At 72.4% G+C, this 110680-nt stretch carries 94 protein-coding genes; 41 read left to right on the top strand and 53 right to left on the bottom strand.

All coding sequences use genetic code 11. From position 1 onward, the window contains the following. Positions 1-105 precede the first annotated feature (105 nt). The 7 genes from AC29IT_RS27585 to AC29IT_RS27615 form a co-directional block, all read right to left on the bottom strand. On the bottom strand, positions 106-2592 hold the full coding sequence (locus AC29IT_RS27585; protein WP_488220611.1) for a PQQ-dependent sugar dehydrogenase: 2487 nt from the start codon (positions 2590-2592) through the stop codon (positions 106-108). Between the two features lie 121 nt (positions 2593-2713). Then, entirely contained in the window at positions 2714-3760 is a 1047-nt protein-coding gene (locus AC29IT_RS27590; protein ID WP_488220612.1) for a substrate-binding domain-containing protein, read from the bottom strand. 27 nt (positions 3761-3787) lie between these two features. Continuing rightward, entirely contained in the window at positions 3788-4786 is a 999-nt protein-coding gene (locus AC29IT_RS27595; RefSeq protein WP_358437309.1) for an ABC transporter permease, read from the bottom strand. After that, a complete protein-coding gene (locus AC29IT_RS27600; RefSeq protein WP_488220613.1) occupies positions 4783-6291 on the bottom strand; it encodes a sugar ABC transporter ATP-binding protein in 1509 nt (502 codons plus the stop codon). The genes AC29IT_RS27595 and AC29IT_RS27600 overlap by 4 nt, the downstream gene beginning before the upstream one ends. Further along, a complete protein-coding gene (locus AC29IT_RS27605; protein WP_358437304.1) occupies positions 6288-7436 on the bottom strand; it encodes a Gfo/Idh/MocA family protein in 1149 nt (382 codons plus the stop codon). The genes AC29IT_RS27600 and AC29IT_RS27605 overlap by 4 nt, the downstream gene beginning before the upstream one ends. A 106-nt stretch (positions 7437-7542) precedes the next feature. Further along, positions 7543-8727 carry an ROK family protein gene (locus tag AC29IT_RS27610; RefSeq protein ID WP_488220614.1) on the bottom strand — a complete coding sequence of 395 codons (1185 nt, stop codon included), beginning with the start codon at positions 8725-8727 and terminating at the stop codon, positions 7543-7545. Positions 8728-9164: 437 nt separating this feature from the next. Continuing rightward, the gene (locus AC29IT_RS27615) at positions 9165-10172 is read right to left on the bottom strand and encodes a sugar phosphate isomerase/epimerase family protein (protein WP_488220615.1); all 1008 of its coding nucleotides are present in this window, start codon (positions 10170-10172) and stop codon (positions 9165-9167) included. A gap of 497 nt (positions 10173-10669) precedes the next feature. Between AC29IT_RS27615 and AC29IT_RS27620 the strand changes: the two genes are divergently transcribed. Both AC29IT_RS27620 and AC29IT_RS27625 read left to right on the top strand, forming a co-directional pair. Further along, entirely contained in the window at positions 10670-11446 is a 777-nt protein-coding gene (locus AC29IT_RS27620; protein ID WP_358437296.1) for a GIDE domain-containing protein, read from the top strand. A gap of 61 nt (positions 11447-11507) precedes the next feature. Beyond that, positions 11508-12287, top strand: a complete 780-nt coding sequence (locus tag AC29IT_RS27625) for an isocitrate lyase/PEP mutase family protein (protein WP_488220616.1) — start codon at positions 11508-11510, stop codon at positions 12285-12287. Positions 12288-12338: 51 nt separating this feature from the next. On the opposite strand, the gene AC29IT_RS27630 is transcribed toward AC29IT_RS27625, so the two are convergent. Genes AC29IT_RS27630 through AC29IT_RS27660 form a run of 7 tightly spaced genes read right to left on the bottom strand, consistent with a single transcriptional unit; the run spans position 12339 to position 19254 of the window. Beyond that, positions 12339-13154: an N-acyl homoserine lactonase family protein gene (locus tag AC29IT_RS27630; protein ID WP_488220617.1), complete on the bottom strand. Its 816-nt coding sequence runs from the start codon at positions 13152-13154 to the stop codon at positions 12339-12341. After that, positions 13151-14308, bottom strand: a complete 1158-nt coding sequence (locus tag AC29IT_RS27635) for a zinc-binding dehydrogenase (RefSeq protein ID WP_358437288.1) — start codon at positions 14306-14308, stop codon at positions 13151-13153. Before AC29IT_RS27635 ends, AC29IT_RS27630 begins: the two co-directional genes overlap by 4 nt. Then, positions 14305-15711, bottom strand: a complete 1407-nt coding sequence (locus AC29IT_RS27640; RefSeq protein ID WP_488220618.1) for an MFS transporter — start codon at positions 15709-15711, stop codon at positions 14305-14307. The genes AC29IT_RS27635 and AC29IT_RS27640 overlap by 4 nt, the downstream gene beginning before the upstream one ends. Positions 15712-15750: 39 nt before the next feature. Further along, positions 15751-16248 carry a flavin reductase family protein gene (locus AC29IT_RS27645; RefSeq protein ID WP_488220619.1) on the bottom strand — a complete coding sequence of 166 codons (498 nt, stop codon included), beginning with the start codon at positions 16246-16248 and terminating at the stop codon, positions 15751-15753. Then, positions 16245-16559, bottom strand: a complete 315-nt coding sequence (locus AC29IT_RS27650) for a DUF4387 domain-containing protein (protein WP_488220620.1) — start codon at positions 16557-16559, stop codon at positions 16245-16247. The genes AC29IT_RS27645 and AC29IT_RS27650 overlap by 4 nt, the downstream gene beginning before the upstream one ends. Further along, positions 16556-17908, bottom strand: a complete 1353-nt coding sequence (locus AC29IT_RS27655; protein ID WP_488220621.1) for an acyclic terpene utilization AtuA family protein — start codon at positions 17906-17908, stop codon at positions 16556-16558. The genes AC29IT_RS27650 and AC29IT_RS27655 overlap by 4 nt, the downstream gene beginning before the upstream one ends. After that, on the bottom strand, positions 17905-19254 hold the full coding sequence (locus tag AC29IT_RS27660; RefSeq protein ID WP_358437278.1) for an NtaA/DmoA family FMN-dependent monooxygenase: 1350 nt from the start codon (positions 19252-19254) through the stop codon (positions 17905-17907). The genes AC29IT_RS27655 and AC29IT_RS27660 overlap by 4 nt, the downstream gene beginning before the upstream one ends. Positions 19255-19352: 98 nt before the next feature. Here AC29IT_RS27660 and AC29IT_RS27665 point away from each other — a divergent pair, with 98 nt between their 5' ends. From AC29IT_RS27665 to AC29IT_RS27680, 4 genes are all read left to right on the top strand, one after another. Continuing rightward, positions 19353-20189, top strand: coding sequence for an IclR family transcriptional regulator (locus AC29IT_RS27665; protein ID WP_488220622.1), 837 nt, complete (start codon positions 19353-19355; stop codon positions 20187-20189). Between the two features lie 119 nt (positions 20190-20308). Beyond that, positions 20309-21370: a beta family protein gene (locus tag AC29IT_RS27670; protein ID WP_488220623.1), complete on the top strand. Its 1062-nt coding sequence runs from the start codon at positions 20309-20311 to the stop codon at positions 21368-21370. Between the two features lie 125 nt (positions 21371-21495). After that, positions 21496-21837, top strand: coding sequence for a PadR family transcriptional regulator (locus AC29IT_RS27675; protein ID WP_358437271.1), 342 nt, complete (start codon positions 21496-21498; stop codon positions 21835-21837). A gap of 2 nt (positions 21838-21839) precedes the next feature. Next, the gene (locus AC29IT_RS27680; RefSeq protein ID WP_488220624.1) at positions 21840-22472 is read left to right on the top strand and encodes an HAAS signaling domain-containing protein; all 633 of its coding nucleotides are present in this window, start codon (positions 21840-21842) and stop codon (positions 22470-22472) included. Positions 22473-22720: 248 nt separating this feature from the next. Here AC29IT_RS27680 and AC29IT_RS27685 read toward each other — a convergent pair whose 3' ends face one another. After that, on the bottom strand, positions 22721-23422 hold the full coding sequence (locus AC29IT_RS27685; RefSeq protein ID WP_488220625.1) for a thioesterase II family protein: 702 nt from the start codon (positions 23420-23422) through the stop codon (positions 22721-22723). After that, entirely contained in the window at positions 23419-23607 is a 189-nt protein-coding gene (locus tag AC29IT_RS27690; protein ID WP_488220626.1) for a hypothetical protein, read from the bottom strand. Before AC29IT_RS27690 ends, AC29IT_RS27685 begins: the two co-directional genes overlap by 4 nt. Positions 23608-24073: 466 nt before the next feature. Between AC29IT_RS27690 and AC29IT_RS27695 the strand changes: the two genes are divergently transcribed. Then, complete coding sequence (locus AC29IT_RS27695; protein ID WP_358437251.1) at positions 24074-24286, top strand: hypothetical protein; 213 nt, start codon at positions 24074-24076, stop codon at positions 24284-24286. Positions 24287-24378: 92 nt separating this feature from the next. On the opposite strand, the gene AC29IT_RS27700 is transcribed toward AC29IT_RS27695, so the two are convergent. Then, entirely contained in the window at positions 24379-24966 is a 588-nt protein-coding gene (locus AC29IT_RS27700) for a TetR/AcrR family transcriptional regulator (protein ID WP_358437249.1), read from the bottom strand. 208 nt (positions 24967-25174) lie between these two features. Here AC29IT_RS27700 and AC29IT_RS27705 point away from each other — a divergent pair, with 208 nt between their 5' ends. From AC29IT_RS27705 to AC29IT_RS27715, 3 genes are read left to right on the top strand one after another with little or no spacing between them, the layout of a single operon-like run. Beyond that, positions 25175-25627 carry a (2Fe-2S)-binding protein gene (locus AC29IT_RS27705; RefSeq protein WP_358437246.1) on the top strand — a complete coding sequence of 151 codons (453 nt, stop codon included), beginning with the start codon at positions 25175-25177 and terminating at the stop codon, positions 25625-25627. Continuing rightward, positions 25614-26573 carry an FAD binding domain-containing protein gene (locus tag AC29IT_RS27710; RefSeq protein ID WP_358437243.1) on the top strand — a complete coding sequence of 320 codons (960 nt, stop codon included), beginning with the start codon at positions 25614-25616 and terminating at the stop codon, positions 26571-26573. The genes AC29IT_RS27705 and AC29IT_RS27710 overlap by 14 nt, the downstream gene beginning before the upstream one ends. Then, on the top strand, positions 26573-28747 hold the full coding sequence (locus AC29IT_RS27715) for a xanthine dehydrogenase family protein molybdopterin-binding subunit (protein ID WP_488220627.1): 2175 nt from the start codon (positions 26573-26575) through the stop codon (positions 28745-28747). Before AC29IT_RS27710 ends, AC29IT_RS27715 begins: the two co-directional genes overlap by 1 nt. Positions 28748-28792: 45 nt before the next feature. Here AC29IT_RS27715 and AC29IT_RS27720 read toward each other — a convergent pair whose 3' ends face one another. Beyond that, on the bottom strand, positions 28793-30160 hold the full coding sequence (locus tag AC29IT_RS27720; protein ID WP_488220628.1) for a class I SAM-dependent methyltransferase: 1368 nt from the start codon (positions 30158-30160) through the stop codon (positions 28793-28795). Between the two features lie 654 nt (positions 30161-30814). Between AC29IT_RS27720 and AC29IT_RS27725 the strand changes: the two genes are divergently transcribed. After that, the gene (locus AC29IT_RS27725; RefSeq protein ID WP_358437234.1) at positions 30815-31105 is read left to right on the top strand and encodes a hypothetical protein; all 291 of its coding nucleotides are present in this window, start codon (positions 30815-30817) and stop codon (positions 31103-31105) included. A gap of 209 nt (positions 31106-31314) precedes the next feature. After that, the gene (locus AC29IT_RS27730) at positions 31315-33546 is read left to right on the top strand and encodes a terpene synthase family protein (RefSeq protein ID WP_488220629.1); all 2232 of its coding nucleotides are present in this window, start codon (positions 31315-31317) and stop codon (positions 33544-33546) included. Between the two features lie 282 nt (positions 33547-33828). On the opposite strand, the gene AC29IT_RS27735 is transcribed toward AC29IT_RS27730, so the two are convergent. Further along, entirely contained in the window at positions 33829-35061 is a 1233-nt protein-coding gene (locus tag AC29IT_RS27735; RefSeq protein ID WP_488220630.1) for a sodium:proton exchanger, read from the bottom strand. Between the two features lie 542 nt (positions 35062-35603). On the opposite strand from AC29IT_RS27735, the gene AC29IT_RS27740 reads away from it, so the two are divergent. The 4 genes from AC29IT_RS27740 to AC29IT_RS27755 all read left to right on the top strand — a co-directional run bounded on the left by AC29IT_RS27740 (position 35604) and on the right by AC29IT_RS27755 (position 41203). Next, positions 35604-36368, top strand: coding sequence for a class II glutamine amidotransferase (locus tag AC29IT_RS27740; protein ID WP_488220631.1), 765 nt, complete (start codon positions 35604-35606; stop codon positions 36366-36368). 281 nt (positions 36369-36649) lie between these two features. Then, positions 36650-38266: an APC family permease gene (locus AC29IT_RS27745; protein WP_488220632.1), complete on the top strand. Its 1617-nt coding sequence runs from the start codon at positions 36650-36652 to the stop codon at positions 38264-38266. A gap of 343 nt (positions 38267-38609) precedes the next feature. Continuing rightward, entirely contained in the window at positions 38610-39842 is a 1233-nt protein-coding gene (locus AC29IT_RS27750; RefSeq protein WP_488220633.1) for an LLM class flavin-dependent oxidoreductase, read from the top strand. Beyond that, positions 39839-41203: an NtaA/DmoA family FMN-dependent monooxygenase gene (locus AC29IT_RS27755; protein ID WP_488220634.1), complete on the top strand. Its 1365-nt coding sequence runs from the start codon at positions 39839-39841 to the stop codon at positions 41201-41203. The genes AC29IT_RS27750 and AC29IT_RS27755 overlap by 4 nt, the downstream gene beginning before the upstream one ends. 51 nt (positions 41204-41254) lie before the next feature. On the opposite strand, the gene AC29IT_RS27760 is transcribed toward AC29IT_RS27755, so the two are convergent. The 3 genes from AC29IT_RS27760 to AC29IT_RS27770 are packed head-to-tail and all read right to left on the bottom strand — an operon-like array spanning position 41255 to position 43650. Further along, positions 41255-42421, bottom strand: a complete 1167-nt coding sequence (locus AC29IT_RS27760; RefSeq protein ID WP_488220635.1) for an MFS transporter — start codon at positions 42419-42421, stop codon at positions 41255-41257. 15 nt (positions 42422-42436) lie between these two features. After that, positions 42437-43285, bottom strand: coding sequence for an SDR family NAD(P)-dependent oxidoreductase (locus tag AC29IT_RS27765; RefSeq protein ID WP_488220636.1), 849 nt, complete (start codon positions 43283-43285; stop codon positions 42437-42439). Further along, positions 43282-43650, bottom strand: coding sequence for a MerR family transcriptional regulator (locus tag AC29IT_RS27770; protein WP_488220637.1), 369 nt, complete (start codon positions 43648-43650; stop codon positions 43282-43284). Before AC29IT_RS27770 ends, AC29IT_RS27765 begins: the two co-directional genes overlap by 4 nt. A gap of 141 nt (positions 43651-43791) precedes the next feature. Between AC29IT_RS27770 and AC29IT_RS27775 the strand changes: the two genes are divergently transcribed. Next, positions 43792-44913, top strand: coding sequence for an NADH:flavin oxidoreductase (locus tag AC29IT_RS27775; protein ID WP_488220638.1), 1122 nt, complete (start codon positions 43792-43794; stop codon positions 44911-44913). A 110-nt stretch (positions 44914-45023) separates the two neighbouring features. Here the strand turns inward: AC29IT_RS27775 and AC29IT_RS27780 are convergent, their stop codons facing one another. Further along, complete coding sequence (locus AC29IT_RS27780) at positions 45024-45182, bottom strand: hypothetical protein (protein WP_358437176.1); 159 nt, start codon at positions 45180-45182, stop codon at positions 45024-45026. Positions 45183-45425: 243 nt separating this feature from the next. Beyond that, positions 45426-46364, bottom strand: a complete 939-nt coding sequence (locus AC29IT_RS27785; protein WP_488220639.1) for a metallophosphoesterase — start codon at positions 46362-46364, stop codon at positions 45426-45428. A gap of 876 nt (positions 46365-47240) precedes the next feature. Between AC29IT_RS27785 and AC29IT_RS27790 the strand changes: the two genes are divergently transcribed. From AC29IT_RS27790 to AC29IT_RS27815, 6 genes are all read left to right on the top strand, one after another. After that, complete coding sequence (locus AC29IT_RS27790) at positions 47241-48827, top strand: NERD domain-containing protein (RefSeq protein ID WP_488220640.1); 1587 nt, start codon at positions 47241-47243, stop codon at positions 48825-48827. Next, entirely contained in the window at positions 48824-52036 is a 3213-nt protein-coding gene (locus AC29IT_RS27795) for a helicase-related protein (RefSeq protein ID WP_488220641.1), read from the top strand. The genes AC29IT_RS27790 and AC29IT_RS27795 overlap by 4 nt, the downstream gene beginning before the upstream one ends. A 2-nt stretch (positions 52037-52038) precedes the next feature. Beyond that, a complete protein-coding gene (gene drmB, locus AC29IT_RS27800) occupies positions 52039-53808 on the top strand; it encodes a DrmB family protein (RefSeq protein WP_488220681.1) in 1770 nt (589 codons plus the stop codon). Then, the gene (locus AC29IT_RS27805) at positions 53805-56939 is read left to right on the top strand and encodes a sigma-70 family RNA polymerase sigma factor (protein WP_488220642.1); all 3135 of its coding nucleotides are present in this window, start codon (positions 53805-53807) and stop codon (positions 56937-56939) included. The genes drmB and AC29IT_RS27805 overlap by 4 nt, the downstream gene beginning before the upstream one ends. After that, positions 56936-58681: an AIPR family protein gene (locus AC29IT_RS27810; RefSeq protein WP_488220643.1), complete on the top strand. Its 1746-nt coding sequence runs from the start codon at positions 56936-56938 to the stop codon at positions 58679-58681. Before AC29IT_RS27805 ends, AC29IT_RS27810 begins: the two co-directional genes overlap by 4 nt. A gap of 106 nt (positions 58682-58787) precedes the next feature. Further along, positions 58788-60656, top strand: a complete 1869-nt coding sequence (locus tag AC29IT_RS27815; RefSeq protein ID WP_488220644.1) for a DNA cytosine methyltransferase — start codon at positions 58788-58790, stop codon at positions 60654-60656. Between the two features lie 40 nt (positions 60657-60696). On the opposite strand, the gene AC29IT_RS27820 is transcribed toward AC29IT_RS27815, so the two are convergent. Together AC29IT_RS27820 and AC29IT_RS27825 are read right to left on the bottom strand one after the other, a co-directional pair. Beyond that, positions 60697-61785 carry a tartrate dehydrogenase gene (locus tag AC29IT_RS27820; RefSeq protein ID WP_488220645.1) on the bottom strand — a complete coding sequence of 363 codons (1089 nt, stop codon included), beginning with the start codon at positions 61783-61785 and terminating at the stop codon, positions 60697-60699. Between the two features lie 115 nt (positions 61786-61900). Next, positions 61901-62797, bottom strand: coding sequence for a LysR family transcriptional regulator (locus tag AC29IT_RS27825; RefSeq protein WP_488220646.1), 897 nt, complete (start codon positions 62795-62797; stop codon positions 61901-61903). A gap of 147 nt (positions 62798-62944) precedes the next feature. Between AC29IT_RS27825 and AC29IT_RS27830 the strand changes: the two genes are divergently transcribed. Next, positions 62945-64039, top strand: coding sequence for a glycerate kinase (locus AC29IT_RS27830; RefSeq protein WP_488220647.1), 1095 nt, complete (start codon positions 62945-62947; stop codon positions 64037-64039). Between the two features lie 37 nt (positions 64040-64076). After that, complete coding sequence (dctA, locus tag AC29IT_RS27835; protein WP_488220648.1) at positions 64077-65486, top strand: C4-dicarboxylate transporter DctA; 1410 nt, start codon at positions 64077-64079, stop codon at positions 65484-65486. A 205-nt stretch (positions 65487-65691) separates the two neighbouring features. Here dctA and AC29IT_RS27840 read toward each other — a convergent pair whose 3' ends face one another. The 3 genes from AC29IT_RS27840 to AC29IT_RS27850 all read right to left on the bottom strand — a co-directional run bounded on the left by AC29IT_RS27840 (position 65692) and on the right by AC29IT_RS27850 (position 69186). Next, the gene (locus AC29IT_RS27840; RefSeq protein WP_488220649.1) at positions 65692-66549 is read right to left on the bottom strand and encodes a 3-hydroxyacyl-CoA dehydrogenase family protein; all 858 of its coding nucleotides are present in this window, start codon (positions 66547-66549) and stop codon (positions 65692-65694) included. Positions 66550-66776: 227 nt separating this feature from the next. Beyond that, on the bottom strand, positions 66777-68258 hold the full coding sequence (locus AC29IT_RS27845; protein WP_488220650.1) for an aldehyde dehydrogenase family protein: 1482 nt from the start codon (positions 68256-68258) through the stop codon (positions 66777-66779). 124 nt (positions 68259-68382) lie between these two features. After that, positions 68383-69186: a sulfite exporter TauE/SafE family protein gene (locus AC29IT_RS27850; RefSeq protein WP_488220651.1), complete on the bottom strand. Its 804-nt coding sequence runs from the start codon at positions 69184-69186 to the stop codon at positions 68383-68385. A gap of 93 nt (positions 69187-69279) precedes the next feature. On the opposite strand from AC29IT_RS27850, the gene AC29IT_RS27855 reads away from it, so the two are divergent. After that, positions 69280-70041: an AraC family transcriptional regulator gene (locus AC29IT_RS27855; RefSeq protein WP_488220652.1), complete on the top strand. Its 762-nt coding sequence runs from the start codon at positions 69280-69282 to the stop codon at positions 70039-70041. 12 nt (positions 70042-70053) lie between these two features. Here AC29IT_RS27855 and AC29IT_RS27860 read toward each other — a convergent pair whose 3' ends face one another. The 6 genes from AC29IT_RS27860 to AC29IT_RS27885 form a co-directional block, all read right to left on the bottom strand. Beyond that, the gene (locus AC29IT_RS27860) at positions 70054-71286 is read right to left on the bottom strand and encodes a TerC family protein (protein ID WP_488220653.1); all 1233 of its coding nucleotides are present in this window, start codon (positions 71284-71286) and stop codon (positions 70054-70056) included. Between the two features lies 1 nt (position 71287). Then, entirely contained in the window at positions 71288-72544 is a 1257-nt protein-coding gene (locus AC29IT_RS27865) for an amidohydrolase (protein WP_488220654.1), read from the bottom strand. A gap of 104 nt (positions 72545-72648) precedes the next feature. Continuing rightward, on the bottom strand, positions 72649-73293 hold the full coding sequence (locus AC29IT_RS27870; protein ID WP_488220655.1) for a trimeric intracellular cation channel family protein: 645 nt from the start codon (positions 73291-73293) through the stop codon (positions 72649-72651). Between the two features lie 348 nt (positions 73294-73641). After that, entirely contained in the window at positions 73642-73995 is a 354-nt protein-coding gene (locus AC29IT_RS27875) for a MazG-like family protein (protein ID WP_358437141.1), read from the bottom strand. A 25-nt stretch (positions 73996-74020) separates the two neighbouring features. Continuing rightward, entirely contained in the window at positions 74021-75031 is a 1011-nt protein-coding gene (locus tag AC29IT_RS27880) for a glycoside hydrolase family 183 protein (protein ID WP_358437138.1), read from the bottom strand. A gap of 68 nt (positions 75032-75099) precedes the next feature. Continuing rightward, on the bottom strand, positions 75100-76263 hold the full coding sequence (locus AC29IT_RS27885; protein ID WP_488220656.1) for an AI-2E family transporter: 1164 nt from the start codon (positions 76261-76263) through the stop codon (positions 75100-75102). Between the two features lie 111 nt (positions 76264-76374). Here AC29IT_RS27885 and AC29IT_RS27890 point away from each other — a divergent pair, with 111 nt between their 5' ends. The 3 genes from AC29IT_RS27890 (at position 76375) to AC29IT_RS27900 (ending at position 79077) form a co-directional block, all read left to right on the top strand. Further along, a complete protein-coding gene (locus tag AC29IT_RS27890; protein WP_488220657.1) occupies positions 76375-77463 on the top strand; it encodes a DNA alkylation repair protein in 1089 nt (362 codons plus the stop codon). A gap of 57 nt (positions 77464-77520) precedes the next feature. Then, positions 77521-78540, top strand: a complete 1020-nt coding sequence (locus tag AC29IT_RS27895) for a tyrosine-type recombinase/integrase (RefSeq protein WP_488220658.1) — start codon at positions 77521-77523, stop codon at positions 78538-78540. A 159-nt stretch (positions 78541-78699) separates the two neighbouring features. Then, on the top strand, positions 78700-79077 hold the full coding sequence (locus AC29IT_RS27900) for a VOC family protein (protein ID WP_488220659.1): 378 nt from the start codon (positions 78700-78702) through the stop codon (positions 79075-79077). On the opposite strand, the gene AC29IT_RS27905 is transcribed toward AC29IT_RS27900, so the two are convergent. The 12 genes from AC29IT_RS27905 to AC29IT_RS27960 form a co-directional block, all read right to left on the bottom strand. Next, positions 79074-79724, bottom strand: coding sequence for a VOC family protein (locus AC29IT_RS27905; RefSeq protein WP_488220660.1), 651 nt, complete (start codon positions 79722-79724; stop codon positions 79074-79076). The two genes, AC29IT_RS27900 and AC29IT_RS27905, sit on opposite strands and share 4 nt — an antisense overlap. 129 nt (positions 79725-79853) lie before the next feature. Continuing rightward, positions 79854-81635 (bottom strand): gamma-glutamyltransferase family protein, encoded by a 1782-nt coding sequence (locus tag AC29IT_RS27910; protein ID WP_488220661.1) that lies wholly within the window; start codon positions 81633-81635, stop codon positions 79854-79856. A gap of 73 nt (positions 81636-81708) precedes the next feature. After that, positions 81709-83121, bottom strand: coding sequence for an Nramp family divalent metal transporter (locus AC29IT_RS27915; protein WP_488220662.1), 1413 nt, complete (start codon positions 83119-83121; stop codon positions 81709-81711). Between the two features lie 46 nt (positions 83122-83167). Beyond that, positions 83168-84115, bottom strand: coding sequence for a phosphoglycerate dehydrogenase (locus tag AC29IT_RS27920; protein WP_488220663.1), 948 nt, complete (start codon positions 84113-84115; stop codon positions 83168-83170). Beyond that, complete coding sequence (locus AC29IT_RS27925; RefSeq protein WP_488220664.1) at positions 84100-85227, bottom strand: sialidase family protein; 1128 nt, start codon at positions 85225-85227, stop codon at positions 84100-84102. The genes AC29IT_RS27920 and AC29IT_RS27925 overlap by 16 nt, the downstream gene beginning before the upstream one ends. Beyond that, entirely contained in the window at positions 85224-86015 is a 792-nt protein-coding gene (locus tag AC29IT_RS27930) for an HpcH/HpaI aldolase family protein (RefSeq protein ID WP_488220665.1), read from the bottom strand. Before AC29IT_RS27930 ends, AC29IT_RS27925 begins: the two co-directional genes overlap by 4 nt. Continuing rightward, the gene (locus tag AC29IT_RS27935) at positions 86016-86999 is read right to left on the bottom strand and encodes an aldo/keto reductase (RefSeq protein WP_488220666.1); all 984 of its coding nucleotides are present in this window, start codon (positions 86997-86999) and stop codon (positions 86016-86018) included. Beyond that, positions 86996-87847, bottom strand: a complete 852-nt coding sequence (locus tag AC29IT_RS27940; RefSeq protein WP_488220667.1) for an ATP-binding cassette domain-containing protein — start codon at positions 87845-87847, stop codon at positions 86996-86998. Before AC29IT_RS27940 ends, AC29IT_RS27935 begins: the two co-directional genes overlap by 4 nt. Beyond that, on the bottom strand, positions 87844-88647 hold the full coding sequence (locus tag AC29IT_RS27945; protein ID WP_488220668.1) for an ABC transporter ATP-binding protein: 804 nt from the start codon (positions 88645-88647) through the stop codon (positions 87844-87846). Before AC29IT_RS27945 ends, AC29IT_RS27940 begins: the two co-directional genes overlap by 4 nt. Beyond that, on the bottom strand, positions 88644-89543 hold the full coding sequence (locus AC29IT_RS27950; protein WP_488220669.1) for an ABC transporter permease: 900 nt from the start codon (positions 89541-89543) through the stop codon (positions 88644-88646). Before AC29IT_RS27950 ends, AC29IT_RS27945 begins: the two co-directional genes overlap by 4 nt. Further along, positions 89540-90475, bottom strand: coding sequence for an ABC transporter permease (locus AC29IT_RS27955; protein WP_488220670.1), 936 nt, complete (start codon positions 90473-90475; stop codon positions 89540-89542). The genes AC29IT_RS27950 and AC29IT_RS27955 overlap by 4 nt, the downstream gene beginning before the upstream one ends. Beyond that, positions 90472-92079, bottom strand: a complete 1608-nt coding sequence (locus AC29IT_RS27960) for an ABC transporter substrate-binding protein (protein ID WP_488220671.1) — start codon at positions 92077-92079, stop codon at positions 90472-90474. The genes AC29IT_RS27955 and AC29IT_RS27960 overlap by 4 nt, the downstream gene beginning before the upstream one ends. 229 nt (positions 92080-92308) lie before the next feature. On the opposite strand from AC29IT_RS27960, the gene AC29IT_RS27965 reads away from it, so the two are divergent. Genes AC29IT_RS27965 through AC29IT_RS27975 form a run of 3 tightly spaced genes read left to right on the top strand, consistent with a single transcriptional unit; the run spans position 92309 to position 95413 of the window. Continuing rightward, on the top strand, positions 92309-93613 hold the full coding sequence (locus AC29IT_RS27965) for a four-carbon acid sugar kinase family protein (RefSeq protein ID WP_488220672.1): 1305 nt from the start codon (positions 92309-92311) through the stop codon (positions 93611-93613). A gap of 2 nt (positions 93614-93615) precedes the next feature. After that, positions 93616-94617, top strand: a complete 1002-nt coding sequence (gene pdxA, locus AC29IT_RS27970; RefSeq protein WP_358444150.1) for a 4-hydroxythreonine-4-phosphate dehydrogenase PdxA — start codon at positions 93616-93618, stop codon at positions 94615-94617. Between the two features lie 25 nt (positions 94618-94642). Beyond that, positions 94643-95413: a DeoR/GlpR family DNA-binding transcription regulator gene (locus AC29IT_RS27975; RefSeq protein WP_488220673.1), complete on the top strand. Its 771-nt coding sequence runs from the start codon at positions 94643-94645 to the stop codon at positions 95411-95413. Between the two features lie 12 nt (positions 95414-95425). Here the strand turns inward: AC29IT_RS27975 and AC29IT_RS27980 are convergent, their stop codons facing one another. Then, complete coding sequence (locus AC29IT_RS27980) at positions 95426-96352, bottom strand: LysR family transcriptional regulator (protein ID WP_488220674.1); 927 nt, start codon at positions 96350-96352, stop codon at positions 95426-95428. Positions 96353-96480: 128 nt separating this feature from the next. Here AC29IT_RS27980 and AC29IT_RS27985 point away from each other — a divergent pair, with 128 nt between their 5' ends. Continuing rightward, positions 96481-97335 (top strand): alpha/beta fold hydrolase, encoded by an 855-nt coding sequence (locus AC29IT_RS27985; RefSeq protein WP_358444141.1) that lies wholly within the window; start codon positions 96481-96483, stop codon positions 97333-97335. On the opposite strand, the gene AC29IT_RS27990 is transcribed toward AC29IT_RS27985, so the two are convergent. Further along, positions 97336-98127, bottom strand: a complete 792-nt coding sequence (locus AC29IT_RS27990; protein ID WP_358444138.1) for an SDR family oxidoreductase — start codon at positions 98125-98127, stop codon at positions 97336-97338. 230 nt (positions 98128-98357) lie between these two features. Between AC29IT_RS27990 and AC29IT_RS27995 the strand changes: the two genes are divergently transcribed. The 6 genes from AC29IT_RS27995 (at position 98358) to AC29IT_RS28020 (ending at position 105117) form a co-directional block, all read left to right on the top strand. Further along, the gene (locus AC29IT_RS27995) at positions 98358-98774 is read left to right on the top strand and encodes a Fur family transcriptional regulator (RefSeq protein ID WP_358444196.1); all 417 of its coding nucleotides are present in this window, start codon (positions 98358-98360) and stop codon (positions 98772-98774) included. Positions 98775-98791: 17 nt separating this feature from the next. Then, positions 98792-100996: a catalase/peroxidase HPI gene (gene katG / locus AC29IT_RS28000; protein WP_358444135.1), complete on the top strand. Its 2205-nt coding sequence runs from the start codon at positions 98792-98794 to the stop codon at positions 100994-100996. Positions 100997-101240: 244 nt separating this feature from the next. Then, complete coding sequence (locus AC29IT_RS28005; protein WP_358444132.1) at positions 101241-101738, top strand: hypothetical protein; 498 nt, start codon at positions 101241-101243, stop codon at positions 101736-101738. A 120-nt stretch (positions 101739-101858) separates the two neighbouring features. Next, positions 101859-102266, top strand: a complete 408-nt coding sequence (locus AC29IT_RS28010; RefSeq protein WP_488220675.1) for a LapA family protein — start codon at positions 101859-101861, stop codon at positions 102264-102266. A gap of 446 nt (positions 102267-102712) precedes the next feature. Then, positions 102713-104281: an apolipoprotein N-acyltransferase gene (gene lnt / locus AC29IT_RS28015; protein WP_488220676.1), complete on the top strand. Its 1569-nt coding sequence runs from the start codon at positions 102713-102715 to the stop codon at positions 104279-104281. A 53-nt stretch (positions 104282-104334) separates the two neighbouring features. Further along, a complete protein-coding gene (locus AC29IT_RS28020; protein WP_358444123.1) occupies positions 104335-105117 on the top strand; it encodes a polyprenol monophosphomannose synthase in 783 nt (260 codons plus the stop codon). Between the two features lie 108 nt (positions 105118-105225). On the opposite strand, the gene AC29IT_RS28025 is transcribed toward AC29IT_RS28020, so the two are convergent. From AC29IT_RS28025 to AC29IT_RS28035, 3 genes are all read right to left on the bottom strand, one after another. Next, positions 105226-105570: an RNA polymerase-binding protein RbpA gene (locus tag AC29IT_RS28025; RefSeq protein ID WP_184479487.1), complete on the bottom strand. Its 345-nt coding sequence runs from the start codon at positions 105568-105570 to the stop codon at positions 105226-105228. Between the two features lie 440 nt (positions 105571-106010). Next, entirely contained in the window at positions 106011-107414 is a 1404-nt protein-coding gene (locus AC29IT_RS28030) for an MFS transporter (RefSeq protein ID WP_488220677.1), read from the bottom strand. Positions 107415-107543: 129 nt separating this feature from the next. Then, on the bottom strand, positions 107544-108329 hold the full coding sequence (locus tag AC29IT_RS28035) for a glycerophosphodiester phosphodiesterase family protein (protein ID WP_488220678.1): 786 nt from the start codon (positions 108327-108329) through the stop codon (positions 107544-107546). 135 nt (positions 108330-108464) lie between these two features. On the opposite strand from AC29IT_RS28035, the gene AC29IT_RS28040 reads away from it, so the two are divergent. Together AC29IT_RS28040 and AC29IT_RS28045 are read left to right on the top strand one after the other, a co-directional pair. After that, complete coding sequence (locus AC29IT_RS28040; protein ID WP_488220679.1) at positions 108465-108845, top strand: hypothetical protein; 381 nt, start codon at positions 108465-108467, stop codon at positions 108843-108845. A gap of 105 nt (positions 108846-108950) precedes the next feature. Next, entirely contained in the window at positions 108951-109775 is an 825-nt protein-coding gene (locus AC29IT_RS28045; RefSeq protein ID WP_358444112.1) for a universal stress protein, read from the top strand. A gap of 5 nt (positions 109776-109780) precedes the next feature. Here AC29IT_RS28045 and AC29IT_RS28050 read toward each other — a convergent pair whose 3' ends face one another. Continuing rightward, the gene (locus AC29IT_RS28050; RefSeq protein WP_488220680.1) at positions 109781-110290 is read right to left on the bottom strand and encodes an SRPBCC family protein; all 510 of its coding nucleotides are present in this window, start codon (positions 110288-110290) and stop codon (positions 109781-109783) included. Positions 110291-110680: the final 390 nt, after the last annotated feature.

Below are 110680 nucleotides of genomic sequence, written 5' to 3' on the forward strand. Positions count from 1 at the left end.
CTAACACCCCCAGGCCGGGGCTCCCCGGCCGGGCGGGGGCCCCCAGCTGGTCCCCTCCGGGAGCTGGGGGGGGGGGGGCCGCGCGGGCGGCCACCGCCACGCTGATCAACGGTCGCCGCGCGCCCGCGCCGACGGGTCGTCCGGCGGCACGGGCCGGGACACGCCGTCCCCGGTGAACCGCACCTCGTCGAGCGCGAACAGCTCGGCGCCGTCGCCGCGGAACACGAAGAACAGGGCACCCGAACCGCCCGGGTCGAGCACCGGAGCCGACGGCACGTCCACGTGCTCGCCACCGGTGCCCGCGATCTCGACGGTCTGCAGCAGTTCCCCGTCCGCGGAACCGGCCCGCACCTCGATCACCCCGCCGTCCCCGGCCGCCGCTACGCGGTAGCCGATGCGGTCGACCCCGGTCAGGTCCACCGGGTCGAACGAGATCCAGTCGCCGTCGTCGACGGCGCCGACCTCGCTGCCGCCCGCCGCGTCCGGGTTCGCCACGACCTCGACGCCGTCGGCCTCGCTGAAGAACTCGGCCTGCTTCTCCTTGGGCTGCAGCACGACCCGGCCGGTACCGGTCACCGGCGGCAGGCCTTCGGCACCGCCGTCGGTGTAGTCGGCGGTGAGCACGCCGAACAGGTCGGCGTCGAGCCCGTGGCCCTCGTCGGCCGGGGTCTCGATGACGCCTTCGCAGCCGCGTTCCTCCTTGAGCGGGTGCGCGTGCGTGTCGTGGCCGAGCGCGTAGCCGACGGCGACCCGGGAGCAGTCGATCTGCTCGTCCTCGGCGTCGGTGACGCTCACCCGGAACGGCACCTCCTCGCCGAAGGCGAACACCCCGCCGTCGGGCGGGAGTTCCACGTGCACCTGCGGCGGCGTGTTGCCGACGACGATCTGCACGCTGGCGTACCCGGTCCGGCCGGTCTCATCGGTGACGGCGAGCTTCGCGGTGTGCGCGCCGCGCTCCTCGTAGGTGAACGACACCGGCCCGGGTTCGGTCGAGTCCACCTCGCCGTCGTCGGTGAAGTCCCAGGCGTAGCTCAGCTCCCCGCCGTCGGGGTCCGCGGTGCCAGCCGGGTCGAAGGTGACCGCCAGCGGCGCCTCCCCGGCGGAGGTGACGTCCGCGGCGAGCCGCGGGCGCGGCGTCTTCGCGTCGGGGCTGTGCTCGATGCGGTACAGCGCCGAATCGTCCGCGCCGCCGAAGTAGCTGGAGCCGTAGTCGAGCACGTACAGCGCGCCGTCCGGACCGAACTCGACGTTCATCGGCCGCACCAGGTCCATCGAGTCGAAGAACGGCCGGATCGCCGCCAGCTCCCCGTCCTTCCCGACCTCGAACTCCTTGATCCAGCCGCGGTCCCACTCGTAGTGGAACACCTTCCCGTCGTAGCGCTCCGGGAACTTCAGCGGCTCGTCCAGGTCCGGGTCGAAGTGGTACACCGGCCCGCCCATCGGCGATTCCGATCCCTCGCCGAGTTCGGGGACCGAGTCGTCGTCGTAGGGCAGCCACGCGGGTTGCGCGGGCGGCAGGTCGACGAGCCCGGTGTTGTGCGGGCTCTCGTTGCGGGGTGCCGCGCAGTCGAACGGCTCGCCGGATTCTCCGGTGGCGAAGTCGTGGTCGATGAACGGTTCGTTGTCGCCGATGCAGTACGGCCAGCCCAGGTTCTGCGGTTCCCGGATCAGGTCGTACTCGACGATGCCCGCGGGTCCGCGGTCCGGGTCGGCGGCGCCCGCGTCGGGTCCGTACTCGCCGAGGTGGATCCAGCCGGTGCGCTCGTCGACGGCGAACCGGAACGGGTTGCGCAGGCCCATCGCGTAGATCTCGGGCCGGGTGCGGTCGGTCCCGGCCGGGAACAGGTTGCCGTCCGGGACGGTGTAGGTGCCGTCCGGTTCGACGTGGATGCGCAGGATCTTGCCGCGCAGGTCGTTGGTGTTGCCCGCGGAGCGCTGCGCGTCGAAGGCGGGGTTGCGCTCGGGCCGTTCGTCGATCGGCGCGAAACCGTCCGAGGAGAACGGGTTGGTGTCGTCCCCAGTGGACAGGTACAGGTTCCCGTCCGCGTCGAAGTCGATCTCGCCCCCGGCGTGGCAGCAGGTGCCGCGGTTCGCCGGGACGCGCAGGATCTCCTGCCCGGCGTCGAGGTCGAGCGTGCCGTCGTCGGCGAGCGGGAACCGGGTCAGCGAGTTGTGCCCGTCGAACGGCGCGAAGTCCGCTGCGGTCCCCTCTTCGGGGGCGTCGCCCTCCGGGGTGTCCAGCCGCGGCGCGTAGTACAGGTACACCCACCGGTTCGCCGCGAAGTCCGGGTCCACGGCGATGCCCTGCAACCCGTCCTCGTCGTGGTTGTAGACGGGCAGGTGCGCGGCGAGCGTGGTGGTGGCGTCGGGCGTGGTGAGGAAGACGTCGCCGTCGCGGGAGGTGTGCAGCACGCGCCGGTCGGGCAGCACGGCCAGCGCCATCGGCTCGCCCAGCTTGGTCTCACCACTGGCGAGCGTGATCTGGTCGAACGCCGCGTCCGCCGGTGGTCCGGCGGTGGCGGGCGGGATGGTCAGGGCGGCCGCGGTCACGGCCGCGAAGGTCGCGCAGGCGACCGATCTGGGTAATCGCACCGGGAGGCTCCTCATCGTTCGCGGTCCCGGCGGCGGTGCCGGGACGGGTCGGGTGGTTCGCCCGGTGGCGGTGCGGAAGCCGCCGGACGTCGGGAATTCCGGTTCACCGGAGGGTTTTCGCTCACGAGGCAAAGCCGACGTCGAGGTACTGGTCGACGTTCGCCCGGGTCACCACGGCCGAGTAGGTGGTGATGGTGCGGGGGATCTCGTGCTCGGCCAGGTCGGACATCCCGCGCGCCTGGCCGAGCAGCCGGGCCAGCGAGATCGCCGAGGAGCACATCGACGGGTTGTAGAGGACCGTCGCCTGCACCACGCCGTCCCCGGCCTTGATGCGGTCCATCATGTTGCGCGAACCGGCGCCGCCGACGAGGAAGAAGTCGTCGCGCCCGGCGGCCTGCACCGCGGCGAGCACGCCGATGCCCTGGTCGTCGTCGTGGTTCCACACCGCGTCCAGCCGTGCCGCGGCCTGCAGCAGGTTCGTCGCCTGCCGCTCCCCGGATTCGGCGGTGAAGTCGGCGGCGACCCGGCGCGCCACCCGGATGCCGTGCCGGGCGAGCCCGTCCCGGAACCCGGCGCTGCGCTCCTGGGTGAGCGGCAGCGAGTCGGTGCCCGCGATCTCGGCGACGACCGGGTCGGTGACGCCGCGGCGCCCCAGTTCGGCGGCGATGTGCTCGGCGGCGTTGACGCCCATGCCGTGGTTGTCCCCGCCGATCCACACCCGGTAGGCGTCGGCGGAGTCGAAGACGCGGTCCACGTTGACCACCGGGATGCCGGCGCGGGTGGCCCGGCGCGCCACGTCGGTGAGCGCCTTGCCGTCGGTGGGCAGGATCACCAGCACGTCGACCTGTTCGTTGATCAGCGTCTCGACCTGGGCGATCTGCTGGTTGACGTCGCTGCTGCCCTCGGTGGGGCGGAACATGACGTCCGGCAGCGCTTCGGCCTGCGCGCGGGCGTTGGTGGTCATGGCGGCCATCCAGCCGTGGTCGGCGGCGGGCGCGGAGAACCCGATGGTCACCGGGGCGCCGGGGGCCGCGCCGTCGCCTCCGGCGGCGACGGCGGCCGGTCGTTGCTGCTGCGGCGGATCGTTCGCGAGGCATCCGGTCAGCAGCGCGGTCGCGCCGAGTGCGCCGGTGCCGAACAGGAATCCACGACGAGGAGTTGCGGACATGGCGGTCTCCGGGAGGCGAGGAGGGATTCAGCGGAGTGCGGTGCCGCGGCGCCGCGTGCGGGCCTGCAGCAGCACGGCGAGCACGATGATCGCGCCCTTGACGATGTTCTGAACGTCGGTTTCGAGGTTGTTGAGCGTGAACACGTTGCTCAACGTCGTGAAGATCAGCACCCCGATCACGGTGCCGGTCATGCTGCCGCGCCCACCGGCGAGCAGCGTGCCGCCGATGACGACGGCGGCGATCGCGTCCAGCTCGTAGTACAGGCCGTTGGTGGACGCCCCGGAGGTCGTGCGCGCCACCACCATGATCGCGGCGATGGCGCAGCAGAACCCGGCGAGCGCGTACACCAGGGCGAGGTGGCGCCGCACGTCGATCCCCGCGAGCCGCGCCGCTTCGGCGTTGCCGCCGACGGCCAGCGTGCGCCGCCCGAACGTGGTCCGGTTGAGCAGCGTCCAGCCGCCCGCGAACACGGCGGCGAAGATCCAGATCAGCACCGGCACGCCCAGCAGGTCGGCCTGGAACGCGGCGCCGAACGCCGGGACCTCGACGACCTGCGTCTGCCTGCCGCTGATCCGCTCGGCCAGGCCGCGCGCGGAGGCCATCATCGCCAGCGTCGCGATGAACGGCACCACCCGCCCGTAGGCGACGAGCAGCCCGTTGACCAGCCCGCACCCGGTGCCGACGAGCAGCGCGCAGCCGACCATCGCGAACGCCCCGTACGACTGGGTGGCCCAGGTGGTCATCCACACGCTGCTCAGCGCGACCATCGAGCCGACGGACAGGTCGATGCCGCCCGCCGAGATCACGAAGGTCATGCCGATGCTGACCACGCCGATCGCGGCGGCCAGCCGCAGCACGGTGGAGATGTTGCCCTCGGTCAGGAACGCGTCCGGCCGGGTGGCGTAGCCGACCGCGCACAGTCCGACGAGGACGAACACCAGCGCGGTCAGCCGGATGTCGGCGCGCGCCCACCAGCGGGTCAGCCGGGAGGGGCGGGTCGGGGTGGTGCGAGCCTGCTCGGTCATCGCGCACCCTCCACGACGAGGTCCAGCACGTCGGATTCGGTGAGTTCGGCGGCGTCGGCGGTGCGCACCGCGGTGCCGTCGCGCAGCACCAGCACCCGGTCGGCCAGCGCCAGCACCTCTGGGAGGTCGCTGGAGACGACCACCACCGCGAGGCCGTCGGCGGCGAGCGCCCGCACCAGCGCGTACAGCTCGGCGCGCGCCCCGACGTCGACGCCGCGGGTCGGTTCGTCCAGCAGCAGCGCGCGGCAGCCGCGCAGCACCCACCGGCCGATGACGGCCTTCTGCTGGTTGCCGCCGGAGAACGCGCCGATCGGCCGGTGCGGGTCGCCGGGCCGCAGCTGGAGGCGGTCCACCACCTGCCGGGTCGCGGCGATCTCCGCGGCGCGGTCGGTGAACCCGAACCGGCTGAACCGGGCCAGCGCGGCGAGGGTGACGTTCGCGGCCAGCGGCAGCTGCGGGAGCAGCGCCTGGCTCTTGCGCTCCTCGGGGGTGAGGCCGATGCCGGCCGCCACGGCCGCCGGGACGGAACCGGGCCGCACCCGGCGCCCGTCGACCCGCACCTCACCGGAATCCGGTGTCCTGGCGCCGAAAACGGTCTCCAGCAGTTCGCTGCGACCGCAGCCGACGAGCCCGGCGAGACCGACGATCTCGCCCGCGTGCGCGGTGAAGCTCACGTCCGCGAACTCACCGCGGCGCCCGAGCCCGCGCACCTCCAGCACCGGCCGTTCGGTGGCGGTGCCGCCCGCGGCTTCGACCTCCGGTGGCGCGCCGCCGGTCATGAGGGCGACGAGTTCGCCGGTGGTCACCTCCGCCACCGGGAGCCCGGCGGCGACGGTGGCGCCGTCCTTGATGACGGTCACGCGGTCGGCGATGCGGCGGATCTCGGCCATGCGGTGCGAGATGTAGACGACGGCGACGCCGTCGGCGGTGAGTTCGCCGATGACGCGGAACAGGTTGTCCACCTCGCCGGCGGACAGCGCGGCGGTGGGCTCGTCCAGCACGATCAGCCGCGCCTCGTACCGCAGTGCCCTGGCCAGCGACACGAGCTGCCGCGCCGCCGCGGGCAGGTTCCCGACCTCCCCGTCCGGGTCGATCTCCGGATGTCCCAGCCGGGTCAGCAGCCGGGTCGCCCCGGCGCGCGCCCGGCCGCGGCGGATGAACCCGGCGAGGGCGGGCTCGTCGCCGAGGAAGATGTTCTCGGCGACGCTCAACCCCGGCACCAGGTCCAGTTCCTGGTGCACGGCGGCGATGCCGCGCCGCAGCGCGCCCGCCGGGGAGCCGGGCGCGAAGTCCGTGCCGAGCCATCGGATCGTGCCGCCGTCCGCCGGGTGCGCACCGGCCAGCACCTTGATCAGCGTGGACTTCCCGGCGCCGTTCTGCCCGAGCAGGCAGTGCACCTCGCCCGCGCGGACCCGCAGGTCCACCCCGTCCAGGGCGCGCACGCCCGGGAACTCTTTCACGATGCCGGACATCACCAGCGCCTCGGCCGTCCACGGCTGCGTCATCTGGCCCCTCCGACCGGTATCCACCTGCTGTGGTCGGCAGCGCTGCGCTGCACCGCGTCGAGCACCCGCTGCACCCGCAGCCCGGCGGCGAAGTCCGGGCTGGGCGCGGTGCCGTCGCCGATGGCGGTGACGAAGTCCCGCAGCTGGTGGGTGAAGGTGTGCTCGTAGCCGAGCACGTGGCCCGGTGGGTACCAGGCCCGCAGGTACGGGTGGTCGGCTTCGGTCGCGAGGATGCGGCGGAACCCCGCGGTGGCCGCGTCCTCGGTGGCGTCGTAGAAGGACAGCTCGTTCATCGACTCGAAGTCGAACGCGAGGCTGCCCGCGCTGCCGTTGATCTCGATGCGCAGCCCGTTCTTGCGGCCCGCGGCGTACCGGGTCGCTTCGAAGGTGCCGAGCGCGCCCTCGCCGAACCGGGCGGTGAACATCGTCGCGTCGTCCACGGTGACCGGTCCGGTCCGGTCGGCGCCCGCGTCGAGGGGACGTTCGGCGACGAAGGTGTCGACGAGGCCGCAGACGCTGACGACGTCGTCGCCGAGCAGGTACTGCGCGAGGTCCACCAGGTGCGCGCCGAGGTCGCCGAGCGCCCCGGAACCGGCCCGTTCGGCCTGCAGCCGCCAGGTGAGCGGGGCCTGCGGGTCGAGCAGCCAGTCCTGCAGGTACTGCGCCCGCACGTGCCGGATGCGCCCCAGCCTGCCCTGCTCGATGAGCGTGCGGGCCAGTGCGAGGGCGGGCACCCGCCGGTAGTTGAACCCGACCATCGCCCGGATCCCCCGCTGCTGGGCGCGTTCCGCCGCCTCGGTCATGGCGACGGCTTCGGCGACGGAGTTCGCCAGCGGCTTCTCGCACAGCACGTGCTTGCCCGCTTCCAGGGCGCGGATCGCGATCTCGGCGTGGCTGTCGCCCGGGGTGCAGATGTCGACTACGTGCACGTCGTCGCGGACCAGCACGGACTTCCAGTCGTCGCTGTCCTCCCGCCAGCCGAGCCGGGCGGCGGCGTGGTGCACGGCGTCCTTGCGGCGGCCGCACAGCACCACCATCTCGGGGCGGGCGGGGAGGTCGAAGACCCGGCCCACGGTCCGCCACGCCTGCGAGTGGACCACTCCCATGAAGGCGTGACCCACCAGGGCGACACCGAGTGCGTTCATCCCGTCCTCCTGTCGTGCGCGGTGCATTCCGGAGCGGTTCGCGTAGCGGGTGGTGCTGCGGGAGCTCGGTGGGCTCCGCGCCGGTGGATCCGCCGGGGCGCCCCGGTCACGGTGCGGCGGCGCCGCCGATCACGTGGTCGCTGATCAGCCCGGCCGCGCCGACGACGCCGGCGTGTTCGCCGAGTTCGGACAGCGCGATCGGGAGGCTGCTGGTGGCCAGCGGGGTGGACCGCCGGTAGAGCTCGCTGCGCACTTCGGCCAGCAGCGGGTGCCCGAGCCCGGCCACTCCCCCGCCGACGACGATCATCGCGGGGTTCGCGAAGTTGACGAGCCCCGCCAGCACCTGCCCGAGCCGCCTGGCCCCGTCGCGCACCAGGCCGAGCGCCAGCGGGTCGCCGTGGCGCATCGCGGTTCCCACGTCGTGCGCGGTGAGCACCTCGCGGCCGGCGAGGAGTTCCCGCAGCCCCGGTGATTCGCCGCTGCGTGCCAACGCGGTCGCGTCCCTGGCCAGCGCGGCGCCGCTGAACCACGCCTCCAGGCACCCGGTCCGCCCGCAGCCGCACACCGGTCCGCTGTCGCGCACCGCGATGTGCCCGATGTCGCCCGCGCTGCCGTTGCTGCCGCGCAGCACCCGGTTGCCGGTGATGATGCCGCAGCCGATGCCGGTGCCGATCTTGACGAACAGGAAGTCCGGCACCGACCGGCCCAGCCCCCGGTACATCTCGCCGAGCGCCATCAGGTTCACGTCGTTGTCCACCAGCACCGGCGCGTCCAGGCGCCGCGCGAAGTACTCGCGCACCGGATAGCGGTCCCACCCGGGCATGATCGGCGGTGCGACGGTGAAGCCGTCCCGGAAGCTCACCGGCCCGGGCAGCCCGACGCCCGCCCCGTGCAGGTCCGGCAGGTGCCCGGCGGCCCGGAGCTCGTCGATCATGTCGGCGGCGCGGCCGAGGACGACGTCCGGACCGTCCTTGATGTCGATGCCTTCGCTGGTGTGCGCGACCAGGTCCAGCAGCCCGTCGGTGATCCCGACGTCCAGCGAGGTCGCGCCGATGTCGACGCCGACGAAGCGCAGCCGCCCGGACAGCTGCACCAGCCCGGAGCGCCGCCCGCCCTGCGAGACGGCCTTCCCGGCGCGTTCGACGAAGCCGAGCTCGTGCAGCCGGGAGAGCTCCTGCCCGATCTTCGAGCGGGACAGCGACACCTGCGCGGCGAGTTCGGCGGCGGCCTGGGCACCGTTGAACCGCAGCGACGTCAGCAGGCGGGCTTGGTGTGCGTTCTCCGGTTGCACCGACTACCCCACTTCTTGCGCGGAGCGTACGAAGTCCGTCACAGAGTAGGCGAACGGTTTCTCCTGCGGTCAAGGAAGATTCCGCGATGTCCCCCGGATGTTCGCTGCCCGATCGGCCGCAGCCTGCCGCGTCCGTTCGGGCGCTCGTCGCGGAATCCGGAATGCTGCGCGACGAACGCGCGATCCCGCTCCGGAGTTCTTGCACAGTCCACAATGGACTAGCTCGGACGCTGCGGGAACACCGCCCCGAGCCGCCGATCGCGGACCAGCGGGCCACCCTCCATCGCGCCGAACCGCCGCAGCGCCGAAGGCCCCCTCCCCGACTGGGCCGAACGCACATTTCCACACAAACCGGACATCGGTTCCGGTGACGTCCTCCCGAACGGCGAACGGCGCCGCCGTCGAGGTGACGGCGGCGCCGGTGCTCCGCGAACGGACTACTTCTCGGTGCTGAACGCGGCGTCGAAGGCGACCTCGGGCGGTTCGATCGCCGCCAGCTTCCGCACGAACGCGAGCGCGTCCGGCGCCCCCAGCATCCGGTCCATGCCCGCGTCCTCCCACTCCACCGAGATCGGGCCGGAATAGCCGATCGCGTTGAGCCCGCGGAAGATCGGCTCCCACGGCACGTCCCCGTGTCCGGTGGAGACGAAGTCCCAGCCGCGCCGCGGATCGGCCCACGGCAGGTGCGAACCGAGGCGGCCGTTGCGCCCGTTGAACTGCTTCACCGACTCCTTGCAGTCCACGTGGTAGATCCGGTCCTGGAAGTCCCACAGGAACGTCACCGGGTCCAGGTCCTGCCAGAGGAAGTGGCTCGGGTCGAAGTTCAGCCCGAACGCGGGCCGGTGCCCGATCGCCTCCAGCGCGCGGCGCGTCGTCCAGTAGTCGTAGGCGATCTCGCTCGGGTGGACCTCGTGCGCGAACCGCACCCCCACCTCGTCGAACACGTCCAGGATCGGGTTCCACCGCGTGGCGAAGTCGGCGTAACCGCGCTCCACCATCTCCGGCGGCACCGGCGGGAACATCGCCACGGTGTGCCAGATGGACGAGCCGGTGAACCCGACGACGGTCGACACCCCGAGCTTCGCCGCGGCCCGCGCCGTGTCCTTCAGCTCCTCCGCCGCGCGGGTGCGCACGCCCTCCGGTGCACCGTCCCCCCAGATGCGGGACGGCAGGATGCCGCGGTGCCGCTCGTCGATCGGGTGGTCGCACACCGCCTGCCCCACCAGGTGGTTCGACAGCGTCCACACCTTCAGCCCGTGCGCGTCGAGGAGGTCCAGCCTCCCTTGCACGTAGTCGTCCTCGGCCAGCGCCCGGTCCACCTCGAAGTGATCTCCGGAGCAGGCGATCTCCAGCCCGTCGTAGCCCCAGCCGGCGGCCAGCCGGCACACCTCCTCGAACGGCAGGTCGGCCCACTGGCCGGTGAACAACGTGACGGGTCTCGGCATCGTGATCTCCCTTGCTCGACGGCGGGGAAGGAACACCCACCGGGGCCGCCTCGCGGCGGAGTCGGTCCACATCGGACCGTTGCGGCGCACCACATCCCCGGGACGACGCCCATCTTGGAGCAGCCGACGGACTCGCACCAGGGGCGGCATGGTCGAGCACCCACGTGCGCTCCGGGCCGGTGCACCCGTCGAGCGAGAACCGGCCCGAACGCCTCCACTGCCGGATCCCCCGATCCGACCTCGTGGACAACAGTGCGAGGTGTCGATCTCGGCGCCGCCGCACCCCTCGACCAGCCCCGCGCCGAGAGTTCGGTCGCGCGCAGTGCACGGCCGATCACCTTCGGTGAACGAGTGAACCGATCGCCGAACCGGTGCCGGGCCGCCGACGAGGATCGTCGAGAATCCAGTGCTGCAGGGGAACTTCCGATCCGCGCCCGCCGGTGCGGATCGGTGACGACCTCCGACCGCGAGGTGGGGGCGAAGGGCGGGAGCGGGACATGTGGCTGGTGGGATTGGTCGTGGTGGCCTTGGCGGTCGCCGGGTTCTTCTGGATGCGCCGCACCCGCAGCGAACTGCACGCGATGATCGGCACCGAGACCTCCACCATCGACGAGCTGGAGGAACTGCGGCGCATCTCCGATGAGCTCGGCGCCCGCGGCGGGTTCCGCAGGACCGCCGAGGTCGTCGGCGCCGCCCACCCCCGCCCCGAAGGCCTGCTCACCTCGGCGCTCAGCGAATCGCCGTGCGTCTGGTACCGCTACCAGGTGGAACGCGTCTACGAGGAGGTCGAGCAGCGCGATGGCCGGACCCGGCGGGTCCGCAAGACCGAAACGGTCTCCGAGCACACCTCCGAAGAGGGCTACGCGCTGATCGACGAGCAGGGCCGCACCATCGGGATCGCCCCGGCGGGCACGAAACCCGAGGGCGTCGAGCAGTCGGTCGAGCGGTTCGAACCGCACGGCGGCGGTGGCGGCGGATTCGGCTTCCAGCTCGGCGGGTTCAGCTTCGGCAACCAGAACTCCACGATCGGGATGCGCTACAAGGAGTGGCTGATCCGCCCCGGCACCCGGCTCTACACCCTCGGCGAGGTGCACGACGCCATCGGCCCGCTGGTGCTCGGCAAGCCGCAGGAGAAGGGGCACTTCATCATCGCCGCCAAGACCGAGCAGCAGCTGCGGGACGAGCGCACCAAGCGCCACCGGCTGCTGGCCATCGGCGTCCCCGTCGCGTTCGTCGCGGGCACCGCCCTCACCATCTTCGACCTGGTGCGCTGATCCGCGCAGGTCACCGCACCGACGGCTGCGCTCGGCCGAGCAGGGGAATAGGTTGATCCACATGGCATCGACCGTTGAGAAGGCCGCACGGCTGCAGGAACTGCACGCGGCACCCGAACTGCTGCTCGTCGTCAACGCGTGGGACGCGATCACCGCGAAGGTGGTGGCCGAGACGCCGGGCACGAAGGCGCTGGCCACCCCGAGCCACGGCATCGCCGCCTCCCGCGGCTACCCCGACGGGGAACGGATCCCCCGCGACGAGATGATCGCCGAGGTCGGGCTGATCGTCCGCGTCGCCGGGGACCTGCCGGTGACCGCGGACCTGGAGGCCGGGTACGGCGACCCGGGCGGCACCATCGCCCGCGCCATCGACGTAGGCGCCGTCGGCGCGAACCTCGAAGACCAGATGAAACCGCTGGACGAGTCGGTGCGGGCCGTGGCGGCCGCGGTGTCCGCCGCGCGCTCGGCCGGGGTGGACTTCGTGCTCAACGCGCGCACCGACGCGTTCCTCAAGGCGGGCGACCGCGATCCGGCGGCGGTGCTCGACGAGGCGATCACCCGGGGGCGGGCGTACCTGGACGCGGGGGCGTCGAACGTCTTCGTGCCCGGCAAGCTCACCGAGGAGCAGATCTCCCGGCTCGTCGCGGAACTGGGCGAGCGCAAGGTGAACATCATCGGCGTGCCCGGTTCGGTGCCGCTGGAGACCGCGCAGCGGCTCGGCGTGTCCCGGGTGTCCTACGGCCCGTGGAGCCAGAACGTGGCGCTGACCGCGCTGGCCGAGCTCACCGAGGACGTCTACGCCGGTGGCGGTCTCCCCGAAGGCACCCGCAAGCTCAACTGACGTCCCCGGTGAGTGGCCCATTCGCCCGTTCCTGTTGGGCGGGTGGGCCGCTCACCTCGCTGGATGCGGGGCGGGGTCGACGTCGAGGCGGCGGATCAGCGGGTCCGCCGGGTCCGCCGGCGGGTAGCGGTGCGAGACGGCCGGGTCGTGGCCGGGCACCACGTGGTCCGGGCCGTCGGCGAGCTCGTCGAGCCGCTGCGAGGTGTCGCAGTACTCGTCGCTGCGCACCACCACCGAGAACGGCGCACCCGCAGCCGACTCCCCGCCGACCCGGTTGTCCAGGTAGTGCCGCGCGTCGGAGGCGAGCACCACGTGCCCGCGCGCGGTCGGCACCCGCACCGCCTGGCAGCCCGGGGTGTGCCCGGCCGCCGGGTGCGCGGTGATGCCGGGCGCCACTTCGTACTCGCCCTCCCGCAACCGCACCCGGCCCTGGTGCAGCAGCGCGACCACCTCGCACACGTTCGCCGGATCGTAGGGGCGGCGCAGGAACCGGTGCTGCATCGACGGCCCGGTCGCGTAGGCCAGTTCGGCCCGCGCGACGTGGAAGGTCGCGCCGGGGAACGCACCGAGGTTCCCGGCGTGGTCCCAGTGCAGGTGGGTGAGCACCACGTCGGTGATCGCGGCCGGATCGATCCCGAGGCGGCGCACCGAATCCGCCGGGTTCCGCTCGTAGTCGAGGCCGCGCGCGGTCGCCTCGTCGGCGCCCACGTCGATCAGCACCGCCCGTTCCGCGGAGACGGCGAGCCAGCAGAAGCAGTGCAGCGACTGGTCGGTCTCGGGGTAGCGGAACCCGGGCGTGGGCGCGTAGTTCTCCGGTGCGGTCCGCGGGCCGACGCCGTAGCGCAGCGCGTACAGCTCGTAGGTCATCGCGCGGTGCCCTCCTCGGTCAGGTCGACGACGATGCGGCCGGGGTACCCGGCGTGCAGCTGCGCCATCCCCGCGCCGATCTCGGCCAGCCGGATCGAGCCGTCCCCGGCGAGCCGGTCCACCGGCAGCCGACCGGCGCGGTGCAGCTCGGCGAACCGGGGCACGTCGCGCTGCGGTGATCCGGAACCGAGGTAGCTGCCCGCGACGGTGATGTCGTGCGCGACGAGCTCGGCGGGCGGCACCGGCCAGCGCGCCGCCGGGTTCGCCAGCCCGACCGTGGTGAGCCGTCCGCCGCGGCGCAGGCAGCGGTACGCCGAGTCCACGGCCGGTACGGCCCCGGCGGCCTCGATGGCGTGCCGCACCCCGCCGCCGGTGAGCTCGCGGATCGCCGCGATGCTCGCCTCGTCGGCGGGGAACACGTGGTCCGCGCCGAGCTCCCGGGCCCGCGCCCGGTTCGCCTCGTGCAGGTCGACGGCGATGATCGGTGCGGCGCCGACGGCCCGCAGCCCCAGCACCGCGGCCAGCCCCACCCCGCCGCAGCCGAACACCGCCGCCGATTCGCCGAGCCCGACCCGCGCCGAGTGGCAGACCGCGCCGACGCCGGTACTCACCGCGCAGCCCAGCAGCGCCGCGCTGCGCAGGTCGGTGCCGCGCGGCACCGGGATCACCGAGTCCGCGTCGACCACCGCCCGGGTCGCGAACGCGGAGACCCCGAGGTGGTGGTGGATCGGCGAGCCGTCCGCCGCGCGCAGCCGCCGCCCGCCGCCGGCCAGCTCACCGGCCCCGTTCGCGGCGTGCGCGCGGGAGCACAGCACCGGCCGGCCTTCCCGGCAGAACTCGCAGCGCCCGCACGCGGCGACGTAGGTGAACACCACCGGGTCGCCGGGCCGCACCGAGCTCACCGCGCGCCCGGTGCTCGCCACCACCCCGGCCGCCTCGTGGCCCAGCACCATCGGCAGCGGCCGCGGGCGGTCGCCGGTGAGCACCGACAGGTCGGAGTGGCACAGCGACGCGAAGTGCACGTCCACCAGCACTTCCCCGTCGCCCGGTTCGTCCAGCAGCACCTGCTCGGCGGCCAGCCGCCCGAAGTCCGGTGCGGCGCCGGGTTCGCCACCGGGCCCGCGCAGCACGGCGGCGGTGATCGTCGAGGTCATGCGCGTTCCTCCGCGAGTTCGTCGTCGACGGTGTCGGTGAGGCGGCGGCCGGTGGTCCGCTCGCCGAAGGTGAACAGCACCAGACCCTGGCACAGGATGAACAGCGCCGCGGCGAGGAACGCGCCGCTGAACCCGAACACGGCGAACACCGCCGCGATGAGCACCCCGTTGACGGTGCCCGCGAGCCGCCCCATCCCGTTGGCCAGCCCGGCCCCGGCGCCGCGCAGCGCGGTCGGGAACACCTCCGGCAGGTAGCTGTAGAGCACGGCGGTGTTGGTCTGCAGCAGCAGGGTCGCGAGGAATCCGCCGAGCACCACCAGCCACAGCTGCTGGCCGACGGCGAACAGCCCGATCGCGGCGGCGCTGCTCGCGGCCAGCACCAGGCTGACGGTCTTGCGCTCCCAGCGGTCCGCGACGAGGGTGCCCGCCAGCGCCCCGGCGAACGGGGCGATCGCGAAGACGGTGGTGATGGTCAGCGTCGTCTCGTGGCTGTAGCCCTGCTCGACCAGCAGCGTCGGCACCCACGCGTTGAACCCGTAGAACCCGAGGATGTGGAACACCATCACCATCGAGGTGACGGTGGTGGTGCGACGGGTGCGGCCGCGGAACAGGGCCGCGAGCGGGGCGCGGTCCGGGCCGCGGTCCGGGGCGGCAGTGCGGGCGACGTCCTGTTCGGCGGCGCGGACCACGTCCTGGTCGGGGGCGAGCCCGGCCTCCCGCTCCAGCCGGGCGATGATCCGCTCCGCTTCGGCCTCCCGGTCCTGCACCAGCAGCCAGCGGGCCGATTCGGGCAGCGCGAACCAGGCCACGGCGGCGGGCACCAGGCCGACGGCCGCGACCACGAACATCCACCGCCAGGACGAGTCGCCCAGCGGCACCAGCAGCCGGGCGGCGCCTGCGATGAACGGCACGCCCAGCAGCCCGATCCCGAGCATCAGCGCCTGGATCCGCCCGCGCCGCCGCTGCGGGAACATCTCGGCGATGTAGACGATGAGCACCCCGGTCACGGCCTGCACCCCCAGTCCGCTGAGCAGCCGGAACACGCCGAGCAGCGCGAAGTTCGGCGCGAGCGCGCACAGCAGCGAGGCCGCCGCGTAGAACACCGTCGCCCCGATCACGACGCGCCTGCGACCGAACCGGTCGGCGAGGCGTCCCCCGGCGAGTGCCCCGGCGAACATGCCGAGGAACGACAGCGAGGTGAGGTGGCCGATCTGCTGCACCGACAGGCCCCACTGCTCGCGGATCGCGGGCGCCGCGTAGGACAGCACGTTCAGGTCGGCCAGGTCGGCGATGAACAGGGCGCCGAGCAGCACCATCCAGGTGCGGTGCGAGCGGGTGGTGTGCGGTAGCCGGTCCAGGCGGGCGACCAGCAGGTTCCGGTCGGATGCGGTGGTGCCGTCCATGACTCTCCTTTGAGCACGGGACTGCGGCGCGGGGCGGGGTCAGCCGGGTAGCAGCGATCGGTAGGTGCCGCCGTGGAACACGAGCGGTTCGGCATCGGCGGCGATGCCGGTGGCCAGCACCCGCAGCAGCACGATGCGGTGATCCCCGGCGGGCAGTTCGTCGTGCGGGGTGCACTCGAACCAGGCGGCGGCGTCCTCGACGAGGACCGCGCCGCGGTCGGTGGTGCTCCAGCGCACCCCGGCGAACCGGTCGGCGCCGCGCGCGGCGAGCCTGCGGCTGAGCTCGCCCTGCCGGGCGCCGAGCACGCTCAGCCCGAGACCCGGCAACCCGGCCAGCCGTGGCCAGGTGGTGGAGGTGCGCTGCACGCACACCGACACCAGCGGCGGGTCCAGCGACACGGAGGTGAAGCTGCTGGCGGCCATGCCGACCGGTTCGCCGTCCAGCCCGCACACCGCGAGCACCCCGGCGGGCACCGTGCCGAACACCTCCCGCAGCGCGGTGGTGTCCCGCACCGGGTGCAGCGGCGGGCCGCTCATGCGGGCACCTCCAGGTCGAGCAGCGGCGCGTGCTGCTGGGCGCCGAAGGTGTCCCGCTCCCCCGCGCCGCCCTGGGCGCCCGGCCGGACCAGCGTGAGCTTGAAGGCGAGCGCGGGCGCGAAGAACGTGCACACCCGCACCTGGTCGACGCTCGTGCGGTAGAGCGCGGCGAGCCGTTCCGGGGTGAGCACGCCGCTGTCGCGCACCCGCGCGAACACGGCCTCGTCGGAGAACATCACGTCGAAGGTGATCTCGTACGGCCCGGCGTTCTTGCTGCGGACCACTTTCGCCAGTTCGCGCAGCGCGGTCATGCGCCGACCTCCTCGCGCACCACGGCGTGCTCGATGCCCTCGGCGTCCACCAGGTGGTAGAGGCTGAACGCGCACACCGGTCCGATCGGGTTGTCCAGCGGGGTCAGCGGCAACGCCAGGTTCCCGGCGGTGGCCAGCTGTCCCGGGTAGTTCAGGTGCAGCACCCCGACCCGCGCGCTGGTGCAGATGGCCTTCGCCAGTTCCGGAGTGGGCGCGACGGCTTCGCCGAGCACGCCGACCTCGTGGCCCGGCACGGGATGCGGCTCGCGGTCGCCCATCACCGCGTCCCGGCCGTAGACGTGGAAGCGCACCGACGCGGTCCCGGCGGCCAGTTCCGGGTGCAGTTCGGCGGTCTCCGCCTCGACGCGGGCGAGGAAGTCGTCGAGCTGTCCGATGAGGACCGGGTCGTGGATGCCGCCGATGAACGTGCAGCGGTGTCCGGTGATCTTGGCGCCTTCCAGCTTGAGCAGCCGCCGCTCGGTGGGTTCGAACCGGCTGCCGCGGACTCGCACGGTGCGCTCGTCGAGCTGCTCGTAGTCGCAGCCGCTCACGTCGAGCACTCCGCCGGGCCCGGCGAGCAGGTCGGGCCTGCTGTTCTCGTAGAGGGTGTGCGCGGCCACCGACAGCGGGGTGCAGCGCTGCTCGGGCCCCATCGGCCGGATGTCGAAGGAGTCGGCGCGGGCGGTGGCCACCGCGCCGCCGCCCTTCGGTTCCGCGCACACCCCGCCGCATTCCAGGATCTTCCCGAGGTGCCAGGCGATTCCGGGTTCGACCCCGCGCGGCACGAGGAAGGCCGCGTACGGCGCGGGATCGTAGGCCCGCCCGGCGACGACGACGTCCACCGGTTCGGACAGCGCCTCCTCGAAGGGTTCGGCGCCGATCTGCGCCACCACCGCGACCGTGTCGTCCACATCGGACTCGGTGGGCCGTTCGCCGCGCACGTTCGGCTCGATCCGGCCCTGCGCCAGCCGATCCCGCACCAGTTCGTGCGGCACCTGCGAGTAGATCGCCGCCACGCGCAGCGAGATGCCCTGTTCGGCGGCGATGCGGCCCAGCAGCGCCACCATGCCGTCGACCTGCTCGTCGGTGCCCGCGCCGCCCGCCGAGCCGATGAGCAGCGGGATCCGGTACCGGTGCACGGCGCGCACCATGGGGCGCAGGTCGCGCAGGTAGGACTCCTCGGTGACCAGGGTGTGCCCGAGCCCCAGCATGGACGGGCCCGGATCGGTCGACCCGGAGTCGACGACGATGGCGTCCACGCCCTCCGCCACGCACGCGTCGAAGTCCGCCTCCCGGTAGCCGTAGCCGAGCATGCCGACCGGCGACAGCACGGTGAACTCGCCGCTCATGCCACCGCCCCGTCCGCCGCCGGGAGCCCGAGGTTGCCGCGCAGCGTCGTGGCCGCGTAGTCCGGGCGGACCAAGCCGCGCCGCCGCAGTTCCGGGGTGACGAGCCGGGAGAAGTCGTCGTAGCTGCCGGGCACCGAGGCGGCGGCGAGGACGAACCCGTCCCCGCAGGTGCCGTGCAGCTCCTCCAGCCGGTCGGCGACGACCTCCGGGGTGCCCGACACGATCTCGGCCTCCCGCAGCCGCCCGCGGCCGGAGAACTCCACGAAGTCCCGCACCGACGGGTTCTCCTTGCCGCTCAACGTGATCACGCGGTCGCGCAGCCCCTGGTAGGACATGGCGCGCAGTTCCGCGGCGGTGAACGGCTCCTCGTAGGGGCGGGCGCCGAAGTCGGTGTTGAGCGCCTCGCACAGCAGCGCCAGCCCGTCCTCGTCGCGGGCGAGGCCTTCCAGCATCTCCTGCTTGCGCCGCACGAGCTCCGGGGTCTCCGCGGTCACCACGTTGATCAGCGGGGCGATCACCACCGAGTCCGGGTCGCGGCCCGCGTCCGCGATGCCCTGGCGCAGCCGGGTGTAGGTGCGGCTGCCGGATTCGACGTTCGCGAAGTGGGTGAAGATGACGTCGGCCCAGCGCGCCGCGAACTCCTGGCCGCGCCCGCTGGCCCCGGCCTGCAACAGCACCGGCCTGCCCTGCGGGGAGCGCGGCACGGGGAACGTGCCGTGCGAGGTGAAGAACCGGCCGTCGTGGTCGAGCCGGTGCACCTTCGCCGGGTCGGCGAACTCGCCGCTGCGCTTGTCGACGAGCAGCGCGTCCGGTTCCCACGTGTCCCACATGCGCGTGACGATGTCGACGAACTCGTCGGCGCGCTCGTAGCGCAGGTCGTGGTCGAGGTGCTCGGTGCGGCCGAAGTTCGCCGCCTCCGAATCGTTCAGCGAGGTCACGATGTTCCACCCGGTGCGCCCGCCGGTCATCAGGTCGGCGGTGGCGAAGTGCCGGGCGATGTGGAACGGCTCGTAGTACGTCGTCGAGTAGGTGGCGGCGACGCCGAGGTGCCGGGTGGCCATCGCCATCGCCAGCATCACCACCGTCGGGTCCATCTTGACCGAGCGGATCCCGTGCCGGACGGCGAGTTCGTGGTCGCCCCGGTAGATGTCGGGCATCGCCAGCCGGTCGTCGAAGAAGGCGAGGTCGAAGCCGCCGTCCTCCAAGGTGCGGGCGATGCGGGTGAAGTAGTCCGCGGTGAGGAAGTCGCTCGCCGAGCCGGGCGCGCGCCACGACCCGACGTAGTTGGAGCAGTTCTGCGCCTGGAGGAACGCGATCAGCGCCATGCTCCGCGGTGAGCTCGTCATCAGCACTCCTGGGTTCGCCGTGCCGGTTTCGCACCGCCGGCCGCGGGCGGCCGGTGGTTCCACAGCGTCGGCGAGCCGTGGCAGCATCTCCAAGCGGAGTGGCAGCATCTGCAACCAACGGGGGTGGCGGGATGGGCGAGGAGCTGTCCGGACCGGCGCGCGTGCTGCACGTGCTCGAAGCGCTGGCCGGGCTCGAACAACCGGCGAACCTGGACGTGGTGGCGGCCGAGGCCGGGCTGGGCAAGTCGAAGGCCTACCGCTCGCTGCGGGTGCTGCAGGAGGAGGGCTACGTCGACCACGTCGGCCGCAGCGGTTACCGCATCGGGAGCCGCGCGGTGGCGCTGTCCTCGCTGATCGGGCCGCGTCCGGCGCTGCTGCGGCTGGCCCGGCCCACGATGGCCCGGCTGGCGGCGGAGGCCGCGGAGACCACCCACCTGCACCTGCGCAGCGGCACCCACCGGGTGGTGATCCTCTCCGAGGACCCGCCGCGCAACCCGGAACGCCAGGGCGGCACCGTCGGCGAGCGCTCACCGCTGACCTCGGGGTGCGGGGGCACGTCGATCCTGGCGTTCCTGCCGCCGGAGCAGGCCCGCGAAGTGCTGCGCAGCGCCGGGACGCCGAAGCCCCGCGGGTTGCGGGCGCGGCTGTCCCGCATCCGCGACACCGGTTTCGCGCTGTCGTTCAGCGACAACCACCCGGCGCTGAACGGGATCGCCGCGCCGCTGTTCGACCCGGAGGACGGCGCCCCGATCGGTTCGATCTCCATCGCCGGACACGAGAGCCGCCTGCCGGAGCGGGCGCTGCTGCGCCTGGTCGACCCGCTGCGCGCGGCCTGCGCGGACCTGGCGCCCCGGCTGGCGGCGTTCCTCGGCCCGAACTCCTCCACCCGGCTGGCGAAGCTCGACGTCACCGTGCAGAACCTGCTGCCCGGCTGAGCGAACCGCCCACCCGGCCCCGCGCCGCCGGACGTCACGCTCGCGGCGGATGCCGCGCGGTGATCGAGCTGCTTGGCTGGGTGGGGCTGATGGCTTCGCCGTCGACGGAGGGAGCGTCGGTGACCACCTCCGGGGAGTTCGGCGCGCTGGTCGTGCTGCGCGCGAAGCAGGGCGAGTTCGCCGCGCTGCACGCCGTGGACGGGCGGGCGGACGTCGAGTGCCTGCAGCCGCTGCTCGAGTTCGTCCCGAACGGGACGGCACCGGCGGGTCAGCTGGACGAGGTGGAGGCGGTGGCGCGGCGGCTGCACGGACTCGGCCGCGCGATCATGGTCGACGCCGCCGAGGTGGCCGGCGCATCCGGGTTCGGCCCAGGTCCGGCGGGCGCGCTCGGGGAGCTGGCCGACCGGCTGGCACACCCGGTGGACCTGTTCGACGAGCAGGTGCCGGTTCCCTTCGTCCCAGTCGTCCGCGATGCCGCGACCGACGCCGAGCTCGCCGGGCTCGGCCGCCTCTGCCACGAGCTCGGCGCGGGTGGCGCGCTGCGGATCCGGACGGCCGCGGCGGAGCGGGTGGGGCTGCTGCTCGACCGGCTGCGGGTCGAGCCGGGCGAACTCGATCTCATCGTCGATCTCGGCTACCTGCCGGAGCTGCCCGCGCGGGTCGTCGAGCGGGCCGCCGCCGCGGTCGACGTCGCCGCCGGGTGCGGGCCGTTCCGCTCGGTCAGCGTGCTGAGCGGCTCCATCCCCCGGTCGCTCGACCGCACCTCGCTCTGGGCGCAGCCGCGAGTCGAGGAGCGGCTGTGGCGGGCACTGGCAGAGGACGGGCGCAGCGGCCTCCGCTTCGGCGACTACGGCGTCGCGCATCCGGTGATCGGCGACTCGTGGGGTGGCAAGCACGTCGCCCTCCGGTACTCCTGCCCGGACCACTGGCTGTACTCGCGGGAACGGCTACCGGTTCCGGACGGCGCAGCGGAAGCGGAGGGCGGACGGGCGCGCACCGTGCGGTCGGTGTGCCGGAACCTCGTCGAATCCGACGAGTACGCGGGTCCCGACTTCTCCTGGGGCGACCGGAACATCCTCGATGCCGCCGAAGGCCGGGGCAGCGGGCTCGGCGCGACGAGCAAGCCGCCCGCGTTCGCGACGTCGCACCACCTCGCCTACTTGGCCGACCGCGCCGCGTAGCAGAACTCCGGCCGTGCGCTCACCAGCGGCGAGTCCGATGTGGACGATCCGATTCGCCGCCGCTCCAGCGCACCCGGGCCGGGCCGGCTTTGCGCTCCGCCGATCTTGCCGGTACCTTGCGTGGCATGGTTCTAGACGAGAGCGGCGTGCTCACCCACTTGCGCCGCGGGGTGCTGGAGTACTGCATCCTCGCGATGATCGACGTCGAGCCGCTGTACGGCCTCGAGATCGCGCGCAGGCTCGGCGAGCACGACATCCTGCTGCAGAGCGAGGGGACGCTGTACCCGCTGCTCGCGCGCCTCCGGCGGCAGGGCCTCGTGGAGACCAGCCAGGTGAAGTCCACCTCCGGCCCGCCGCGCCGCTACTACGCGCTCACCGCGGAGGGCCGCACGGCGCTGGCCACCTTCCGCACCACCTGGTCCAGCTTCCGCAGCGCAGTCGATTCCGCCATGACAGGAGAACAATGATCATGACCAAGACCCACTCCCGCGTGCACGCATACCTGGACGAGCTGAACGACCTGCTGCGCGACGCGCCCGCATCGGTCCGCCGCGACGTGATCGCCGGCGTGCACGAGCACTTCGAGGCCACCGTCGGTCCGGACGCGGACGCGGCCACCGTCGACGACGCCATCGAACGCATGGGCACCCCCGAGCAGGTCGCCGCGGAGGCGGGCGTCGAGCCCGGTCGCGCACAGGCCACCCGGCAGGGTTCCGTGCTCGCCGCCGCGCTGGCCTGCCTCGCCCTGGCCGGTGCCTGCTCGCTCACCTACCTCATCGGCGGTCTCATGGCGCTGTCCGCGGGCTTCGACGCCGACGCCGACTGGGAGATCAACGGGGCCACCGCGGCCGCCACCATCGTGCTCTCGTTCGCGGCCTGGCTCTGCGGCACGATCCTCGTGGCCGTGAACCGCTCCTGGTCCCGGCGGCAGAAGGCGCTGCTGATCGCCTCCTGGCCGGCGGCCCTGGTCCTCTCCGAGCTCTGCACCCTGCCCACCGGACCGGTGTTCCTGGTCAACGTGCTCAGCTTCGTCGTCCAGGGCGTCATCGGGGTCCTCTTCGCCGTCGCCATCGCCAAGCTCTGGTTCGCGACGCGGCGCTGACGGGCGGTCCGGACACCTCGGACGGCAGCGGTGCGGCCCTCGATCTCCACCGCGGGCCGCACCGGACCGAGCACGCAGCCCGGCCGCCCGGGCGGACGAAGCCGGATCCCGGTCACGTCACCTCTGCTTCGACCGATCCGCTTCCTCGCCCGCCGCACCGGGTTCGGCCCTGGCCGGGCACGTCCGCGAACCCACCGCGCCGTGCGCACGTCCCGGAGCTTCCGATCAGCGGAGAAGCGCCCGCGGCACTAGGCCCCGGCGAAGCCCAGCACGTCCTCCCGGATCGCGGCCAGGACGTCCGGGGACAGGTAGAAGTGGCCGCCGGGGAACGCCCGGCTGCGGAACGGACCCGTCGTCGACTCCTGCCAACCGGCGAACTCCTCCGCGCTGATCGCCGAGTCCTGCTCGCCCACCATGGCCACCACCGGGCAGCGCAGCCGGCGGTCGGCGGGCGCCTGGAACGTTTCGCTGAGCAGCAGGTCCGCTCGCAGCGTCGGCAGGAACAGCTCCACCAGTTCCGGGTCGGCCAGCACTTCGGGGGCCGTTCCACCCATGTCGCGCACCGCCGCGAGCAGCCCGGCGTCGGAGAGGGTGCCCATCCGGCGGCCGCGGGCGGGCAGGTGCGGCGCGCGGCGCCCGGAAGCCAGCACCGCCAGCGGATCGGTGCGGTGCGCGACCTCCCAGGCCACCGCCGCACCCATGCTGTGCCCGAAGAACGCGTACGGCCCGGTCAGCTCGGGCGCCAGTTCGGCGGCGAGCTGATCGGCGAGCGCCGCCATGTCCGTCGGCGGCGGTTCGGCGATGCGTGCCTCGCGGCCGGGCAGCGCGACCGGCACGGTCTCGATCCCCGGCCCCAGCGGCCAGCCCCGGTAGTCGGCGGTGCCCCCGCCGCCGTGCGGGAAGCAGAACAACTTGATGGTGCGCACCGCACCGTCCTCTCGACTCGTCATGTGTAGCGCCGGTACTTCCACACCGACAGCGGGACGAAGACCAGCAGCACCCCGCCGATCCACAGCGACGCACCCAGCAGCGAACCGCCCACCGGGCCGCCGAGCAGCGAGTTCCGGCAGGTGTCGGTGACCAAGGTAGTCGGGTTCACCCGCGCGAAAGCGCAACCGGCCGGCATGGTGTCCAACGGCACGACCGTGGAGCTGCCGAACCGCAGCGGGATCGTCCAGACGAAGCCGCCCTATCGCGACGACCGGACGGGCCGGGGCCCGGTGACCGCGCGGCGCGGCCCGCTCCCCGGCAGCACCGGGCCATCCCGCGCCAGAGCGGGTCGGTCGACAAGCCGCACGTCCGGGTGCGGTTCGGTTCGGCTGATGGGGAGACCGCACCGCTCGATCTTGCGGGCGACCGGCCCCCACCCCTCCGGATTCGATCCGGGCCGACGCGATCCGCGGAACGCTGCGGCATCGTCCAGCGCGTCACCGGAATTTTCCGCACCGCCACCGAGCTCTGTTTCGCGACGCGACGCTGACGGGCGGGCGAGGGGATTCCCTCCGCTCACGGACGCGAGGCTCCGGGGCGGGCGGGATCGGGTTGACTGGGACGCGCAGCGGCCTCGGTTCCGAGGCCGTCCCGATCACGAGCGAGGTCCGATGACGCGCAAGATCCTGACCACCGCCGCGCTGGCCGGCTGCCTGTTCTCCGTCGCCGCACCGGCCGCCATGGCCGCGGACTGGCGACCGGTCGGCAGCAGCACGAACAAGGCGGCGCTGGAGGCCCAGTGCGCCGCGGGCAAGGCCGCCGGGAACTGGAACGAGTGCGATTACAAGAAGATCGGCAACGTCTGGAACCTGTTCGTGCGCTGACCCGGCGGCCGTGCCGCCGATCCGCGGCGGGGTCGATCAGGTCGCCGAGCGCGAGCGCTCCCCCGTCCCGGGGATCGCTCGTCGCGGTCCGGTCACCGGTCGTTCTCCGGGCAGCAGCGGGACATCCCGCGCCACAGCAGGTCGATGAGGTCCTCGGTCTGGGCGCGCCAGGCGCCGTGCTGGTCGAGGAAGAGCAGGCCGCCGAGGCCGCGCAGCACGACCTCCGGGTCGAGGTCGGCGCGGACGGTGCCGGCTTCGGCGTTGGCGGCCAGCAGCGCCGCGACGGAGCCGACCATCGCCTCGTGCGCGGTCTTCGGCAGTTCGCCGCGGGCAGCGGTGGCGGCGCTGAGCGCGTTCGCGAGGCCGCGCTTGGTCATCATGTAGTGCGCCAGGTGGTCCGTGGTCCACACCCGGAACGCCTGCTCCGGCGGGTGGCTCTCCAGCAGGCTGGGCACCACGTCGACCAGGTGCCGCACTTCGCGCTGGTAGACGGCGAGGATGAGGTCCTCCGGGGCCGGGAAGTGGCGGTAGACGGTGCCGACGCCGACTCCGGCCCGCTTGGCGATCGCGTTGAACGACACCTCGCCACAGCTCGACAGCGAGTCCGCGGCCGCCGCGAGGATCAGCTCGTGGTTGCGCCGCGTGTCCGCACGCCGGTGGTTCACCGCACCCGTGCTCATCGTTCCTCCCGTTTCCGCTCTGCCGCTGAGAGCCTCCCGACCTGCGAATACCGGCCACTTCCGCACACGTTTGCCGACCGGATACTAATCCGCTAATCTCGATATCGGACAGCGGATTTTTATCCGGTTCCCGGCGCGACGTAGCCAACGCCCCCACCACATCATGCCGCCCGGCTCCGGGGCGCAGTACAGGCGGAGAAGAGTTCCTTTGCACATCTCACTCGAAGTCAACGGCAGCCAGGAGCAGCTCGACGCCGAACCCGGCGTGACGCTGCTCGACGCGCTCCGCGAACGACTCGACATCACCGGACCCAAGAAGGGCTGCGACCGCGGCCAGTGCGGCGCGTGCACCGTGCACGTGGACGGCCGCCCCGTGCTCTCCTGCCTCACCCTCGCGGCCACCGTGAAAGCACCGGTGACCACCGTGGAGGGACTGGGCGAGGACGCGGAGCTGACCCCGCTGCAGCAGGCGTTCGTCGACCAGGACGCCATGCAGTGCGGGTTCTGCACCTCCGGGCAGATCATGTCGGCCCAGGCGGCCATCGACCAGGACGTCACCGACGTCCGCGAGTTCATGTCCGGCAACCTGTGCCGCTGCTCGGCCTACCCGAACATCATCGCCGCGATCGACCAAGCGAGGGGCACCGATGCGACAGTTTGAGCTCACCACCCCCGGCTCCGTCGAAGCGGCCACCGCGGAACCGGCCACCTTCCTGGCCGGTGGCACGACGCTGGTCGACCTGATGAAGCTGGACGTGCTCACCCCGCAGCGGGTGCTGGACATCAACGAGCTGCCGCTGCGCGGCCTCGACGCCGCCGACGGGTTGCGGATCGGCGCGCTGGAGCGGATGAGCGACATCGCCGCGCACCCTGGCGTCTACCCGATGATCTCGCGGGCGCTGCTGCTCAGCGCCTCCCAGCAGCTGCGGAACATGGCGAGCATCGGCGGGAACCTGCTGCAGCGCACCCGCTGCACCTACTTCCGCGACGTCGCGATGCCCTGCAACAAACGCGAACCCGGTAGCGGGTGCCCCGCGTTGGACGGGGCGAACCGGATGCACGCGGTGCTCGGCACCAGTGATTCCTGCTTGGCCACCCACGCCAGTGACGTCGCGGTCGCGTTCACCGCGCTCGACGCCGAAGTGCGGCTGCTGAGCTCCGAAGGCGCCCGCACCGTGCCGCTCGCCGAGTTCTACCGCGTCCCCGGTGACACCCCGGACGTCGAGAACGACCTGCGCCCGGGCGAGCTGATCACCGAAGTGGTGGTCCCGCGCCTGGACTGGGCCGCGAACTCCACCTACGTCAAGGTGCGCGACCGCCAGTCCTACGAGTTCGCGCTGTGCTCGGCCGCCGTCGCGCTGGACGTGCAGGACGGCCGCATCGCCGACGCGCGGATCGCGGTCGGCGGCGTGGCCACCGTGCCGTGGCGGCTGCACGCCGTCGAAGAGGCGCTGCGCGGCGCCCCCGCCACCGAGGAGTCCTTCGAGCGCGCCGCGGGTGCGGCCGCCGACGGCGCCCGGACGCGAGGCGCGAACGGCTTCAAGCCGGCCCTGCTGAAGCGGACCGTGATCCGCGCGCTGCTCGAACTGACCGAGGAGGACCGCTGATGCCCAGTCGACTCGACGGGCCGGTCAAGGCCACCGGCCGGGCCAAGTACGGGGTGGACCACAACCTGCCCGGCACGGCCTACGGATACCTCGCGCTCAGCACCATCGCGCACGGCGAGATCGCGTCGATGGACCTCGCCGCGGCCCGCGCCGCCGCCGGGGTGCTCGCCGTGTACTCGCCGTTCGACCCGCTGGAGCTGAGCACGCCGACGCTCCCCGCGTTCGGCGACACCTGGGTTCCGCTGCAGGACAAGGAGGTCGCGTACTACGGGCAGCCGATCGCGTTCGTGGTCGCAGAGACCTTCGAGCAGGCGCGCGACGCCGCGCTGCTCATCGAGGTCGCCTACCACGAGCGGCCCGCGCTGACCTCGCTGGCGGAGGGGCTCGCGACCGCCGAGGACGCGCCGAGCTCCGACCACGGCGGCGGCCCGTCCCTGGACATCCTCGCCGACGGCGTCGAGTCCATCGAGGACGCGCTGGCCGCCAGCGCCGTGGTGGTGTCCGAGACCTACTCGACCGCACCGCAGAACCACGCGCCGATGGAGCCACATTCGGCCGTGGCGTATTGGGATTCCACCGGACTGACCATCCACAGTGGAACGCAGGGCTCCGACATGCAGGCCGCGGAGCTGTCGATGGCGCTCGGGGTCGAGATGTCCCGGGTGCACGCGCTGAACCCGTACGTCGGGGGCGCGTTCGGCGGCAAGGGCCGCACCTCGGCGCCCGCGTTCCTCGCGGCCGCCGCGTCCCGCGACCTCGGCCGGCCGGTGAAGGCCTCCCTGACCCGCGAGCAGGTGTTCACCGCCACCGCGGGCCGCGCCGCCACCGTGCAGGAGGTCTCGCTCGGCGCCGACGCGGACGGGACGCTCGTGGCGGTGCGGCACGACTCGTGGTGCAGCACCGGCATGGACCGCTCCTTCGTGGAACCGACCTCGCACGGCACCTCCCGCGAGTGGTACGCCACCCCGAACCTGTCGCTGCGGCAGAAGATGGTGCCGCTGAACCTGCCGCCCACCACGTTCATGCGCGCCCCCGGCGAAGCCCCCGGGTCGTTCGCGCTGGAGAGCGCGATGGACGAACTCGCGGTGGCGCTGGAGATGGACCCGATCGAGCTGCGGATGCGGAACAGCTCGATCGCCCCGCCCGGCAAGGACCTGCAGTGGTCGGCGAAGTACCTCGACGACTGCTACCGGATCGGCGCCCAGCGCTTCGGCTGGGACCAGCGCACCCCGCGCGGGCGCACCGACGGCGACTGGCTGGTGGGCCTCGGCACCGCCACCGCCATGTTCCCGGCGCTGCGCTTCCCCGCCTCGGTGCGGGTCACGCTCACCGCGGACGGCAGGGCGGAGGTCGCCACCAGCGGCGCCGACCCCGGCACCGGTCTGCTGACCGTGCTCTCGCTGGTGGGGGCCGAGACGCTGGACATCGCGCCGGAACGGGTCACGCCGAAGCTGGGCGACTCCTCGCTGCCCGCGGGCGGCATGTCCGGTGGTTCCACGGCGACCGCCAGCGCGGGTTCCTCGGTGATGCTCGCGGCCTCCACGGTGCTCGACTCGCTGCTGGAACTGGCGGCCGCGCCCGGCGCGCCGTTCGAGGGCGCCGAGGTCACCTACGCGGACGGACAGGTGTTCGCCGACGGGCGGAGCATGCCGTTCGGCGAGCTGCTGCGGGCGGTGGGCCGCGACTCGTTGTCGGAAACCGGCTCCACCGCGCCCGGCGAGGAGCTGACCAAGCACTCGTTCAGCTCGTTCGGCGCCCAGTTCTGCGAGGTCCGGGTGCACCGCTGGACCCGGGAGGCCCGGGTGTCCCGGCTGCTCGGGGTGTTCGACGCGGGCCGGATCATCAACGAGAAGGCCGCCCGCAGCCAGCTCAGCGGCGGCATGATCTGGGGCGTCTCGGCGGCGCTGCACGAGGCGATGGAGGTCGAGCCCAACGGCCGCATCGCCAACGGGGACTTCGCCGGCTACCTGCTGCCGGTGCACGCCGACATCCCCGACATCGACGTGCAGTTCGTCGAGCACCCGGACACCCTGCACAACCCGGTGGGGGCGAAGGGCGTCGGCGAGATCGGCACCGTCGGCCTGGCCGCGGCGGTCGCCAATGCCGTCTACAACGCCACCGGCACCCGCGTCCGCCACATCCCCATCACCATCGAGGACCTCCTCGAGGTCTGACGGCCTCCCCGGGACGTGCGAACCCGCACGTCCCGGGGTGACCGATCACGCTCGTTTTCTGGTGGTGAGGAAGAGGAAGGTGCTCGGGCCGCCGGCGTCGACCACGTCCAGGCCCGCTTCGTCGCAGGCGCGCGCGAGGTCGTCGAGGTCGAAGGAGCGCAGGCCGAAGATGCGTTCGTGGCAGCGTTGGAAGTGGCGTTGGAAGGAGCGGGTGCCGGGCCGGTAGGTGGTGGCGGTGAAGGTTCCCGCCGGGTGCAGGCAGCGGGCGATCTCGGCGATGACCCGCCGCGGCTCCGGCAGCACGTGCAGCGCGTCGGAGCAGTTCACCGCGCCGAGGAACCCGTCGGGGAACGGCAGGGCGCGGGCGTCGCCCTCGGTGAACAGCACGCCGGGGACCGCGAACCGGGCGACCTCCAGCAGCGCCGCCGCCGAGTCCAGGCCGAGCACGCGATCCGGGCCGACCTGCTCCGCCAGCACCCGCGTCCAGCGGCCCGCGCCGCACGCCACGTCGAGCACCGGGCCGGGCGCGGGACGCAGGTTCCGGCGCAGGTAGGCGTCCTCGTCGCGGACCGAGACGGTCCGGTCCCAGTTGGCTCCGGGCACCGTGGCGGATTCGGGGCGCAGCAGTTCGGCGTCGCGCACCGCGACCGGGTCGTGCTCCAGCAGCCGCCGGTACGCGCCGGGCGGCACGGTCCCGGTGAACTGGGGCGGATCGGGCAGCTCCGGCCAGCCGATCTCCTGCTGCACCTGGTGTTCGGCGCGGGCGCCCTGGTAGGCGAGCAGCGCCGCGGTCTCCGCCTCCCACAGGTCCGCGAGTTCCGCACCGGCCCGGGCGGGGCCGGTGACCGGCACGAGCGGCTCCCAGAAATCGGGCGACGGCCAGGACCGCCCGAGCTGGGCGGTGCGGGTGGGATCGGTGAGGTCCGGGGCGGTCAGGCAACGCCGGATGCGGGACAGCTCCGCTTCGTCGGTGATCCGCCCCGCCACCGGCAGGATGCGATCGCGGTGCGCCGGGAAGTGCGCCAGCAGGTACAGCACCGCGGTGCGCAGGCACTGCTCGGTGTCGGGCCGTTCCAGCAGCCGCAGCGGCGCGTCGAGGCGTTCGGTGAACACGTCCCGGATCTGTCCGGGCAGGTACGAGCGGGTCGCGTCCTCCCCGGCGAGCAGCCCGAGCAGCACCGCGACCCGCGGCCGGTTGGGGTGCGGCGGGCCGGTGAGCACCTCCATCGGCCCGACCAGGTCGGCCGGGCCCACGGCGGCCGGGTCGAGCAGCTGTTCGGCGAGCCGGGTGAAGGCGGCATCGGCCGTGCCCCGGTCCGGGTGCGCCAGCGCGGCCCGCAGACCGCCCCAGCCGTGACCGGGTTCGCGGTCCGCTGGGACCCGGTGCAGTCCCGGTTGCTCTTGTGCACGCATCGACTCGACTCCTTCGCTGTTCCCACCGCTGCCCCGCGGCACCCGAGCGCCCGGGCCGGGAGGCGCCCGGGGCGCGGCAACGCCGAATTCGGGAAGCGGTCGGGGACCCCTGTCGCGGGGCGGGATGTGCGGATCTGAAGGGGCGCGTCGTTGCGCCGGATCGCGGTCGGCGGAGATCCGCGCGACTGACCGCGGGGCCCGGACCTCCTCGTCCGGGGCGCGTTCGCCGCAGGCGGGCCGGGATCGATCCATCATGGACGCATCGGACCTGCGGTGACCACCACCGAAAGCGTTTTCCTGCGTCCCCGCGTCGAGTGAGCACCGGACCGCTCCTGATCACCGACGGTGGATCCGCACTCGCACGACCGACCCCGTCGGCGCGGTGCACCTCCCCCCAACGGGTAGCCGTCGCCGATCTTCCTTGCCGTGCGCACGACGGCGCTGCCATGCTCGGCCGCGCCTTCCGGCGGTCGATCGCCGGTGCGCGCCGGGAGACCCGATCCACGATCCCGGTCGCGCGGAAATCCCTGCGCCGCAACGCATTCCCGTCCCGGCGCGACGGCGCGCAGGCGCCCGCTCCCCCGCTCCCGCGGAGATCCAGGAGAACACGATGCGCATCCCGTTATGCAGTGCCGCGGTTCCGCCGGTGCCGCGATGAGCGGCGACGAGCTGGCCCGCGCCCAGGCGATCCTCAGCGACCTCTGCTTCGCCCCGTGCGCCCGCCACCCGGAGGACCGGATCCGCGACCACCTGGAGCTCGACCCGGCCGAGATCGCCGAGCTGGAGCTGCAGCTGCGCAGCAGGCACCACATCCACCTCGACCTGTGGGACGCCTTCGACCACACGCTCGCCGAGCTCGCCGCCATGCTGGCCGACGGCGCCGCGACGCCCCTTCGGGAGGTGACTCCCGCCCCGGCGCACCACTCGATCAGGCCACGGCGTTGACGGTGCGCGACGGGTTCTGCCCGGGGGCCTTGGGCCGGGCGGGTGAGACGTTCCCTCTCGATCGAGTGCACCTGTCGTCGCGATCTTGGCCCGTTGCTCGAAACCTGGTTGCCTGCTCCACCGAGACCACTCCCCGTGGGCCGGACGGCGCATCCCGACGGCCCCAGCCGACCCCCGCCCGCCCCGGCGGAGTTAGGACAGGTGCGCACGTGCAACCGTTCCAGCTGCCCGAGTTCTACGTGGCTCATCCGGCGAGGCTGAACCCGCACCTGGAGCGCGCCCGCCGCCACACCAAGGAATGGGCCTACCAGCAGGACATGATCGACGTCCCGCAGCAGGGCATCGCGATCTGGGACGAGCAGGACTTCGACGCGCACGACTACGCGCTGCTGTGCGCCTACACCCACCCCGACGCGCCCGGCCCCGAACTGGACCTGGTCACCGACTGGTACGTGTGGGTCTTCTACTTCGACGACCACTTCCTGGAGCTGTACAAGCGCACCCACGACATGGCCGCCGCCCAGGAGCACCTGGACCGGCTGGCGCTGTTCATGCCGATCGAAGGGCCCATCACCGAGACGCCGCGCAACCCGGTCGAGGGCGGCCTGGCCGACCTGTGGAACCGGACCGTGCCCGCCCGGTCGGCGGACTGGCGGCGGCGGTTCGTGGAGAGCACCCGCAACCTGCTCGACGAATCGCTGTGGGAGCTGCACAACATCAACCGCGGCCGCCTGTCCAACCCCATCGAGTACGTGGAGATGCGGCGCAAGGTCGGCGGCGCCCCCTGGTCGGCGAACCTGGTGGAGCACGCGGTGAACGCCGAGGTGCCCGCGGAGATCGCCGCGACCCGGCCGATGGAGGTGCTGCGCGACACGTTCTCCGACGCGGTGCACCTGCGCAACGACCTGTTCTCCTACGAGCGCGAAGTGCTCGACGAGGGCGAGCTGTCCAACGGGGTGCTCGTGTTCGAGCGGTTCCTGGACTGCGCCACGCAGGACGCCGCGGAGGCGGTGAACGACCTGCTGACCTCGCGGCTGCACCAGTTCGAGCACACCGCGCTCACCGAGGTGCCCGCCCTGTTCGAGGAGCACCAGGTGGACCCGGCCGCGCGCGCCGGGGTGTTCGCCTACGTGAAGGGCTTGCAGGACTGGCAGTCCGGCGGGCACGAGTGGCACCTGCGCTCCAGCCGCTACATGAACGGCGAGACCCGCGACGACCCGGTCCCGGCGAACGGGCTGTCCGGGCCGACGGGGCTGGGCACCTCCGCCGCGCACATCGCCACCTCGCTGCTGCGCACCGCGCCGCAACGCGCCCGGTCGTTCCGGCACCAGCCGTACCAGCCGGTGGGCCCGGTGCCGCGCCAGGCGATGGACATGCCGTTCACCGCGAAGTCCAGCCCGCACCTGGACCACGCGCGCGAGCACACCGTGGAGTGGGCGCACCGGATGGGCCTGCTGGACGGTTCGGTGTGGACCGAGCAGCTGATCCGGGACTTCGACCTGGCGCTGTGCGCCTCCGGCATCCACCCGGACGCGAGCGCCGAGCAGCTGGACCTCTCCACCGACTGGCTGGCCTGGGGCACCTACGGCGACGACTTCTACCCGGTGGTGTTCGGCCGCACCGGCGACTACGCCTCCGCGAAGGTGTGCACCGAGCGGCTGCCGCTGTTCATGCCGGTCGAGGACGAGCCGGTGCCGGAGCCGGCGAACGCGCTGGAGGTGTCGCTGCTGGACCTGTGGCGGCGCACCACCGCGCCGATGGGCACCGATGCGCGCCGCACGTTCCGCCGCACCATCGTCGTGATGATCGACAGCTGGTTGTGGGAGCTCGGGAACCAGCTGCAGAACCGGATTCCGGACCCGGTGGACTACATCGAGATGCGACGCCGCACGTTCGGCTCGGACCTGACGATGAGCCTGTGCCGCCTCTCGCACGGGAACGTGGTGCCGCCGGAGATCTACCGGACGCGGACGCTGCGGTCCATCGAGAACTCGGCGGCGGACTACGCGTGCCTGCTCAACGACGTGTTCTCGTACCAGAAGGAGATCGAGTACGAGGGCGAGCTGCACAACTGCATCCTGGTGGTGCAGAACTTCCTGGACTGCGACAAGGACCACGCGGTGCGGGTCGTCGTGGACCTGATGAACGCGCGGATGAGCCAGTTCCAGCACGTGGTGGCCGAGGAGCTGCCCGCGCTGTTCGAGCAGTTCGACCTGGACGACGCGGCCCGCGAAGTGCTGCTCGGCTACGTGGAGGAGCTGCGGAACTGGCTGTCCGGGATTCTGGTGTGGCACGACGGCTGCTACCGCTACCAGGAGTCGGCGCTGCGCAGGCAGCCCGCGGCGGCGCCGGTGGTGGCGGCCGCGGTGCTGGGCGGTGCGACCGGGATGGGCACATCAGCAGCCCGCATCGCGGAGACCCTGCGTGCCGGGGTGAGTTGATCCCGTTTCGTAGGGCTCGGGTGGCGGAACCTCACTGCCTGCCTTTGAACCGGGTTTGCATAGCACTCGGGTAGCGGAACCTCAGCGGTTCCCTCGCTGCGGGATCGATTTCTCATGTACCAAGCCCGTACACAGCGAAATCGCTGTCCTCGCGAGGGAACCGCTGAGAACCCGCCGGTGGTCCGGTTGATCAGGTGGTCGGTAGCTCAGCGGCTTCGCCGCTGACAAGACACTGCAAGGCCGCCTGCGGTCGAGTTCGACGACGAGTGTGCGGAGCGACCGTCAGGTGCCGGTGGTGATGGGCCGCGGGCTCTCCTCGTCGTCGGTGCTGCGGCGGAACGGGGCCGCGAGGGTCGGCAGGACGTGGTGCCGGTTGCGGATCAGCGCCGCGATGGCGAGCACCGCGTACACCGCGCACAGCACGTAGCGCGCGGTCTGGCCGGGCAGCGCGAACTGCGCGGCGAACAGCCCGAGCAGCGTCCACGCCGCCCAGCGCGGGAACCGCAGCGCCAGCAGCGCGGCCACGCCCAGCAGCGTCTGGGTCGCGGTGAGCAGGAACTCCTCGATCTGCCGGGCGTCCAGGTGCAGCGCAGTGCCGCCGCCACCGGCGAGGTAGGCCAGCGGGAGGCTGCCGACGAGCAACGTCCACTGGTTCACCTTGCTGGAGATGAGGGTGCCGATCGCGTCGTCGCCCTTGCCGCGGATCGCGAACAGGATCGCCACGATGAACTCCGGCGCCTCGGAGGCCAGCGGCGCCAGCCACTGCACCAGCAGGAACCGGTCGATGCCGAGCTCGGTGCCCGCGGCGATCAGGTTGTGCGCGAACGGTTCGGCGCAGGCGAGGATGACGGCGGCGGCGAACACGAACAGCACCACCACCAGGGTTCGGCGCGGCCGCTGCGGCAGCCGGCCGATGGTGGCGGCCGGACCGACCAGGTCCGGTTCCCCGACCTCGGCGCGGGAGACCTTCCACAGGTAGAAGACGAAGAACCCGAGCAGGGCGAAGCCGAGCAGCAGCGAGATCCGCCCGGTCGCGGGCACGACGAACGCGACGACGGAGGCGATGGCCAGGAACCCGAGCTCCACCCGATACGGGGAGTCCAGGGTCAGCTCGCGCACCGTCGCACCGGTCCGCTTCTTCGCGACGGCGAGCCCGATCAGCACCACCGAGGACCAGCCGAGGCCCAGCAGCAACCGGTTCGAGCCGGTCATGTTCGCGGCCGCGTAGGCGACGTACTCGGGGTTCGACCCCGCGGTGTAGGCGAAGTACAGGTCGACGGCGTACTCGGGAAGCACGGCGATCACGGCGAGGATCGCGATCGCCAGGCCACCGGAGATGTCGACCTGCGCGGCCTCGGCGGCCCAGGCGAGCACGAACGAGGCGGCGACGACGGCCATGCCGAACAGCAGCAGGCCGAGCAGCGGCGCCGGGGCCGCTCCGGTGGCGCGCACGACGAGCGCGGGCGCGGTGAGCGCGGCGCACAGCCCGATCGGGCGCAGCAGCTTGACGAACACGGGGGTCCTTCCTGGACGGTGGCGCCTCGCCGGGACGTCCAGGGGGTCTCGGCCAGGCGGTGCGACGGCTGGCCGAAGGTCTCGCCCACCCGGCTTCGGCCGGGCCCCGCCGCCGGAGAACGCGGGGTTCTCAGCATGTCGACAGCGGGATTGCGGGCTACTCCCCTTCGGAACGACTACGAGGCTGCCACCTGCGGAGATGTCGCCACAACCGATGATCGGAACGCCCCCGCGGCGAGATTTCCGCCGCGCCGCACCGGATTCGTCCCGTCGGCACGCCGAAACCCGCCGAACGGCGTCCCGCAGGACCGGGCGTGCCCAGGGACGCCGCGCGGTGGCCGGTGCGACCGCGGCGGGGTCCCGGTGGTCCCGGCCCCGGCACCCGGAATCCGGCGGCGTGAGCACGCTCACGTCCTCGGGTGCGGCGCACCGCACGGCGACCGGTGATCGGCGGATGGCGTAGTTTTGCTCCCAGGTGACGGGATTCCCGGTGAGGGATTTCCCGACGCCGTCCCCGACCGCCCCGCTCCCAGGGAGTAGCCATGTGCCGTTTGCTCGGTGTCGTCGCCCGCGAACCCGCGACGCTCGGCGACCTGCTGGCGGAGGAAATCCCTGAAATCCTGGAGTTGTCCCGGGAACACGCGGACGGCTGGGGAATCGCGTCCTGGTCCGGGGCGGAGGCGGCGGTGGCGCGCGACGTCGCCGCGGCGCACGACTCGGCCCGGTTCGAGGCGGCGACCCGCACCGAGCTGGACTCGGGGCTGCTGCACATCCGGCTCGCCAGCTCCGGTTCACCGGTGGCACCGCAGAACACGCACCCGTTCATCGCGCCGGGAATCGCCTTCGCGCACAACGGTTTCTTCGCCCCGAAGGACGCGCTGGACGCGGTGATCCCGGGCGAGCTGCTGGCCACCGCGGCGGGCAACACCGACTCGGAGCGCTACTTCCTGCTGCTGCGCGCGCTGCTGCGCGAGCACGACCCGGCCACGGCGATCTCGCTGGCGGCCGCGCGGATCCGGGCTCGTGCCACCGAATTCGCCAGCTTGAACTGCCTGCTGCTGACCGAGGACGCGCTGTACGCGTACTCCGAGGAGGACCCGGAGTCCGAGGTGAGCAAGCGCCGCGGGCCGGACTTCTTCCGGCTGCGCTACCACGCCACGGCGGACCGGGTCGCGGTCGGTTCGAGCGGGATGCCGTCCGCGGAGGCGGACTGGACGCTGCTGCCGTACCGCCAGGTGCTGGAGATCGGTCGCGGCGACCTGCGGGTCACCGTCCACCCCGAACTCCCGGCGGTCACCGCGGCCTGACCCGTCCGCTTCGCCCGGTTCGCGGCCGGTTCCGCGCCGAACCTGGAACGAACCTTCCCACGATGTGGTACGCCCGCGAAGTGCCGTCGGCAGCGCTTTCCGGCGCTCCGGGCGGGTTTTGCGGGGCCCCGTCCGCTCGGGTACAAACGATCACGCACTTGATCAGGAAGTGCTCGGGTCCCGCGGACATCGCCGCCGCGGACCGATTCTCCCCGTGACGCGCCCCGCACCTCGGGTGCCCGCGCGCGTCCGCCGTTGACCCCGGGAAGCCGAGAACCACCATGAACAGCCCAGCACCACCCGCCGACACCACGTCCACATCGGACGGTTCGGCGCACTCCCCCCGCCTGCGCAAGGAGCTCGGCTTCTGGAGCCTGACCGCGATCGGGTTCAGCGGCATCATGGGCTCCGGCTGGCTGTTCGGCGCCCAGTACGCCGCGCAAGCCGCCGGCCCCGCCTCGCTGCTGTCCTGGGTGGTCGGCGGCGCCGCGTTCACCCTCATCGCGCTGGTGCTCATCGAACTGGGTGCGAGCCGCCCGGTCGCCGGTGGCATCGTGCGCTGGCCGTTCCTGTCCAACGGCCCGCTGACCGCGGGGATCGTCGGCTGGTCGGTGCTGCTGGCCACCAGCAGCGCCACCGCGGCCGAGGCCTCCGCCATCACCCAGTACGCCAGCCACTACCTGCCGTGGCTCTACGAGGACGACGCGCTGACCGCGCCCGGCCTGGTGCTCTCCGCCGCGCTGCTGGCGCTGGTGATGCTGTTGAACTGGTTCGGCGTGCGGCTGTTCGCGCGGGTCAACTTCGCGCTCACCGCCATCAAGTTCGGCGTTCCGGTGATCACGCTGGTCGCGCTGCTGGCATCCGGGTTCTCCCAGGGCGGCGACCCGGTGGCCGCGGGCGGCGGGTTCGCCCCGTACGGCTGGACGGCGGCGCTGAGCGCGGTCGCCACCGCCGGGATCATCTACACCATCAACGGTTTCGCCCCGACGATCGATCTGGCCGCCGAGGCCCGCGACCCGCGCCGCGACATCCCGCGTGCGGTGCTCACCGCGATCGGGCTGGCGGTGCTGCTGTACCTGGGCCTGCAGGTGGCGTTCCTGTACGCGGTGCCGGAGAGCGCGCTGGCCGGTGGCTGGCACGGCATCGACTTCAGCTCCCCGTTCGGCGAGCTCGCGCTGCTGCTGAACCTGGGCTGGCTGGCCGCGCTGCTCTACGCCGACGCGGTGGTCTCCCCTGGCGGGGCGCTGCTGGTCGGCATCGCGGGCAACAGCCGCGTCACCTACGCGATGGCGCGCAACGGCGCGCTGCCGAAGCGGGTCACCGAGGTGCACGCCGGGTCGGGCGTGCCGCGGGCTGCGCTGCTGGTGAACTTCACGCTGGCGCTGATCCTGCTCGCCCCGTTCGACGGCTGGCAGGACATCATCGGCGTGGCGGGCAACCTGTTCCTGCTGAACTACTCGGTGGCGGCCGTGTCGGCGGCGGCGTTCCGGCGGGCCCGCCCGGACGCGGTGTCCGGCTGGGTGCCGGGGATGCGCTGGCTCACGCCGCTGAGCTTCGTGGTGTCCGCCGAGATCATCTACTGGTCGAAGTGGGACAAGCTGAGCGTGGTGCTGCCGCTGGCGCTGCTCGCGGTGCCGCTGTTCGCGCTGATCACCAAGTACCGCGGGGCGTTCCTCGCGCAGCTGCGGCAGAGCGCGTGGCTGATCACCTACCTGGTGGTGCTGTTCGCGATCTCGGCGCTGGGCGGTTTCGGCGGCACCGAGCTGATTCCGGCGCCGCTGGACAGCGCGCTGGTCGCCGTCGGCGCGCTGCTGATCTACTTCTGGGGCGCTCGCTCCGGTGAGCGGCACCTGGCGAACTCGGACGCGGACGCCGACGAGCGGGAGATCACCGACTGACCGGACACCGCGGCGGCCCGACCGCCGCACCGGAACGGCTCGCGGCGCACCACCGGCCGCGGGCCGTTCCGCGTTTCCGGGCCCGCCACCAGCGGCGTCCCGCATCGTGGCCACAGCGGCGCGGTGGGGCGCGGCGAACGTAGAGTTCTCGGTGCGGCGAGCGGGAAACCCGGCTCGCCACCGCCCGGCGAGGGAGGAACCGATGCGGGACACCGTGCGCGGCCCCGGTTTCCGGGGCGCCCGCCGACGGCACGTGGACCTGCTGCGCATCGCCAGCGCGGCCTGTCGCTGAGCAGCTCGCTCGCGTCCGGTTCCGCTCCCTCCGCAGGAGGTCCGTCCCCGCATGTCCGCACATCCCGAGCACCCGCTGCACCTGGCCGTCGCGCTCGACGGCGCCGGGTGGCATCCCGCCGCGTGGCGCGATCCGCAGGCCACGCCACAAGCGCTGTTCACCCCCGGCTACTGGACGGCGCTGGTCCGCGCCGCCGAACGGGGCCTGTTCGACTTCGCGACGATCGAAGACGCACTGGGCCTGCAGTCCGACGACCACCTCAGCACCACCGACCGCCGCACCGACCGGGTGCGCGGCAGGCTCGACGCGGAGCTGATCGCCGCGTTCGTCGCGCCGCTGACCAGCAGGATCGGCCTGGTGCCGACGGTCACCACGACGCACACCGAGCCGTTCCACCTCGCCTCGGCGCTCGCCACGCTGGACCACGACAGCCTGGGCCGCGCGGGCTGGCGGGTGCAGAGCTCGGTGCGCTCCGACGAGACCGCGCACTTCGGGCGGCGCGCCCTGCCCGAGATCCGCCGCGAGCTCCTCGGCACCCCGGAGGTCGACGCCGCGGTGGCCGACCTGTTCGAGGAGGCCGCGGATGCCGTCGAGGTGGTCCGCCGGTTGTGGGACAGCTGGGAGGACGACACCGAGATCCGGGACGCCGCCACCGGCCGTTTCCTGGACCGGGACAAGCTGCACCACGTCGACTTCAGCGGCCGGTTCTTCTCGGTCCGCGGTCCCGGGATCGTGCCGCGCCCGCCGCAGGGCCAGCCGCTGGTGGTGGTGCTGGCGCACGGCCGGACCGCCTACGAGCTGGCGGCCCGCTCGGCGGACGTGGTCCTCGTGACGCCGCAGCAGGCGAGCGACGTGCCGCGGATCGTCGCCGAGGTGCGCGCGGCCGAACGGGCCGTGGGCCGCACCGGCGCTCCGCTGCGCGTCCTCGCCGAACTGGTCGTCGCGGTGGACGCGGACGCGGCCGCCGCCCGGGACCGGGTGCGGCGGCTCGACGAGCTGGCCGGTGCGCCGCTGCGCTCCGATGCCGCGATCGTCACCGGTTCCCCTGCGGAGCTGGCCGACGTGCTGCAGGAGTGGCGGGCGGCGTCGCCGGAGCTCGACGGGTTCCGGCTGCGGCCCGCGGCGCTGCCCACCGATCTCGACGCGCTCGCCGACGGGCTGGTGCCCGAGCTGCAGCGGCGCGGCGCGTTCCGCACCGAGTACGACACCGTCAGCCTGCGCGAGCGCTTCGGGCTGGCGCGCCCGGCCAGCAGGTACGCGAACACCGCGGAGGTGGCCCGATGAGCGCGGCCAAGCAGGTGGTCCTCGGCGCCTACTTCCCCGGCGTCAACCACGACACCGTGTGGAGCGACCCGGCCTCGGGCAGCCACATCGACTTCGCGTCCTTCGAGCACTGGGCGCGCACCGCCGAGCGCGGCAAGCTGGACCTGCTGTTCCTCGCCGAAGGGCTGCGGCTGCGCACCCGCGGCGAGGCGATCTTCGACCAGGACGTGGTGGGGCGCCCGGACACGTTCACCGTGCTGGCCTCGCTGGCCGCGGTCACCGAGCACGTGGGGCTCGCCGGGACGATCAACTCGACGTTCAACGAGCCGTACGAGCTGGCCCGCAAGTTCGCCACCCTCGACCTGCTCTCCGGCGGGCGGGCGGCGTGGAACGTGGTGACCAGCTTCGACGCGCCCACCGGGGAGAACTTCCGGCGAGGCGGGTTCCTGCACCCCGCGCAGCGCTACGAGCGGGCCGGGGAGACGCTGGCGGCGACGCGGCGGCTGTGGGACTCGTGGGGCTCGGACGCGGTGGTGGCCGACCGGGCGACCGGCCGGTTCCTGCGCGACGAGCACGTCGGCGACTTCGCGTTCCGCGGCGAGCAGTTCGACATCGCCGGGCGGTTCGCCACGCCGCGGTCGCCGCAGGGTCATCCGGTGGTGTTGCAGGCCGGGGAATCGCCTGCGGGGCGGGACTTCGCGGCGGCGAACTCGGACGCGATCTTCTCCCGATACCAGCGGTTCGACGAGGCGCGCGCGTTCTACACCGACGTGAAGGCGCGGGTGCGCAAGGCGGGCCGGGACCCGGACGAGGTGAAGATCCTGCCGTCGGCCGCGATCATCCTCGGTGACACCGAGGCCGACGCCCGCGACCGGCACGCCGACATCCGCAGCCGCCAGGTGGACCCGTTCACCTCGATCGTGCTGGCCGAGACGGTGTGGAACCGGGATCTGTCCGATGTGGACCCGGACGGGCCGGTGCCGGACCTGGAGCCGACGCCCGAGGCCCCCAAGTGGATCAAGGGCCGGGCGCCGTTGACGCAGGACGCGCACGCCACCGCCGAGGCCTGGCGGGAGCTGGGCCGCCGCGAGGGGCTCACGTTGCGGCAGGTGGTGACGAAGGTGTTCGACCGCAACGTCTTCGTCGGCACCCCGTCCTCGGTGGCCGCCGAGATCGACCGCTACGTGCGGGAGGGGGCGGTGGACGGGTTCATCCTCGGCTCGCACGTGAGCCCGTCCGGCCTCGACGAGGTGGTGGATCGGGTGGTCCCGCTGCTGCAGGACCGCGGCGTGTTCCGCACCGAGTACACCGGTACGACGCTGCGGGACAACCTCGGCCTCGCACCGGCGTCCCGCTTCGGCGAACCCGGCACCGCCGGCTGATCCACCAGGTGAATGGCCCATCGGCCCGGTCACAACGGGCGAATGGGCCATTCACCCGAGTGGTCCGGGGGCTCGGCGGAGCGAGGTCGCGGCCAGCAGCACCAGGAGCGCGGCCAACGGGGCGGTGCAGGTGGCGGCGAAACCCCAGCGCGCGTCCAGGTCGTAGAGCGGAACCCACAGCACCGGCGCCAGCGCCCCGCCGAAGAACTGCGCCGCCAGCGCCAGCGACGCCGCCCCGCCCCGGTTCGACGGGGCGCTCGTCACGGCGAGCTCGTTGACGATGGTGCGGATGCCGGTGACCGCGGCACCCGCCGCCAGCACCCCCGCGACGACCGGCAGCGGCCCCGGGCCGAGCGCGGCGGCGAGCAACCCGGCCGCGAGCAGCCCGTTCAACACCATCCCCCGCCCCCGCGGCCCGGAGCGCTCCGCCCACCGGCCCAGCGGCCCGGCCGCCGCCACCCCGGCGGCACCGAACGCCGCGCTGACCAGACCTCGTTGCACCGGACCGAAACCGAAGTCGTCCGCGACCCGCAGCACCACCAGCACGGTGAGCCCGATCGCCCCCAGGTAGCTCAGGAACGACAGCGCCGCGGCCAGCCCCAGCCTGCGGTTGAACAGCACCCGCCAGGACACCGCACCGGTGGCCCGGCGCGCCGAGGCGGCCGCGTCCGGTGGCAGCAGCACCAGCACCCCCGCCAGCAGCGCGGGGAAGGCGAACGCGAGCCGCCAGTGCCAGGCCGCCGCCACCCCGGTGAGCAGCGGGCTGAACCCCTGCCCCGCGGCCTGCATCGCCGCGAACCACCCGAGCGCGCGCCCGCGCCGCTCCTCCGGCACCGAGTCGATGATCGAGGCCACCAGCAGCGGCGTGATGAACGCGTTCGCCGCGCCCTGCACGGCCCGCCCGAGCAGGAACACCTCCATCGTCGGCGCCACCGCGCACAGCACCGACACCAGCCCGAACACCACCAGCGAGGCGCGCACCACCCGCCCGCGGCCCCAGCGCTCGGCGAGGGTCCCGGACACCAGCAGCAGCGCCGCGAACGGCACCATGTAGACGGTGACGGAGGCCGCGGCGACCGTCACCGAGCTGTCCAGCCCGACGGCGACCTCGTGCACCATCGGCGTGATCATCGTGCTGCCGTAGGGACCGAGGACCCCGCCCGCGTACAGCGGCCACACCCGAGGTCCGCGGCTCGCCCGGCCGGTCGTCTCACCCATCGGCCGGCGCCGCGATCACCGCACTCCGGGGTGGGGTTCGGCGCCGAGCAGTGCCTCGGTGGTCTGCCACAGCCGGCGGGCCAGGTCCGCGTCCCGGCCCTGCCGCGAGGTGGCTGCGGGGCGCATCCGGTGGTAGTAGCTCCCGTTGACCTCGCCCGGATCCGCCGCCAGGTGCACCAGCGGCTCGGCGCCCCGCTCCGGCCCGAGCAGGAACGTCCGGCCCAGCCGCGTCCGGTACAGCAGCGCGATCCCGCCGCCGCTGTCCCGGCCGAAGCCGGAGCCGACGGTGCCGGGGTGGAAGGCGACCGCGGTGATGCCGGTGTCCGGGGTGCGCCGCGCGAGTTCCTTGACGAACAGCACCTCCGCCAGCTTCGCCTGCCCGTAGGCCTGCAACGACGAGTAGCGGCGGCGGGAGAAGTCCAGGTCCTGCAACGAGATCCGGGCGGCCCGGTGCAGCATGCTGCTGGTCACCACGGTCCGCGCGCGGGACGCGCTGAGCCGCTCGTGCAGCAGCGACTGCAGCAGGAACGGGGCGAGGTAGTTGCTCTGCAGCGTCAGCTCGAACCCGTCCTCGGTGACGCGGCGGTCCGGGACGATGCCGCCCGCGTTGTGCACCAGCACGTCGATGGCCGGGCAGCGCGCCAGCAGCCGGTCGGCCAGCTCGCGCACCTGGGCCAGCGAGGCGAAGTCGGCGACCAGCGGCTCGACGCCGATCTCGGCGGCGACCGCGGCGGTCTTCTCCGGCGAGCGGCCGATCGGGACGACGGTGGCGCCGCGCGCGGCGAGCTCGCGGGCGGCGACGGCGCCGATCCCCGCGCTGGCGCCGGTGAGCACGATGGTGCGGCCGGTCAGGTCCCCGCTCACGCGGCCCGCTCCGAGGTCGTCGGGTGCGCGGCGTGCGAGCAGCCGATGATCGCGTCCAGCCGGTCCCGGGTCCGCACCAGCTCGTCGACCTGCCGGTCGATGCGGTCCCGCTCGGCGACGAGCCGGTCCATCATGCGCGGGTCGGCCTCACCGGTCTCCACGCACGGCAGCAGGCCGAGGATCAGCTTGCTGGACAGCCCGGCGCTGTAGAGCTGCTGGATGAGCCGCACCCGCTCGGCCGCGGCCTCCGCGTAGGTCCGCTGCCCGCTGGGCGTGCGGTCGGCGCGCAGCAGGTGCTGCTCCTCGTAGTACCGCAGCGCGCGGACGCTCACCCCGGTCCGCTCCGCCAGTTCACCGATCCGCATCGGGCCTCCTCGTCTCGTGCGCCGCGCCGCCGGGGCCTCCTGCCGCGCCCGGGTAACCTCGGACACATTTCTTTGCCCCTGACGTCAGCGTCAGGTTTTAGCGTAGCGGACGCAGATCGCACCAGTACCCGAGGAGAGATCGTGTCCAGCAGCAGCACCACCGACCGCGCGGCGAAGGCGCTGTCCCGCCCGTTCGCGCTGGCCGGCATGACCGTGCCGAACCGCATCGCCATGGCACCGATGACGCGCGATCTCTCCCCCGGCGGAGTGCCCGGCGCCGATGTCGCGGCCTACTACGCGCGGCGCGCCGCCGCGGGCACCGGCCTGATCATCACCGAGGGCACCTACGTGGACCACGCCTCGGCCGGGCTCAGCGACTCGATCCCGCGCTTCCACGGCGAGGACGCGCTGGCCGGCTGGAAGAACGTCGTCGCCGAGGTGCACCAGGCGGGCGGGAAGATCGTGCCGCAGCTCTGGCACGTCGGCATGGCCCGTCCCGCGGGCGCCCCGCCGTTCCCGGACGCGCCGCCGATGGGCCCGTCCGGACTCGACCTCAAGGGCGAGGAGGCCGGACAGGCCATGACCCAGGCCGACCTGGACGCGGTCGTCGAGGCGTTCGCCCGGGCCGCCGCGGACGCCGAGCGCGTCGGGTTCGACGGCGTGGAGCTGCACGGCGCGCACGGCTACCTCATCGACCAGTTCCTGTGGGAGCGCACCAACCGGCGCACCGACGCCTACGGCGGCGACCCGGTGGCGCGGACGCGCTTCGCCGCCGAGGTCGTGGCCGCCGTGCGCCGGTCGGTCTCCGCCGACTTCCCCGTCGTGTTCCGCACGTCGCAGTGGAAGATGTACGACTACCAGGCGCGGCTGGCCACCACGCCGCACGAGCTGGAAGCCGTGCTCGCGCCGCTGGTCGAGGCCGGAGTGGACGCCTTCCACGCCTCCACGCGGCGGTACTGGCGCCCGGAGTTCGAGGGTTCCGACCTGAACCTCGCCGGGTGGACGAAGAAGCTCACCGGCAAGCCGTCCATCACGGTCGGCTCGGTGGGGCTGAACCAGGAGTTCACCAAGGCGTTCAGCGGCCAGACCTCCGAGGTCACCGACATCGACGAACTCGTGGAACGCCTGGAGCGCGACGAGTTCGACCTGGTCGCGGTGGGCCGCGGACTGCTCGCGGACCCGCTGTGGAGCGAGAAGGTGCTCTCCGGGCGCCTGGACGAGGTGGCCCCGTTCAGCTCCGAGCTGCTCACCTCGCTGCACTGACCGCACGCGAGACGGCTCCCGCCCGTTCCGGCGAACCGGAGGGCGGGAGCCGTCTCGGCGATGCGTCAGGTCGTTCGTCGCGTCAGGTCGTGGTCGTCACTGCCGGGAGCTCACTTGCGCCAGCCGCCCCAGTGGCCCCAGCCCCAACCGTGGCCCCAGCCCCAGCCGTGGCCCCAGCCGTGACCCCAGCCCCAGCCCCAGCCGTGGCGCCGGTGCCGGCCCCAGCCGCCGGAGCTGTAGACGAAGATGCTCTTCACTTGCATGGTCATTACCTGCTTCCCACGAACCCGGCAGGCGAATTCCGTTCCGTCCACCGGTGCCTCGGTGATGCTGCGGATTCGATGGGAGTCGTTCTTCGCGGCCCCGTACGCGTCGGGTGGTCGTCTCGGCGGGCCAGGCCCGGCGCGATTACGACCCACGCTAGCCGCCGGGCCGGCGGCCGGACCACGGGAATTCGGCCCGTGCACGATGCGTGGCGGGGGCGCCCGCGCGCGCGGCGCCCCCGCACGGCCTCACTCGGTGGTGTTCAGGTCCAGGTCGACGGTGAAGTCGTCCTCGCCGTCGAAGTAGTCCGAGTCGTCCTCGGACGGCGAGTAGGTGTCGACGATCATCTTGCCCGCGTCCACGTCGAACTGGAGCAGCCGCAGGTAGCCGAGCCCGCCCTCGGGCGCGCTCTGGTAGTCCGCGAGGATCTCCGGCACGGTGCGGCCGTCGCCGAGGTCCTTCACGTTGTGCGTGGCACCGTGGTTGTGCCCGCACAGCACGGCCTTCACGTTGCGGTGCGGCTCGACGATCCGGTCGAAGATCTCCTGGCCCTGCTCGCTGTAGGAGCCGTCGGTCTCCAGGTACGCGTGCACGCTGATGATCACCGGGGTGTCGGGGTGCGCGGCGAGGACCTGCTCGGCCCACGCGAAGTCCTCCTCCTGCATGTCCCAGGTCAGCGACAGCATCATGACCTGCTTGCCCGCCACGTCCACGAGGTCGTAGTGCTGGCGGTTGTTCTCGAACGACTCGCCGCGCACCGGCGAACCGGCGAACCGGTCGTCGCCGAAGTAGTCCTCGTACCGCCCGTCCACGTCGTGGTTGCCCTCGACGACGCCGTACGGGAACTTCGCGTCGTCCAGCTTCTTCATGCTGGCGTCGGCGTTCTTCCACTGGTCATCGTCGTCGGAGTCGTCGACGATGTCGCCGGTGTGCGTCGCGTAGCCGATCTTGCGCTCCGCGGCGTTGTCGACGAGCCACTGGGTCTGCGCGTCGAAGTGCTCGGGGTGGCTCTCCGAGTAGTACTGGGTGTCGGGGATCCAGGCGATCGCGGCGTCGTAGCTCGCGGGGTCGGGCAGCTCGGCGGCGCGCGCCCCCGGGCCCGCCAACGCGCTCGGCGCGGTGATCGCGGCGGCGGCGGTCAGGCCGGTGGCGGCCAGGGCGATCAGCAGACGGCGGTCAGGCTTCACTGCGGCTCCTCGGCTCGGCGTACGTCCGGCACATCGTGTCGCCACCGCGTGGAGCCGACCCGACACCACGACGTCGCCCCGGTGAACCACCCCTGAACACGCACCGATCACCGGTTTTCCCGTTCGGACACGGCTTGGACCGTCCGTCGCAGGCATGAGCGCGGAGCCACGACGCGACGCCGGGCCCGCGGACGGAACCTGACGACCTAGGCCCGAGCAATCGAGGCGCTCCACCCACAATGATGTTCATTCCGAAATCCGCCGAACCAGCGATTCCGGCCGGTCACCCGTTCGGCCGCGTGAGGCACCAGCGGAGAACCCAGCACTCGACTTGCCATCGCCACCCACGATGACCACCTGGAACCGGGACCAGATCCGAACCTCAACGACGAGCTCGGAGTTTCGCCGAGACGGCGCCCCGGCCGCGTGTTGCCCACTTCGGATGAAGCCTTGCCACACCTCGGACACCATCTAGAACACACGCCGAGCAGGAGCTCAACGGGCGATCCTCCGACGCGGACACCCAGGATTCATCCCCCATCGATTGCCCGTGCAATCTTTTGCCGGATATAAACGTATCACGTTGTGTCATTTTTTGGCATATGCCAATTAGTGCTTACGTGTTCCAATCGGCAGCGCCGGATGCTCCAATCAGTCCAACAGGAGCAATGATTTCGCGAACGGTCGAAAATCACGCGGGATAAGATGTAACTTCGGCGGCCGACCGGGCGATCACTGCCAGTGCGGAGCGAAGGTTCGACAGAGCGCACCGCGGTAGGTGCTCCCCATTTCCGGCGGTGCCGCACGAGAACCGCGGCCCCTTCCGGCGATGAACCCTGTCCTCATCGCGCCAGCGGAAAGCGAACGTGCCTAGACATGCAAATGATCCCGGATCGCGTCCCCTCCACTTCGAGTCGCGCCGAGCAGCGGATGTTCCGGCTGCTCCGCGAAGTCGATCCCGACGGCTGGAGCATCGCGCTGCACAGCCTGAACCTCCCCGAGCACGCGCGAAAGCGTCAATGCGAGATCGACTTCCTACTGCTGGGCGAGCGCGGACTGCTCGGACTGGAGGTCAAGGGCGGCAAGGTTTCCCGCCGCAACGGGGTCTGGCACAGCGAGGACCTGCGCGGGCGGAAGAACCGCCTCAAGGAGAGCCCCCTCGACCAAGTTACGTCCGGGATGTTCGCACTGGAGGGGAGACTACGCAGGCTGTTCGACCCGTCGTTGACCGGTCGAACGGTGTTCGCGAGCGGCGTCGTCTTCCCGGACTGCGAATTCGACGTGGAAAGCGTCGAATGGGACCCGGAGTCCCTGCTCGATGCAAACGTCCTCAGCGATCCTGGTTGGGGCGATCGCTTGAGGCTCATGGGTGACCTCTGGGCCGAGAAGCCTGGATCTCCCCGGACTCCCCTCTCCGACGAGGAAGTACGGCGCTACCTGGATTTCCTTCGCCCGGACTTCGACATGGTCCGGACCCTCAAGCAGCTCAGCAGCACCGTGGAAGCGGATGTCGCAGCGCTGACCCGCCAGCAGTACCGCGCGCTCGACGTCAGCAGTCGCAACGAACGGGTCGTCTTCGAAGGCGGAGCTGGAACCGGCAAAACGATGCTGGCTGCGGAGATCTGCCGCCGCGCTGATGTTCCACAGCACCGCGTGCTGCTCACCTGCCGGAGTGCGGTGCTGGCGGCGTTCCTGCAGAACCAGCCCGGCTTGGAAGAAGCCGCAGTGGTGCCGTTCCACCGGCTCTCGAACCTTCCCGCATCCGGCTTCGACCTCGCCGTCGTCGACGAGGCTCAGGACCTGATCAACGACGACGACCTCCGCGTACTCGATCGCACACTCGCGAACGGCTTGTCCGATGGACGGTGGGCGGTGCTGCTCGACTCGAACAACCAGAGCGGCCTGGTCGGTCGTTATGAGGACGCGGCGATGGCGGGCCTTCGCAAACACCGCCCAGCAGAGATCACCTTGACGGACAACTGCCGCAACACCGCGGAAATCGTTGCGGCGACCAGGGAGCGCACCGGCGCCGACCTGGGGGTCACCACCGCCGGTCATGGGCACGAGGTCACCGTGCTCCAAGAGTCCGGTGACCGCATGGGAACGCTCCTAGGCGACCTGCTGTCGAAGTTCGAAGCCGACGAGGTGTCGCTCGACCAGGTCATGCTGCTCTCGCCGTCCGAATTCGGGAACTCCTCGTTCGCCGGGCTCCCGACCGAATGGCGGCACCGCGTCGAACTCCTCGACCTCCAGCGGCTCCGGCGCCCCTCCGCGGGTCGGGTCGGATTCGCCGAAGTGGCCTCGTTCAAGGGCTTGGAAAGCCCGTTCATCGTGCTGGAGCTGCCGTCCGGACTCGACGCCCCGACCGCCCTTTCCACCCTCTACGTCGGGATGACGCGAGCTCGGGCCGGGCTCTGGGTCGTCGAGCCGACCGACGCGCCAGCCGGGGCTGATGCACGATGAACATCGATACGCGTTTTCCGGATCGCGACGCGATCCTGCATTACCTGCACGCACAGCTGGTGGGCCCGGTCCACGGTCCCGATGAGGTGCTCGAGTCACAGCCGCAACAGCGTTACCTCAGCGGCATCCTCTACCCGAAGAAGCCGCCGCACCGGAACGGTGCCGCCGGGAACGACCCGCCGTCGGACGCGACCGCCGACCACGAGCCGGTGGACGACGGAGGAGGGCGCCTCAGCGGCCCCGAGGACGGCGATGACGACCCGATCACGTTGTCGGGCCAGGATCGGCCGAGTTCGGTCGGGATCAGCTTCGTCACCACGTCGTGGTCCGCGATCGAGATCTCCGTCTTCGCCGGCCGCTACCGGTCCCGCGTTGCGAACTCGTGGGAACGCGAGCCGGTGGAGCTCAGCGGTGATTCCTCGGTTCGCCTTGAACCACCGGAACAAGGTCGGACGGGATCACGTGATCTGTCGGTGCTCGGCGGGGACGCCCGGGTGCGGGTGCGGTGGCGACCATACCGATCCGGCGCGATCGTCACGGCGGTGCTCGTCAACGAGCAGACGGCCGATGTGAAAGCACGACTGGACGATGCGCAGTGCTTCTTCCAGATCGAACTGAGCTGTCGGCCGGTGCACGGGGCACTCGACGAGTACCCGGGGCGACGTCATCTCCACGACGACGACTCGGCCGACGAACTGGAGCTGATGTACCGATCGGTGCCGGTGTACGCGGTCGGTCACGGGAGCGCCGCGGATTGGGATCGGATCGATCCGGAACGCGGCATCCGGTCTGGCCCACCTGCCTCGGTGCACACCACGTTCTTACCGGTACACGTCGTTCCCGATGTCGCCTTCGACGTATCCGGCCCACAAGAGGTGTTCCGGCTGGACCGCTTGGCGGAAGCCGTCGAGGAAGCGGACCGAACCGCGTCCGAGCTCGCCGAGCTGGTCGACCGGTACGCGAGCTGGCTGGACGACACCCGCGCCTCGTTGGACGCGAGCCTCGCCCCGCACTTGTCGGCCGCAGCCGGGCGGCTCTTGGAACGCGCCGGGGTGGCGGTCGACCGCATGCGGCGGGGTGTCGAGCTCGTGAGGACCGATGAAGGAGTGCGGGCGTCGTTCGCGCTGACCAATCGGATCATGCTCATGCAGATGGTGCACGGCGCGACCGAGCTCGCCGGAGCACCGCATCCGGTCGAAGAAGCCCCGTCGCTCCCGGAGGACTACGCCGAACCCGGGTTCAGATGGCGACCGTTCCAACTCGGATTCCTGCTGCTCACGGTCGACGGAATCGCTCGAGAATGTCCCGACCGCGACCTGGTGGACCTCATCTGGTTCCCCACCGGCGGCGGAAAGACCGAGGCGTACCTCGCGCTCGCCGCGTTCACCATCGTGCACCGGCGCCGCACCCTCGGTGACGCGGGGGCGGGCACCGCCATCATCACGCGCTACACGCTCCGATTGCTCACCGCGCAGCAATTCCAGCGCACGATGACCCTGATCGCGGCCTGCGAGGTAGTGCGACGAGGACGTCCCGACGAGCTCGGAGCGGTGCCGATCTCGATCGGAATCTGGGTCGGCGGGTCCAACACGCCCAACACCTATGCCGAAGCGCGGCGGCTGCTCGGCAAGCTGCAACGTTCTCTGGACGACGACGCAGCACCGGAGCAAAGCTTCCAGGTCGACAGCTGCCCGTGGTGCGGAACGCGGATCATCTCTGATTCGCACCACGACGAACGAGAGATCGGAATCGAGGCGACCAACGACACGTTCCGGATCCATTGCCTCAACCCATCTTGCCCGTTCTCCACGGGGCTGCCGGTCTCCTCGGTCGACGAGGACCTCTACGCCAACCCGCCGACGATGCTCATGGGCACGGTCGACAAGTTCGCGCGAACGGTCTGGGAGGAGAGGACCGGGGTGTTCTTCGGCGCGGGGAGCACCCCGGGCCCGTCCCTGATCATCCAAGACGAGTTCCACCTCATCTCCGGTCCGTTGGGGACCGTGGTCGGGCTGTACGAAGCAGCATTCGACGTGCTGATGGCACGGCACGGCGCCCGACCGAAGATCATCGCGGCCACCGCGACGATCCGCAGTGCCGACGAGCAGGTGCGCGGCGTCTTCGGCCGCGAAGTCGCGCTGTTCCCACCATCCGGCATCGACGCAGCGGATTCATACTTCGTCCGAATGCGCACCGACTCACCGGGACGGGCTTACGCAGGAGTGATGCCGCAGGGCCACACGCCGTTGACCGGACTGGTGCACCTCACCGCTGCCCAGTTGCAGGCTCCGAAGGACGTGGCGCTGTCGGCAGAGGTGGAAGACTCCTACTCGACGCTGGTCGCCTACCACAACTCGCTGCGCGAGCTCGGCAAGACCCGGACCCTCGCACGGGACGACGTCCCTTCTCGAATCGCCGTCATCGCGGCAGCCGACGACGACCGCCGCCGGCTCGATGACGACGACATCGTCGAGCTCACCAGCAATGTCTCGGCCTCAGCCATACCGAAGATCCTCGAACGCTTGGCCCGGCCGCACAGCGCCGCCGATGCGGTGTCCTTCCTCGCGAGCACGAACATGCTCTCGGTCGGCGTGGACATCGGTCGGCTCGGACTGATGACGGTGGTCGGGCAGCCCAAGACCACCGCGGAGTACATCCAGGCGACGAGCCGCGTGGGTCGTGGCAGGGGACGTCCCGGCCTGGTGGTCACCTTGTACTCACCATCGAAACCGCGGGACCGGTCGCACTACGAGTCCTTCGTGCCGTACCACTCCGCGCTGTACAAATCGGTGGAACCGAGCTCGGTCACCCCGTTCTCCGTGGCAGCTCGACAACGGGCGTTGCACGCGTGCCTCGTCGTACTGGCGCGGCACGCGCACGGCCTCCCCTCCAACGAGGACGCCGCGCGCTTCGATCCCGCGGACCCGGAACTGTCGAAGCTGCTGACGGACTTCCTGGAACGCGCTCGACGTGCTGATCCGGACGAAGCCGAACGCGTCGAAGAGCACCTCCGCCACCAGCAGGAGGAGTGGGTTCGGTGGCTGGACGAGGCAGCCGCCGAAGGCGGACTGGTCTACCACGCGACCGACCGCAAGCGCCCGAAGCTCTTGCGTCGGCACACCGAGCAGGACCGCGGCTGGGCGACGCTCGATTCGATGCGGAGCGTGGACGTGAACGCCACCGTATGGGTGAGGAGACCGCTGAGGTGACGATGCGCAAGATCCGCCGGTCCCAGGTGGTCAGCCCGTTCGGGCCGGGATCGATCATCGACTTGGCCGGAGAATCCTTCGTTGCGGAGGACGCCGGGAACTGGAGGGGAAAGCCCGAGTTCCTGCGATTTCCCCGCCTCGCTTCCTACTTGGAGGTCAACGCGCTCAGGACTCCGCGACAGGAGGAGAACCTCCCCTACTTCCGCTTCCCCCAATGGCTCTTCTGCTCCGGGTGCCGGGCCATGGAGCGCTGGAGCTACCGGATGGAGCGAGAAGGAGAGACGCCGAGGTGCACGGCCTGCACTGATCACAGGCAGCTCATCCCGATGCGCCTGGTCGCCGCGTGCGGGAACGGCCACCTCACTGACATCAACTGGGTCGGCTGGGCTCATTCGCTCGCGTACAGGGAGCGGGACCAGGTGCAGTGCGCCAAGGCTGAGCTCAGGTTTCGGAACAAGCCGGAAGCCGGCAGCGGTCTCGGGTCCCTCGAGGTCGTCTGCGGCAACTGCGACGCCCGCCGTTCCTTGGAAGGGATCACGGACCTCGGCGCCCTGCGCGAAGCGAAGATGGCCTGTCCTGGAAAGCAACCCTGGCAGGCCGCTGCCGACGCCGAGCAGTGCGACGAGAAGTTGATCGCGATGCAGCGCGGCGCGTCGAGCGTCTATTTCCCCGACGTCCTGTCGGTGATCGACATCCCGCCGGAGCCAGTGGACGAGAGCGCGAATTCCCCGACAACCAGGGCGGTAGCGCACATCGACTTCCAATTCTTGATCACCAATCCTCGACATCGACTCCGCGAGGAGATGGTTCGAGGCATCTCCGAATACACAGGTCTCGGGGTGCCGGAGATCGATTCGTTGTTGGAGGGAGCCGCCGGCGGATGGGAACGGAGATCTTCGGAAGACATCGCTCCCAGCGAATGGCTGGCGCTGTGCGCACCGCGAGACCAGCACGCCCCGGACGCCGAGTTCATCACACGGCGAAGCCGACGCCCGGACCCCCGGATACCAGGATCTCCGGAGGATGTGTTGGCGACAGTGCTCGACGACGTCATCCTCGTGGACAGGTTGCGCGAAGTCCGCATCCTCACCGGATTCAAACGCCACACGATGCTGAAGCGCGTGCCCTCGAACCTCGCGGCGCACCCGAGCTTCCTGCCCGCGGTGGAGGTGTTCGGAGAAGGTTTCTTCCTGCGCTTCGACGAAGCGGTGATCGGCCGGTGGGAAGCCCGTCCTGAGGTGCAGAAGCGTTGCTCGATCCTGGCCGCGCGGCGAGAAGAAGCGAAGCTTGAACGTCTTCCCGTTCCGCGCCCACGTCTCGTCCTGCTGCACACCTTGGCGCACGCCCTGCTGCGCAGTACCGCGTTCGAGGCCGGCTATTCGACCTCCTCACTACAAGAACGGCTCTACATCACGGGGAAGCGGGGGCCGGATATGGCCGGCATTCTGATCTACACCGCAGCCGGTGACACCGAGGGCACCATGGGCGGACTGGTCCGCTTGGGCGAGCACGAACGCTTGACCAAGCTGGTGTGCGCGGCGATCGCGGCGGCAGGGTGGTGCTCCTTCGATCCGGTCTGCGGGGAAACCCGGGGCCAAGGTCCCGGCGGTATGCTGCTGGCAGCCTGTCATGCGTGCGCGCTGGTCCCTGAGACGAGCTGCGAGGCGTCCAACCGGTTGCTCGACCGCAGGCTCCTGATCGACGAGGACTACGGGTTCTTCGCACCGCTGGCAACCGCGCTGGACCAGGTTCCCGGTGGGGGCGCGTGGTGAGCACGACCACGAGAACCCGACGGTTCGAGCTGATTTCCGTACCGTCCGGGGCGGATCAGGTCGAGGAAGCCGTCCGCAGACGAAAACTCGTCCCGATTTCGATCGTGCTCGCGTACCACAAGCTGCTGCGACGCCGGCTGCGCTCCGCGCTCTCACACGAGCGGCGACCCTCAATCGTCTCCTACGTCGGTTTCGTTCTCGATCTCTGGCAAAGCGTGCTCGGTACGCCGCCTGACGGTTTCGACCGCTACGACGTGGAGTTGTACGAATTTCGCGCCAGGCTGGACAAGGCGACGTCGCTTCCGATCCGACGTTCCCCGCTGATCGTGTTGCAGGGACAGCAGCTCCCGATCGACTTCTACGAACTCCTCCGCGAACTGGACATCCCGACAACGGTGCTGATCGATCCGACTTCCCCCGTCTCCGACCAAGGAGCGACGCTGGCCGAGATCGAGCTCGCGCTCGGGGTGCGCGCCTCGCCGACGAACACGTCCGGAACGAGCACGCCGACGCCGCTCCAGGACTTCATCACGCGGTTCACCGCCGGAGCGTCTTCGGGAGGCGAGGCCGGGGACGAGATTTCGGGCCGCCCGGTCCTGCTGCGGCACAAGGACGTGGCGGCGGAAGCCTGCTTCGCCGCCGCCTATGCACGGCAACACCGCCGAGAACAGATAGCCGTGCTCGTACCTTCCACCGATCTCCTCAAGGAATTCCGCACCGCGCTGGACAGGTCGAACACTCCGGTCGAGTGGTACAGGTCCGGTCCCCGGATCCCGGTCAAGGAACGGATCAACTTCGCGAGGCCCGGGCTGAAGTTGTTGACCTGGGCTAGTTCCGGCGGACTGGTCTTCGATCGGGTTGTCCTGGGCGGGCTGCACGACGCGCCCGCCGGCAGGCTCCAATGCGATCTTCCCAGCCTCGCCGCCACGGCGACCAAGGAGCTCGTGCTGTCTTACTCCGGGCGCGGCGAGCCGGTCGAACTGACCTGCCTTCCCCGACGGCTGCTCGACGACCGTACCCAGAGCGACTCGGCGGCCATCGCGCCTCGAGCAACTGCGTCGGACGAGGTCGTTCCCACCACGGCGCACTCCGTGCAGGAGGACTTGCTGCGGCGGCACGCGGCAGCGGTGGAGGCGGCCCGCCGGATCCTCGAGATCGACGCCCGAAAGCCATTACAGGATCGCAGGCGAGTCCTCTCCGCTGAGGAGGAAGTAGGGCTGGCCTGCCTGATGCGCGGGTCGAACGGGGATCTGGCGAAAGAACTTCCGAAGGGGTTCCGCAAGTCCCTTGCGGCCCACGACGAACGAGCCGCGGCCTTCGACGCGATGGTGTTGCACAACTCGGGTCTGGTCGACACCTGTGCCCAGAAGATGCTGCACGGCACTCTCGACCCGGAGGACCTGGCCCAATCCGGGGTCTTCGGGCTGGTGCGCGCCGTCGAGAAGTTCGATGCGTCGCGCGGGTTCAAGTTCTCCACCTATGCCACGACCTGGATCCGGCAGGCTGCCACCCGGGCTGTCCAAGACACCGGCTCGGCCATCCGGTTACCGGCTCACATGTGGGAGCGGATCTGGAAGGTCGACGGGATTCGTTCAAACCTGCTTCGAACGGCGCAGAGCGCCGAGGTCTCGGACATCGCGCGGATTTCGGGGTTGGAGCCCCGCCAGGTCGTCGACTGCTTACGCCTGTCCAGCGGAGTGTTTAGCCTCGATGCCCCCGCGGCACGCGGATCCGATGTTCCGTTGGCCGACTTCCTGCCCGCATCGGACCGCGAACAGGACCCCGATCGGGTGCTGGACCGACGAGCGCTCCGCGACCTGCTCGAGGCCGCGTTCTCCGAGATGCCCGAACGCCACGCCGATGTCCTTCGGCTGCGCTTCGGTTTCGGTGACGCCGACGGGATGACGTTGGGCGACATCGGTGAGCGGTACGGAGTGAGCCGCGAACGCATCCGCCAGATCGAGGTGAAGGCCAAGGTCGAGTTGAAGCACCGCCTCGACGAATTGGGCCTTCGGAACTCGAGCGAAGTCGATGACGCCGCGCCGAACCCGACCGGCGCCGAGGGTCGGCTGCCCGGTGGAACACGGCCTCCGCTCCGGAAGGCGAGCTCCAGGCCTGGAACGGAGCTGGCCGCCGGATCCGGTTTGATCGCCCGCTTCGGCTCCGCATCCGTCAGCACCGTGCCGTGCATCGGGCGCGAACTCGCCGACCACGCCTTCGCCGCGCAGGCACGCACCATCGCCGTGCGAGTCGTGCCGTCGGGACCTGTGGCAGCGGTGGGCTTGGTGCACGACGGGGTCCCTTTCGGTGGCACGCTGCTCCGCTCAGTGCTGGGTGGCGGCGCTGAGCACGTGGACCAGCGCTTGCGTGCGACTTTCGCCGCCGGGTTGCGGCGCTTCGACGAAGTGCTCGTGTGGGACCGGACGGCAGGCAGCGGGGAATGCCTGGCGCTGAGCCACGCCCCGCGCACGGGCGCGTGGTGGATGCAGGCGAAGGCGGAACGGCTTCCCGCCGCCATGCTCTCGGAACGCACCACCGACAACCGCTCGGCTGTCCTCTTCCGCGGGCCGCGTGCAGGACTCGGAGCGGAGAACGACGACCAGAGCACGGCGAGGCTGATGGACGAGCTCGGCGTCCGCTTCGGTGCACCCATCCGGGAGGGATTGGAGCTCGCGGTGAATGCGCGACCTGTCGTCCCGCGCGATCCGTTCCTGTGGTCGAGTCCTGCCGCACAGACGCTGCCGCAGGAGTGGGTGTCCGGCGGTGGGCACCGGGCGCTGATCCGACTGCACGTGCTCCCGCACCCTTCCCGGCTGAGGACCGAGGAATCGGAGACCGTCGGCGACCCCCGGTTCTGGACCGCTGATCAAGGTTTTTACATCCGGTGCGCCGGTAGGTACGTCTCCTGTGCGGGCTGGCTCGGGCTGCCCGGGCTCGATTCCGGTCCCTCCACCGCGCTGGCTCGGATCCTAGTCGAGCTCGAGCTCGACCAGGCGGCTGCGTGGGGATTCGGCGAGCCGGGACCGATCGCTCCCCCCGAAGCGCTGCGAACTCGCTTGGTGGCATTAGCCAGCCGGGTCCGGCGCAGTTCCGAGAACGTGCTGGCCCGTCGACAGGAGAACCGCTCATGACAGAGACGTCCGACTTCACCGCAGAACTCCAGCGGCGGTTGCTGGACCGGCTCGAAGCATTCCCCGAGAAGACCATGACGGAGGCCTTCGTCGACTTCGTAGGCGAGCACCTCGTCGAGGACGGGACGCTCGACGACCTGGACACCCACTCGATGGAATTCGTGTGGCAGAACAGGACGGTGACCGTGTCGGGGTACGACATCGCCGGTGCGGGTTCCATCCTCCACCTGGTCATCGCCGATCTCGGACCGTTCGGTGAACCGCTCAAGCGGGAACGGGTGGACCAACTCATCCGCCGCGCCTCCGCATTCGCGGATTTCTGCCGATCCGGCGGCCACCAGCGGCTCGAGCGTTCCAGTCCTGGCTACGACATGGCTGAGCGGATCCATTCGGCGTGGTCGGACCTTCACATGATCCGGATCTTCGTGCTCACCGCCGGGACCACGTCCACCCGCCGGTTGAAGGAGACCAACGTCGCCGGCCTGCCCACCACCGCGCAGGTGTGGGATCTCGATCGGATCCAGCGCCTGACCGGTGCTTCGCACGATCAAGAAGAGATTCAGATCGACCTCGCCGAACTCGGTTTCACCGTGCGGTGCTTGGAATCACCGCGTCAAGTGGACGGATACCGCTGCCTGATGGCAGTACTGCCCGGATCGTTGCTCGCCCAGCTCTACGACGTGCACCATAGCCGAATCCTGCAGCGCAACGTGCGTGCGTACCTGCAATCGCGCGGAAAGGTCAACAAAGGCATCGCCGAGACCATCCAACACGAACCGGGCCGATTTCTCGCCTACAACAACGGAGTCTCGGCCACAGCCAAGGATGCGGAAGTCGAGCACGCCCCGGGCGGACCGATTCTCGTTCGGCTCACGGAGCTGCAGATCGTCAACGGCGGTCAGACGACCGCATCACTGCACCACGCCGCGCGGAAGGGCGCGGATCTCTCGGACGTGCACGTACCCGCGAAGATCACTCTGATCAGCGATGACCGTCTCGATCCGATGATCCCCGAGATTTCGAAGTACGCGAACTCGCAGAACGCGGTCACCTCGGCTGATTTCGAAGGGAACAGCCCCTTCCACGTCGGTTTGGAGCGGCTTTCCCGGTCCACGTGGACGACCGATCCAGAGGGCAAGCAGAGCAGGTGGTATTACGAGCGGGTCCGCGGCCAGTACGACGTGGAGAAGAGCCGCTGCCGGACCGCGGCGCGACGCCGGAACTTCGACCACGAAAATCCGAAGCGCCAACGGTTCGGCAAGACCGATGCGGCCAAGTACGAGTTGGCCGCCGCGCTTCGACCGGATGTCGTCTGCCTCGGTGCTCAGAAGTGCTTCCTGAGGTGGACCGAAGACGAGAACCTCGACAAGCGCGAGGCGCCCAACTTGGAGTACTTCCGGCACCTCGTCGCGAAGGCCGTCGTGTTCAACGAGACGCGAAGCCTCATCCAGAAGGAGAACTTCGGCGGTTACCTCGGGCAGACCACCGCCTACGTGGTCTCCCTGATCACCGAACGGCTCGGCGGGCTGGACCTCGACGCGGTGTGGCGTGGGCAGCGACTCCCCGACGAGCTGGCCGCCGCGGTCCCGGACGTCGCGCGCGCGGTGCGGGCGGTGCTGATCGAACCGCCTGGATCGGCGAACGTCACCGAATGGTGCAAGAAGGCGTCGTGCTGGGAAGCGGTGCGTGCCTCCGCCTGGACTCCACCGGCCGACCTTCAGCGGGCAGCCCGTGCGCGATGACCCTTGCCGGGGCCGGAACCACCCGGATTTCCCGGACGCGCAGGACGACGAATCAGGTGATCGCGCACACGACGCGGAGAGCACCTTCGAACCAGAAGGAGATCTGGTGGCGACCTACGGGGTGAAGTTGCTCCGCAGTGATCTGCTCGACTTGGAAGAACACCCGGACTCCTGCACCGAAGCAGGATTCGGGCAGTGGTGCGCGGACAAGGTGGCAACCGGCAGCAGGCTCGCCGTCGATCTGTTCGCCGGAGCCGGTGGTCTGAGCCTCGGCATGGTCCGAGCTGGGTGGACCGTCGCCGCGTCGGTCGACAACAATCCGTTCGCGCTCAAGACGCACCGCGCGAACTTCCCAGGAGTCGCTCTGGCCAAAGACCTCGCCGCTCCGGCGGACCGGCGGAGTCTGATAGCGATGCTGCAGCGCGCGGACATCGACCTGATCGCAGGTGGCCCTCCCTGCCAACCTTTCAGCCGCGCAGGCCGCAGTAAGATCCGCAGCCTCGTCGATGCCGGCACTCGACCGGAGCACGACGAGCGCAAGGAGCTGTGGCAAGCGTACTTGGAAGTGGTGCTGCGAGCCCGCCCCCGCGCCGTCCTCATGGAAAACGTGCCGGACATGGCGTTAGGAGACGACTTCCACGTCGTGCGAACCATCGTCGAACGGCTGGAGCGCGCGGGTTACCGCACTCAGCTCAGCCTCGTCGACGCATGGCGCTACGGCGTGCCGCAACATCGCAAGCGGCTCATCGTGCTCGCCCGGCGGGACAGCGATCACTTCGACTGGCCGGAGCCCACCTCGGACGTGACGTTGCACGAGGCCATCCACGACCTCCCTCGCCTGCGCGATACGACCGGCGCGCGGGAGATGCCGTACATCGAACCCGCGCGCCTGTCCGAGTTCGCGAAGTCGATGCGCCAAGACGCGGAATCGGACAGACTCTGGGACCACATGACACGCCCGGTCCGCGACGACGACCGCGAGATCTTCGGGATGATGACCTCCCGCACCCTCTACACCCACATCGCACCCGAACTCCGTCGCTACAAGACGGGTACGTTCGACGACAAGTACAAGCGGCTGGACTGGGGTGAGCGGAGCCGATCCATCACGGCCCACATCGCGAAGGACGGTTACTGGTACATCCACCCGGAGGAGGCGCGCACACTCACCGTGCGAGAAGCCGCCAGGATCCAGACCTTCCCGGACTGGTTCCGGTTCGCCGGAGGCCGCAGTCACGCTTTCCAGCAGATCGGCAACGCCGTTCCCCCGCTATTGGGCCAAGCAGCGGCGACCGCGCTGCGACCGCTGCCCTCACGCCCGAAACGACGGATCAACCAATGGCGCTTGGCGCAGAACCGGCTCACGGCTTGGGCGGAGTCGCACCGCCTAGGCAGGTTCTGGTGCTTGCTCCCCGGCGATCAACTGACGCCGATCACCGCGGCGGTCGTCACGCTCCTGGATCCCGCCCCGGCGGAGTTGCGCGCTCTCAACCCGGTCCTGGCGCAGATCGCCGCAACCGATCGCATCACCGACGCAGCTCTGGTCGCATTCCGGGCTCAGTCGGTACGGGTCCGATCCATCAATTCGCTCGAAGTCCTCCGCCGAGTCCAGGACAGCCCCGCAGTGCTGCACGAACCGGAGAACCTTCCCGCCCTCCTCGGGTTGAAGCCCGCTCAGACGGCGCTCCTGCGCCTGCTCGCAGGCGATGATCTCCTGCTCGTGACGCAGCCGGTGATGCGCGTGGCAGCGCGGGTGCTGGGTGCCGAATCGGACCGCATCAACACGTTGACCGACGGGCGGGTCAACCTTGCGAGGCTGGTCGGTGGTGGGGCGAACGCGCCTCTCCGGATGGCGGCGATCCGGTTGATCGGACAGATGTTCTGCGCGCCCGCCGAACCGTTGTGCGCGCAGTGCCCGTTGCGACCGCGGTGTGCGTTCGGACGCACCCGAAAGCCCGCCTCTGTGCTGTTCTGAAAGCCGCGGCAGGCCAGGGCGGAGCTTCCGCCCCGGCCGATCAGCCGAGGTGGTCCAGGATCGCGTCGGTGACCTCGGTGGTCTTGGCGGTGCCGCCGACGTCGGGGGTGCGGATGCCCGCGGCCGTGGTGGCGTCGATGGCGTCGCGGAGGCGGGTCGCTTCGGCGGGCAGGCCGAAGTGGTCGAGCATCAGCGCGGCGCTGCCGAGGGCGCCCGCCGGGTTCGCCAGGCCCTGCCCGGCGATGTCGGGGGCGGAGCCGTGCACCGGCTCGAACATGGACGGGAACCGGCGCTCCGGGTTCAGGTTGGCGCTGGCGGCGAGGCCGAGGCTCCCGGCGAGCGCGGAACCGAGGTCGGAGAGGATGTCGGCGTTGAGGTTGGAGGCCACCACCACCGACAGGTCTTCCGGCTTGAGCACGAACTTGGCAGCCATCGCGTCGACCAGCACGCTCTCGGTCGCCACGTCGGGGTACTCGGTGGCGACCCGCGCGAACACCTCGTCCCACAGCACCATGCCGTACTGCTGGGCGTTGCTCTTGGTCACCGAGGACACCTTCTTGCGCGGGCGCTGCCGGGCGAGGTCGAAGGCGAAGCGGATGATGCGCTCGCAGCCGTGCTCGGTGAACAGCGCGGTCTGCAGCGCCACCTCGTTGCCGGGTCCGCGGCCGGAGAGGTTCCGCCCGCCGAGCCCGGCGTACTCGCCTTCGCTGTTCTCCCGCACCACCACCCAGTCCAGTTCGGCGTGGTCCGCCTTGCGCAGCGGTGAAGTGATGCCGGGGTGGAAGCGCACCGGGCGCACGTTGGCCCACTGGTCGAAGTTCTGGCAGATGTTGAGCCGCAGCCCCCACAGGCTGATGTGGTCGGGCACCGAGGGCCAGCCGACGGCGCCGAAGTAGAGGGCGTCGAAGTCGCGGAGCCGCTCCAGCCCGTCCGCGGGCATCATCCGGCCGGTTTCGACGTAGTAGCCGCAGCCCCACGGAAATTCGGTCCAGTCTAAGGCGAACGCGCCGCCGGAGTCCGCGGCGAGGGCGTCGAGCACGGTGCGCCCGGCGGCGACGACCTCCTCGCCGACCCCGTCGGCGGGGATCGCGGCGATGCGGAAGGTGCGGGTGGCGGAGGCTGCGGACATCGGGTCTCTCCTGGGGATCGCTGCGGGCGGTGTGGCCCGAGTGAAGCCCGGCGGCGGAGCCCGCGTCCAAGACGTATCGGCGATGCGATTCATCGCCTGCGCCTATCCCTGCTGTTCAAGACAGGTAGTCCACGGCCCGGTGCGCACCGGCGACCGCGCGGAACGCTTCGGCGATGGGGGTGAGCGGCGCGGCGCGGCTCAGCAGCGCCACGTGCAGCCGGGCCGGGTGCTCGATGCGGGCGAGGCGCAGCCCGGAGCGCCGGGCCAGCGGCACCCACGCGGCGGGCAGCACGGCGAGGCCCACGCCCTGCAGCACCAGCGGCAGGATCGAGGTGCGGTGCGCGACTTCCGCGGCGATCCGCACCGGGACGCCTGCGGCGAGCGCGTCGTCGACGATGCCGCGCATCAGGCTGCCCGGCGGGGAGGCGATCACCCGCACGTCGGCGAGGTCCGCGGGCCGCACCGGATCGCCCGCGGGGAACTCGTGTTCCGGGGCGCCGACGAGCACGAAACCCTGCTCCTCCAGCGGGAGCACGTCGATGCCGGGCGCGCGGGGTGGTTCGGGCGCGCCGACCAGGCCGAGTTCGCAGGCGCCCTGCTTGAGCAGCTGCACCACTTCGTCGGAGGTGAACGCGGCGTCGGCGCCGACGACGACGCCGGGGTGGCGGCGGGCGAACTCGGCGGTGAGCGCGCCGAGGGGTTCGATGCCGGGCGAGGGCATCGTGGCCAGATCCACCCGTCCGCGCAGCACGCCCTTCACCGAGTCCACGGTGGCCCGCGCCGCCCGCAGGTCCCGGAGCACCTGCCGCGCGGGCCCGACCAGCTCGCTGCCCGCGTTGCTGATCACCACACCGCGCCCGACCCGGTGGAACAGCCGCACGCCGAGTTCGCGTTCGAGTCCGGCGATGGCCTGCGACAGCGACGGCTGCGCCAGGTGCAGCGCCTGGGCGGCGCGGCCGAACCCGTCGTGGTCGACGACGGCGAGGAAGTACTCCAGCTGCCTGGTATCCATCGCGGTCGGCCTCCCAGCGGGCGTCGTCGCAGCGTGCGCGGCATTCATTCGGTGAACCTATGACTCGGGTAGCAACTTACTCTTGGACGGCGCGACGGCGGCCGGGCCACGGTGGTTCCCACGTTCCGGCCGGGTCGAGGAGGATTCATGGGGCGGGTGCTGGTCGCGCTCGATTCGTTCAAGGGTTCGCTCGACGCGGCCACCGCCACCGCCGCCCTCGCCCGCGGGCTGCGCGGGCACCGCAGCCGCCCCAAGGTGCTGGAGCATCCGGTCGCCGACGGCGGCGAGGGCACCTTGGCCGCGTTCGAGGCGGCCGGTTTCGAGCGGGTGCCGGTGCGGGTGCGCGGCCCGGTCGGCGGCGAGGTGATCACCGGTTTCGCGCACCGCGACGGCACCGCGGTCGTCGAGTCGGCGGACGCGTCCGGCCTGGGCAGGCTCCCGGGCCCGCCGTCCCGGGAGACCGCGGTGGCGGCGTCGACCTACGGCACCGGGCAGGTGATCGCGGCCGCGCTGGACGCGGGGCACCGCGAGGTGGTGGTGGCCCTCGGCGGCAGCGCGAGCACCGATGGCGGCGCCGGGCTGCTGGCCGCGCTCACCGGGCGGGCCCCCGAGCTCCCCCGGACGGCGGAGCTCGCCGGGCTGCACCCCCGGCTGCGCGGACCGGACGCGGCGCGGCTGGTGGTGGCCTGCGACGTGGACAACCCGCTGTGCGGGCCGCACGGCGCGGCCGCGGTCTACGGGCCGCAGAAGGGCGCGGACGCCGCGCTGGTCGCCGAACTCGACCGGGACCTGCGGGAGTGGGCCCGGGAGCTGGCGGCGGCGACCGGGCGCGCGGTCGCGGACTCGCCCGGCGCCGGAGCCGCCGGTGGCGCCGGGTTCGCGCTGCTGGCGCTGGGCGGGCGGCGGGCCGCGGGCATCGAGCTGGTGCTCGACCTGACGGGCCTCGCCGACCGGCTCGCCGGAGCGGACCTCGTCGTCACCGGCGAGGGCGCGCTGGACCGGCAGACGTTGCGCGGCAAGGCACCGGCGGGGGTGGCGCGCGCCGCCCACGACGCCGGTGTCCCGATCGTCGCCGCCGCAGGACGAAATCAACTGTCCACTTCGGACTTGACGGCGGCCGGGTTCGCCGCGGCGTTCGCGCTCACCGACCTCGACCCCGACCCGGCGCGCTGCATGCGCGACGCCGAACCGCTGCTGGAACGCCTCGGCGCGCGCATCGCCGAGGAACTCCCCCACGACTGACCCGGACCGCCACCCCACCTACGTGCAGGAGGATGCAATGACGCATACCGCACCGCAGCCCGCCCTGAAACCCTGGTACCGGCAGTTGTACGTGCACGTGCTGATCGCGATCGTCGTGGGCGTGCTCCTCGGGTGGTGGCGTCCCGAGCTCGGCGAGGCGATGCAGCCGATCGGCACCACCTTCATCGCGGCGATGAAGATGCTGATCGGGCCGATCGTGTTCCTCACCATCATCGGCGGCATCGCCAACGTCGCGGATCTGAAGAAGGTCGGCATCACCGGGTTGAAAGCGCTCACCTACTTCCAGCTGGGCACGATCGCCGCACTGGTGATCGGGCTGGTCGCCATCAACGTCACCCGGCTCGGCGCGGGCGTGCACGCGCGGCCCGAGTCGCTGCACGCGAACGGCGACGCCCAGCAGTACATCGCCGACGGCGCGGGGCAGCACTGGTGGGAGCTGTTCACCCACCTGGTCCCGGAGAGCTTCTTCGGCGCGTTCGTCGACGGCGACATCCTGCAGATCATCTTCCTGGCCGTGCTGTTCGGCATCGCCGTCAAAGCGGTCGGGCCGGTCGGCGAGCCGATCATCGCCGGGGTGAACCGGCTGACCGAGGTCGTGTTCCAGGTCCTCGGCTTCGTGATGAAGGCCGCGCCGCTGGGCGCGTTCGGCGCGATGGCCTACGCGGTCGGCGCGTTCGGGGTGTCCACGTTGAGCAGCCTGGGCACGCTGATCGCGCTGTTCTACGGGACTTCGCTGTTCTTCGTGGTGGTGGTGCTCGGCGGGGTGCTGGCCGGCTACGTGCGGTTGAACGTGTTCCGGTTGTTCCGGTACTTCAAGGAGGAGTTCCTGCTGGTGCTCGGCACTTCCACCGCGGAACCGGCGCTGCCGGGGCTGATGCGGAAGCTGACGGCGCTGGGCGCGGACCGCGCGATGGTGGGCCTGGTGGTACCGACCGGGTACAGCTTCAACCTGGACGGCGCGGCGATCTACCTGTCGCTGGCGGCGCTGTACATCGCGCAGGCCACCGACACGCCGCTGAGCCTCGGGCAGCAGCTGGGCCTGCTGGCGGTCATGCTGCTCACCTCGAAGGGCGCGGCCGGGGTGGCGGGCGGCGGGTTCATCGCGCTCACCGCCACGTTGTCCACCATCGGAACGGTGCCCGCGGCAGGCATCATGCTGATCTTCGGGATCGACAAGTTCATGTCGGAGTGCCGGGCGCTGGTGAACTTCTACGGCAACGCGGTCGCGACGCTGGTGATCGCGAAGTGGGACGGTGCGCTGGACGTGGAGCGCGCGCGGGCGGTCCTCGCCGATCCCACCGGCGCCGCGACCCTCGCCGCGGCCCCGGATCCGGCCGACCACGGCGACCCGGTCCCAGCCGATTCCCCCACCACCACGGGAAAAACCGCGCCGGCGGAGGACGCGGTGGATCCGGTGATCCGCTGACGCTCCCCATGGCTGAAGGAGCCGCCGAGCCCCGCGCCAACGGCCCCCTGGTCGTAGTTCCGGTCAGCCGACGACCGCCAGAGCGACGGGATCATCCGCGGGTTCGCAGCGCTTCCTCGCGAGGAGGGCGAATTCTCCGGTGGCGGACCCGCCGACGACGCTCGCGCAACGAGGGCGCCGTGCCGCACCACCCCGGCGAACCCGTTCACCAGTCGAAGAAACCACGTCCGGCCTTGCGCCCGAGTTCGCCGCGTTCGACCTTGTCCCGCAGCAGTTGCGGCGGTGCGAACCGTTCCCCGAGGGTGGCGTGCAGGTGTTCGGCGATGGCGAGGCGCACGTCGAGGCCGACGAGGTCGGTGGAGCGCAGCGGTCCCATCGGGTGCCGGTAGCCGAGCTGCATCGCGGTGTCCACGGATTCGGCGTCGGCGACGCCTTCTTCCAGCATCCGGATCGCTTCCAGGCCGAGCAGCACGCCGAGGCGGCTGGTGGCGAAGCCCGGCGAGTCCCGCACGAGCACTTCGGTCTTGCCGAGGCCGTGCACCCAGTCGCGGGCGCCGCCGAGCACGGCCTCGGAGGTGTCGGGGCCGGCGACGAGCTCGACGAGCTGCGAGGCGGGCACCGGGTTGAAGAAGTGCATCCCGAGGAAGCGGCTCGGTTCGCGCAGCGCGGCGGACAGCTCGGCGATCGGCAGCGAGCTGGTGTTGCTGGCCAGCACGGCATCGGGGCCCAGCACGCGTTCCGCGCCGGTGAGCACCGCGATCTTGAGTTCGAGCTGTTCGGGGACCGCTTCGACGACCAGCTCGACGTCCCCGGGCAGGTCGGCGACGGCGGGCAGCACCCGCAGCCTGGCGAGCAGGTCGGCGGCGTCCTCGGCGAGCCTGCCGCGTTCGGCGGCCCGCTGCACGCTGCGCTCGATCCGGTCGGCCGCCGTGGCGGCGGCGTCGGCACCGCTCTCCGCGACGGATACGTCGGCGCCCGCGATGGCGAAGGTCTGCGCGATGCCCGACCCCATCCGGCCGCCGCCGATGACGGCGACCTTGCCGGGGACAGCTGGTGTGCTCATGACGTTCCTCCGCTCCCAGGACCGGGGCGGCGCCCCGGCGTCGTCGATTGCCTCCAGCGCCAACGGCCTGCCGCGGGCCCGGGATCGGCGCGGCGGTCCCGGCGCGGCGCGGGGCGCGCCGGCCGGGACCCATTCTTAACCGTCCGGTCAGTCGGTGATCGACCGGTCCCCCGGTGGCGGGTTCCGGTGCCGCCGAACCGGTGAACGCCGCCATGCCGGGACGCCGCTCACAGGCCCAGCATCACCGTCTTCGCCTCGGTGTAGGCGTCGAGGACGTCGGTGCCGTGCTCGCGACCGAGCCCGGACTGCTTGAACCCGCCGAAGGGCACGGTCCCGCTGCTCATCTCGTGCCCCGAGTTGAGCCACACCGTGCCCGCGCGCAACCGTCCTGCGACGCGGTGCGCGGTGCCGACGTCGCGGGTCCACACCGAGGCGGACAGCCCGTAGGTGGTGTCGTTGCCCGCCCGCACCACCTCGTCCTCGTCGGTGAACGACTGCAGCGCGGCGACGGGCCCGAAGATCTCCTCCCGCGCGACCCGCATGTCGGCGGTGACGTCGGTGAGCAGCGTCGGCGGCACGTACAGCCCGCCGATGCCCGCGCCGCCGGCGGCGATGGTGGCGCCTTCCTGCCGGGCGAGGTCCAGGTAGGAGGTGACGCGCTCGTAGTGCCCGCGGAAGGCCAGCGGACCCATCAGCGACCGCGGGTGGAACGGGTCGCCGATCGGGATGCGCGCGAGCTCGGCGGTCAGCAGCTCGGCGAACCGCTCGCGGACGGGCTCCTGCACGAAGATGCGGCTGCCCGCGACGCACGCCTGCCCGCTGCCCGCGCAGAAGCCCAGCGCCGCCTGCGCGGCGGCGGCCGCCAGGTCGGCGTCGGCGAACACGATCGCGGGCGATTTCCCGCCGAGCTCCAGGGTGACGCGCGCCAGCGAATCCGCCGAGGTGCGCACGATGTGCTTGCCCACCTGGCCCGACCCGGTGAAGCTGACCTTGTCGACGCCGGGGTGCGAGATCAGCGCCTGCCCGGTGACCTCGCCGGGGCCGGTGATCACGTTGACCACCCCGGCGGGCAGTTCCGCGGCCAGCAGCGCGGCGAGCCGCAGCGCGCTGAGCGAGCTCTGCTCGGCGGGCTTGAGCACCACGGTGTTGCCGGTCGCCAGCGCGGGCGCCAGCTTCCACGCGGCCTGCAGCAGCGGCCCGTTCCAGGCGACGATCGCGCCGACCACGCCGACCGGCTGGCGCAGCACGTAGTGCAGCCGCGACGGGTCGGTCGGGCCGACCTGGCCGTAGAGCTTGGTGGGCCAGCCCGCGTAGTGCCGGAACACCTCGACGACGTGGTCGACCATGCCGCGGGTCAGCGCCAGCGGGGCGCCCATGTCCAGCGAGTCGAGGGTGGCGAGCTCCTCGCGGTGTTCCCGCACCACGTCGGCGATGCGCAGCAGCACGTCGCCGCGGCGCTGCGGGCTGATCGCGGACCAGGACGGGTCCTCGAACGCGGCGCGCGCGGCGGCGACGGCGGCGTCCACGTCACCGGCGTCGGCGAGGGCCAGGTCGGCGAGCTCCTGCTCGGTGGCCGGATCGACGGTCGGGAACGACGTCCCCGCACCGGCCTGCCGCCACTCCCCCGCGATGAACAGCCCGTGCGGGCCTGCCAGGAAGTCGGGGTGCGGGCGCGGCGTGGACTGGTCGAGGGTCAGCGGTGCGGACACGGTTTCCTCCGGTGGTTCGGCGGCCGCGCGCATCGCGGCCGTGCCACGACTCTGCGGCCTTCGCGCGGAAACCTCGGAGGTCCGCTGACCCTAGGAATCCCCGACCCACCTTCGCGGTCCGCCGTCAGGCGCCGGTGATCAGCATCGAGATCAGCACCACCACGAGCAGCACCAGGTACGCCACCGCGTGCACCCGGTCCGGGATGCGCCCCGCCACCCGCTTGGTGATCGCGATCGCGGGCAGCGATCCGCACAGCAGCGCCGCCGCGGCCGGCAGGTCGACGAACCCGATCCGCCCGGCCACGGCGACCGCCGGAGAGCCGAACGCGTACACGGCGGTGCCGGCCAGCGCGATCGGCACGCTCAGCGGGTTCGCCATCGCCGCCGCGTCCGCCATCGGGAATCCCCGGCGCCGCAGCAGGGGGACGGTGAGCACGCTGCCGCCGACGCCGAGGAGCGCGGCGACCGCGCCGATCCCGGTGCCGCCCGCGGTCGCGGTGGCGCGGCCGAGCGGGCGCGGCCGCGCGGTCCGGTCCCGGGATCCGAGGAAGCCGCTGCGGAACACCCCGTCGACGATGGTGATCGCCAGGTACACCACGAACAGCAGGTGCAGCACCCCGTCCGGCACCAGCCCGGCCAGCAGCGACCCGAGCACCGCGCCCACCGCGATGAACAGCACCAGCGGCCACAGGTACTCGCGGCGCAGCCGCCCGGCGCGCGCTTGCGCCACCGACGCCGACAGCGAGTTCACGATCATCACCGCGGTCGAGGTCGCCACCGCCACGTGCATCGCATCGGCTCCGGAGGTGGCGGCGACGAACCCGAACACCACGGGCACGGTCACGAACCCGCCGCCGAAGCCGAACAGGACCGTGGTGACGCCGGTCAGGCAGCCGAAGCAGCACAGCACGAGGAAGGAGGTCAGCACTCCCCGGACGCTAGGCGCCGCGCGCGCTGGCGCGCATTCGTCGTTCCGCCAGGTTCTTTCGAGCACCCGCCGAACCGGGCATATCCTCGCGGCGTGCGCAACGTCCCGATCGCGGAGCTGGAGGACCTGGACCGGCCGGTGCTGGCGATCGGCACCGACTACCCGCCGGGCCACCTGCTGCCGCGGCACCGCCACCGCCGGGCGCAGCTGCTGTACGGCGCGACCGGGGTGATGCGGGTGGAGACCGCCGACGGCGACTGGACGGTGCCCGCGCACCGCGCGGTGCTGGTGCCCGCCGGGACCGATCACCAGGTGCTGATGGACGGCGTGACGACCCGCAGCCTCTACCTGGAGCCGCGGGCGGTGCCGTGGTTCCCGGACCGGTGCCGGGTCGTGGAGGTGTCACCGCTGCTGCGCGAGCTGCTGCTGGCCGCGGTGGACGTGGCACCCGAGTACGACCCGGCGGGGCGGGACGGCGCGCTGATCGAGCTGGTGCTGCACGAGATCCGGTCGCTGGCGCCGTTGCCGTTCGACCTGCCGCTGCCGCGCCACCCGGGACTGCGGCGGTTGTGCGAGCGGTTCGTGGCGGCGCCGGACGTGCACGATCCGGGGGCGCGGTGGGCGGCAGAGCTGCACGTCGGGGAGCGCACCTTCAGCCGGTTGTTCCCGGCGCAGACCGGGCTGAGCTTCCACGCGTGGCGGCAGCGGGCCTGCGCGCTGCACGCGGTGCGCTCGCTGGCCACAGGCCGAACGGTCACGTCGGTGGCGGCGGAGCTGGGTTACGGGAACCCGGCGGCGTTCACCACGATGGTGAAGCGGGAGACAGGTTCGGCGCCCAGCGCGTTCCGGCCCTGACGAGCGGCCGGATCAGCCCGCGCCGGACGGGTCCTCACCGGTGCGGTCCCGTCCCCGGTGCTCGCCCACGGCTTCGCGGTGCTTGGCGTGGGCGCGGCGCAGCAGGTCGCGCAGCCCTGGTTCGTCGTGGATCTCCGCCCGGAACTTGGCGGGCAGCGCGTCCAGCTGCCGCTCCTCGTCGAGCAGCTTCTCGTAGGTGCGCTGCCGGATCGCCGGATCGGTCTCGTAGCCCTCGTCGAGGTACTGCTCGGCGTGCCTGCGGGCCCCGGCGACGGTGTTCTTCGCCCGGCCGCGCGCGCTCAGCAGGGAGGCCAGCACGGTGATCACCAGCACCCCGATGATCACGCCGAGGGACAGCCCGGTGCTGATCTCCACGATGTGCACCGGATTGCCGTCGTTGATGAACGGCACGTTGTTCTCGTGCAGCGCGTGCAGCACCAGCTTGACGCCGATGAACCCGAGGATGAACGCCAGCCCGTAGGACAGGTAGATCAGCCGGTCCAGCAGCCCGTCGATGAGGAAGTACAGCTGCCGCAACCCCAGCAGCGAGAACGCGGTGGCCGTGACCACCAGGTACACGTTCTGGGTGAGCCCGAAGATCGCCGGGATGGAGTCCAGCGCGAACAGCAGGTCGGTGCCGCCGATGGACACCATCACCAGCAGCATCGGGGTGAGCATCCGCTTGCCGTCGACGTGCGTGAACAGCTTGTCGCCGTCGTAGTCGTCGCTGGTGTGGAAGAACCGCTTCGCCAGCCGGATGATCACGTTGTCGGCGGTGCGGTCCTCCGATTCGGAGGGCCGCAGCAGGTTCCCGGCGGTGATCAGCAGGACGAGCCCGAACAGGTAGAACACCCACGCCAGGCTGTTGATCAGGGCGGCGCCGATGAAGATGAACCCGGTGCGGGCGAACAGCGAGAACACGATGCCGAACAGCAGCACCTTCTGCTGGTCGGCGTGCGGCACCTGGAAGCTGGAGATGATGATCAGGAAGACGAACAGGTTGTCCACCGACAGCGCCTTCTCGGTGACGTACCCCGCGAAGTACTCGGCGCCCATCGTAGCCCCGCCGAAGACCAGCACGAGCAGCCCGAACACGATCGCGATGCCGACGTAGAGCGCCGACCACACCGCCGCCTCCCGCAGGCCGGGGGTGTGCGGTTTGCGGACGTGGAAGACGTAGTCGAACAGCAGCAGCCCGACGATCACGACGATCGTCAGGATCCAGACGTAACCGGGAACGCCCATCTCAGGCCAGCCAGGCGAGCGCGGCGGCGACGAGCGCCCCGGTCCCGGTGCGCAGCGTCGGCTGCGGGACCGGGGCGAAGGTGCCGGAGTGGTTGACCGGGACGTCCTGCGCGACGCGGCCTTCCCGCCGCGCCCGCTCGTAGCGGTCCGGGTCGGTGCCGCCGAACGTCCAGTACGAGTACGGGACCCCCCACGCGGCGGGCAGGTCGCCGAAGTCCTCGCTGGCGGTGACCCGCCCGACGTCCACCACCCGGTCGGCGCCGAAGTGTCCGGTGAGCGCCGAGGTGACGCGATCGGTGGTGTCTGGGTCGTTGTCGGTGAGGGAGAACCGGGCGAACGTCTCGAACTCGGGCTCGTGCGGCGAGTTCGAGGCCTGGCACTCGGCGCGGACGATGCGCTCCACCGCGTCGAGGACCTGGGTGCGGGTCTGCTCGTCGTAGGTGCGCAGGTTCAGCTCGATCGTCGCCCGATCCGGGATGACGTTGCTCTTCGTCCCGGCGAGGATGCTGCCGACGGTGAGCACCACCGGCTCGGTGGGCGCGACCTCGCGGGACACGACGGTCTGCAGCCGCACCACGACGTGCGCGGCGAGCACCACCGGGTCGACGGTGGCCTGCGGCATCGAGCCGTGCCCGCCGCGGCCGTGCACGGTGATGCGCATGCTGTCGGCGGCGGCGAACGTGGGTCCGGGGTGCGTGCCGACGGTGCCCGCCGGGTACGGCATCACGTGCTGGCCGAAGGCGACGTCCGGTTTCGGCACCAGGTCCGCCAGCCCGTCGTCGACCATGCCCTGCGCGCCGTCCCCGGCCTCTTCGGCGGGCTGGAACACGGCGAGCACGGTGCCGCTCCAGTGCCCGGTGCCCGCGGCGAGCAGCTGCGCGGCGCCGAGCAGGCAGGTCACGTGCACGTCGTGCCCGCAGGCGTGCATGACGGGCGAGCCGTCGCCGTCCTCGCCGGTGGTGGCGGTGCTGGCGTAGGGCAGGCCGGTCGTCTCCCGCACCGGCAGCGCGTCCATGTCGGCGCGCAGCAGCACCACCGGCCCGGACCCGTTGCGCAGCACCCCGACGACGCCGGTGCCGCCGACCCCGGTGTGCAGCTCGTAGCCCTGCTCGCGGAGGCGCCCGGCGACCTTCTCCGCGGTGCGGTGCTCCTGGTGGGACAACTCGGGGTGCTGGTGCAGGTCCCGGTAGAAACCCTCCTGCCAGCTCGTGGCGTCCTCGGCTCCCGCGAGCACGGACGAGACGGGGTCGGCGGTCATGGCGGCTCCTCGCTCGGCGCTGTCGGGCTCCCCTGGATTGTGCGCAGCGGGAGGGTCGTTCGCCGGGCGGAGCCGACGGCCTGCCGGGAACTCGTCGCGCCCGGTCAACCGTCCTGTTCGCGGGAGCCGCGACCGGGCGCGGTGGGCACGTTCAGCTCGAACACGACGCCGAGCATCCGGATCGCGAAGCACACCGGCGCGGCGACCCCGGCCACCACCAGCGGCCCCAGTTCGAGCTGCACCGCGCCCACCGCGATCCCGGCGCCGACCAGCGCGGGCACCGCGTACAGGTCGCTGACCAGCACGGTCGGCACCTTCCGCAGCATCACGTCGCGCAGCGTGCCGCCGCCGACGGCGGTGAGCCCGCCGAGCAGCACGGCCTGCACGCCGCCGAGCCCGAACTCCAGCGCCTTCGTCGCCCCGGTCACGCAGAACACGCTCAGCCCGACCGCGTCGAACACCACGATGAGCACGGTGAACCGCTCCAGCGGCAGGCTCAGGAAGAACGCCACCAGCGCGCCCGCCGCGGCCGCCCCCAAGTAGGCGAGGTCGCTGAACGTGGCGGGCGGCAGCGACTGGATGAGCACGTCGCGCAGGATCCCGCCGCCCAGCGCGGTCATCATCCCCAGCGTCAGCACCCCGACCAGGTCCAGACGCACGGCCCGCACCGCGGTGAGCGCCCCGTTGAGGCCGAACGCGAACGTTCCGATCAGGTCCAGCACCAGCAGCAGCTGCGACGACTCCGCCATCCCAGCAGTGTGCAACCGCACCACCCGACCGACTCCACGGGCACCGGGCTCCGCCGACCGCCGCTCCAGCACTCCCCACCAGGTGAGTGCCCCACCCGCCCAACGAGACTGGTCCAACGGGCCACCCACCTACAACGCCCCACCAGGTGAGTGGGCCACCCGCCCAACGCCACTGGTCCAATGGCCCACTCACCTACAACTTCCCACCAGGTGAGTGCCCCACCCGCCCGACCAGACTGGTCCGGTGGGCCACTCACCTGCGGTGGCCCGCCAGGTGAGTGGGCCGCTCGCCCGGTGCGGCCGGTCGGGTGGGCCACTCACCTGATCATGGGGGCTGCGGGTGGCGCGCTACAGCTCGGTGCTCTTGGTGGCGTTGCCGTGGGCGAGGTGGGGCGGGTAGCGGGACTCGTTGCGGTCGATCTTGTCGTGCGCGGCCTGGACGAGGTCGATGCCGGTGGCCTCGGCGAACTGCACGAGGTACAGCAGCACGTCGGCGGCCTCGTCGGCGAGCCTGCCGGTCAGCTCGCCGTTCGCGAGGCCGTCGGCGACGGCGGTGTCGTCCAGCCACTGGAGTTCGGCGATCAGCTCCCCCGCCTCACCGCTGAGCGCCATCGCGAGGTTCTTCGGGGTGTGGAAGCGGCCCCAGGCCCGCGCTTCGGCGAAGCCGCGGAGCCGGGACCGGAGCTCTCCGATGCTGTCCATGCGGCCACGGTAGCGGCGAGCGCGGTCAGCTCCGCGGGGCGCTCCCGGCGAACTGCATCGCCTTGTACGGCCAGTTCCGCTCGGTGTTCCACTGGCTCACCACGAGGTGCAGGTCGTCGAGGGTGGAACCGGGCACGATGTAGCCGCCGTAGAGCTGCGCGACCTGCCCGCGGGAGTGGTCCTCGCCGGGCCAGGACGAGCCGTGCACGGCGGTCGCGCGCGGTGCCTCGTACAGGTTCGCGGTGGGCACGTCCAGGTTCAGCACGTCGATCCGGTAGTCGCCCGCGTTGAACAGCGACAGCAGCCACCGGCCGCCGACGGGGCGCAGGCACAGCTCGCCGTAGGCACCGGTGAGCGCGATCGTCGGCGGGTTGCCCCACGCCCACCGGCCGTCGCGGAACCCCCAGCCCTCCCAGGCGCCCGGGTCGGTGATCCGGTCGGCGGGCACCCGGTGCAGCAGCAGCCCCTGGTCGCGGCGGAACCCGGTGGTGAACGCGTACGCGTAGCCGTCGTCGCCGAGGCCCCAGGTCAGCATCTGGAACAGCCCGCCGTGCAGGTCGCCGGGCCAGGTGGCGCCGGTGTGCTGCCAGGTCTCGCCGTTGTCGGTGGAGGCGTGCACCTCGGTCCAGTGCACGTTGCCGATCCCCTCGCACACCATGACGTGCAGGTACATCACGTCCCCGACGGTGATCAGGTCGGTGGGGATGACGGTGCTGACCCGCCGACCCTGGATCACCGAGTCGTGCCGGTACGCGAGCGCCTGCCCCGCGTAGGAGTCGGGTCCGATGGAACCGGTCCAGCCGATGCCCTCGGTGGCGGTGTCCGGGTCGGCGAACAGGACCACCGGGGAGCGCCAGCCGGGACCGCCGACGCCGGCGCGTTCGAAGGTGTCGCCGAACACCGACACGATCCGGCCGTCCGGTGCCTGCGCCATCACCCCCAGGTCGGTGCCGCCGATGCCGAACCGGTCCGTGACACCGGGACCGGTCAGGTCCTTCACCTTGCGCACCCGCTCGCCGTCCTCTCGGTCTCGCACCGGCCGGTCCGGTGCCGTCACCCGACTGTAGGTGCGCGGCCCCCGGTGATCGCACGCCGGGCGCGGCGCTAACCCGGTTCCTCCGCGTCGTCGGCGGACTCCGGTCCGGCCCCGGGCGAGGGGTCGGATTCGGCCTCCGCGCCGGGTTCGGGCTGCGGTTCCAGGTCCGCGGGCGGTGCGGCGAGCGCCCGGACACCGGCGTTGAGCAGCGCGATGACCGGCACCGAGAACACCGCGCCCGCCACTCCCGCACCGAGGAAGCCGGCGGTGACACCGAGGACGATCGCCAGCGGGTGCAGCCGCACCGCGTGCCCGAGGATCAGCGGCTGCAGCACGTGCCCCTCCAGCTGCATCACCCCGACGACCACCGCCAGCACGATGATCGCGGGCAGCGGGCCGGTGGTGACCAGCGCCATCAGCACCGCGATCGAGCCGGTGATCATCGCCCCGACGTAGGGCACGAACGCGCCGAGGAACACCAGCGCGGCCAGCGCCGCCGACAGCGGCACCCCGACGAGCGCGCAGCCGACGCCGATGCCCACCGCGTCCATCAGCGCCACGGCCGCGCTCGCCCGCACGTAGGCGACCAGCGAGCGGAACGCGTGCTGCCCGGCCACGTCGACCCGGTCCCGGACGCGCCCGGGAACCAGCACGCGCAGCACGAACCGCCAGATCCGGGTGCCGTCGCGCAGGAAGAAGATCAGCGTGAACAGCGCCAGCAGCAGCCCGCTGCCGACGCTGAGCACGGTGGTCGCGGTGCTCAGCGCCCCCGCGGTGAGCCCGCTCTGGCTGGTGCGCAGGTAGTCGGTGATGCGCTGCACCCAGCCGTCCAGCTGCCCCTGGCTCAGCGCCAGCGGTCCGGTGCGCAACCAGTGGTGGACGCCCTCCACGGTCTGCGCCGCCTGCGCCTGCAACCCGGGCAGCCCGTTGATCACGGTGATGATCACGAGGGTGAGCACCCCGCCCACCACCACCAGTCCGAGCAGCAGCGCCAGCACGGTCGCGGCGGTGCGCGGCACGCCCCACCGGGTGAGCTTGCCGACCAGCGGTGCCAGCAGCGCGGCCAGCAGCAGCGCCACGCCGAGCGCGATCACGAGCTCGGCGAGCGCGGACACGATGCGCGCCAGCACCACCAGCACGCCCGCGATCGCGAGCAGCCGCCAGCTCACCGCCCCCGCGATCCGCAGTCCGCGCGGCACACCGGGTTCCCCCTGTTGCTCCACACCGCACATGATCGGCCGAACCGGCCCGGATTAAACGTGGCATCCGGGTGTGTCGGCGGCGGCTGGTAGGAGTTCCCCGACGGAAGACGAGCGGCCGCGGGGCCGGGCAGGAGCGAAGCGATGCCGTTCGCCGACGAACTGGTGGGTCCCGACGTGGCACGGGACCTGGCGCGGGTGTTCGACCGAGCGGGCGCGGTGCGGGCCGCCGCGGCCCGGCTGGGCCCGCTGGGTCTCCGGCAGCGCTGCGACCTGCTGCGGGACGCGCTGCTGGCGGACGTGCCCGGTGATCTCGCCGCCCTGCTGGACGCGGTGCGGGCGGCGCGCGAGTTCCCCGAGTTCACCGGCTGGCTGGTCTGGCCGGTGACCGAAGCCGTGGTCTCCCGCGCGGTCGCCGACGGCACCGGCGGGGCGTTCGACGCGGCGTTGGACTCGCTGGCCGAGCTGACCCCGCTGCTGAGCTCCGAATTCGCGCTCCGGGGGCTGCTGGAGCACGACCTGCACCGCGCGCTGCCGCGGATCGAGGAGTGGACGCGCTCTCCGGACGAGCACGTGCGGCGGCTCGCGTCCGAAGGCACCAGGCCCTACCTGCCGTGGGCGAAGCGGGTGCGGGCGCTGCTGGCCGAACCGGGCGCCACGGTGCCGATCATCGACGCGCTGCACGGCGACACCAGCGAGTACGTGCGCCGGTCCGCGGCCAACCACCTCAACGACCTCAGCCGGGACCACCCGGCGCTCGTCGTGGACACCGCCGCGCGCTGGCTCGCCGACCCGGGCGAGCACACCTCGCGGGTGGTGCGGCACGGGCTGCGGACGCTGGTCAAGAAGGGGCATCCGGGGGCGCTGGCGCTGCTCGGCTACTCCCCCGCGCCGCAGGTGCGGGTGGGGGCGCTGGCGCTGGGCGCGGACCTCGTCGCGATCGGTGGGGCGCTGGAGTTCCGCAGCACCCTGGTCAACACCGGCGCCGAACCGGTCGCGCTCGCCGTCGACTACCTGGTGCACCACCGGAAGGCGAACGGCGGGCGGACCGCCAAGACCTTCAAGCTCACCACCAGGACCCTCGAACCGGGCGGCACCTGGGAGCTGGCCAAGCGCCACTCGTTCCGCGAGATCACCACCCGCCGCTACCACCCGGGCGGGCACGCCCTGGAGCTCCAGGTCAACGGGGAGGTCCGCGCCCGCGCCGAGTTCACGCTGACCGACGGCCGCTGACGCCCGCCCGCGGCGCCGCCGCGAGATCGTCGGTGGTGTCTGGTTCCATCGGGGTGGATGATCATTCGTGGAGCTGGAGGTGCGGTGGTGCGGGAGGCGACCGGAGGTTCGGTGGCGCGCTGGGTCGAGGTCTACCTGGAGCACCTCCAGGCCAGGAAGCTCGCCGCGAACTCGCTGCGCGCCTACCGGCTGGACCTGGGCTCGGTGGGCGCGGCGCTGGCGGAGATCACCGGCACCCGCGTCGCGGAGCTCCCGGTGGCCGAGGTGACCGCCACCGAGCTGCGCTCCGCTTTCGCCCGGCACGCCGCGGCCCGCTCGGCGTCCTCGGTGACGCGGGCGTGGTCCACCTGGAACGGGTTCTTCGGCTTCCTCGTGGTGGAGGGCGCCGTCGGCGGCAACCCGATGCAGGTGGTGCCGAAGCCGCGCAGCTCCCCGGCCACGCCTAAACCGCTGCAGGGCGAGGACACCCCGGAACGGCTGCTGCGGCTGGTCGCCGAAGGCGGGCGCCGGGCGCGGAACCCGTGGCCGGAGCGGGATCTCGCGGTGCTGGCGGTGCTGCTGTGCACGGGGGTGCGCTCGGCGGAGCTGCTGGACCTCACGGTGGCCTCGCTGGCCGGGCGGCCCGGCGACCGGCGGCTGCACGTGCGCGGCAAGGGCGGCAAGAACCGGTCCATCCCCATCGAGGGCGCGCTGGACGACGTGGTCGGCGCCTACCTGAGCTCGCGGCGGGTGCGGTTCGGCGATCGGCTGCCCGGTGCGGAACCGCTGTTCGTGGACCACCGCGGGGAGCCGCTGCGCCGCGGCGGGCTGCAGTACCTGGTGCGCCAGTCGTTGCGCGCGGCCGGGATCTCGGACCGGGTGCAGCGCGGCGCGATGGTGCACGCGCTGCGGCACACCTTCGCGACGCGGCTGGCCGAGGACGGGGCGAACGCGGCGGAGATCGCGAAGCTGCTCGGCCACGCGTCGATCAACTCCAGCCAGACCTACATCGACGTGACCGCCCGCGAACAGCGGATGTCGGTGCGCGCCAACCGGACCCACCAGGTCCTCACCGACCTCACCCCGCGCCGCACCTGACCGGTCCTGCCTATCGGCCGAGCGGGACGCCGGTTCGCCGACGTGGTCCACAATGGACCAACCGTGGTGCCGCCGGAAAATCGGTCGACGCCCCGCGCGGGGCGGATACCGTCACCGCGGTGCCGCCGGCCCGGCGGCCTCGTGGAGAGCAGGTGCCGGATGGCGTGCCGCATCAGCGAACTCGTGCTCGATTGCCGGGATCCGGAGGCGCTGGCCCGGTTCTGGTGCGAGGTGCTGGACTTCGTGGTGCTGGACCGGCAGGACGACGGCATCGAGATCGGCCCGCGCACCGGGTTCGGCGGACCGCAGCCGACGATCGTGCTCAGCCCGTCCACCGATCCGCGGAGCGGGAAGCTGCCGCTGCACCTCGACGTGAACGCCACCGACCGCGACGCGGACGCGGAGCTGGACCGGCTGCTGGCGGCGGGCGCCCGGCCGGTGGACGTCGGGCAGACCGGCGCGGAACCCTGGTACTGCCTCGCCGATCCGGAGGGCAACGAGTTCTGCCTGCTCCGGGCGCGCCTGGACCCGGTCTAGCCGCCCCAGGCCCCGGTGTCGGCGGTGAGGCCGAGGACCGCGCCGTGCGAGTCGGCGATCACCACCACCTCGCCGAGGACCCGGTGGCGGAGTTCGGTGACGACGCGGCCGCCGCCCTCGACGGCGCGGTCCGCGGCCTCCCGCACGTCCTCGGTGGCGAAGTGGCACACCCAGCCCCAGCGCCCGTCCAGCCGATCGGCGGAGCGCGCCGCCAGCGGGCGGCCCCCGGTGAGGTAGCGGTCGCCGTCGACGGACCAGCCGAGCGTCGACGCCCAGAACTCGTCGGATCGCTGCTGTTCGGCGCTGTGCAGGTCCACCCAGCACGGTTCGCCCCGTCGCGGCGCGGGAGCCCACGGGCCGTGCTGCGCGCGCCCGCGGACCATCCGCGCGGTCACCTCGTCGGGCCCGACGAGGTCGCCGTCGTGCCGCGCGCCGGCGAACACCACGTACCAGCCGGGGCGCACACCGTGCGTGGCGGGCCGCAGCGAGGCGCAGTGCCGCTGCCCCACCCAGCACTCGAATCCGCCCGCGATCGAGTCCCACACCCGCCAGCCCAGCAGGTCCTGGTGGAACAGCGCCGCGCCTTCCGGGTCGGTGGTGACCAGTTCGATGCGACGCAGACCGCGCACGGCGGTGGGCTGGGGCACAGCGGGGCGTCCTTCGGGATCGAGCAAGAGCCGTTGAGGCTCCCATACTGTCCCCCGAACGTGGAACGAACAATGCTCCATTCGGAGGCATGGGATTGCGTTCGTGACCACAATGGCCACGCTCCGCAGTCATCGGCCTACCGCGTACCCCTGCATGCCGCGCGGGTTGGCCGCCGCGGAGAGCACCCCGGTCTCCGGGTCGCGGGCGACCGCGCTGAGCCTGCCCTCCGACCACGGCTCCCCGACGGTGACGTCGTGCCCGCGGCGGCGCAGGTCGGCGATCACCGAGTAGCCGACGCGGGATTCGACGGTGACCGAACCGGGCCGCATCGCCCGCGGGTAGAAGGAGCCGGGGAAGCTCTCGGTGTGCCAGTTCGGCGCGTCGATCGCGCCCTGCAGGTCCCAGCCGCCGCGGACCGGTTCGCGCAGCGCCACCGCCAGGAAGAAGTGCGTGCTCCACTGGTCCTGCTGGTCACCGCCGGGCGTGCCGAACGCGAGCACCGCCTCCCCGCCGCGCAGCGCCAGCGACGGGGTGAGCGTGGTGCGCGGCCGCCTGCCGGGGGCCAGCGAGTTCGGCAGGCCGGGTTCGAGCCACGCCATCTGCAACCGGGTGCCGAGCGGGAAGCCGAGCGAGCCGATCACCGGATTCGAGTGCAGCCAGCCACCGCTGGGCGTCGCGGCGATCATGTTGCCCCAGCGGTCCACCACGTCGAGGTGGCAGGTGTCGCCGCGGGTCTCGCCGTCGCGGGCCACCGTGGGTTCACCGGCACCGGCGGGGGCGACGAGGTCGAGCGGGCCGTCCTGCACCCGCTGCGCGTGCGCGCTGAGCCGGGGCGTGCGGCCGCCGGGGCTGCCGGGGCGCAGTTCGCGCGAGGCGCGGTCGCCGATGAGCGCGCGGCGCTGCTCGTTGTAGCCGGGGTCGAGCAGTTCGGCGACGGTGACGTCGGTGCCGTCGCCGTACCAGGCCTCCCGGTCGGCCATCGCGAGCTTGGTGCCTTCGACGAGGGTGTGCAGGTAGTCGGCGGCGTCGAGGTCGAGCGAGTCGGGCAGCAGCGCGAGCTGCTGCAGCAGCACCGGGCCCTGGCTCCACAGCCCGGCCTTGCACACCGTCCAGCCGTTCCACTCGTAGCTCGCGGGTGCTTCGTAGGTGGCGCTGAACCGGGCGAGGTCCTCGCCGGTGAGGGTGCCCGCGTGCCGCTCCCCCGAACTGTCCATCGTGGACCGGGCGGCGGCCGCGGCGAGCTCCTCGGCGATGAAGCCCTCGCGCCACACCCCGCGAGCGGCGTCGATCCGCGCTTCCCGGCTCGGCCCGGTGGCCTCGGTCAGCACCCGGCGCCAGGTGCGGGCGAGCGCGGGGTTGCGCAGCAGCGCGCCCGGCGCTGGCGGGCTGCCCCCGGGCAGGTACAGCTCGGCGGAGCTCGGCCATTCGGCGCGGAACAGGTCCTGCACGGTGCGCACGGTCCGCCCGATGCGCTCGACCGCCGGGTGTCCGTTCTCGGCGTAGCCGATGGCGTGGTCGAGCACGTCGGCGAGTTCCTTGGTGCCGTGGTCGCGCAGCAGCAGCAACCACGCGTCGAAGGCGCCCGGCACCGCGGCCGCGAGCGGACCGGTCCCCGGCACCAGCTCCAGCCCCAGGTCCCGGTAGTGCGCCACGGTCGCACCGGCCGGCGCGGGGCCCTGCCCGCACAGCACCACCGGTTCCCGCCCGGCCGGGGCGAAGATGATGGGCACTTCACCGGCGGGCCCGTTCAGGTGCGGTTCGACGACGTGCAGGACGAACCCGGCCGCGACCGCCGCGTCGAAGGCGTTGCCGTCGTCCTCCAGCACCGCCATCGCCGCCGCGGACGCCAGCCAGTGCGTCGAGGACGCCATGCCGTACGTGCCCTGCAGGGTCGGTCGGGTGGTGAACAACGCGGTCCTTCCGCCGGTCGGCTCCGCACAGTCAACACCACCGAACGGCCTAGATCCAAGACTCCGCGGCGGCTCAACCGCCGAAGCCGATGCCGAACACCTCCAGCACCGTGTACACGCCGAGCACGGTGATCGCGGCGCTGCTGAGCACCAGCACGGCGGTCGGCCAGCGGCCGGCCCGGAACCTCCGGTCCACTTCGGTGCTGCGCAAGTGCCACACCGCGACGACGACGGCGAGCAGGAAGATCCCGCTGCCGATGCCGCCGATCTGCACCATCAGCACGGGTTCCTGCGCGAACAGGAACAGCACGGCCCACAGCGGCGGGAACAGGGTGGTGAGCAACCGCACGGTGCGCTGCCGGGCCCGGACGTCGTGCCAGTCGATGACGCCGAGCAGGCCGAGCGTGTTGGTCCACAACCGCGGCACGCTCGCCGAGGACCCGATGGCGGTGGAGCCGAGCACGGCGATCGCGCCGAACAGGAACAGGTACTCCGCCCACGGCCCGAGCACGTCGGTGTAGATCCGGGACAGCGTGGTGATCATGTCGTTGCCGCTGGGCACCAGGCCCTGCGGGTGCAGCACGGCCGCGCCGATGACGTAGAACGACAGCGTGCACACGGTGCACACCACCCAGGACACCAGCACGTCCAGCCGCATCACCGCGAGCCAGCCTTCGGCCCGGCGGGCCCGCTGCTCGGTGCCGTCGTCCGGCCCGGTCCAGCGCGCGTAGCCCTTCTCCAGGCACCAGTAGGTGTAGGTGGTCATCTCGTCGGCGCCGACGCCGGTGAGCCCGAACATGGACACCGCGATGCCGACGGTCCCGGCCGGTATGAGGAAGCTGAGCCCGGCGCCGAGGTCTGCGGGCCCGTAGCCGAACGGGGTCAGCGGCAGGCCCAGCGCGAGCGACACGGTGGCGACGGTGAACACGACGACGGAGGCGACGGCGGTGCGCTCGACGACGCTGTAGCGGCCGCTGCGCAGCAGCAGCACCAGACTCGCGGTGATCAGCACCGTCCACACCAGCAGCGACGGGAATCCCAGCGCCTCCCCGGTGATCGGCCACAGGATGGAGCAGGCGGCCGCGGTACCGCCGATGATGCCGCCGCGCTGCAGCATCTTGGTGAAGTCCATGCCGATCCACAGCCAGTTGATCCAGCCGACGCGGCCGATCTTCGGGCCGACCTGGCCGTAGCCGCGCAGCGCGGTCTTGCCGGTGAGGATGGTCCAGCGGGCCAGCTCCATCTGCACCCACACCTTCACCGCCGCGCTGATGATCACCAACCAGAGCAGCACGAACCCGGCGCGGGCGCCGAGCGAGGTGGTGACGATCAGCTCGCCGGAGCCGACGACGGCGGCGGAGAGCACCAGCCCCGGCCCCAGGTGGCGCACCCGGCCCCGGAAGGTGGTGGGGGCTTCGCGCACGTCGTCGGGGGACAGCGCGTACGGGTCGGCGGCGGCCGGGGACGCGGCCGTCTGCTCTGCCATGGCGGTGGGTTCCTCTCCTCCGGCGGCGGTGCCGGGGTGGTCGGGCTCAGGAGGCTTCGTGCACCGGGTCGGCGCCGGTGAGCACGCGCACCACGTCCTCGGCGACCATCCGGCCCATCTGCCGGTTCGCTTCGTGGCTGCACGCGCCGAGGTGCGAGGTGAGCACCGCGTTCGGCGCCGTCAGCAGCGGGTTCCCCGCGGGCGGTTCCACCGAGAAGGCGTCCACTCCGGCGCCGCCGAGGTGCCCGGAGTGCAGCAGGTCGGCGAGCGCGGGCTCGTCGACGAGCCCCCCGCGGGCGGTGTTGACGAGGATCGAGCCGGGCCGCATCGATTCCAGTGCGGCGCGGTCCAGCAGCGGTGCCGCGCCCGGGGCGCCGGGCAGGTGCAGGCTGACGAAGTCCGATCCGGTGAGGCAGTCGGCGAATCCGGCGGAGCGGACCCCGTGCTCGGCGAACACCTCGGCGGGCAGGTGGGGGTCGTGGGCGAGCACGTCCATCCCGAACGCGGTGGCGTAGCCGCCGAGCAGCCGCCCGATCCGGCCGAACCCGAGGATGCCGAGGGTGCGCCCGGCGAGTTCCGGGCCGAACGGCTTCGGCCAGCCGCCGCCGATGACCTCGGCGTGCGAGCGCCCGATGCCGCGGGCGGCGGCGAGCATCAGGCCGAAGGCGAGCTCGGCGACGGCCCGCGAGTTGCTGCCGGGCGCGTACACGACCCGCACGCCGCGTTCGCGGGCGGCGGCGACGTCGATGGTGTCGACGCCGACGCCGTGCTTGGCGACGACCCGCAGCCGCGGCGCGGCGTCGAGCACGTCGGCGGTGACGTCGTCCATGCCGACGATGAGCCCGTCGGCGTCCGGGACGTGCGCGAGCAGCTCCTCGTGCCGCAGCGCGCGGTCCGGTTGCGGGCGGTGCACTTCGGCGGCGGTTTCGAGGATCTCCCGCGGCTGCGCGGAGAACCGGCCGAAGGTGGGGGTGCTGATCAGGACGCGTGGCATGTCGGCTCCGCTGCTGCCCAGGCCCGGTCCACGACGACGTGCTTGATGACCCGGCGGTGGTAGGTGTACGCGAGGTGCAGGGCGCCGTCGGCGGTCTGCGCGATGGACGGGTAGGACAGCTCCCGGTTGCGGCCGTCCCGGGAGTTGTTGGTGAGGCAGTGGCCGTCGCCGGTCTCGACGTCGCGGCGCACCGGCCAGCTGCGCCCGCCGTCGGTGGACACCGCCAGCGACAGCGGTGCGCGCGGCGCGCCCCAGAACGCCGGGCCCGGTTCGTCCGGTGCGGACTCAGTCGCGCCGTCGTCGATCTCGTCGTAGAGCGATTCACGGCGTTCGGTGGCGTCCGCGGCGCTGCTGGCGTTGTGCACCAGCGCGATCGCCCCGTCGTCGAGCACCGCCGCCTGGATCGAGGAGTTGTTGTTCGGCAGCTCCGTGGGTTCCGGCTCGCTCCAGGTGATCCCGTCGGTGGAGCGGCTCAGGTACACGAAGTCGGCCTGGCGGCGGCGGAACAGCGCCACCAGCTCCCCGCCGGGCGGGGCGAGCACGTTCATGTGCACGCAGCCGGTGCTGCCGGGCACCTCGTGCGCCTGCCAGCTGCGTCCGCCGTCATCCGAGGCGAGCACGGCGCTGGTGTCGTGGTCTCCGCGCCACCGCCCGGTTTCCGGGCGCGGGCAGCGGAACACCGGCAGCAGCCAGCGGCCCGAGTCCAGCACCACGACCGGCTGGCGCACGAACACGCCGCCGTCCGGGGACGCCGGGATGAGGGTGCGGGCCGCGTCCCAGCTGCGGCCGCCGTCGCCGGAGGTGCGCACCCGAACCTCGGCGGTGTCCTGGTTCCCGGCGCGCTGCGCGGTGTAGAGCACCCACAGCCGCCCGCCGGGAGCCTGGAACAGCACCGGGTTCTGCTCGGAGCGCTCCGGGTCGGCGGAGATCCGCAGCGGCTCGGACCAGGCGGTGCCGTCGTGCCGGGAGAACCACACGTCGATGTCGGAGAGACCTTCCTGCGTGCCGGAGAACCAGGCGCAGGCGAGCTCGCCGCTCGGCAGCGGCAGCAGGTTCGCGGCGTGCGACTGGACGTCCGGTGCGGGCAGGAACTCCTCCCGCGGCGCGCTCATTCGGTGGCCGCCTTCAGGTGCGCGGCGGCGACCTGCTCCAGGTGCACCACGTCGGAGGCGACGCTGGCGAAGGTGTAGCCCTCAGCGAGGCGGCGCGCCGCGGTCTCCCCGTTCGGGGTGTGGATGCCCGCAGCGATCCCGGCCTTCGCGGCGGCCTCGCGCACCGCGGTGACGGCGTCCTCGAATGCATCGGCGACCGCCGGGTCGCCGGGGAACGCCCCGCCCACGGCCAGGCACAGGTCGGACGGCCCGACGTAGACGCCGTCCAGCCCGGGCGTCGCGCAGATCTCCTCGACGTTCGCCAGCCCCTGCGGCGTCTCGATCATGGCCAGGACCACGGTGGCCGCGTCCGCGTCGGCGGGCTTCGGGCCGATGCGCAGCCCGGACCGCATCGGTCCGTAGGAGCGGCCGCCGTGCGGCGGGTACCGGGTGGCGTGCACGGCCTTCGCCGCGTCCGCCGCGTCGTCGACGAGCGGCACGATGACCCCGGCGGCACCGGCGTCCAGCGAGCGGCCGATCGCGGTGAGGTCGTTGGCCTCGACCCGCACCAGCCCGGCGGAGCGGCCACCGGCGTCGATGGCCAGCATCCCGTTGAGGATGCCGGAATAGCCGACCAGGCCGTGCTGACCGTCGATGGCGACGTAGTCGTAGCCGAGGCGCGCGATGCGCTCGGTGGCGATGGGCGCGTCCAGCACCGCCCAGTAGCCGACGATCTTCTCCCGGTTGCGCAGCTTCTTCGCGAACTCGGCGGCGACCATGCGAACGTTCTCCTTGCCGTGTGGGGACATTCAGCGGTTGTAGGCGGGCATCGGGCCGTTCAGGGCGGCACCGACCTCGTCGCAGGCCGCGACGACGTCGGCGGGCAGCGGCCCGGCTTCGGCGGCGGCGATGTTGGCCTGGAGGTGCTCGACGCGGGAACCGCCGAGCAGCAGTGCCCCGGTGGCGGGCCTGCCGAGCAGCCAGCGCAGCGACAGCTCGGTCAGCGCCAGCCCCGCGCCGTCGGCGATGGCGGCGAGCCGGTCCACCGCCTCGAACAGGGCGGCGTCCCAGTAGCGCTTCCGGTACATCTCGGCGAGCCGCGAATCGCCGAACCGGCCGCCCGCGGGGTTCTGGTCGAAGCGGTGCCTGCCGGTGAGCAGCCCGCCGCCGAGCGGGTTGTAGACCACGGTGTGCAACCCGGTGGTCGCGGCGAACTCGGCGTACTCGGCTTCGATGCGGCGGGCGAGCAGGTTGTACAGCTGCTGGGCGGCCACGGGCCGGGGCGCGCCGACCTCGTCGGCGACGTGGTCGACCTCCGCGATCTGCCAGGCCGCGTAGTTCGACACCCCCAGCGAGTCGATCTTGCCTTCGGCGACGAGCTCGGCGACGGTGCCGAGGGTCTCGGTGAGCGGCGCGGCCCGGTCCGGCTGGTGCAGGTAGAACAGGTCGATCCGGTCCACGCCGAGCCGCCGCAGGCTGCCCTCCACGCTCGCGCGCAGCCCGACCGACGACAGCGGTGAGTGCTCCCCGGCGTCGGGGTGCGGCATGCCCGCCTTGGTCGCGAGCACGATGCGGTCGCGGCGCCCGGGCAGCAGCTCGCGCAGGATCTCCTCGGTGGCGCCGCCCGCGTAGCCGTTCGCGGTGTCCACCCCGGTGATCCCGGCCTCCAGCGCGGCGTCCAGCATCCGCGCCGCGCCGTCCGCGTCCACGGTGTCGCCGAAGGTCATGGTGCCCAGCACCAGTCTCGACAGCGGGGTGCGGACACCGGGCAGGGCCACGGGACGGTCGGTCATGCGGACGCTCCTTCATCGGGTGCGGGTGCGGCCGCGGCGAGCAGGTGGCGCGGTTTGCGCCCCCGCACGGCCGCGGGGTCGAGGGCGGCGCCGCGCAGCGCGCGGGTGTAGGGATGCCGGGGTGCGGCGAGGACCCGGTCGACCGGTCCGCGTTCGACGACGCGGCCGCCGCGCAGCACCAGCACGTCGTCGCTGATCTCGCGCACCACGCCGAGGTTGTGCGAGATGAACAGGTAGGTGAGCCCGTGCTCGCGCTGCAGCTCCCGCAGCAGCGCCAGCACCTGCGCCTGCACCGAGACGTCGAGCGCGCTGGTCGCCTCGTCGCACACGAGCACCTCGGGCCTGCTGGCGAGCGCGCGTGCGATGCCGATGCGCTGGCGCTGCCCGCCGGAGAACTCGGCGGGACGGCGGTGCAGCGCGGTGGACGGCAGCTCCACCTGGTCGATCAGCTCGGCGGCGAGCCTGCGCCGCTCCGCCTTCGAGCGCACGCCGCGCAGCCGCAGCGGTTCGGCGACGATCTCGGCGGCGGTCAGGTGCGGGTCCAGCGACCCGTACGGGTCCTGGAACACCAGCTGGATGCGGGGCCGCAGCGGCCGCAACCTGCGTTCCCCGAGCCGCGCGATGTCGGTGCCGTCCAGCACGATCCGCCCGGCCGTCGGGGTGCCCAGCCGCACCAGGGCACGGGCGATGGTGGACTTGCCGCACCCGGATTCGCCGACGATCCCGAGGGTGCGGCCGCGGTGCACGTCGAAGTCCACGCCGTCCACGGCGCGGAAGGCGCCGCCGGGCGCGGGGAATTCCACGACGAGGTCGCGCACCTCCAGCAGCGGCCGTCCGGTGTTGCTCATCGGGCGCCTCCGTCCCAGGGTCCGAGCCGCGGCACCGCGGCCAGCAGCCGCCGGGTGTAGTCCTCGGCGGGGTCGTCGACGACGCGTTCCACGTCCCCGCTCTCGGCGAACCGGCCACCGCGCATCACGTGCACCCGATCCGAGACCAGCCGTGCCACGCCCAGGTCGTGGGTGATCATGAGGATGCCCGCGCCGGTGCGTTCCTGGATCTCCAGCAGCAGGTCCAGCACCCCGGCCTGCACGGTCACGTCGAGGGCGCTGGTCGGTTCGTCGGCGACGAGCAGCCGCGGTTCCCCGGCGAGGGCGATGGCGATCAGCACCCGCTGCAGCATGCCGCCGGAGAGCTGGTGCGGGTACTTGCGCAGCTGCCGCACGGGCTCGGGAATGCGCACCTGCCGCAGCAGTTCGGCGGCCCGCTCCCCCGCCGCCGACCGGGAGGTGCCGCCGCGGCGGACCGCCTCGCGCAGCTGGGAACCGATGGTGTGCACCGGGCTCAGCGCGGTCATCGGGTCCTGCGGGATCAGCGACACGCCCCGCCCGCGCAGCCGGCCGCCCGCGCCCGCGTCGGCGATCACGTCGTGACCCAGCAGCCGGGCCCGCCCGGACAGCACCGCCAGGCCCGGCGGCAGCAGCCGCAGCAGGCCCATCGCGGTGGTGGACTTGCCGGACCCGGATTCGCCGATGAGCGTCACCGTCTCGCCCGCGGCCAGCCCGAACGACACCCCGTCCACGGCGCGCACCACGCCGCGCGGCGTGATCAGTTCGATCTGGAGGTCCTCGACGTCGAGCAGCTCGGTCATGCCCCGGCCTCCCCGCGCACCTTCGGGGACCGGTCCCGCAACCCGTCGCCGAGCAGGTTCACCCCGACCACCAGCAGCACGATCACCAGCCCCGGCAACGTCACCATCCACCAGGAGGTGGTGATGTAGTCCTGGCCGTCGGAGATGATCCGGCCCCAGGTCGCGAACGGCCGCTGCGGCCCGGCACCGAGGTAGCTCAGCGCGCTCTCCAGCAGCACCGCCTGCGCGAGCAGCAGCAGGACCACCAGCGTCGCCTGCCCCACCACGTTCGGCACCACGTGCCGCAGCAGCACCGCGGGCCTGCTGAGCCCGAGCACCCGCCCGGCCTGCACATAGGGCTTCTCCCGCTCCACCACGACCAGCGACCGCACCAGCCGGGCCACCTCGGGCCACTGCGCGATGGCGATCACGAACGTGATCACCGGCACCGACGGGCCGAACAGCGCCACCACCAGCAGCAGCATCATCAGCAGCGGCAGGGCCAGCTGCGCCTCCAGCGCGCGGGAGACCAGCGCGTCCACCCAGCCGCCGAGGAACCCGGCGAGCGAGCCGAGCACGATGCCGATCAGCCCGGACACCACGACCGCCAGCACCCCGATCAGCAGCGACACCTGCCCGCCGTGCAGCACCCGCGCCAGCAGGTCGCGGCCGAGCTGGTCCGTGCCGAACAGGTGGCCGTCCACCAGCGGCGGCAGCCGGCGCCGGTCGAGGTGCTGCTCGTTGGCTCCGGGGATCGGCAGCACCCCGGCCAGCGCCACCGGTACCACCACGAGCAGCGCGCACCCGGCGCCGACCCACAGCTTCACCGCGGCCGCGCGAGCCCGGCGGGTGGCGGTGGCGCGGCCGAGCTGCCGCGGGGTGACGCGGCTGGGGCGCGCGGTTCCGGCCTCGGTCATCGGGCGGCCGCCTTTCCGAGTCGCACCCGCGGGTCCAGCAGCGGGTAGGCCAGGTCGATCACCAGCTGCACCAGGATCGCCAGCGCCGAGGTGACCAGCACCGTCGCCTGGATCAGCGGGTAGTCCCGGGTCTCCAGCGCCCGCACCACCAGCGACCCCACGCCCGGCCAGGCGAACACGACCTCCACCACGACGACGCCGTTGAGCATCGCCGCGAAGCGGGTGCCGAGCGCGGTGAGCACCGGGATCGCGGAGTTCGCCATCGCGTAGCGCCACACCAGCGCCCGTTCCGGGACACCGCGCGAACGGGCGGCGGTCAGGTACGGCGCGGCGAGGTTCGCGGCCATCTCGCGGCGCACCAGCCGGGAGATCAGCGCGATCTGCAGCGCCGCCACGGTCAGCGTCGGCAGCACCAGGCCCGACCAGGTGGCGAACCCGGAGGCGGGCAGCACCGGCAGCACCACCGCGAACGCGGTGAGCAGCATGATGCCGCTCCAGAAGTCGGGCATGGACTGCCCGGCGATGCTCAGCACGTTCGCCCCGACTTCGCGGGCCGAGTCGGCGTGCCGGGCCATCCAGGTGCCCAGCGGCACCGCGACCAGCATCGTCACCAGGATCGCCGAGAGCGCCAACGTCACCGTGTACGGCACCCGTCCGAGCACCACGTCGAACGCGGGTGCCTGGAACGAGTAGGACGTGCCGAGGTCACCGGTGAGCAGCCCGCGCAGGAACACCAGGTACTGCTGGGGAAGCGGGTCGTCGAGGCCGAACCGGTCGCGGACCGCGGCCAGCTCGGCAGGGCTCGCCATCGGTCCCGCGTAGGAGGCGGCCGGGTCGCCGGGTGCGAGGCGGATCAGCACGAACACGGTGGAGACGGTGAGGAACACGGTCAGCGCGCTCTGCCCGACGCGGCGCAGCAGGTAGCCGGTCACGGCGCACTCACCCCCGCGGCGGCCAGGTCGTAGGAGTTCGTCGGTTCCAGCCGCAGCCCGGACACCCGCTGCCGCTGGGCGAGCACGACGCGCGGCACGAACGCCCACAGGCACGGCCAGGTGTCCCAGACGGCCTGCTGCGCCCGCGCCAGCAGGTCCTGCCGCGCGGATCCGTCCACTTCGGACGTGGCGCGTTCGATGAGCGCGGCCACGTCGGGGAACACGTAACCCTGGTAGGTGTCGCGGGTCTTCTCGTCCTCGGGGGTACCGCCGTACATGCCCTGCAGTGCGGAGACGGCGAGCGCGGTCGGGGTGCTCAGCCCGTTGCCGATGACGTCCCAGTCCCCACCGCGGCCCTGCCGCCACTGCGCGATGTCGCCACCGGGTTCGAACTGCTGGAGCTCGACGCGCACGCCGACCTCGCCGAGCATCTGCAGCACGGCTTCCATCACGGTGGTGTCGTTGGCGAACTCGCCGGACTCCCAGATGATCCGCAGCGCCAGGTCACCTTCGCGGACTCCGGCGGCGGCGAGCAGTTCCCTGGCCCGCCGCGGGTCGTGCACGTACTCGCCGGTGCGCACCGCCCCGGCCAGCGTGCTCGGCACCGGCCCGGTGGCGGGGGTGACGGACCCGGTGAGCACGTCGTCGATGAGGGTCCGGCCGTCGATGGCGAACGTCAGCGCCCGCCGCACCCGCGGATCGGCCAGCGGGTGCCCGGCGGGTTTGCGGAAGTTGTAGAACAGCTGGTTGATCCGGGTGCCCTCGGTGTTCTGCATCCGAACCTGCGGCACCCCGCGCAGCTGGTCGGCGGAGTCCGGGGAGATCGTGTCGATCACGTCGACCTCGCCGCTGCGCAGCGCGACGACCCGGTTCGACTCCTCCGGCAGGAAGCGCACTTCGACGCGCGCGGTGCGCGGGCGCGGCCCCCAGTAGGCGGAGTTGGCGGCGAGCTCGTAGTCACCGGTCCCCCGGTTCGCCGCGGTGACCACGTACGGCCCGCTGCCGACCCCGTCCTGCAGCTCTTCCGGCCGGTTCGCGGCGGCGGGGGTGATGAGGATGTTGGCCATCAGGTAGTCCAGCGTGGGCGCCGGATTCCTGGTGCGCAGCAGGAAGGTCCGCGCGTCCAGCGGCACGACTTCGGGCCATTCCGGGAAGAACGTGGCGAGGAACGAACCGCTGACGCCCTGGTACATCCGCAGCGCGACGGCGACGTCCCGCACGGTGACCGGGGTGCCGTCGGAGTAGCGCACCCCGGCGCGCAGCCGCACGGTCCACTCGGTGGGCGCGGTGAGCTCGAACCGGTCGGCGAGCACGAGCCGCGGGGTGAGGCCGGGCCCGATGGTGGTCAGGGCCTGGCGCACGGCGCGCTGCACGGTGACGGCGGCCTCGAACTGGTTGAGCTTGTTGTCCAGCGAGACCAGCGAGCGGTTCAGGGCCAGCACGAGGGTGTCCGGCCCGGGGCTCCCGGTGGGCCCGGCGCAGGCGCCGAGCGGGCCTAACGCGGCCAGGCCGCCCGCGGCGGCCCCGGCCCGCAGCCCCGCTCGCAGCAGGGCGCGGCGGGACAAGGCCCACCGATCCGGCCGCGGGTTGTTCGACGGGGTCATCGTTGACCTTTCCTCGCACTGCACCGGCCGGGCTCGGCCGTCGCCGGTGTTGTGCGGGGCACTCTGACACGATTGCGCGTTGTGCGCAACTGTCGTAGCGTGATTCACGCAGACGCCGGTGCGACCGCCGCACCGGACCACCCGGAGCGCTCCAGGTGGACACCGTCCGGCACCGCGGTGGAGCAACCCGCACGAACAGCGGCCGGAACAGCCGGGAAAGGGGACCGACGTGGGCGAGAAAGCCCGGCACGAGGTCATTTCCGGACTCCACGTGCACGCGCTCGCGGACGACCTCTCCGGCGCGGCCGAGACCGCCGCGGCCCTGCTCCCCGCGTTCGGCACCGGCGAGCTGCGGCTGGCGGGCACCGGTTCCGCGGACTCCAGCGCGCTGACCGGGGATGCGCACATCGCGCAAGAAGCCGCTCTGGTGGTGCTCGACCTCGACTCGCGGCACGCGCCCGCCGAGGCGGCCGCCGGCGCGGTGCGCCGAGCGCTGCGCGCGCCCGGTGCGCGTTCCGCGCGCACCTTCCTCAAGGTCGATTCGCTGCTGCGCGGCAACGTGGCCGCCACCGTCGCCGCAGCCGGGCCGGTGGTGCTCGCCCCCGCGCTGCCCTCCGGCGGGCGCACGGTCCGCGACGGCATCCCTCGGCTGGACGGCGTTCCGCTGCACCGCGGCGACTCCTGGCGCGCCGAGACCACCGCGGCGCCCGCGACCCTCGCCGCGCTGCTCGACCCGCTGCCGTGCCGGGTCGTCCCGCTGGCGGCGGTGCGCTCCCGCGGGCTCGACGAGGCGCTGCGCGCGGGGCTCGACGCGGGCGAGATCCCGGTCTGCGACGCGGAGACCGACGCCGACCTCGACGCCGTGGCCGCGGCCGCGCTGCGCGCCGGGCCCGAGGTTCGGCTCGCCGGTTCCGGCGGGCTCGCCGCCGCGCTCGGCCGGGCCCTGGCGCACCGCGCCACCCCCGAACCGCCAGCGCCCGAACCGCCAGCCCTCGAACCAACGGTCCTCGAACCAACAGCGCCGGAAACCCCCGGAACGGATCGCGCGCACGGCCTGCTCGTCGTGGTCGGCACCGCCGAGCGCACCGCCCGGGAGCAGGTGCGGCACCTCGCGGGCACCGGGGCCCGGCACTTCCCGCTGGAAGTGACCGCGCTGCTCACCGCCGACCCCGACCTCGCCCCGATCACCGCGGCGCTGCGGCGGGCACCGGTGGTGCTCACCGCGGACGCCGCCGACGGCGTCGACCCGGCCCGCTCCCGAGCGCTGGTGCGGCGCCTCGCCGACACCGCCCGACGCGTGGTGCGCGGTGCGGACCGGCCGGTGGACCTGGTGCTCACCGGCGGCGAGACGGCACGTCGCGTGCTCGACGCCCTCGACGTGCGCGCGCTGACCCCGCTCACCCAGATCCACCACGGCGCCGTGCACAGCCGCACCTCCGGCGGCACGTCCGTGGTGACCAGACCCGGCAGTTTCGGCGAGGCCGACAGCCTCGTGCGCATCGCGGCACACCTGCGTCCCCCAACGGAAGGCTGAACATGAGCACCCCTGCCACCCCCCTGATCGCCGTCACGATGGGCGACGGCGCAGGTGTCGGCCCGGAGGTCACCACCGGCGCGCTGCTGGACCCGAGCACCACCGAGCGCTGCCGCCCGGTGGTCGTCGGCGACGCCGCCCGGCTGCGGCTGGCCGCCTCGATCGCTGGGGTGGCGGCGGAGATCGCTCCGATCGGCTCGGTCGCCGACGCGGTGTTCACGCCCGGCCGGATCAACGTGCTCGACCTGGGGCTGCTGCCCGCGGACCTGCCGTGGGGCCGGGTCTCCCCGGTCGCCGGGGACGCGGCCTACCAGTACGTCCGGGTCGCGAGCGAACTCGCGCTGCGCGGCGAGGTGCAGGGCATCTGCACCGCCCCGCTGAACAAGGAGGCGCTGCACGCCGCCGGGCACCTGTTCCCGGGGCACACCGAACTGCTCGCCCACCTCACCGGCACCGAGGAGGTGTCGATGATGCTGTCCACGCCGAAGGTCAAGGTGGTGCACGTGACCACCCACATCGGACTCGTCGACGCCGTCGCCAAGATCGAGCCGGGCCTGGTGGAGCGCACCGTGCGCCGCGGCCACCGCGCGATCCGCGGTTCGGGCGTCGAGTCGCCGCGCATCGGCGTCTGCGGGATCAACCCGCACGCCGGGGAGAACGGCCTGTTCGGCCACGGCGAGGAGGCGGAGAAGATCGTCCCGGCGATCGAGGTGCTGCGCGCCGACGGCATCGACGCCCGCGGCCCGCTGCCCGCGGACACCGCGTTCTTCCTCGCGGGCCGCGGCGACTACGACCTGATCGTGGCGATGTACCACGACCAGGGGCACGGTCCGGTGAAGGTGCTCGGCATCGAGGCGGGCGTGAACATCACCGTGGGCCTGCCGGTGATCCGCACCTCGGTGGACCACGGCACGGCCTTCGACATCGCCGGGACCGGGAAGGCGGGCGTCGGTAGCATGATCGAGGCCATGCGCCAGGCCGCCGAGCTGTCGGTCGCCGCGTGACCACCGCAGCCTGACGGGAGAACCGATGCCCCGCGGATCGCAAGAGCGCCGCGCCGCCATCGTGCGGCTGGCCACCACGTCCGGTCCGGCCAGCGTGGAGGAGCTGTCCGAGCGGTTCGGCGTGACCGCCTCCACCATCCGCCGCGACCTGGCGCAGCTGGAGTCCGCGGGGCACCTCGCCCGCACCTACGGCGGGGCGATGCCGCTGGACCCGCACCAGGAGAGCTCGCTGCGGCAGCGCAGCGGGGAGGCGCACGCCGCCAAGCACGCGATCGCGGCGTGGGCGGCGCGGCAGGTCCGGCCCGGGGAGACGGTGCTGCTGGATTCCGGCACGACCACGGGTGCGCTCGCGCACGCGCTGCGCGGCGCGCGGGACCTGACGGTGGCCACCACCGGGCTGACCGTGCTGCAGGAGCTGGTGAACGCCGACGGGGTGCACGTGGAGTGCCTCGGGGGGACGCTGCGCCACGTCAGCCAGGGGTTCGTCGGCGCCCTCACCGAGGCCGCGCTGAGCCGGATGACCTTCGACCGGGTGTTCCTGGGCGCGGACGGGGTCACCGCGGAGCAGGGCATCTGCGAGGCCGACCTGCAGCAGACCCGGCTCAAGGAGCTGATGGCGCAGCGCGCCGAGCACGTGTACCTGCTGGTGCACGCCGCGAAGCTGGGCCGCCGCCCGTTCCACGCGTGGGCGCAGCTGCCGGAGCGCTGGACGCTGGTCACCGATGCCGAAGCCGATCCGGCGGCGATCGCCCCGTTCCGCACCCGCGGTGTCGACGTCGTGGTCGCCGAGGCCTGATCCCGCCGGGTGTCAGCCGCGCCGCCGCCCGTCGAGCCGGGCGCTGACGCCGGGGCACTGCCGCCGGGTGGTGTCGAGGAATTCGGCGAGCACCGGTGACCGGTCGGCGGTGCGGAAGGACATGACGAGTTCGGGCAGGTCGATGCGCGGCCGCAGCTCGCTGATCCAGGTGTCGGGGCGCGCGGCGACGCGCAGGCAGGCGGGCGCCAGTCCCACGCCGATGCCGCAGGCAGCGAGCCCGAGGATGGTGTGCACGTCGCGCGCTTCGACGGCGCGGTCCAGGGCCGGTGCGGCCGGGCCGAGCAGGTCGCGCAGGGCGGTGCGCAGTGCCGGTTCCTGGTCGGCGGGGGCGACGATGAGCTGCTGGTCGCGCAGCTGCCCCACCCGCACCGAGCGCTGCCCCGCGTAGGGGTGCCCGGTGCCGACGACGGCGACGAGCCGGTCGGTGCCGACGGTGATGGAGGTGAGGTCCTCGGCGCCGGGGCCGCGGGGTGCGCCGCGGCCGATGGTGACGTCGAGCCCGCCGTCGAGCAGAGCGGCGGCGCTGCGCGCGGTGGACATCTCGTGCACCTGCAGCCGCACGTCGGGGTGTTCGCGGCCGAAGCGCCCGAGCAGGGGCGGCAGCAGTTCCAGCAGCGCCGACCCGATGAAGCCGAGGCGGAGCCTGCCGGTCTCACCGCGCGCGGCCCGTTCCGCGTCGAGCGCGGCACCCGCCATCTCGGCGAGCGCCTGCCGCGCCCGGCCCAGGAAGGCTTCGCCCGCGGCGGTGGGGAACACCCCGCCGGGGGTGCGGTCGAACAGCCGGGCGCCGATTTCCTGCTCCAACGCGGCGATCTGCTTGGACAGCGGAGGTTGGGCGATGCCGACGGCGGCCGCGGCGCGGCCGAAGTGCCGGTGCTCGGCGAGGGCGAGCGCGTAGCGCAGGTGCCGTGCTTCCACCTCGCGAGCGTACCGCCGCCATACCCGTGGGGTATCGGGAACGCGCTCGTCAGATATTCAGGTGGATCGGCCCGGAGAGCCGGGGTGGACTCGTGGTCGACACCCGATCCCGGACGACGGAGGAACCCGTGCCCGATGAATCCACTGTGGACACGCTGTTCGTGCTCGTGCACGGAGCCTGGCACTCCTCGGCCCAGTGGGCTGCGACGCAGCGGGCGCTGGCGGCGCGCGGCGCGGCGAGCACCGCGGTCGACCTGCCCGGCCACGGCTTCGACGCCCCGCTGCCCACCGGCTACCTGCTGCCGGGCCGCCCGGGGCTGACCACCGAGAAGTCCGCGCTCGCCGGGCTGACCATGGACGAGTGCGCGACGGCACTGGTCGCCGCGCTGCGGGAGGTCCGCCGCTGGCCCCGGGTGGTCCTCGTCGCGCACAGCGCGGGCGGCGGGCCCGCGTCGCTGGCGGCGGAGCGGGCGCCCGAGCTGGTGGACCGGCTGGTGTACCTGTCGGCGTTCGTGCCCGCGGGACGGCCGCGCTTCGCCGACTACGTCGCCGCGCCGGAGAACGCGGACGCGCTCGGCGCCGGCCTGCACGTGGCCGATCCGGACGTGCTCGGCGCGGCGCGGATCGACCCGGCCTCACCGGACCCGGACTACGTGGAGCTGCTGCGGCGCACGCACTACGGCGACGTCCCGGCGGCGGACTTCGCGCGCTGGCGGCTGGCGCTGAGCCCGGACCTGCCGAACGCGATCCCGCGGACTCCGGTCGCGCTGACCGAGCAGCGCTGGGGCGGCATCCCGCGGTCGTTCGTGCGGCTGGCCGCCGACCGGGCGCTCACCCCGGCCGTGCAGGACCTGATGGTCGCCGAGGCGGACGCGGCGATGCCGCGGAACCCGTTCACCGTGCACCACCTCCCCGGCTCGCACACCCCGTTCGCGACCCGGCCGCGGGAACTCGCCGACACCCTGCTGTCCACTCTGGACTGATCACGTCTCCAGGGCCGCGATCCTGGTGTCGAGGTAGGCATCCCAGTCGGCGGCGCGGTCGCGCAGGTGCGGTTCGACCCGGTCGTCGGTGTGCACCATGAACCGGTTCGCCAGCACCGCCTCGGCGAGCAGCTCACCGACGGATTCCGGTTGCAGCGCCTCGAACTCGGCACCGGGGCCGCGGGTCCGGGTCGGCGGCCCGAACGAGCGGATCGACCCGGCGATGCCGGTCACCACCGGCCCGGGGCACAGCACGGTCACCCCGATGCCCTGCGGCCGCAGGTACAGCGCGAGCCCTTCGGAGAGCTGCACCAGCGCCGCCTTCGACGCGGCGTAGGGCAACCGGTCGTAGGCGTAGCTGAACAACCCGGCGAACGAGGCGGTGTTGACCAGGTGTCCCGATCCGCGCTCCAGCAGCAACGGCAGGAAGACCGCGTTGCTGCGCACCACGGACAGCAGGTTGACGTCGAACACCCGCTGCCACTCCGCGACGGGGATGTGCTCGGGCAGTCCGCGGGTGAGGACTCCGGCGTTGTTCATCACCAGGTCGACGCCGCCGAACTCGGCGAGGGCGGTGTCCCGCACCCGTTCGAACTCGCCGTCCAGCGCCACGTCGCAGGTGACCGCGACCGCCGCGCCGCCGTCGGCGCGGATCTCCTCGGCGGCGCGTTCGGCGCCGGGGCCGTCGACGTCGGCGAGGACGATCCGCGAGCCGCGCCGGGAGAAGGAACCGGCCGCGGCGCGCCCGATCCCGCTCGCCGCACCGGTGATCACCGCGACCGCATCGCGCATCGTGTCCACTGTGGTCTTCTCCTCGCCGGTCCCGCCGGGCGCGGGACTTCCTGCGGTTGTACCCCGGATCGGCCGCGCCCGGCGTCGGCCGGATGGACGCTGCGAGAGGTCCGGACCACCCAGCGGTTGTGACGCAGCGCACCAACCCCGCCTCACGCGGAATCTTGATCCGTTCCAGAAAGTTCTTCACAATGCTGCACGTGCCGAGCGACACCACGGACTACCGGCGCATGCTGCGCGAGGCGGAGCTGCGCGTGACCCGCCCCCGCACGGCCGTGCTGGCCGCGGTGCACGAACGCCCGCACGCCGGTACCGAGTCCATCATCGACGCCGTGCGCGGCGAACTCCCGAAGGTCTCGCACCAGGCCGTCTACGACGTGCTGCGCGCCCTGACCGCCGCGGGACTCGTGCGCCGCATCCAGCCGATGGGCTCCGTCGCCCGGTACGAGGCCAGGGTCGGGGACAACCACCACCACGTGGTGTGCCGGTCGTGCGGCGTCATCGCCGACGTCGACTGCGCCGCGGGCACCGCGCCCTGCCTGAGCGCCTCCCACTCCCACGGCTTCGAGATCGACGAAGCCGAGGTCATCTACTGGGGCCTGTGCCCCGAATGCGGCTCCACTTCGGATCCCGAACGAAACCACTGATCCCGAAAGGATTCCCGGTGACTGACAGCGCTGACGCCGCGACCGGGGGCTGCCCCGTCGCGCACGGCATCCCCCACCCCACCCAGGGCAACGGCAACTCCACCTGGTGGCCGGACCGCCTCAACCTGAAGCTGCTCGCCAAGAACCCCGCGGTCGCCGACCCGATGGGCGAGGACTTCGACTACGCCGCCGAGTTCCGCACCCTCGACCTGCCCACCGTGAAGCAGGACATCCAGGACGTCCTCACCACCTCGCAGGACTGGTGGCCCGCCGACTTCGGGCACTACGGCCCGCTGATGATCCGGATGGCCTGGCACAGCGCGGGCACCTACCGGGTCAGCGACGGCCGCGGCGGCGGTGGCGCCGGCCAGCAGCGGTTCGCGCCGCTGAACAGCTGGCCGGACAACGTCAGCCTGGACAAGGCGCGCCGCCTGCTGTGGCCGGTGAAGCAGAAGTACGGCCGCAAGCTGTCCTGGGCCGACCTGATGATCCTCGCGGGCAACGTGGCGCTGGAGTCGATGGGCTTCGAGACCTTCGGCTACGCCGGTGGCCGCGCCGACACCTGGGAGCCCGAGGACGACGTCTACTGGGGTGCCGAGACCACCTGGCTCGGCAGCGACAAGCGCATCTCCGGTGGCGAGAAGCGCGAACTCGAACAGCCGCTGGGCGCCACCCACATGGGCCTGATCTACGTGAACCCGGAAGGCCCGGAGGGCGAGCCGGACCCGGTCGCCGCCGCCCGCGACATCCGCGAGACCTTCGGCCGGATGGCGATGAACGACGAGGAGACCGTCGCCCTCATCGCCGGTGGCCACACCTTCGGCAAGACCCACGGCGCCGCCCCCGACTCCAACCTGGGGCCGAACCCTGAGGCCGCGGGGCTGGAGGCGCAGGGCCTCGGCTGGACCAACGCCCACGGCACCGGCAAGGGCGCCGACACCATCACCAGCGGCCTCGAGGTCACCTGGACCTCCACCCCCACCCAGTGGGGCAACGGCTTCTTCGAGAACCTCTTCGGCTACGAGTGGGAGCTGTACCAGGGCCCCGGCGGCGGCTGGCAGTGGAAGCCGAAGGACGGCGCGGGTGACGGCACCGTCCCGGACGCGCACGACGCGGCGAAGAAGATCGCGCCGAACATGCTCACCACCGACCTGTCGCTCAAGCTCGACCCGGTCTACGAGCAGATCTCCCGCCGGTTCTGGGAGAACCCGCAGGAGTTCGCCGACGCGTTCGCCCGCGCCTGGTTCAAGCTGACCCACCGCGACATGGGCCCGATCGACCGCTACCTCGGCGCCGAGGTCCCGGCCGAGGAGCTCATCTGGCAGGACCCGGTCCCGAAGCCGGACCACGAGCTCGTCGGTGCGGCGGAGATCGCCGACCTCAAGGAGCGCATCGCCGCCACCGGGCTCACCGTGCCGCAGCTGGTCGGCACCGCCTGGGCCGCGGCCTCCTCGTTCCGGGGCAGCGACAAGCGCGGCGGCGCCAACGGCGGCCGCATCCGGCTCGAACCGCAGCGCAGCTGGGAGGTCAACAACCCCGACCAGCTCGCCACCGTGATCAGCGCGCTGGAAGGCGTCCAGGAGTCCTTCAACGCCGCGGGCGGCAAGCAGGTCTCCTTCGCCGACCTCGTGGTGCTCGCCGGCTCCGTCGGCGTCGAGCGGGCCGCCGAGGCCGCCGGCTTCGACGTCGAGGTCCCGTTCACCCCGGGCCGCGGCGACGCCACCGCCGAGCAGACCGACGTGGAGTCCTTCTCCCACCTCGAACCGGCCGCCGACGGCTTCCGCAACTACGCGGGCAAGGGCGCGGCGCGGCCCGCCGAGTACCAGCTGGTCGACCGGGCGAACCTGCTCACCCTGAGCGCGCCCGAGATGACCGTGCTGGTCGGTGGCCTGCGCGCGCTCGACGCCAACTTCGACGGCTCGAAGGTGGGCGTGCTCACCGCGAACCCGGGGACGCTGAGCAACGACTTCTTCGTCAACCTGCTCGACATGCGCACCACGTGGAAGCCCGCCGACGAGGCCTCGGAGACCTTCGAGGGCCGCAACGCCGCCGGTGAGCTCGTCTGGACCGGCAGCCGCGCCGACCTGGTCTTCGGCTCGAACTCCGAGCTGCGGGCCGTCGCCGAGGTCTACGCCGCCGACGACGCGAAGGAGAAGTTCGTCCGCGACTTCGTGGCCGCCTGGCACAAGGTGATGGAGCTGGACCGCTTCGACCTCTCCTGAGCCGAGAACGGTCCTGATCCGCGACCGGTCCCGGATCCACGGCCGGTCCCGGATCTGTGGCCGGTCCTGATCCCGGCGAGCCCCCGTCCGCGCACCTGCGGGCGGGGGCTCGCCGCGTTGGCCCGTCCGCCGCACCGTCGGACGCCCCTGCTGGGCCAGGTGGCCGTGTTCCCGGCGAACCCCGCCCACCCCCTCGACCCGGCTGTTAGAAAGGATCTCGAGGGCGAACCCGGGGGGATGCACCGTGGACATCGACCGGACGCGACGAGAGCTCACGCTCTTCGCCGACTACCACAGCTTCGAGGTCCGCGACGCGCACGCGGACTACGACCTGGCCGCCATCGACGACACGACCGCGGACCTCCGCCGCGACCTGATCTCCAGCCGGGACGGGGTGGTCACCGTCGGCACCGCGCGGCGCCGCGAGGTCCGCGTGGTCGTCGAGATCGGCGCCGAGGCACCGGTCTGCGAACTCGCCTCCTGGGACCACGTCACCGAGGCATCCGTGGAGATCGCCAGCGGGGAGATCCTGGTGCTCGGCGGCTCCGACAGCAGGCACAGCGCGCACCGCTTCCCCGTCCCGGTGGGCGTCTACCGGGTCCGGACGCGCTGCGCCGGTTTCGGCACCATCAGCCCCGACGGGGTCGACGGCGCCGAGGTCTACCGCGTCCAGATCTGGCCGGGCACCGCGCGGCGCACCACCGTCCTCAAGCGCTTCACCGGCGAGCTCCCCCGCCGCTGACCGCCCGGGCACCGCCGGGATCGGCGGACGGCGGCATCCGCTGCGCCGATCACCGCGTTCACCTGATCTTCGCGCGGCGCGCCGTTCGGCCGGGCGGACGCATATTGCACAATGACCCGCATGGCCAGCGACGAGAGCACCGCCGACGACCGGCTCACCCCCGCGGACCCCAGCACCGAGCCGAACCCGCAGCACGGCGAGCTCGACCACGCCGAACCCGAGCACGCCGGAACCGATCACGCCGGGCCGGTCCGCGAGGAGCCGACGCGCGCGGAGAAGCTCCAGCACACCCGGACCGCCGGGACCTGGGCCGCGGTCGTCGTCGCGACCATCGCGCTGATCGTGCTGCTGGTGTTCATCCTGCAGAACCTGCAGCCCACCTCGGTGACCTTCCTCGGGCTCCGCGGTGACCTGCCGGTGGGCGTGGCGCTGCTGCTGGCCGCCGCGATCGGCGGGCTGCTCGTGGCGCTGGTCGGCGCGGCCCGCATCCTGCAGCTCCGCCGGACCGCCAACCGCCGCAGCCGCTGACGCCCGGCGACCGCCGAACCGCACGACCACCGAGCCCCGCGCTCGCCCGGTTCCGGGACCACCGAGCCGCACGGCCGCCCGGTTCCGCGACCGCCGAGCCCGCGATCACCGGGCCCGCGATCACCCGGTTTCGCGACCGCGGTCGGCCCGGGACGGGCGACGGAGCGCGCTCGGCGCCGTCCCGCGACCGCCTAGCGCGCGACCAGCGCCGTCCCGCGGCCGCCGACGTTCCGTGCTCGTCAGGTCCTGCGGCGACTCCCCTTCCCGAACCGGACGAGCCGGACCGTTCGCCGCGCCGGGTCGTGGATCACGTCCGCCGGTGGCACGGCGCGGTCCTCCCGCTCGCCCGGTCGGCGTACATTTGACGCGGGCGCGGGCCGCGGCGCGCGCCCGCAACACCGAGTCCGCCCCGGTTCGCCGGCCGCAGCACCGAGAGAGTTGATCGGGTGAGTGCCCCCACGGTGACCTCGCAGGACCGCGCCGACGGGCAGCCCCGACCCCGACTCCTCCGCCGAGCCGCGCCGTGGCTGCGCGCCGCAGCCGCGGTCCTCGCCGGGCTGCTGCTCTACGCCGCGTCCCCGCCGCGCGACCTGTGGTGGCTGGCGCCGCTGGCGGTGGCCCCGCTGGCCGTCCTGGTGCACGGGCGCCGCACCCGTTCCGGCTTCGGCCACGGCCTGCTGTTCGGGCTCGGTTACATGCTGCCGCTGCTGGGCTGGATCCAGGACTTCCTCGGCGTCCAGTTCGGCCCGTGGCCGTGGCTCGGCGTTGCGCTGGTCGAGGCGCTGTTCCTCGGGCTCGCCGGAGCGGGCATGGCCCGGGTGAGCCGGTTGCCGGGCGCTCCGGTGTGGATGGCGGCCGTGTTCGTGCTCGCCGAGGTGCTGCGCGACTCCCAGCCGTTCGGCGGCTTCCCGTGGGGGCGGCTGGCGTTCACCCAGCCGTCCGGAGCGCTGCTGCCGCTGGCCTCGGTGGGCGGGGCCGTGCTCGTCACCTTCGCCGTCGCGCTCGTCGGCTGCGGGCTCGGCGTGCTGGTGCTGCGGCTGCGCGCCGGTGACAGGTGGGTCGTCCCGGCCGCCGCCGTGCTGGTGCCGCTGGTGGCCGGTGCCGCGCTGTGGCCCTCGATCGACGTGGACCCGCAGGCGGGAACGGCGCGGGTCGCGGTGGTGCAGGGCAACGCGCCGGACATCGGCCTGGACCTGCTGTACGAGGACGACGTGCTGCACGACAACCACATCCGCGGTGCCCGGCAGCTGGCGGCGGACGTCGACGCGGGCCGGGTGCCGCGCCCGGACCTGGTGGTGCTGCCCGAGCAGGTCGGCAGCTGGGGGCCGACGCGCTACGACCAGCAGCTCAGCGCCGTCACCGACCGGCTCGGCGTCCCGGTCGTCGCGGGCGGGTTCGCGGTGGACCGGGACGGCACCTTCCGCAACCGCATCATCGCGTGGAACCCCGGCTCCGGTGCCGGTGACGAGTACGCCAAGCAGCACCTCGTGCCGTTCGCCGAGACCATCCCGATGCGGTCGGTGGCCCGCCTGGTCAGCCCGTTCGTGGACCGGTTCCAGCAGGACATGGTCCCCGGCGACCTGCCCGGCGTGCTGCGGGCCGGGGCGATCCGGCTCGGCGTCGGGCTCTGCTACGACGTCGCCTACGACGACGTGTTCGGCGGGGCCGCCCGGGACGGCGCCACGCTGCTCGCCGTGCCCACCAACAACGCCTGGTACGGGCACTCCGAGATGAGCTGGCAGCACCTGGCGATGTCCCGGCTGCGGGCGGTGGAGCACGGCCGCGCCGTGGTCGTGTCCGCGACCAGCGGCATCAGCGCCATCATCGCCCCGGACGGGACGGTCACGACCCGCTCGGAGCAGTTCACCGCGCAGAACCTGGACGGCGAGGTCCCGCTGCGCACCGAACGGACCCCCGCCACCGCGCTCGGCGCCGCCCCGACCTGGGTGCTGTCGCTGCTCGGCGCCGGAGCGCTCGTCGCCACCGCGCGGCGGCGCACCCACGACAAGAACTGATACGCCCGGCCGCGCGTTCACCTGGGGGACGTGCGGCCCGAAGGAGGAACGTCATGACGGACCGGCACGCCCCCGACGGTGCAGCGGGGCCGTCCGGCTCGGCCCTGGTGGTCATCCCCACCTACGACGAGCGGGAGAACCTGGGCCCGGTGGTGGCGCGGCTGCACGCCGCACTGCCGGCCGCCCACGTGCTCGTCGTGGACGACGGCAGCCCGGACGGCACCGGAGAGCTCGCCGACGAGCTCGCCGCGGCCGACGACCGGGTGCACGTGCTGCACCGCGCGGACAAGGCCGGTCTCGGCGCCGCCTACGTCGCCGGGTTCGACTGGGCGCTGGCGCACGACTACGCGGCGGTCGTGGAGATGGACGCCGACGGTTCGCACGCGCCGGAGGACCTGGCACGGCTGCTGGCGGTGCTCGACGAGACCGGCGCCGACGTGGTGATCGGATCCCGCTACGTGCCGGGCGGCCGGGTGGTGAACTGGCCGTGGTACCGGCAGGCGCTGTCCCGCGGCGCGAACCTGTACTCGAAGTACACCCTCGGCGTGCCGGTGAACGACAGCACCGCCGGGTTCCGCGCCTACCGCCGCGACGTGCTGGCGGAGCTGGCGCTGCACGACGTCGCCTCGCACGGCTACTGCTTCCAGGTGGACCTGACGCTGCGCTCGGTGGAGGCCGGATTCACCGTGGTCGAGGTGCCGATCACCTTCACGGACCGCGAGTTCGGCGAGTCGAAGATGAGCGGCGACATCGTGCGCGAAGCCCTGTTCCGCATCACCAAGTGGGGCGTGCGCCGCCGGGTGACCCAGCTGCGCGGCCTGCTGCCCGGAGGCTGACCGCCCGCGCCCCGCGGGTACGCACGAAGACGCCTGGGCTCCCCCGCACGGGGCCCAGGCGTTCGGTGTGCTCGTCCCGCGTAGCGCGGGGTGGTGTTTCCGGTCGGATCAGGCGGAGTGGCTGCGCCGGCCGCGCAGCACTTCCAGCCGCTCGTTGAGCAGCTCCTCCAGTTCGGGGATGCTGCGGCGTTCGAGCAGCATGTCCCAGTGGGTGCGCGGCGGTTTGGCCTTCTTCTGCTCCGGTTCCGATCCATCGATGATCTTGGATTCGGAGCCGTGCAGGCGGCACTCCCAGGTCGGCGGGATCTCGGCGTCGTCGGAGAACGGCACCTCGAACTCGTGGTCCTTGGGGCAGGCGTAGCGCACCGTCCGGCGCGGTGCGAGGTCGTGGTTGCGGTCGGTCTCGTAGCTGACCGCTCCGAGCCGGCTGCCACGCAGAACGCGATCGGCCATGACGGTTCCTTTCACTTCGGCCCGGAGCAGACTCCGGACGGGTTGTGCTCACCGAGTGCAACGACCGACCGGCCGTCGCCTGTTCCCGGTGCGGGACTCTTGGTTGCCGTCGGTGACGTTATTCACTCGTCAACGACATCGTCCCCTCTAGAGATGCAAGCAGACCGCGTTCGTGACGCGTTCTCGCACTCGCAACCTAGAGGTTCCACCGAACAGGTGATACTGCCAGATGAGTTGTCACTAAGGGCAAGTTAACCTTCACTCTCTCAGAAGAATTGCAACCGAGATCACCCGCAGGCCCGCGGGCCCGACGGCAACTCGATCACGTTGCGTATCGACACCCCGCATCCCGAGCCTGCGACGCTGCGTACCGGCATATGCCAATGATGCCGGTGTGCTCACCACATCGCATCACTGGCCCGGGTACAGCCGATCCCGGCTCAGAGGCGCTCCGGCGGCCGGTTCCCCACCGCCTCGATCGCGCGTCGCACCGGCACCATCGAGACCAGCACCAATCCGACGACGAAGAACACGACCAGCGAGATGATCGCCAGCCGGAACGACCCGGTGGCCTGCCCGACCCCGGCGAAGACCAGCGGCCCCAGCCAGGACGTGGACCGCTCCCCCACCTCGTACAGCGAGAAATACTCGGCCTCCTTGCCCTCCGGCACCATCTGGCTGAACAGCGAGCGCGACAGCGCGTTGGTGCCGCCGAGCACCAGGCCGATGCCGACGGCCAGCCCGTAGAACTGGAACTGCTCGCCCGCCTGGACGAAGTAGGCCGCGAACAGCACCCCGACCCAGACCACCAGACTGATCATGATCGTCTTCTTCGCGCCGATCCGGCCTGCCAGCAGGCCGTGCAGCACGCCGCCGACGAAGGCGATGAACTGCACGATCAGCAACGTGATGATCAGCGAGTCCTGGGGCAGCCGCAACTCCATGTCACCGTACTGAGCGGACACCTGGGTGACGGTCGCGATCCCGTCGGTGTAGATCATGTACGCGCCGAGGAACGCCAGCGTCAGCGGGAACCCGCGCGCCTGCTTGATCGTCGAGCCGAGCTGCTTGAAGCCCGCGGTGATCACCGACGCGCCGCGCTCCCCGCCCTCCGGCTGGTGGTGGCGGCCCAGCACCGCCAGCGGCAGCAGTGTGAACACCGCCCACCAGATGCCGGAGGAGACGAACACCAGGCGCACCGCGGCGTCCTCGCCGAGCCCGATCGCGTCGTGCCCGAGGTACAGCGCGAGGTGCAGCGCCAGCGCGGTCCCGCCGCCGAGGTAGCCGAACGCCCAGCCGCGGGAGGACAGCGCGTCCCGCTCATCGGCGTCGGCGATTTCCGGCAGGAACGAGTAGTAGACGACGACCGAGGCCCCGAAGCAGATGTTCGCGGCGATGAAGAAGACCAGTCCCCAGCGCCAGTTCCCGCTGCCGACGAGCCCGAGCAGCGAGGTGGCCAGCGCACCGCCGAAGGCGAACATCGCGAGCATGGCCCGCTTGTTCTGCGTGCGGTCGGCGATGGCGCCGGTGATCGGCAGCACGAGCACCTGCACCACGGTGGCCGCCGAGAGCAGGTAGCCCCACAGCGAACCGGCCGGGAACACCAGGCCCAGCACGGAGATGTCGCACTGCACGAGCGAGTTCCCGCCGGGGCAGGCCGCGGTGCCGTTGCGGGCGACGTCCGCGGTGGCGGCCTCGGTGGCCACGCTCGTCAGGTACAGCGAGAGGAACACCGTCGTCACCGACGTCGGGAACACCGAGTTGGCCCAGTCGTACCAGCACCATCCTCGCTGCTCCCGGCGTCGTCTCGCCGTGTCCGGCGGGACTCCGCCCAGCACGCTCATACCTCTCCGTCCTCAAGTGTTCACTCGATAGGGGTAACGGGGACTGTATCGGCTCCGGATCAAGGTCCGATCGCGGTGCGATGATCTTGATCGGTGCCTGCGCCGCCACCCCTTCCTTCCCCAGGTCGTTCAGGTCCGTCCCGGTGCGGTGCCGTCGAAGCGCTCGCCCAGCACCTCGCGCAGCAGGTCCGGCCGATCGGTCACCAGCCCGTCGACCCCCAGGTCGAGCAGCAGGCGCATCTGCGCCGGCTCGTCGACCGTCCACGCGTGCACTTCCAGCCCCCAGCGGTGCGCCGTGCGCACGAACCGCGGATCCACCACCCGGATCCGACCGCGCCGCGGCGGCACCTGCGCGGCCGCGCCTCCCGAGCGGGACCGCACTCCCCAGCCGCCGTAGCGCGACGCCCCCCACAGCGTCGTCACCGCCCGCCGCCCCATCGACGTCAGCAGCGCCGCTCCGCCGCCCTTGCGCAGCTCGCGGAGCCGCCGGTCGTCGAACGACGCGAGGCAGACCCTGTCCCACGCGTCGTGCCTGCGAACGGTCTCCAGCACCGGCTGAACGGCGGCGTCCTCCTTGACGTCGATGTTCAGCAGCGCCCGCGGCAGGTCCTCCAGCACGTCGTCGAGGCGGGTGACCGGTTCACGGCCGCCGATGCGGGCCGAACCGACCGCCGACCACGGCAACCGACGGATCGTACCGCGCCCATCGGTGGTGCGATCGAGGCTCGGATCATGGTGCAGGACCACGACGCCGTCGGCGGTCGCGTGCACGTCGGTCTCGATGTAGCGGTAGCCCTCGGCGACGGCGCGGCGCAGCGCGCTCAGCGAGTTCTCCATGTCGTGCAGGTCGCCGAGGTGCCAGCCCCGATGGGCGAACGCGCGCGGCCAGGGCCCCTGGAGGAACGGGTGGGTCACGGGAGCTCGGGTCCTTTCACGAACCGGGCGGGCGTGGGAGACCGCCCCACTCTGCCCGACGCGTTCCGCCCGGCGGCACCCGCACCGGCGTGGCAACGAGATGTTCGCCGCGGGGTCGCATTACCGTTGCGCACCGTGGACAGCCCGCCCGAGATCGATACGACCGCCGCCCTTGGTCCCGAGACCGCTCGTCGTCGCGCGGAGCGGCACTGCTCGTGGTGCGGCCGCAGGCTCACCTCGTCCGGGCGCCAGGGCAGGCCACGGCTGTACTGCACCCAGTCGTGCAGGCAGCGCGCCTACGAGCGGCGCGGCGCGGTGCAGCGCTCCGGGCTGCCCGAGGACGCGGTGGTGCTCTCGGCCGCCGAGATCGCCGATCTCCAGGACCGGTTGTTCCAGCTGCGCTGCGCGGCCGAGGACGTCGGCACCGCCGCCGAGGACGGCGCGAGCACCGCCGAACTGCGCAAGATGGCCGCCGAGGTCGTCGCCGTCGCCGCCGAGCTCGAACGCCTCCGCTGACCCCTGCGCGAACGGCCCGCGCGGCCGTCGCCTCAGGTCGAACTGCTCTTCCGCGGCGCCGCCCGGACCCGCCACCCTCGGGTGCGCGCCTGCGAAGGGGGTTCCGTGTTCCTGACCGCGAAGACCGTGCTGGTCGGCGTCGACGGTTCGCGGCACTCGTCCCGCGCCGCCGTGTGGGCGGCCGCCGAGGCCGCGCGGCTCGGCGCCTCGCTGCACCTGGTGCTCGCGCACGACGCCGCGCACCGGGTCCGCGCCGAGCAGCAGGTCCGCGAGATCGCCACCGAGTGCCGCGCCGCCGAACCGGACCTGCACGTGCGCGCGCAGGCGGTGGCCGCCGACCCCGCCGAGGACCTGCTCGCCCGCTCCGCCGAGGTGGCGCTGCTCGTCGTCGGGTCGCGCGGGCGCGGCGCGGTGCGGGACGCGCTGCTGGGTTCGGTGAGCACCGCGGTCGCCACCCACGCCGGCTGCCCGGTCGCGGTGGTGCGCGGCGAGCCGGGCGGTGGCCCGGTCGTCGTGGGACTCGACCTCTCGCCCGCCAGCAGGCCCGCGCTGCACTTCGCCTTCGACCGAGCGGACCGCGGCGGCGCCGAACTGGTGGTGGCGCAGGCGCTGCCGGACGCCTACTTCCTCCCGTCGATCCTGGAGGACCCGGAACGGCAACGGCTCCAGGAGGACGCCGAGCAGCAGGTCGGCGGGCAGCTGGCGGTGTGGCAGGAGCAGTACCCCGAGGTGGTCGTGCGGCGGGTCACCACCGACCAGCACCCGGTGGAAGCGCTGTGCTCGCAGGCGGACGGCGCGCGGCTGCTCGTGGTGGGCCACCGTTCGCGGGGCTCGGCGGCGACCCGGCTCGGCTCGGTGGCGCTGGGCGCGCTGCACCACTCCCCCTGCCCGGTGGCCGTCGTGGGCGATCAGGTCGGCCTGGACTGGTAGCGCGGTCAGCGCCCTTCGGCGAGGCGCTTGAGGTGGTCGAGGGTGGCGGTCATGTTCCGCTCCAGGCCCTGCAGGCGCTGCCGCACGATCGACTCCTCCGACTCGGGCCGCCGCTCGATCGCCGTGGTGAGCCCGGAGCTGCGCGTGCCGAGCCGCACCTCGTAGTGCAGGTCCGTTCCTCCGTCGCGCGGGCTCAGCGCGAACCGCCAAGTCGCGATCGGGTCGTCCGGATCCGCCACGGCCCAGCCGAAGGCGCGGCCGGGCGCGCACTCCACGACGTGCGAGGTGGTCGTCCAGTCCCCCAGCGCGTCGTTGCGGTTGTGCCCGTGGAACCGGGCGCCGAGGACGGCTCCGGTGGCGCCGTCGAGCCACTCCACGGACTGCAGCTCGGTGCTGGCCGCGGGCAGCAGCGCGATGTCGGACACGACCGGCCACACCCGCTCCGGGGCCGCGTCGATCCAAGTGCGCACTCGGGCCGTCGGGCCGTCGGCGAGCCGCGCGCTGGTCCGCTCCATCGTGGAACGCCCTCCTCTGCTGAGCGACGGCGGGCCGCCGTCCGCGCGGAACGTTCCTCCCGGCGCACCCGTGGTGTCAAGGCGCTCCCGAGCGCGGGTCCGGCATTGCGGAGTCCGAAGAGGACACTCCGCGGGCCTCGGCGCGCGGCGAACGCCGTCCGTAGCATGGAGCGGTGGCAGCGAGCGGGGGACGCACCGTCGGCACGGCACCGGCCGCAGCGGCCGGACGCCGCGTTCGAGCAGGTCGGAGGCATGATCCGGGCGTTCTGCCGGGCGGCGGGCCTGGTATGATCAGCACGCGACTCCGCGACTCCGCGACTCCGCGACTCCGCGACTCCGCGACTCCGCGACTCCGCGACTCCGCGACTCCGCGACTCCGCGACTCCGCGA

The organism is Saccharopolyspora sp. MMCC62 (genome assembly GCF_057736575.1).

What these genes read in the sequence shown, in the direction of transcription:
- AC29IT_RS27590 (WP_488220612.1), bottom strand. Translation starts at nt 3,760, where the DNA reads ATGTCCGCAACTCCTCGTCGTGGATTCCTGTTCGGCACCGGCGCACTC.
- AC29IT_RS27595 (WP_358437309.1), bottom strand. Translation starts at nt 4,786, where the DNA reads ATGACCGAGCAGGCTCGCACCACCCCGACCCGCCCCTCCCGGCTGACC.
- AC29IT_RS27600 (WP_488220613.1), bottom strand. Translation starts at nt 6,291, where the DNA reads ATGACGCAGCCGTGGACGGCCGAGGCGCTGGTGATGTCCGGCATCGTG.
- AC29IT_RS27605 (WP_358437304.1), bottom strand. Translation starts at nt 7,436, where the DNA reads ATGAACGCACTCGGTGTCGCCCTGGTGGGTCACGCCTTCATGGGAGTG.
- AC29IT_RS27615 (WP_488220615.1), bottom strand. Translation starts at nt 10,172, where the DNA reads ATGCCGAGACCCGTCACGTTGTTCACCGGCCAGTGGGCCGACCTGCCG.
- AC29IT_RS27620 (WP_358437296.1), top strand. Translation starts at nt 10,670, where the DNA reads ATGTGGCTGGTGGGATTGGTCGTGGTGGCCTTGGCGGTCGCCGGGTTC.
- AC29IT_RS27625 (WP_488220616.1), top strand. Translation starts at nt 11,508, where the DNA reads ATGGCATCGACCGTTGAGAAGGCCGCACGGCTGCAGGAACTGCACGCG.
- AC29IT_RS27630 (WP_488220617.1), bottom strand. Translation starts at nt 13,154, where the DNA reads ATGACCTACGAGCTGTACGCGCTGCGCTACGGCGTCGGCCCGCGGACC.
- AC29IT_RS27635 (WP_358437288.1), bottom strand. Translation starts at nt 14,308, where the DNA reads ATGACCTCGACGATCACCGCCGCCGTGCTGCGCGGGCCCGGTGGCGAA.
- AC29IT_RS27640 (WP_488220618.1), bottom strand. Translation starts at nt 15,711, where the DNA reads ATGGACGGCACCACCGCATCCGACCGGAACCTGCTGGTCGCCCGCCTG.
- AC29IT_RS27645 (WP_488220619.1), bottom strand. Translation starts at nt 16,248, where the DNA reads ATGAGCGGCCCGCCGCTGCACCCGGTGCGGGACACCACCGCGCTGCGG.
- AC29IT_RS27650 (WP_488220620.1), bottom strand. Translation starts at nt 16,559, where the DNA reads ATGACCGCGCTGCGCGAACTGGCGAAAGTGGTCCGCAGCAAGAACGCC.
- AC29IT_RS27655 (WP_488220621.1), bottom strand. Translation starts at nt 17,908, where the DNA reads ATGAGCGGCGAGTTCACCGTGCTGTCGCCGGTCGGCATGCTCGGCTAC.
- AC29IT_RS27660 (WP_358437278.1), bottom strand. Translation starts at nt 19,254, where the DNA reads ATGACGAGCTCACCGCGGAGCATGGCGCTGATCGCGTTCCTCCAGGCG.
- AC29IT_RS27675 (WP_358437271.1), top strand. Translation starts at nt 21,496, where the DNA reads ATGGTTCTAGACGAGAGCGGCGTGCTCACCCACTTGCGCCGCGGGGTG.
- AC29IT_RS27680 (WP_488220624.1), top strand. Translation starts at nt 21,840, where the DNA reads ATGACCAAGACCCACTCCCGCGTGCACGCATACCTGGACGAGCTGAAC.
- AC29IT_RS27685 (WP_488220625.1), bottom strand. Translation starts at nt 23,422, where the DNA reads ATGACGAGTCGAGAGGACGGTGCGGTGCGCACCATCAAGTTGTTCTGC.
- AC29IT_RS27695 (WP_358437251.1), top strand. Translation starts at nt 24,074, where the DNA reads ATGACGCGCAAGATCCTGACCACCGCCGCGCTGGCCGGCTGCCTGTTC.
- AC29IT_RS27700 (WP_358437249.1), bottom strand. Translation starts at nt 24,966, where the DNA reads ATGAGCACGGGTGCGGTGAACCACCGGCGTGCGGACACGCGGCGCAAC.
- AC29IT_RS27710 (WP_358437243.1), top strand. Translation starts at nt 25,614, where the DNA reads ATGCGACAGTTTGAGCTCACCACCCCCGGCTCCGTCGAAGCGGCCACC.
- AC29IT_RS27715 (WP_488220627.1), top strand. Translation starts at nt 26,573, where the DNA reads ATGCCCAGTCGACTCGACGGGCCGGTCAAGGCCACCGGCCGGGCCAAG.
- AC29IT_RS27720 (WP_488220628.1), bottom strand. Translation starts at nt 30,160, where the DNA reads ATGCGTGCACAAGAGCAACCGGGACTGCACCGGGTCCCAGCGGACCGC.
- AC29IT_RS27725 (WP_358437234.1), top strand. Translation starts at nt 30,815, where the DNA reads ATGAGCGGCGACGAGCTGGCCCGCGCCCAGGCGATCCTCAGCGACCTC.
- AC29IT_RS27740 (WP_488220631.1), top strand. Translation starts at nt 35,604, where the DNA reads ATGTGCCGTTTGCTCGGTGTCGTCGCCCGCGAACCCGCGACGCTCGGC.
- AC29IT_RS27745 (WP_488220632.1), top strand. Translation starts at nt 36,650, where the DNA reads ATGAACAGCCCAGCACCACCCGCCGACACCACGTCCACATCGGACGGT.
- AC29IT_RS27750 (WP_488220633.1), top strand. Translation starts at nt 38,610, where the DNA reads ATGTCCGCACATCCCGAGCACCCGCTGCACCTGGCCGTCGCGCTCGAC.
- AC29IT_RS27755 (WP_488220634.1), top strand. Translation starts at nt 39,839, where the DNA reads ATGAGCGCGGCCAAGCAGGTGGTCCTCGGCGCCTACTTCCCCGGCGTC.
- AC29IT_RS27760 (WP_488220635.1), bottom strand. Translation starts at nt 42,421, where the DNA reads ATGGGTGAGACGACCGGCCGGGCGAGCCGCGGACCTCGGGTGTGGCCG.
- AC29IT_RS27770 (WP_488220637.1), bottom strand. Translation starts at nt 43,650, where the DNA reads ATGCGGATCGGTGAACTGGCGGAGCGGACCGGGGTGAGCGTCCGCGCG.
- AC29IT_RS27780 (WP_358437176.1), bottom strand. Translation starts at nt 45,182, where the DNA reads ATGACCATGCAAGTGAAGAGCATCTTCGTCTACAGCTCCGGCGGCTGG.
- AC29IT_RS27790 (WP_488220640.1), top strand. Translation starts at nt 47,241, where the DNA reads ATGCAAATGATCCCGGATCGCGTCCCCTCCACTTCGAGTCGCGCCGAG.
- AC29IT_RS27795 (WP_488220641.1), top strand. Translation starts at nt 48,824, where the DNA reads ATGAACATCGATACGCGTTTTCCGGATCGCGACGCGATCCTGCATTAC.
- drmB (WP_488220681.1), top strand. Translation starts at nt 52,039, where the DNA reads ATGCGCAAGATCCGCCGGTCCCAGGTGGTCAGCCCGTTCGGGCCGGGA.
- AC29IT_RS27810 (WP_488220643.1), top strand. Translation starts at nt 56,936, where the DNA reads ATGACAGAGACGTCCGACTTCACCGCAGAACTCCAGCGGCGGTTGCTG.
- AC29IT_RS27820 (WP_488220645.1), bottom strand. Translation starts at nt 61,785, where the DNA reads ATGTCCGCAGCCTCCGCCACCCGCACCTTCCGCATCGCCGCGATCCCC.
- AC29IT_RS27825 (WP_488220646.1), bottom strand. Translation starts at nt 62,797, where the DNA reads ATGGATACCAGGCAGCTGGAGTACTTCCTCGCCGTCGTCGACCACGAC.
- AC29IT_RS27830 (WP_488220647.1), top strand. Translation starts at nt 62,945, where the DNA reads ATGGGGCGGGTGCTGGTCGCGCTCGATTCGTTCAAGGGTTCGCTCGAC.
- dctA (WP_488220648.1), top strand. Translation starts at nt 64,077, where the DNA reads ATGACGCATACCGCACCGCAGCCCGCCCTGAAACCCTGGTACCGGCAG.
- AC29IT_RS27840 (WP_488220649.1), bottom strand. Translation starts at nt 66,549, where the DNA reads ATGAGCACACCAGCTGTCCCCGGCAAGGTCGCCGTCATCGGCGGCGGC.
- AC29IT_RS27860 (WP_488220653.1), bottom strand. Translation starts at nt 71,286, where the DNA reads ATGGGCGTTCCCGGTTACGTCTGGATCCTGACGATCGTCGTGATCGTC.
- AC29IT_RS27865 (WP_488220654.1), bottom strand. Translation starts at nt 72,544, where the DNA reads ATGACCGCCGACCCCGTCTCGTCCGTGCTCGCGGGAGCCGAGGACGCC.
- AC29IT_RS27870 (WP_488220655.1), bottom strand. Translation starts at nt 73,293, where the DNA reads ATGGCGGAGTCGTCGCAGCTGCTGCTGGTGCTGGACCTGATCGGAACG.
- AC29IT_RS27875 (WP_358437141.1), bottom strand. Translation starts at nt 73,995, where the DNA reads ATGGACAGCATCGGAGAGCTCCGGTCCCGGCTCCGCGGCTTCGCCGAA.
- AC29IT_RS27885 (WP_488220656.1), bottom strand. Translation starts at nt 76,263, where the DNA reads ATGTGCGGTGTGGAGCAACAGGGGGAACCCGGTGTGCCGCGCGGACTG.
- AC29IT_RS27890 (WP_488220657.1), top strand. Translation starts at nt 76,375, where the DNA reads ATGCCGTTCGCCGACGAACTGGTGGGTCCCGACGTGGCACGGGACCTG.
- AC29IT_RS27895 (WP_488220658.1), top strand. Translation starts at nt 77,521, where the DNA reads ATGATCATTCGTGGAGCTGGAGGTGCGGTGGTGCGGGAGGCGACCGGA.
- AC29IT_RS27900 (WP_488220659.1), top strand. Translation starts at nt 78,700, where the DNA reads ATGGCGTGCCGCATCAGCGAACTCGTGCTCGATTGCCGGGATCCGGAG.
- AC29IT_RS27915 (WP_488220662.1), bottom strand. Translation starts at nt 83,121, where the DNA reads ATGGCAGAGCAGACGGCCGCGTCCCCGGCCGCCGCCGACCCGTACGCG.
- AC29IT_RS27920 (WP_488220663.1), bottom strand. Translation starts at nt 84,115, where the DNA reads ATGCCACGCGTCCTGATCAGCACCCCCACCTTCGGCCGGTTCTCCGCG.
- AC29IT_RS27925 (WP_488220664.1), bottom strand. Translation starts at nt 85,227, where the DNA reads ATGAGCGCGCCGCGGGAGGAGTTCCTGCCCGCACCGGACGTCCAGTCG.
- AC29IT_RS27930 (WP_488220665.1), bottom strand. Translation starts at nt 86,015, where the DNA reads ATGTCCCCACACGGCAAGGAGAACGTTCGCATGGTCGCCGCCGAGTTC.
- AC29IT_RS27935 (WP_488220666.1), bottom strand. Translation starts at nt 86,999, where the DNA reads ATGACCGACCGTCCCGTGGCCCTGCCCGGTGTCCGCACCCCGCTGTCG.
- AC29IT_RS27940 (WP_488220667.1), bottom strand. Translation starts at nt 87,847, where the DNA reads ATGAGCAACACCGGACGGCCGCTGCTGGAGGTGCGCGACCTCGTCGTG.
- AC29IT_RS27945 (WP_488220668.1), bottom strand. Translation starts at nt 88,647, where the DNA reads ATGACCGAGCTGCTCGACGTCGAGGACCTCCAGATCGAACTGATCACG.
- AC29IT_RS27950 (WP_488220669.1), bottom strand. Translation starts at nt 89,543, where the DNA reads ATGACCGAGGCCGGAACCGCGCGCCCCAGCCGCGTCACCCCGCGGCAG.
- AC29IT_RS27960 (WP_488220671.1), bottom strand. Translation starts at nt 92,079, where the DNA reads ATGACCCCGTCGAACAACCCGCGGCCGGATCGGTGGGCCTTGTCCCGC.
- pdxA (WP_358444150.1), top strand. Translation starts at nt 93,616, where the DNA reads ATGAGCACCCCTGCCACCCCCCTGATCGCCGTCACGATGGGCGACGGC.
- AC29IT_RS27975 (WP_488220673.1), top strand. Translation starts at nt 94,643, where the DNA reads ATGCCCCGCGGATCGCAAGAGCGCCGCGCCGCCATCGTGCGGCTGGCC.
- AC29IT_RS27990 (WP_358444138.1), bottom strand. Translation starts at nt 98,127, where the DNA reads ATGCGCGATGCGGTCGCGGTGATCACCGGTGCGGCGAGCGGGATCGGG.
- AC29IT_RS27995 (WP_358444196.1), top strand. Translation starts at nt 98,358, where the DNA reads ATGCTGCGCGAGGCGGAGCTGCGCGTGACCCGCCCCCGCACGGCCGTG.
- AC29IT_RS28010 (WP_488220675.1), top strand. Translation starts at nt 101,859, where the DNA reads ATGGCCAGCGACGAGAGCACCGCCGACGACCGGCTCACCCCCGCGGAC.
- AC29IT_RS28020 (WP_358444123.1), top strand. Translation starts at nt 104,335, where the DNA reads ATGACGGACCGGCACGCCCCCGACGGTGCAGCGGGGCCGTCCGGCTCG.
- AC29IT_RS28025 (WP_184479487.1), bottom strand. Translation starts at nt 105,570, where the DNA reads ATGGCCGATCGCGTTCTGCGTGGCAGCCGGCTCGGAGCGGTCAGCTAC.
- AC29IT_RS28030 (WP_488220677.1), bottom strand. Translation starts at nt 107,414, where the DNA reads ATGAGCGTGCTGGGCGGAGTCCCGCCGGACACGGCGAGACGACGCCGG.
- AC29IT_RS28050 (WP_488220680.1), bottom strand. Translation starts at nt 110,290, where the DNA reads ATGGAGCGGACCAGCGCGCGGCTCGCCGACGGCCCGACGGCCCGAGTG.